This is a genomic window from Streptomyces sp. F63 (assembly GCF_018070345.1).
In the GTDB taxonomy this organism is placed as follows: domain Bacteria; phylum Actinomycetota; class Actinomycetes; order Streptomycetales; family Streptomycetaceae; genus Streptomyces.
In genome coordinates this window covers 1-115,343 of record NZ_JAGPXX010000001.1, presented here as the reverse complement: position 1 = coordinate 115,343, position 115,343 = coordinate 1, and the positions used below count along the sequence as shown (strand labels likewise).

Below are 115,343 nucleotides of genomic sequence, written 5' to 3'. Positions count from 1 at the left end.
ACGAGGCGGCGATGAAGAACAACGCACTGCCCGAGACACAGACCTTCGCGGACCGGCTGCGCGAACTGTGCACCACCGAGCCGAGGTTCATCAATCTTGACGTGGTGAGCCAGCACTGAGCACCGCACACACCCGCTGAGCCCGCCTCGGGCGCACGGCCATGCCGCCGCGCACAACTCATCCGCAGTTGGCGTGAGCGGCATCTGCCGTGTTCGAGCGAGACACGCTCACGTCCGAGGGCGGCCCGGCGCGCCGGAAGCCGCCCGCAGGAACGCGCTGATGCGCTCCCGCAGGGAGTGCGGGTCGAGGCCGTGCGCGGCCAGGTGCTCGGGGAGGGTGCCGTAGCGGCGCAGTTCGCGGCGGGCCACGCCGAGGCCGAGAACCCGGTGCGGGATGTCGGTGAGGGCTTCACTCGCGGCGGCTGTGGACGTCCCGGCGAGGTACGGCTCGACGAGGACGACATCGGAGCCGGCCGCCCCGGTCGCCCGGCGCAGGGCGGGCCCGTCGAAGGGGCGCACGGTGGTGGCGTACAGAACGGTGAGGTCCAGCCCTTCGGTGGCGGCGAGTACGGCGTCGAGCATCGGCCCGACGGCGACCACGACGCCGGAGCGGCCTTCGCGGACGGTGCGGAAGCGTGCCCCGTCGACGGGCAGGGCGTCGGCATTGGACTGGACGGACAGCCGGACGTAGACCTTGTCGTCACCGGCCGCGACGGCGTGCCGCAGCAGGGTCTCGGCCTCGTCGGGATGGCCGGGCACGTGGACGGTCCAGCCGTCGAGCGTGTCGAGCAGGGAGATGTCGCCCGGCGCCATGTGGGTGTAGCCGCCGGCGGGCCAGTCGAAGGAGGCGGCGGCGCTGACCAGGACCGCGCCGAGGCCCTGGTGGCCGAGATCGAGCTTCACCTGCTCGAATGGCCTTTCGACAAGGAAGCTGGCGAAGGTGTGCAGGACCGGCCGCATGCCCGTCAGGGCCAGACCGGCGCCCGCGCCGATGAGCAGTTGCTCGCGGATGCCGACGTTGATCACGCGGTCGGGGTGCCGCCGCCGGGCTGCCGTGAAGCCGTCGGCGCCGATCTCGGCGAGGACGACCGCGACGCGCGGGTCCTCGTCGAGCAGGCGGGAGAGGACCGGGGCGAAACGGTCGCGCATGGTGTCCATGGGAAGACGTCCTTCCGGATTCCGGGTCACTGGGAGGGGCTGCGGGCCGGGTTGTCAGGCCCGTTTGGGCTCGACGCGCGCCACGACGACGTGTGGACGCCCCGGGTGCGGGGCCGTGAAGGCCGCGTACAGGGCTTCGTGGTCGCGGCCGTCGACGGTGACGGCGGACCAGCCCGCCGCCTCGAAGCGGGCGACGATGCCGCCCGGACGGGCATGCGAGGCGGAGGAGTTGTCGACGACGACGGTGTGCAGCCGCTCCAGCCCGGCGGGGCCGGCGAAGGCGATGGCCTCGTGGTTGCTGCCCTCGTCCAGTTCGGCGTCGCCGGTCAGTACCCAGACGGCCGGATCGTCCAGCCCCTGCGCCCGCAGGCCGAGGGCGGTGCCGACGGCGATCGGCAGCCCGTGCCCGAGCGATCCGCTGCCGATCTCGGCGCCGGGGACCAGGGTGCGGTCGGGGTGGTGGCCGAGCGGGGAGTCGTAGGAGCCGAAGTCGGGGAGCCAGCCGGCCGGCAGGAAGCCCTTGGCGGCCAGCACCGCGTAGTAGGCCATGGGGCCATGCCCCTTGGACAGCAGGAACCGGTCCCGTCCGGGATCGTCCATGCGGTCCGGGGCCACCCTCAGGACCCGGTCGTAGAGCACCCACAGCACGTCGAGGGTGGAGGTGGCGGCGGGCCCGTGCTTCTCGTCACCGGTCATCAGACCCATCAGACGGGGCAGTTGGGGGTGGCCGAGGGCGCCGGGCGCCGGGTGCGGGTGAGAGGTGGTGGTCTTCATGCCGAAGAGCCTGATACCTCAACCGCGGTTGAGATCAACCCCTGGATTTCAGCCGCCGGCGCCCTTGTGCGCCCGGCGGCAGCGACCGGGTGATCCACCGCCCCGGCGGCAGCCCGTGCCGGCCCGCCTGCCGACTGGACGCGGCCACCCACGAGGTCGTCGCTCAGCAATGGCTGGCCATCACGAACGGGGGCCGAAGCAGGAGAACGCCCGGTCACCAGGCCCCGTCAGGCTCTATGCCAGTGTCTTGAACATGTGGACATCCTCGGCGCCACCGGGGATTCCCAAGGTCCGGCCGGTCTCGACATATCCGTGACGCTGATAGAAACCCGGAGCCTGAAAGGTGAAGGACGACACGCAGGCGCGGTCGCAGCCGCGCCGCCGCGCCTCCTGCTCCGCAGCCATGAGGATCTTTGTTCCCCACCCGTCCTGACGGCTCTTCTCCCGGATCCACAGCATCTCGATGCCGAGGAGCCCGCCCCACGTCCAAGCGGTGAGACCTCCGATGAGCTCGCCGGCGTCGTCGACGGCCTTCACGGAGAGTGAACCCTGATCGGCGGCAGTGGTTCCAGTGGCCGGGAAGTTGACCTCGTCCAGGCCCTGGGACAAACGCTCGTTGAGTTCGGAGTCATGCTGACCGACGCTCAACGCCCCACCGATGTGATCATGTGTCATGCCGCAGAGTGTGACACGCACGCCACTGCCGCCACGTCCCTTTACCGCTACCGACAAGGCGGTGGGGCCGGCCGGTGGAGCTCCCCTTGTCCGTCGGGCCGTCCGGGCTCAGCAGTGGCCCATCGCCCGGTCCACCGTGATCTCGACCAGCACCCGCTCGGGGTTCGGGGCGGGCATGCGCTCGTAGCGCACGGCGTAACGGTTCACCGCGTCGGCCACCGCCTCCGGCTCCGTACGGACCACCGCGCGGCCCTCCAGCGTCGCCCACCGGCCGCGCGAGACCTGGCAGACCGCGACCCGCGCGCCGTCCGGGCCGGCGGCCAGGATGTTGCGGACCTTGCGGCTGGTCTTGCGGGTGATGACCCGGGCGATGCCCTGCTCCGCGTCGAAGGTGACACCGACCGGCACGACGTGCGGGGTGCCGTCGGGGCGGAGCGTGGTGATGGTGCACAGGTGCCGCTCGGCCCAGAAGGCGAGGTATTCGGGGGTCAGCGCGCTGAGGTCGGTGGCCATGCGGGAGAGCGTATCCGGGGCGGGGAGGGCGGTTGGCCGGAGTTCCGCCCATCGGGAGCGGAACGGCCGGGGAACGGCCGGTTCCCTCCGGGTTCCGCGGGAAAACGGTTGCGGGCCTCGCCGGCCATCGCCATCGTTACCCCATGCCCGGCTTCGACGATCTCGTCGCGGAGGGGGAAGCCGTCCCGACCGAAGGCTGGGACTTCTCCTGGTTCGCGGGACGCGCGACCGAACAGCGCCCGTCCTGGGGCTATGCGAGGCTGCTCGCGGCGCGGATGGCGAGGGCCGGGGCCGCGCTCGACATCCAGACCGGCGGGGGTGAGGTGCTGGCGTCCGTCCCGGTGGCTGTGGCTCCTCCGGTTCTGGCGGCGACGGAAGCCTGGCCGCCGAACGCGGAGATCGCACGGCGCAATCTGTCGAAGCTGAACGGCATCGTCGTCGAGGTGGACGACGATGCCGATCTGCCGTTCCCTCCGGACCACTTCGATCTGGTCGTCAGCCGGCATCCCGTGGTGACCCGCTGGGACGAGGTCCGCCGGGTGCTGCGTCCGGGCGGCACGTACTTTTCCCAGCAGGTCGGCGCCGGCTCGGTACGGGAGCTGAGAGAGTTCCTGATGGGGCCGCCGGAGCCTGTGCGGGAGGCTCCCGCTCAGCGGATGCGGGGCCGGGACCGGCTCACGACGACATCCGGCTCCACCCCTGTGGCGGCCGTGGCCTGCGCGGAAGCCGCCGGTCTGGAGGTGGTCGACCTGCGCCGGGAAGCACTCCGCATGGAGTTCCACGACATCGCGGCCGTGGTCCACTTCCTGCGCAAGGTGATCTGGACCGTCCCGGGTTTCACGGTGGACGCCTATCGCGAGCGGCTGGCTGAACTCCACGACTTCATGGAGCGTCACGGTCCGTTCGTGGCGTACGCACAGCGCTTTCTCATCGAGGCCCGGAGGAACTGACGGACGCGGTCAGCCGGGCCGGCAGCGCCCGGCTCTCCGGGTCGTGCGCGGACAGTTCCTCGTAGGGATGCTGCGGCCACAGCGGGCGGTCGTCGATCCATGGCACGACCAGCGGCGGGCGGTCCAGCCAGCCGCGCAGCTCGGCCTCGCCCACCGGCGCGGGCAGCCCGAGCCCGGGGAACAGGACGAGGTTCGGCAGACCGCCGTACGGGTCGAACAGCAGGACGTAGCGCGGCGGCTCAGGCGAACTCGGCCGTCTCCAGGGCGAAGCCGAACGGCTCGGGCAGTGGCAACGGCTTGCCGAAGGACACGGAGTGCGACTCGGCGTAGTCGGTCTCCTCCGGCTCCTCGAAGAGCGTGACCGTGCCCTTCTCCCGGTCGACGAGGAGGTAGAGGGGGATGCCGGCGCGGGAGTAGCAGTGCCGCTTGGCGAAGCGGTCGCCGTCCGGCTTGGCGGAGGTCACCTCGGCGACCAGGGCGACGCCGTCGGCGGGCATCCAGGGTTCGGCGCCGCGGAAGAGCCGGAGGGCTCGTGGGGCGAAGGCGGCGTCGGGGATCGCGTAGTTCTTGGGACACAGGCCGCCGCGCGGCAGCACCAAGCCCTTGTTGCCCGACACGTCCATGTCCTTCGCCGCATGCCTCAGCACCTGCCTGGTGATGGTGCTGATGTAGTCCTCGTGTTCGCCGTCCGGCGGTGGTGTCACAACGATCTCCCCTTCGATGAGCTCGGCCCGGAAGCCTTCAGGGGTCTCCAGGGCCAGAAAGCTCTCCAGGAGGAGTTCTTCCTGCGTGGGCGTCGGCTCGTGTGCCATGACCGTCATGCTGCCCCTCCCTTTCCTCGATGACCAGCGCTCCGGCTCGTGGCACCGGTCTTGTTGCGACGACCGTAGGAGGCAGTGGCGGGCCGTTGGTCGGAAGAGCCGATGAGTTCGCCCGATCGAGGGGTGGAGTGGGTAGCCGCTGACGCGGGCGCCCGGGTGCCCCAAGGCCGCAGAACTCGGGCAGAAAGCCCACCCGTACCACCCTTGAGTGGGGTAGACTCAACTTAGTTCAGGTGAACCAGAGCAGGAGCCGCAGGAGAGGAGCAGAGGTCACGTGGATGCCGAGCTGACCAACAGGAGCCAGGAAGCGATCAGCGCGGCCGGCCGGCGTGCCGTGTCCGCGGGCAACCCGGACATCACCCCCGTCCATCTGCTGCTCGCGCTGCTCGAAGGCCAGGAGAACGAGAACATCCAGGACCTCCTGGCCGCCGTCGAGGCCGACCAGGCCGCCCTGCGCTCCGGGGCCGAGCGGCTGCTCGGCGCGCTGCCCGCCGTGCAGGGCTCCACCGTCGCCCCGCCGCAGCCGGACCGCGAGCTGCTCGCGGTCGCCGCCGACGCCTCGCGGCGCGCGAAGGAGCTCGGCGACGCCTATATCTCCACCGAGCATCTGCTGATCGGCCTCGCCGCCCAGGGCGGCCGCACCGGTGAGCTGCTCGACCAGCAGGGCGCGAGCGCCAAGAAGCTGCTCGACGCCTTCCAGAACAACCGCGGAGGACGACGCGTGACCACGCCCGACCCGGAGGGCACCTACAAGGCCCTGGAGAAGTTCGGCACCGACTTCACCGCCATCGCCCGCGAGGGCAAGCTCGACCCGGTCATCGGCCGTGACGCCGAGATCCGCCGCGTCGTGCAGGTGCTCTCGCGCCGTACGAAGAACAACCCCGTCCTGATCGGTGAGCCCGGCGTCGGCAAGACCGCCGTCGTCGAGGGGCTCGCCCAGCGCATCGTCAAGGGCGACGTCCCCGAGTCGCTCAAGGACAAGCGGCTGGTCGCGCTGGACATCGGCGCGATGCTCGCCGGCGCCAAGTACCGCGGCGAGTTCGAGGAGCGGCTGAAGACCGTGCTCTCCGAGATCAAGGAGAGCGAGGGCCGCATCATCACCTTCATCGACGAGCTGCACACCGTCGTCGGCGCGGGCGCCGGCGGCGACTCGGCGATGGACGCGGGCAACATGCTCAAGCCGATGCTGGCCCGCGGCGAGCTGCGCATGGTCGGCGCCACGACGCTCGACGAGTACCGCGAGCGGATCGAGAAGGACCCGGCCCTGGAGCGCCGTTTCCAGCAGGTGCTGGTCGCCGAGCCCTCCGTGCAGGACTCCATCGCGATCCTCCGCGGCCTCAAGGGGCGCTACGAGGCGCACCACGGCGTGCAGATCGCGGACTCCGCGCTGGTCGCCGCCGCCACCCTCGCCGACCGCTACATCACCTCCCGCTTCCTCCCGGACAAGGCCATCGACCTCGTCGACGAGGCCGCGTCCCGCCTCCAGATGGAGATCGACTCCTCGCCCGTCGAGATCGACGAGCTCCAGCGCGCCGTCGACCGGCAGATGATGGAGGAGGAGTCGCTGCTCGCCGTCGAAGTGGGCGACGAGAAGCGGAAGTTCCTCAAGAAGCAGGACCGCGAGAAGGACCTCTCCCCCGATGCCCGCGAGCGGCTGGAGAAGCTGCGCCGGGAGCGCGCCGGGAAGGAGGAGAAGCTGCGCGCCCTGCGGGCCCGCTGGGACAGCGAGAAGGCCATCCACACCCGGGTCGGCGAGCTGAAGAAGCGCCTCGACGAGCTGGAGACGGAGCTGGAGCTGGCCGAGCGCAAGGCGCCCGAGACCGGTGACTGGGTCACCCCCGGGCGGCTGCGCTCCGAGGTGATCCCGCAGACCCGCAAGGAACTGGAGGAGGCCACCGCCGCGCAGAAGGACCTCCAGGGCGGCGGCATGGTCGGCGAGGAGGTCGGCCCGGACGACATCGCCGGCGTCGTGGCCGCCTGGACGGGCATCCCCGCCGGCCGGCTGCTGGAGGGCGAGACGCAGAAGCTGCTGCGGATGGAGGACGAGCTCGGCAAGCGCCTCATCGGGCAGCGGGAGGCCGTCCGCGCCGTCTCGGACGCCGTGCGCCGCACCCGGGCCGGGATCTCCGACCCGGACCGGCCCACCGGATCGTTCCTCTTCCTCGGCCCGACCGGTGTCGGCAAGACCGAACTGGCCAAGACGCTCGCGGACTTCCTCTTCGACGACGAGCGCGCCATGGTCCGCATCGACATGAGCGAGTACAGCGAGAAGCACTCGGTGGCCCGGCTGGTCGGGGCGCCCCCCGGCTACGTCGGCTACGAGGAGGGCGGCCAGCTCACGGAGGCGGTGCGCCGCCGCCCGTACAGCGTGATCCTGCTGGACGAGGTGGAGAAGGCCCACCACGAGGTCTTCGACATCCTGCTGCAGGTGCTGGACGACGGTCGGCTCACCGACGGCCAGGGGCGGACGGTCGACTTCCGCAACACCATCCTCGTCCTCACCTCCAACCTCGGCTCGCACTATCTGGTCGACCCGGCGATCAGCGAGGAGGAGAAGAAGGAGCGGGTGCTGGAGACCGTGCGGTCCTCCTTCCGGCCCGAGTTCCTCAACCGCCTGGACGACCTGGTGGTCTTCCACGCCCTGGGCACCGGCCAGCTCAAGCGGATCGCCCAGCTCCAGATCGACCAGCTCCAGCGGCGGCTGACCGACCGCCGGCTCACCCTGGACGTCAGCGAGGACGCCCTGGAGTGGCTGTCCCGGCTGGGGCACGAGGCGAAGGCGGAGGCCGAGACCAAGGCCGGGGCCGCGGCGGACGGGGCCGAAGCCGGGGCGGCGGAGGCCGGACCGGACCTGTCGTACGGCGCCCGGCCGCTGCGGCGGCTGGTACAGACGGCGATCGGCGACCAGCTCGCCCGGGAGATCCTGGCCGGCACCGTCCGGGACGGCGACACCGTGCGGGTCGACGTGGCGGCGGACGGCCGCGGCCTGGCCGTCGGCGCGGCGGCCCGGACCGGCACGGAGGACTGAGACGGGCGTCCCCGCGCGGCTCCCGGTCTCTCCGGGCGTCTCCCGGTGGTCTCCCACGGCGGCTTCGGGCCGCCGCCCGGTCGCCGTCCGGACGGCCCCTCGACCGCTCTCCGCCGGGCCTTCCGGGGCCCGGCGGAGACCGGCGCGGAGGCGGCGGGGACGTGCCCGCGCACGCGCCGGAGCGGGAGCGCGGGGGCGGGACGGCCGCGGGGGCCGGGGCGGGCCGGCACACCGGACGCCGGATTGGTCGGCCCGGGCTTGCCAGCCCCCGCCCGCCGTGGGGGAGGATGGCAGGAATCGTCTGAAGGGAAATCCACGGTGAGCATCGACCCGTCCTCGATTCCGAATTTCGGGGGCCAGCAGCCCGAACAGCAGCCGTCGGGGCCGCCACCCGGCCCCGTCGTCCCCGATCAGGACCTGGTCAAGCAGCTCCTGGACCAGATGGAGCTGAAGTACGTCGTCGACGACGAGGGGGACCTCGCCGCGCCGTGGGAGCAGTTCCGCACGTACTTCATGTTCCGCGGCGAGGAGGAGCAGCAGGTCTTCTCCGTCCGCACGTTCTACGACCGGGCCCACCAGATCGACAGCAAGCCCCAGCTGCTGGAGGCGATCGACGACTGGAACCGGCGCACCCTGTGGCCGAAGGTCTACACCCACACCAATGACGACGGCACCGTCCGCCTGATCGGTGAGGCGCAGATGCTGATCGGTGTCGGCGTCAGCCTGGAGCACTTCGTCTCCAGCACGGTCAGCTGGGTGCGGGCGTCGATCGAGTTCGACAAGTGGCTCGTCGAGCAGCTCGGCCTGGAGGCCGAGGTCGAGTCCGCCGCGCCGGAGGACAAGAAGGACGACGGCGAGGCCTGACCCCGCCGCACCGGCCCCCGGCCGCACAACTCCACGGAACGGCGCGCGAGCCCGGCCTCCCGGCCGGGCTCGCGTGCGTTTCCGTGCCCGCGCCGCGTCAGCCCTCCCGCAGGCACTTCAGCCGCTCGACCGCCTCCGCCAGGACCTCGGTCCGCTTGCAGAACGCGAAGCGGACGAAGGGCGCGCCCTCCTCGCGGTGGTCGTAGAAGACGGCGTTCGGGATCGCGACGACTCCGCAGCGCTCGGGGAGGGCGCGGCAGAAGGCGAAGCCGTCGTCGAAGCCGAGCGGCCGGATGTCGGTGGTGACGAAGTATGTGCCCGCGGGCCGGTAGACGGTGAAGCCGGCCTTCGCCAGGCCGTCGCCGAGCAGATCGCGTTTGGCCCGCAGATCCTCCCGCAGCCCGTCGAAGTAGCTCGCGGGGAGCCGCAGCGCCTCCGCCACGGCGTACTGGAAGGGGCCCGCCGAGACATAGGTCAGATACTGCTTGGCCGAGCGGACGGCGGTGACGAGCTCCGGCGGGCCCGTCACCCAGCCGACCTTCCAGCCGGTGAACGAGAAGGTCTTGCCCGCCGAGCCGATGGTGACCGTGCGCTCGCGCATCCCGGGGAACGCGGCGAGCGGCAGGTGCTCCCCGTCGAAGACCAGGTGCTCGTAGACCTCGTCGGTGACGACCAGCAGATCGCGCTCACAGGCCAGTTCGGCGATCGCCGTGAGCTCCTCACGGCCGAGGACGGTGCCGGTGGGGTTGTGCGGGGTGTTGAGCAGCAGGAGCCGGGTGCGGCCGGTGACGGCGGCGCGCAGCTCGTCGAGGTCGAGCCGGTAGGCACCGCCGTCCGGGCGGAGCGTGACGGGGACCCGGGTGCCGCCGGCCATCGCGACGCAGGCCGCGTAGGAGTCGTAGTACGGCTCCAGCGCGATCACCTCGTCACCCGGTTCCAGGAGCGCCAGGAGGGCGGCGGCGATGGCCTCGGTGGCACCGGCGGTGACCAGTACCTCGCCGTCCGGGTCGAAGGAGAGCCCGTAGCGCTCGCGCTGATGGTCGGCGACGGCCGTCCGCAGCTCGGGGACGCCGGGGCCGGGCGGGTACTGGTTGCCGCGGCCCTCGCGCAGTGCCCGGACGGCCGCCTCGCGGATCTCCTCGGGGCCGTCGGTGTCGGGGAAGCCTTGACCGAGGTTGATGGAGCCGGTGCTGAGGGCCAGCGCCGACATCTCGGCGAAGATCGTCGTGCCGAACTCGGCCAGGCGGCGGTTGAGCGGTGGTCTTCCCATGGGGCTCATGGTCCCACGGGAGGGGGGCGTGGCCGGTCTGTGCGATAGGTCTCACTCGGCCTCACCAGCGGCTCCGGGACAGGCCTCCCGGGGCGGCTGGACCCCGCCCCGGAGCGGCCCCCCGGAGACCCGAACCTCTGGATTTGCTCAACTCTGCTTTCACCTCCTGACGCGACGGGCATCTCCCCCGCACACCGCCGAGCGGGGGGCTCGCTTCGGGGGACGAGAAGGGGGAGTTGAGCGATGGGAATCGTGGTGTTCGCGGTGCTGGCCGCCGTCGCGCTGGCCGCGGTCGCGGGGGCGCGTGGCCGGTCCGGACGCAACCGGGCGCGCAAGCGGGGGCGGAGCGGCGGGGGAGTCTCCGGCGGCTTCGGCAGCTCGGGTGGCTTCGGCTGGTGGGCCGGTGACGGCGGTTCGTCGGACGGCGGTTCGTCGGACGGCGCCGGCTCGTCCTGCGGGGGCGGCTCGTCCTGTGGCGGGGGAGGCGGCTGCGGCGGGGGCAGCTGACCGCGGGGGGCCGGCCGCGGCCGGGCGCGCGGGGGGAGTGACGCCGACCGGCACGGGGCGGTCGGCGTCACTTTCGCGGCCAGGGCCGGGTCATGCGTCCGGCGCATGCCGTCTCGCATATGCCATGCCCCTTCTTCAACATCGTTTTATCTCATGGTTTTTGAACAGATGAACAGCGCAACCCTCTGGGGCATGGAAACCCGTCGAAGATGGGTAAAAACGCTGTGGGCACCGTGCACTTCATGATTCCGTATTCATCGGAACACCCCACGTGGGCACGAGCCGGCGAGTGATCTTTCTTGGGTCCTCCTCCGAGGCGGGCCGGCCCACCATCCACTGCGTGCTGCGGAGCCGACCCATGCTCACCACTCTCGAAACCGCCTATTCCGACACCCGCGCCGCCGATCTCGCCTGGTGTCTCGGCAAGGAGCCCCTGCCCGCGCTGGCCGTGCTGGATCTGCGGCTGGGCCCGGCGGAGGTGCAGTTGCGCCTGCTCGGCGCCTCCCATCAAGTGATCATCAAGGAAGGGGCCAGCCAGTGCTCGGAGACGGTGGCCTGCATACCCGGCAGCAGCACACCGCTGCCCCTCGGAGCCGCCGAGAGCATCGGCGGCTGGGAGTACGAGTTCGCGGCCCGCGTCGAGACGCTGTCCCGCGGGTCGTTCGCCGGCCGGGCGCAGGAGCTGCTGGCCCTGGTGGCCGACCACCCCAACGGCCTGGCCGGGACCTTCCCCGGCGATCCGCACGCCTTCACGGCCATGCTGGTCCAGCGGTGCGAGGGCCGGGTGCGGTGGCGCACCTGGCACGCGTATCCGCAGGAGGGGGCGCTCGTCACCACGCGCACCCAGGTCGGCGCCCGGACGATGGCCCCCCTGTAGTGCGCCCCCGGCGCCCTTCGAGACAACCCTTGTGGGTGACAGGGCCGTGCAGACGGCTCACGTAGCGTTCCCCGCATGATCGATTCGCCTGAGCCGCGGCTCCTGTCCCGCGCCGTCGCGCCGGACGAGCCGGAGAGCCCGGTGCGGCTGCCCGTACCGGCCGGGCTGGGACGACTGCTGGTGCTGGCCGCGGTGTTCGTCTGCGCCGCCTGCGGGCTGGTGTATGAACTGGAACTGGTGGCGCTGGCCTCGTATCTCTTCGGGGACTCCGTGACCCAGGCGTCCGTCGTGCTGTCCGTGATGGTCTCCGCCATGGGTGCCGGCTCGCTGCTGGCCAAGCGGCTGCGGTGCCGGGCCGCGGTGGCCTTCGGGCTGGTGGAGGCGGTGCTCGCGCTGGTCGGCGGCTGCTCGGCGATGGCGCTGTACGCCTCCTTCGTCTGGTTCGGGGCGTCCCATGCCGTGCTGGTCGGCTTCTCGCTCGTCATCGGAGTGCTGATCGGCGCCGAGGTGCCGCTGCTGATGACGCTCATCCAGCGCGTCCGCCGGCAGGACGCCGGTGGGGCGGTCGCCGACCTCTTCGCGGCCGACTACATCGGGGCGCTGGCGGGCGGGCTGGCCTTTCCCTTCCTGCTGCTGCCCCTGCTGGGGCAGTTGAGCGGCGCCCTGCTGACGGGGGCGGTGAACGCCCTGGCCGGCGGGGCGCTGGTGCTGTGGCTGTTCGGCCGCGACCTGACCGCCCGGGCCCGGGGGGTCCTGATCGCGGCGAACGGCCTGGTGCTCGCGGTCCTGGCCGCCGGAACGTTCCTGGTGCCGTCCTTCGAGCGAGCCGCGCGGCAGGCCGTCTACGGGGAGGACGTACGGGTCGCCGTGCGGACGGACTACCAGGAGGTGGTCCTCACGGGGGGGCCGGACGGGGCCGGAGGTGGTGCTCCGCTCTCGCTCTTCGTCGACGGCCGGCTGAGATTCAGCGGGCACGACGCCTGCCGCTATCACGAGGCTCTGGTCCACCCGGCGATGGACGGCCCCCGGACGCGGGTGCTGGTGCTGGGTGGGGGAGACGGTCTCGCCCTGCGGGAGGTTCTGCGGTACCCGGACGTACGTTCGGTCACGGTGCTCGCACCCGACCCCGGACTGGTACGGCTCGGCCGCACCGACCCGGGGCTCTCCCGGCTGAACGGCGGTTCCCTCACCGACCCGCGGGTCCGCACGGTCACCGGCGACGTCTTCGGCCGGCTGCGGGGGGACGCGGCGGGCGGGGGTCCGTACGACGTGATCGTCTCGGATCTGCCCGACCCCGGCATGACGTCCAGCGCCAGGCTGTACTCCCGGGAGTTCTACGGGCTCGTGCGGCGCGCCCTCGCGCCCGGCGGGCGGCTGGCCGTGCACGCGGGCGCCCCGGACACCCGCCCCCGGACGTACTGGACCGTCGACGCGACCCTGCGAGCGGCCGGACTGCGCACCTCGCCCTACGCGGTGGGCGGCCGGCGGTCCGGCTACGCCACCGGGCCGGACCGCTCGGCGGCGGCCGAACGCCCCTCCCGCACCTGGGGGTTTCTCCTCGCCGCCCGCGCCCCGGAGGGCCCGCGCCTGGCACCCGACGCGCCCGTACCGCTCTCACTGGCCCCGCGGGAGCTGCGTGCCGCGGAGCGTGCCGCGGAGGACCTGCGGATCCCGGGCGCGCGGGCGTCGACGCTCACCCGTCCGCGGTATTGAGGTCCCGCCCCGCCGTTCCGCCGGAACGATTCGCCCCCGCGGGGTGCCGCCGGATGCCCCGCCCGCCGCGGAACTGGCGCGGACAGGGGTGCCGGAGCGCGTCCGCTGGGTAGGCTCGGCTCCCATGGAGCATGAGGTGTTCGTTCCGTTTCCGCCCGGGACCGTGCGGCAGGCGCTCGCGGAACCCGAACGCGTCGCCCGCTGCGTCCCCGGTTTCCAGTGGGACGCCGGGTCGGGCCCGGACGCGCTGGCCGGCCGGCTGCGGCTGCGCGCCGGCGGCTCGACCATCACGTACCACGGCACGCTGCGCGTCAGCGAGCGGACGGGTGACGAGGTGTCCGTCGAGGCGGAGGGATCGGAGGCGCGCGGCGACGGCTCCGTCGCGCTGACGCTCACGCTGCGGCTGGACCCCGCCGACGGCGGTACGGCCCTGGTGTGCGGCGGCACTGTGCGGAGCGGAGGGCGGCTCGCCGAGGTGGACGACAAGGCCGCGGCCTCCGCCGGGCGGCGCCTGCTCGACCGGTTCGCCGCGGCGCTGGCCGCCGACCTGGAGGAGACCCCGGTCCGCCCCGCACCCCCCTCGGCCCCCGCCGCCTCCGACGAGAACGGTGACGGCGCCGCGCGTGCCGGCCGCGGCGACGGCGACGGGCCGGCCCCGGGCGGGCAGTGGCCCGGAGCGGAGAGCCGCGGCGATGCGTACGGCACCGGCGGCAGCGGCACGGCACCGGACGGCCCGGAGACCGGTGGCGACGGCTCCGGGGACGGGCACGGCACCGGACCGGCCGGCGGCGCGGAGGGCGAGGGCGGCCTCGGCCGGGCCGACGACAACGAACCGGTCATCCCGGGCATCCCGTCGCCCGAACCGGGCCCCGACGCGGCCCCTCCGCCCGGCAGGAAGGCGGGCGGCGGCGAGGAGCGCGGAGCCGCGCGGGACGCCGGCGGCGAGGAGTCCCGGCCAGGCCCGTCCGAGGCCGCGAGCGCCGCGGCGGAGGCCGGTGGCGGCACCGCTCCCGAGGCGGCGTCCGTCTTCGAGACCGAGGTGCCGCCGTCCTCCCTCGACCCGCTGGCCGACGACCTCGGCGAACCGGAGGGCGCGGGCGGCACGGACGGCGCGACCCCGCCCGCCGAGGCGGCCCACGCCCGCCGCACCATGATCGGCCGCAGTGCCGAGGAGGTGGACCACGCGCCGCCGCGGGGCCGCTACGCCCCCGTACCGGCGCCCCAGCCCGCCTCGGCCGGCGACACCCTGCGCTGGGCGGCCCCGGTGGCCGCCGCCGTCGTCGCCTCGGTGCTGATCGTCAACCGCGTCCTCCGCCACCGGCGCTGACGGATCCGCGGAACGGGAGCCGCGCACCCCGGCCGGTGCGGGGACGGAGCGGCGCGGCGGCGTCAACCCGCGTCCGCGGGGGCGCGCATGGCGGAAAGGCGGGGCCGCGCCGGGGGCCCGGACTCGCATAGGGTCGGTGTGTGAGCACTCACGAGACGACGACCGAAGCGGCCCCGGAGGCCGGAGTCCTGCTGGCGGCGGGCGACGCCGAGGCGACCGTACGGCCCGAGCTGGGCGGCCGGCTCGGTTCGCTGCGGATCGACGGCACCGAACTGCTGCGGCAGGGCCCCCGATACGGTTCCTTCCCCATGGTGCCGTGGTGCGGCCGGACCGCGGGCGGCGTGTTCCGCGACGGCGCCGAGCGGCATGAACTCCCGCTCAACTCCCCGCCCCACGCCATCCACGGAACCGGCCGTGACCAGGTGTGGCGGACCGTCCGCGCGGACGGCACGGCGGCCGTCCTCACCTACGACCTGGGCGATCCCTGGCCGTACACGGGCCGCGTCACCCAGCTCGTGGAGCTGGCCGACGACGCGCTGACGCTGAAGATGGGCGTCGAGACCTACGGCAACTCCTTCCCGGCGCAGGCCGGATGGCACCCCTGGTTCCTGCGGCACCTCGGCGGGAGCGGAAGCGGGAGCGGCGCGGACGAGGGCGTCCTGATCTCCTTCGAGGCCGCCTGGCAGGAGGAGCGCGGCGAGGACCACCTCCCGACCGGCCGGCGGATCGACCCGCGCCCCGGGCCCTGGGACGACTGCTTCGGCATGCCGGACGGCGTGGACGTCACCCTCACCTGGCCGGGGCGGCTGGAGCTCAGGATCACCAGCCGGGCCGAGTGGGTCGTGGTCTACGACGAGCAGGAGGAGGCCGTGTGCGTCGAGCCGCAGTCGGGGCCGCCCAATGGGCTCAACACGGCCCCGCGCCTGGTGACCCCGATCGATCCGCTGGAGATCTCCACCACCTGGCGCTGGCGCCGGCTCTGAGCCGGCCGTGCGCCGTCCGGCCCGCTGCCACCCGGTGACCGGGCGGCCGCCGGGGCCCCGGATAGTCTCGGTGCCATGACGGACGTGCGTGATGCCCTGCTGCGGCAGATCAAGGACAAGGCCGTGGTGCACGGCAAGGTGACCCTCTCCTCGGGCCGGGAGGCCGACTTCTACATCGACCTCCGCCGGGTCACCCTGGACGGGGAGGCCGCACCGCTCGCCGGCCAGGTGATGCTGGACCTGACGGCCGGGCTGGAGTACGACGCGGTGGGCGGGCTGACGCTGGGGGCCGACCCGGTGGCGACATCGATGATGCACGCCGCCGCGGCCCGCGGGCGCAGGCTCGACGCCTTCGTCGTGCGGAAGGCGCAGAAGACGCACGGGCTGCAGCGGCGTATCGAGGGCCCGGACATCAGGGGCCGCAGGGTGCTGATCGTCGAGGACACCTCCACCACGGGCGGCTCCCCGCTCACGGCCGTCGAGGCGGCGCGTGAGGCGGGCGCCGAGGTGGTGGCGGTCGCGGTGATCGTGGAGCGCGGCGCGGCGGCCGCGATCGAGGAGGCGGGGCTGCCGTACTACCGGGCGTACGGGCTGGACGACCTGGGGCTCTGAGGCGCCGGCGGGGACGGCCGCCGGACCGGCGGTGCGGGAGGCGTCCTACGGCCGGGGCCCCGGGCCGGGGTCGCGCCCGGAGCCCCCGGCCCGGCCCCGCCCGGCCCGGCCCCGCCCGGCCGGTCCCGTTCCGGCCACCTGTCCGGCTTCGGTCCGTCCGGGCCCTCCCTGCCCCGTTCGGCCCTTCCGGGCCGGTCGGCGGGGGACCAAACTCTGTCCTGCGAACGGAAGTTCATCCGGGAGGCAAGGGTTTCACGTGAAACCCCGCCGGGCGCTGTCCGTTTCGTCCGCTTGGGTGGTGTGGAGCGGAACGCCGTATCTGGGAGGATGACCCCCAGACGATGATGTCGCCCCTAGGTCAGGGCCTACTCGAATAACCGGCACATTCACAAGGAGCCGACACATGCCCATCGCAACTCCCGAGGTCTACAACGAGATGCTCGACCGGGCGAAGGCGGGCAAGTTCGCCTACCCGGCCATCAACGTGACCTCGTCCCAGACCCTGCACGCGGCCCTCCGCGGTTTCGCCGAGGCCGAGAGCGACGGCATCGTCCAGATCTCCACCGGCGGTGCCGAGTTCCTCGGTGGCCAGTACAGCAAGGACATGGTCACCGGTGCGGTCGCGCTGGCCGAGTTCGCGCACATCGTCGCCGAGAAGTACCCGGTCAACATCGCGCTCCACACCGACCACTGCCCCAAGGGCAAGCTCGACGGCTATGTACGGCCGCTGCTCAAGCTCTCCCAGGAGCGCGTCGCCGCCGGACGCAACCCGCTGTTCCAGTCCCACATGTGGGACGGCTCCGCCGAGATCCTGGACGACAACCTCGCCATCGCGCGGGAGCTGCTCGCCGAGGCCGTCAAGGCCAAGATCATCCTTGAGGTCGAGATCACCCCGACCGGCGGCGAGGAGGACGGCGTCTCGCACGAGATCAACGACGAGCTCTACACCACCGTCTCCGACGTGGAGCGGACCGCGGACGCGCTGGGCTTCGGCGAGAACGGCCGCTACCTGCTGGCCGCCTCCTTCGGCAACGTGCACGGCGTCTACAAGCCGGGCAATGTCGTCCTCCGCCCCGACCTGCTGCGCGAGCTCCAGGACGGCGTGGCCGCGAAGGCCGGCAAGGCCGACCCGTTCGACTTCGTCTTCCACGGCGGCTCCGGCTCCACCGAGCAGGAGATCCTGACCGCGCTGGAGAACGGCGTCGTCAAGATGAACCTCGACACCGACACCCAGTACGCCTTCACCCGCCCGGTCGCGGACCACATGTTCCGCAACTACGACGGCGTGCTCAAGGTCGACGGCGAGGTCGGCGACAAGAAGACCTACGACCCGCGCAGCTGGGGCAAGAAGGCCGAGGAGAGCATGGCGCAGCGCGTCGCGCAGGCCTGCTCCAACCTCCGCTCCACCGGCACCAAGCTGAAGTAACCCCCGCCACGGCGCCGCGCCGTGCCACCGGAGCCCGGTGGCCGCGACCGTACAGGTCCCGGCCGCCGGGCTTCCGCGCGTGCCGGGGCTCCCGCCCCGGAGCCCGCACCACGGCCCACACCCCACCGCGCCCGTCCGTTCCGCCCGTCCGGCAGGCAGACTGGGCCCATGGCCACACACGAGAACCTGCTCGGGGGACCGCCCCCGACCCGCCTGCCCGACGACCCGGACCCCCGCGAGCTGCTCGCCTCCGGCTCGGCCCCCGCCGAGGTCGCCGCGAAGTACCCCTCCTCCTCGCTGGCCTGGGCCCAGCTCGCCGACGAGGCCTACGAGGACGGCCGCGTGGTCGAGTCCTATGCCTACGCCCGCACCGGCTACCACCGCGGGCTGGACGCCCTGCGCCGCAACGGCTGGAAGGGCCACGGGCCCGTCCCCTTCGAGCACGAGCCGAACCGGGGCTTCCTGCGCTCCCTGCACGCCCTCGCGCGCGCCGCCCAGACGATCGGCGAGCAGGAGGAGTACGAGCGCTGCAGCACCTTCCTGCGCGAGTCCTCCCCGACCGCTGCCGAGACCCTCGGCTGAGGAGCGGGACCGGCGTCTCCCGCCCGGGCCGGCCGTGCTCACACGGCCGGCCCTTGCCGTCTCGCCCATGTCCACGGATGATGCGCGGAGGGTTCCGCTCCGCGCCGACCGTGCGGACGGGATCCGAGAGGGGACCGGGGCTCCGATGCCGAGAGGAAGGGGCGGACCGCTACCCGGGAGCACGCAGTACGAGGAGACAGCGATGTCGACGACACAGCACGACCTGCCCGAAGCCGGCTCGGAGACCCCGAACCTCGACTTCCGGGGCACCACCCCCTACGAGGACTACGTCAAGGCGGACATCCTCACCCATCTGCAGCACCCGCTCTCCGACGAGCCGGGCGAGATGGTCTTCCTGGTGACCACCCAGGTGATGGAACTGTGGTTCACCGTGATCGTCCACGAGTGGGAGACGGCCGCGCAGGCCCTCCGCCGGGACGACCTGCCGACGGCCATGGCGGCACTCAAGCGGTCCGAGTACGAGCTGCGCGCGCTCAACGCCTCCTGGGAGCCGCTCGCGCACATCACCCCCGCCCAGTTCAACGCCTACCGGGGCGCGCTCGGCGAGGGCTCCGGCTTCCAGTCCGCGATGTACCGGCGGATGGAGTTCCTGCTCGGCGACAAGTCGGCGTCCATGCTCGTACCGCACCGGGGCGCCCCCCGCGTCCACGCCGAGCTGGAGAAGGCGCTCGGCGAGCCGGGCCTCTACGACGAGGTGCTGCGGCTGCTCGCCCGGCGCGGCCACGCCGTCCCCGCCGAGGTGCTCGAACGCGACCTCACCCTGCGCTACGACCCCCACCCGGCCGTCGAGGAGGTCTGGGCGCGGATCTACTCCGGCCCCCAGGAGGACGAGCTGGTGCGGCTGGGCGAGGCGCTCACCGAGGTCGCCGAGCTGGTGTGGCGCTGGAAGAACGACCACCTGGTGGCGACGCGGCGGGCGATGGGCGCCAAGACCGGCACGGGCGGCTCCCCGGGCGTCTCCTGGCTGGAGAAGCGGGCCCGGCGGAACGTCTTCCCCGAGCTGTGGACGGCCCGCAGCCATGTCTGAGACCACGGACCGGCAGGCGTCGGATGCCGCCGGGGACGCCGCCGGGGCGGCGGACGGCGCGAAGACCGTGAACGCCGTGCACGCGACGGACCCCGGCAGCCCCGGCAGCCCCGGGAGCGCCGGGCCCGGGGCGCTCGCCGACCGGGCCGCACGCCTGGACGCCGGGGACCCCCTGGCCGGGCTCCGCGCCCGCTTCCGCCTGGAGGAGCCCTCCGACGGGAACGCCGCCGTCTACCTCGACGGCAACTCCCTCGGGGCGCTGCCCGCCGGGGTGCCCGCCCGTATCGCCGAGGTGGTCGAACACGAGTGGGGGCGGCTGCGGATCCGCTCCTGGACGGAGAGCGGCTGGTGGGAGGCGCCGGAGCGGATCGGCGACCGGATCGCGCCGCTCGTCGGCGCCGCGCCCGGCCGGATCGTGGTCGGTGACTCCACCAGCGTCAACCTCTTCAAAGCCGTCGTCGCGGCCGTACGCATCGCGCAGCAGGGCGCGCCCGGCGCCCTCGGCGGCTCCGGCGCGGCGGGCACCGCGGGCCCCCCGGGTGCCGCGATTGCTGCGGACGGGCACGGCGGGCACGCCGGACCGCCGCCGGCCCCGGCCGCCGACGGGCCGCTCGCGCGGGCCGGTTCGCTGCCGCGGCCCGCCGCGGCAGCGGGCGGCGGTGAGCCCGGCGGCGAGCCCGGCGATGGGTCCGGGTCGGTGCGCGACGAGATCCTGGTCGACGCGGAGACCTTCCCCACCGACGGCTACATCGCCGAGTCGGCCGCCCGCATGACCGGCTGCCGCATTCGCGCCGTCCCCGCCGGGGAGATCGGCGCGGCCTGCGGACCGCGTACGGCCGTGGCACTGGTCAACCACGTCGACTACCGCACCGGGCGGCTGCACGACCTGCCCGGGACGACCGCGGCCGCGCACGCGGCGGGCGCCCTGGTGGTGTGGGACCTCTGCCACAGCGCGGGCGCCCTGCCCGTCGGGCTCGACGCGCACGGCGTGGACCTGGCGGTCGGCTGCACGTACAAGTACCTCAACGGCGGGCCCGGCGCACCGGCCTTCCTGTATGTGCGGGGGGAACTCCAGTCCCGTTTCGACTCGCCGCTGCCGGGCTGGAACTCGCACGCCGACCCGTTCGGGATGGCGCCGTCCTATGCGCCCGCCGACGGAGCCGTGCGCGGCCGCGTCGGCACCCCGGACATCCTGTCGATGCTGGCGCTGGAAGCGGCGCTGGAGGTGTGGGACGGGGTCGCGGTGGAGGACGTACGGGCCAAGAGCCTGGCGCTCACGGACTTCTTCCTGGACTGCGTGGCGGCGTATGTGCCGCCGGGGCGGGTGGAGTGCGTGACGCCCGCCGCGCACGCCGAGCGGGGCAGCCAGATCGCGCTGCGCTGTGAGGACGCGGACGAGGTCATGCGGGAGCTCATCGCGCGCGGGGTCGTCGGCGACTTCCGCCGCCCGGACGTTCTCCGCTTCGGCTTCACCCCGCTCTACGTGGGCTACGCCGACGCGGAACGGGCGGCGCGGGTCCTGGCGGAGGTCCTCGCCGAACGACACCCGGACGGCGGCCCGGACGGCGGCCCGGACGGCGGCCCGGACACCGGCGCCGGGGTATGACCGCACCCGGCAACCGCCCCGGCGGGCACCCCCACCAGGTGCCCGCCGGGGCGGCCGGGAGCACCGCCGGCGCCGCTCACTCCGCAGGCGCCGGTCACGCCTCCGCCGCCGAAGCGGAGGAGGCCGCGCTGCTGGGTCTGCCACCGGAGGCCCCGCACCACACCGTGCGCTACGGCCCGCACCCGTCCCAGCTGATCGACTATCACCTGCCGGACGGCGGCCGCCAACCGGATCTCCGGGTGACGCTCCTGCACGGAGGCTTCTGGCGCGAGGCGTACGACCGCGCGCATCTGTCGCCCCTCGCCGCCGCGCTGGCCCGGCACGGGTGCGCGGTGGCGCTGGCCGAGTACCGCCGGGTGGGCGGCGACGGCGGCTGGCCCGCGACGTTCGAGGACGTCTCCCGGATCGTCGCCACGGCCTGGCCGGAGCCGGAGCTCCGGGGCGGCGGCCGCGGCGACGCCCCGCACGCGGGACGGGACGGCTCCGGACGCGCCGGGAGAGCCGCTGCGGAGAGCGCGCCGCGCACCGGCGGTCCGGCCGGCGGACGGAACTTCCGTGGCCGGCACGTGCTGCTCGGGCACTCCGCCGGTGGCCACCTCGCCCTCTGGGCGGCGGCCCTGCGCACGGGGACGGCGGCCGGGGCGGCCGGGGCGGCGGGCGGCGCGAGAGCCGGAACGGAAGACCCCACGCCGCCCGCGCACCGCACCACGGCGCCGGCCTCCGGCGACCCGGAGGCCGCTCCGGGCAGGCTGGATCCGGACGCCGCCCCTGCCGTCGGCGCACCCGACCACGTCGTGGCCGTCTCCCCGGTTGCCGCGCTCGGGCGGGCCCACGAGCTGGACCTGAGCGGGGGAGCGGTCGCCGGGCTGCTCGGCGGCCCCGGCGCCGTGGCGGAACTCCTGCCGCTGACCGACCCGTTGCTGCTGCCTCCCCCGGCCGCGCCGGTGACGATCCTGCACGGCACCGCCGACCCGGACGTGCCTCTCGCCCTCTCCCGCGCGTACGCCCGCGTCATGCGCCGGGCCGGTGCGCGGGTGGAGCTGCGGGAACGCCCCGGCGGCGGGCACTACGCGGCGCTCACCCCCGGCACCGCCGCCTTCGGTGAACTGCTGCGCGTGCTGCGGGACTTCCCGCCGGAGGCCGTCCCCGGGTGAGGCGGGCCGCAAGCGTGCCCGCCCGGACGGTCGTGGGACGCCGCCCGGCCCGCGGGCGCTGCGAGGACGACATGACCCGGGGCGGCGTGAGCAGGGAGGACGCCCCGGGCCGCGGGTCATCCTCAAGTCGTAGGCCCGGAAGTCCGCATTGACGGTGACGACGCCGACGGCCCGCATGCGTAGCGTTCCCCGTATGAACGAGACGACGCCGGCGCCGGCATGGACCGAGTCACGGATAGCCCGAACGGCCTGGGACAACCTGCGGAAGGACCTCTTCCGGGACATCTGGGGGTTCCGGCCCCTCCCCCCGGTCGGCGAGGCGGGTCTGCGGCGGCGCCCGCTGCTGCGGCGGCTGGGCGGCCGCTGGTTTCCGCATGCCGTGGTGGGGTTCACGGCGCTGTTCCTGCTGGTGCTGGATCTGCTCGGGGCCCCCTGGGAGCGGCCCGGGTTCCTGGTGCTGCTGCTGGGGCTGGCGCAGACGGTGCCGCTGGCCCTCACACTGCTCCGGCCGCTCGGCGCCTGGTGGGTGTCGTTCGGGGTCTTCGTCTTCATGGCCGTGACGGACAGCTGGCAGGGGCCGGGGGTCCTGGCGCATCTCGGTGTCATGATCGTGGTCGCGCTGCGGACGCGGCCCCGGGTCGCTCTGGAGATGTGGGCGATCAGCGTGCTGTCCATGGGATGGGCCGGTGTCGTCTTCGCCGCGGGGGGTGCCTATCTGGTCTTCCCGGCGGCCGTCTTCTCCGGCTGCGTCCTCGGCACGGTGGTCGCGCTGCGCGGCTGGTGGCTGGCGCGGAACCGGGTCGAGGAGCAGGAGACGCTGGTCGCGGACGTACGCGGCCGGCACACCGCGCTGGAGGAGCGGGCCCGGATCGCCCGTGAACTCCATGACGTGGTGGCTCACCACATGTCGGTGATCGCGATCCAGGCCGAGGCGGCCCCGTACCGTGTCGAGGACGCGCCGGAGGAGCTGACCCGCAGCTTCGGCACCATCCGGGAGAGCGCGGTGGAGGCCCTGTCCGAGCTGCGCCGCGTGCTGGGCGTGCTGCGGTTCGACGGCGCCGGATCCCTGGGCGTCCCGGACGCGCCGCAGCCGGATCTGTCCCGGCTCGACGAACTGGTCCAGGGCGTGCGGGACGTGGGCCTGGACGTGGAGATCGCCCGCACGGGTGCGGAGCGGCCGCTGCCGCAGGGCGTGGAGCTGTCCGCGTACCGGATCGTCCAGGAGGCGCTGAGCAACGCGCTGCGGCACGCGCCGGGTTCGCGGGTGCGGGTCGAGGTGGCGTACGTCCTGACCGGCCTCGGACTGCGCATCGTCAACACGGCGCCGACCGGAGCGGTGTCCCCGTCACCCGGGATGGGGCACGGCGTGACGGGGATGCGCGAGCGGGCCGTGATGCTGGGCGGCGAACTGACGGCCGAACCGACCGCCGAGGGCGGGTACGAGGTCGCCGCCTTCCTGCCCGCCGGGCCGGTCGAGGACGAGGAGCGCGAGGCGCCCGCCGGACGGCGCGGCGCGAGCCCGGGGGAGACCCCGCCGGGGCGGGTGCGGGAGCGGGAGCCGGAGCCGGAGCCGGGGTCGGGGCCGCGGCGGCCGGACGGTCCGGTGGGCCTGGCCAAGACCGGGGCGGCGGGGCCGGCGCGGGGACGGACGTCCGCCGCCCGTGCGGACACCGCCGGCCGCTCCGAGAGAGCGGGCCACGGTGACCGAACCGGGAGCCGGGGGAGCGGGGGGAGCCGCGAGAGCCGCGAGAGCCGGGAGGAGGGCCCGGACCGCTCGGAGAGCCCGGACAACCCGGGCATCCCGGATGGTGCCGACCACGGAACCGGCCGTTCGGGTGAGCGCACGTGAACGACGCCGACGCCACCCCCGCCCCCGGCTCCGACGCCGCCCCCGGCCCGGAGCACGGCACCCCCGTCCCCGCCCGCGACCCCGTCGCCCCCATCCGCGTCCTGATCGCCGACGACCAGGCGATGGTCCGTGAGGGCTTCTCCGTCCTCCTCGGCGCCCAGCCCGGTATCGAGGTGGTCGGCGAGGCGGTGGACGGGGAGCAGGCGGCCGTGCGGGCGGCGCGCCTGCGGCCCGACGTGGTGCTGATGGACGTCCGGATGCCCGGCACCAACGGTCTGGAGGCCACCCGGCGGATCGCGGCCGAGCGTGAGGAGGGCGGCCGCCCGCGCGTGCTGATCCTCACGACCTTCGATCTCGACGAGTACGTCTACGAGGCGCTGCGCGCCGGAGCCAGCGGCTTCCTCCTCAAGGACGCCTCGGCCCGCCAACTCGCCGACGCCGTGCGGATCGTGGCGGCGGGTGAGGCTCTGCTGGCGCCGACCGTCACCAAGCGGCTGCTCGCCGAGTTCACCCGGCTCGGCGCCCCCCGCGCCCCGCGCATGGACCGCATCCGGGATCTCACCGAGCGCGAGACGGAGGTGCTGGCCCTGATCGCGCAGGGCCTTTCCAACGGGGAGATCGCGGCCCGGCTGACCGTCTCGGAGGCGACGGTGAAGACCCATGTGAGCCGCGTCCTCGTCAAACTCGGCCTGCGCGACCGCACCCAGGCCGCCGTCTTCGCGTACGAGATCGGCCTGGTCACCCCGGGCGGCGGCAGGTGAGCCGGGGCGGACCGGCTCGTGTCGCTCCCTGTCCGGCGGCGTATCTCCGTCCACACCCTGTGGACGGAGATACGCCGGGGCCGCCGGCTACTTGGTCTCCAGGTCGCGCCGGCGGAAGCCCAGCAGCCCCAGCCACACCAGGCCCGCGGCGAGCGCGGTGAGGATCAGCAGCGGTGCCCACTCCAGGTCGGCGGCGGGGAGCTGCGGGACGTGGCCGAACGGTGAGAGGTTGTTCAGCCAGTCGGCGAACTGGAGAAGCTGCCCGAGATAGCCCACGACGAAGGCGTACACCGGGACGAGCCAGGCCAGGGTGCCGTAGCGCGGCACCCAGCCGAAGAGCGCGACCGCGAACCCGATGGTGAACCAGAGCGCCGGTGCGTAGGCGATCGCGGCCCACGTCAGTTTGCCGACCAGGCCGCTGTCCCCGGTCGCCGCGGCGCCCGCGATCCCGAAGGCGAAACCGGTCAGGGCCAGCAGGACCACACCGCCCGTCGCGGCCACGGTGATGTGGCTCAGCACCCAGCGGGTGCGCGACAGCCCCGTGGCGAGCAGGGGTTCGGCGCGTCCCGCGCTCTCCTCGGCGCGCGGCCGCAGGGCGGCCATCACCACGTAGATGGACGCGACGATGGCCAGGATCAGCGTGATCATCGAGGCGAAGGACTCCGTGATGGTCGCTCCGCCCAGCGCCTCCACGGCCTCCTGGACCTCTTGCAGATCCTTGAGCATGTCCTCGGCGTCACCGAGCACCGAACCGTAGGTGACGCCCAGCGCGAAGACGCCCGCACCGAAGCCGATCAGCAGTCCGCGGTGCAGCCGGAGGGCGAAGCCCGTGGGCCGGGTCAGCGGGTCCGAGGCCACCGGGCGGCCGAGCCGGGTGGGCCGCAGCCCCGCCCCCACGTCCCGCCTGGTGCTCAGCGGGAACGCCACGGCGGCGAGGAGGGCGGCGAAGCCGAGCGCCACCAGCAGCGGCCACCAGCGGTCGTCGACGTAGGCGTAGGTGCGCTGGGCCCAGCCGATCGGTGACATCCAGGACAGCGCCTCGGTGCCGACGTCGCCGGCGGCGCGCAGGGCGTAGGCGACGCCGATCACGGCCAGCGCCATGCCGGAGGCACCCCGGGCGTGCGCGGTGATCTGGACGGTGATGGCGGCGACCGCGGCGAAGACGATGCCGATCGCCGCGTGCGCGAAGCCGTAGAGCAGCGAGCCGCCCCAGCCGATGGACTCGATGCCCATGACGGCCAGGCCGGTACCGAACAGCAGGGCCAGGGCGGTGTTGGCGACGACGGCCACGCCCAGGGCGGAGGCCAGTTGGGCATGGCGGCCGACCACCGTGGAGCGGACCAGCTCGGCACGGCCGGTCTCCTCCTCGGCGCGGGTGTGCCGGGAGACGATGAGCACGCTCATGATGCCGACCAGGACGCCGGTGAAGGACAGCATCTGGTGCGCCATCATCGAGCCGAAGGTGTAGTCGGTGAGGTAGTGGCGCGGCCCCGAGGTGGCGATGGCCGCGGCGCTGCCCATGGTCCTGGCCGTCGACGCGCGTTCTGCCTCGGTGGTGTAGAGGCCGCTGAGGCTGTTGGCCGTGAGCATCGTCCCGAGGGTCAGCGAGAGCAGCCACACGGGGAGCCGGATGCGGTCCCTGCGCAGCCCGAAGCGGAGCAGGATGCCGGTGCCGGCCAGGGCGGCGGAGCGCGTGGTGGCGGCCGGAGGTGACGGGGTCCGCGGGGCGGCGGTGGCGGTGGCGCCGGTCATCGGACGCCTCCGTCGTCCGCGGAGCCGGTGGACACGGTGCCGCTGCCGCCGCTGCCGCCGCTGTCTCCGTTGGTGTGGCCGTTGGCGGCGAGTTCGTCGCCGTAGTGGCGCAGCATCAGCTCTTCGAGGGTCGGCGGGTGGCTGGTCAGGATGTGGATGCCGAACTCGCTGAGCTTGCGGATGGCGCCGTCGAGGTGGGTGCCGTCGACGGCGAAGCGGACCCGGGTGCCGTCGATCACCGGGCTGTGGATGCCCGGGAGTTCGGTGAGGCCGGTGACGGGCCGCTCGGTCTCGGCCTCGACAGTGGTCCGCGTGAGGTGGCGCATCTCGCTGAGCGTGCCGGACTGGACGGTCTGTCCCTTCCGGATGATGCTCACGCGGTCGCACAGCTTCTCGACCTGGGCCAGGATGTGGCTGGACAGCAGAACGGTCTTGCCCGCGGCCTTGGCCTGGAAGATCACGTCCTGGAAGACCACTTCCATCAGCGGGTCGAGCCCGGCGGTCGGCTCGTCGAGCAGCAGCAGTTCGGCGTCCGAGGCGAGTGCGGCGACGATCGCGACCTTCTGCCGGTTGCCCTTGGAGTAGGCCCGGCCCTTCTTGGTCGGGTCGAGGTCGAAGCGTTCGATGAGCTCGTCGCGGCGTTTCCTGTCGAGGCCGCCGCGGAGCCGGGAGAGCAGATCGATGGCCTCACCCCCGGTGAGGTTCGGCCACAGCTCGACGTCCCCCGGGACGTAGGCGAGCCGGCGGTGCAGTTCGACGGCGTGGTGCCAGGGGTCCTTCCCCAGCAGCTGCGCGGCGCCGCTGTCGGCGCGGAGCAGGCCGAGGAGGACGCGGATCGCGGTGGACTTGCCGGCGCCGTTGGGCCCGAGGAAGCCGTGCACCTCACCGGTCTCGACGTCCAGGTCGAGGCCGTCCAGTGCGTGGGTCCGGCCGAACGTCTTGTGGAGGCCGGCTACGGAGATTGCCTTCGTCATGGTTCTGACGCTACGCGCACTTCACAAAGTTGTGAAGTTAAGGAAGCATATAAACTCAGCCCTCACCCCCCCAGGACGCTGATCAAGGGAGATGGAGCGGACGTGACCGACGAGCCGACCGGGTGGCCGCCGCAATCGCAGCCGCAGACGCCGCCCCGGACGCCGCAGCCGTCGCAGCCGCAGGCACAGCCGCAGCCGCCGGGGCGGACCGGCCCGGACCCGGAGGGGCTCTCCCGCTTCGTGGAGCGCTTCGCCTCGGAACTCGTCGAGGCCGGGTTGCCGCGTATGCCCGCCCGGGTCTTCGCCGCCCTGATGGCCTCCGAGCAGGGCCAGCTCACCGCCGCCGAACTGGGGGAGCAGCTGCAGGTCAGCCCGGCCGCGATCTCCGGCGCGATCCGGTACCTGTCCCAGGTGAGCCTCATCAGCCGGGAGCGCGAACCGGGTTCGCGGCGCGAGCGCTACCGGCTCCATGACGACCAGTGGTACATCTCCTTCAGCCGCCGGAACGAGGTCCTCATCCGCTGGGAGAACACCCTGCGCACGGGCATCCAGGCGCTCGGCACCGACAGTCCGGCGGGGCAGCGGCTCGAGGAGACACGGGACTTCTTCGAGTTCCTCCGCCAGGAGATGGCGACGATGCTGGACCGCTGGATCGAGCACCGGGAGCGGCGGCGCCGGAACGAGGACGCGGCGGGGGGCGCGGCGGGGCCCGCGGGCGGGGCGGCGGGCTGAGCGACCCGGCGGGAGCCGGGCTCAGGACCGTGCCGAGGCCGGGGCCGGGTGCGGCAGGGTCAGCCGCAGGGCTCCCGGGCGGACCGTCCAGGTACGGGTCCGGACCGGCCCGCCGACGACCGCGTCGGCCCGGTAGCGGAAGTCGGGCCCGGAGACGGTGACCGTCCGGGCGTGCACTACGGCCGGGGCACCGCCGTGCCCGTCCCCGTCCCCGCCCCGGCCGCCGTCCCCGCCCCGGCCGTCCCCGTCTCCGTCCCCGTCCCCGCCGCCGTCCGCCGGCCGGATGACGACCCGCGCGAGTCCGCCGTACACCGACACCGACACCTCCCGCACCGGCCGGTCGAGGTCCACGAGCACCGCCCCGTCCGCCTCCACGCGCAGCCGGTGGCGGCCCGCGCCGTCGCCGTCCCGGCTGCCGCCGCCCGTACCGCCGTTCACCCGGCGGTGTCCGCGCACCAGTCCGCGGCAGCCGCGCAGCGCCGGCTGCCACCAGGGCGCACGGTCCGGAAGCCGTCCGTCCGTGTGGGGGATGCGCAGCCCGCCGATCACCACCCCGTCGCTGTCGTCCACCAGCAGATCGAGCCGCCGCTCGGCGCCCTCCAGCACCACCCGTGCCGCCGGCACCGCGCCCAGCGGCAACCCCAGCTCCCGCGCCAGCGTGGTCGACCGGTCCGGGGCCCCCACCGGAACGAAGGCCAGCGCCGCGTTCGCCAGCTCCCGTTCCCGGTGCAGCAGTCCCACGATGCGGCGCAGCGCGAGGTCGTCGCCGACCACCACCGGGTGCCGCCGCCCCCGGTGCGCCAGATGCCGGGCCACGTCCTCCGGCCCGTCCGGGAGGCAGACCTTGGCGGACGCCCCCGCGCACAGCACGTCCCGCACGATGCGGACGGATTCGGCGTCGTCGCGGCGGGCCACGGGGTCGATGACGATGAGCAGGGGGCGTTCGCCGGGTGCTGGAGCCGACACCTCGGTCCTTCCTCAGGTAATCTCTCGGTGCAAGAGCCCCTGTCGCTGTCTTGCGCCAGGGGCTTCGTCTAATCCGGGGCACCGGTTCGACGGCTCTGCGGACGGCGCGCGCCGAGAACGCCGCGCGGTCGCCGCCGTGCACGTTGGACATGCCCCGCCCGGAAGGGGTGTACGCCTGTGCCCGCACTTGTGCTGCTCGGTGCTCAGTGGGGTGACGAGGGCAAAGGGAAGGCCACCGACCTGCTCGGCGGCTCCGTGGACTATGTGGTGCGCTACCAGGGCGGCAACAACGCCGGCCACACCGTCGTCGTCGGCGACCAGAAGTACGCGCTGCATCTCCTCCCCTCCGGCATCCTCTCGCCGGGGTGCACCCCGGTCATCGGCAACGGCGTCGTCGTGGACCCGGCGGTCCTGCTCTCCGAGCTGAGCGGGCTCCAGGAGCGCGGCGTCGACACCTCGAAACTGCTGCTCAGCGGTAACGCGCACCTGATCACGTCGTACCACACGACCGTCGACAAGGTGACCGAACGTTTCCTCGGGAAGCGGAAGATCGGCACCACCGGCCGCGGCATCGGCCCGACCTACGCCGACAAGATCAACCGGGTCGGCATCCGGGTGCAGGACCTCTTCGACGAGTCCATCCTGCGGCAGAAGGTCGAGGCGGCCCTCGACTTCAAGAACCAGATGCTGGTCAAGCTCTACAACCGGCGCGCCATCGCCGCCGACCAGGTGCTGGAGGAACTCCTCGGCTACGCGGACGACCTGCGCGGCTTCGTCGCCGACACCACCCTGGTCCTCAACGACGCCATCGACGAGGGCAAGGTCGTCCTCTTCGAGGGCGGCCAGGGCACCCTGCTCGACGTGGACCACGGCACGTACCCCTTCGTCACCTCCTCCAACCCGACCGCCGGCGGCGCCTGCACCGGCGCCGGCGTCGGCCCGACGAAGATCAGCCGGGTCATCGGCATCCTCAAGGCGTACACGACCCGCGTCGGCGCCGGCCCGTTCCCGACCGAGCTGTTCGACGAGGACGGCGACAAGCTCCGCACCATCGGCGGCGAGCGGGGCGTGACGACGGGCCGCGACCGCCGCTGCGGCTGGTTCGACGCGGTGATCGCCCGTTACGCCACCCGCGTCAACGGCCTCACCGACTTCTTCCTCACCAAGCTGGACGTCCTCACCGGCTGGGAGCGGATCCCGGTCTGCGTCGCGTACGAGATCGACGGCAAGCGCGTCGAGGAACTCCCGTACAACCAGACCGACTTCCACCACGCGAAGCCGGTCTACGAGATGCTGCCGGGCTGGTCCGAGGACATCAGCAAGGCCAAGACGTTCGAGGAGCTCCCGAAGAACGCCCAGCGGTACGTCAAGGCCCTGGAGGAGATGTCCGGCGCCCCGATCTCCGCCATCGGCGTCGGCCCGGGCCGCACGGAAACGATCCAGATCAACTCCTTCCTCTGAGCCGCGGAACGCCGTGCCCGGCAGGCTGTTCTCGCCACCCCCGCCGGGCACGGCGGGGGTGGCCACCACCTCGCCGGGCACGGTGACCCCTGACAAGCGGGACGGGGTTTGCCAGGAGGCACACGCGGCTCGCCGAACGTGCACGCCGCCTTGATGAGGGCTCCTTGCGTCGCCGGGCTACCGCACGCGCGCAACCTCTTCGGGATAAGGGAGGGGGCTGAGCAGGGCGGTGCCCCCGCCGCACTCAGCACGGGGCTCGCCGCGTCAAAGGTCTTCGCCACCGTTGCAGGCTTCATCGGAGGCTTTCCCTGCCATATGTGCCCAGCGTGGCCTCGTTACGGAGGAGGACAACCGCCGTACCTCCCGGAGCGGGCGCGGAGGCAGTGGGCTCTGGGACATCCGGCGGCGGAAGAGTAGAGGAAGGCTTGCCCCAAGGGAGGAGACCGCAGAGGGCCGAATACCAGTTGCCGCGGCTTCGAGTCAACCCCCTTGCCCCCTGGAGGATTTGGTGTGAGTGGCGGCGCCGAGGGGTTCTCGGCGTGAGACGGGATACGGGGGTGTCCAGTGGTGCGGGACGTCTCTTCCGGACGGATGTTGCATCGGGCCGTGGGTGCGGCCACGTGCGAAGGTCGAGGGCTTGTCAGTACGTTGGCCGGTGTCGTGAGCACCGGCCGGACGGTGCCTTGGGTGGCGAGGGGAGCGGCTGATGCCGGTCAGGAAGCCGTCGACCGAGCGGCAGCGGCGGCTCGGGGCGGAGTTGCGCAAGATGCGCGAACGGGTGGGGCTGACGCTCACCGAGGCAGCCGCTCTGCACCGCGTGGACAAGACGACGATCAGCAACACCGAGTCCGCCCGTTTCGGCGTCAGCGCGGACCGGGTCCGGGTCTGGGCGGCCAACTACTCCTGCCCGGACCAGGAATACGTTGACGCGCTGGCCGGGATGGCGCGCGAGCGCGGAACGTACTGGTGGGACGAGTACCGTGACCTGTTGCCCGCCGGGGTGCTGGACCTCGCGGAGCTGGAGTACTACGCGGCGGCATTCCGCTCCGTGCAGCTCACGCATATGCCGGGGCTTCTGCAGCACCCGGACTACGCGCAGGCCGTCTTCCGGGAAGCCGTACCGCCACATACGCCGGAGGATTTGGACCGGAGGGTGGCCTTCCGCGTCGGGCGCAGCCGGGTCCTCGACCGGGCGGAGCCGCCCGAGTGTGTCTTCATCGTGCACGAGGCGGCGTTGCGCATGCAGTTCGGGGGCCGGAACGTCACCAGGACGCAGCTCAGCCATCTGCTGGAGCAGTCCGAACGGGAGCATGTGACGGTCCGGGTCGTACCGTTCGCCGCCGGTGGCTTCCCCAGTGTCGGAAGTTCGACGCTGTATGTGTACGGACCTGTTGCGTTGCTCGATACGGTGCAGTCGGATACTCCCGGCGGGCCGAGATTTCTGCACTCCGAGACCCACCTCACCAACTACCGGGCGGTCATGGACCGCATGGAGCAGTGCTCTCTCGGCCCCGACCGGTCGAGGGACTTCATCCGTGACGTGGCACAGCGACTCTGAGGGTGTGGGAAAGAGTGGACATACGGTGGCGCAAGTCCTCGTTCTCCGAGGATTCGGACGGCAACTGCCTCGAACTCGCCCGCTGCGGTGGTGAAGTGCTGCTCCGGGAGAGCGATGAGCCCTTGGTGATCATCAAGGCCGCTCCACAGGCGGTGCGAGCGCTGCTTCTCGGCGCGCGGGCGGGAGAGTTCGACCGGCTGGACCGATCCGCCGGCTGACAGTTGTCAGCCGTCATCGACCGGCGTGAGACGAGCCGTCCGCTTTCGGAGACGAAGGGCGCATCGGCGTGCCGGAGACTGTCATATGCCGACTCATTCTTCGTGACTCATAAATGTTGATGCGGAATGCCGTTTGGCGCTACGGTTCAACTCCGGTCAGTGGTCAAATGGTTGCTGTCGGGTATGAAAGTGCCCCGGCGGTGTAGGCGCACCCCGGGGCATGGCCAACGCTTCAGAGGAGCGTCAGCGTGCATCACCGTATCCGGTCGACCCTGCGGAGCACACTTGTTCGCGGGGCAGCCCTGTTCATTCCTGCCAGGGGGAAGCGGCGCCGGCCCTGTCCGGCTGTGCCTCCAGAACCCGCCGCCCGACGGCCCGACCGCCGCACGGCGCGCGGCCTGCGGCTCGTCGTCCGGGCCGTCAATCCTCCGTACCGGCTGGGGCGGCTCCGGCCGCACCCCTGGCCGGAGCACCGGCCGTACCACCGGCCCGCGGAGCTGCCGGGCCGGGACGGCGGTGGCCGGCGGACCGGCGCGTCCGCAGGGTCCGTAGGGCCCGGTCCCTCTGCCCACGAGCGGTGCCAGGCGCGGCGCCGGGCCGCGCTCGCGTACGCGATGGACGGGATCATCGTCGGACCCGACACCGTTCGGGCCTACGACCTCGGGGCGGCGCTCCTCGCACGGGCCGCCGGAGGCCCGGGTGGCGGGGCGGACGGCGGGTCGGACGGCAGGACGGACGGCCGGCCGGCTCCCGGCGCGGGGGTGGCGGCCTGATGAGCACCGGGACCCCGGACAACTCCAGCCCCGCGCAGGGTCTCTGCGTCAGTCGCGTGCCCGGCAAGCCGGTGGTGTGGGAGGCGGACGGCCGGATCGCCGTCCCGCTGTGGCTGCGGCAGGACGGCCGGTTCGACACGGACCTCGCCCTGCGGCTCTCCGTCGCCGAGGCGGAGATGCTGCACGCGCAGCTCTGCTACGCCCTCGCCGACGAGCCCGTGACGACCCCGCCGGACGGCACGCCGTACTGCCGGAGCCACGAACGGGAGGACGCGGCGGCCCGCCGCCCGTAGGCGGCCCCGCGAACGGCGACGGTCCGGGCAGGTGCCGCCCCGCGCCTGCCCGGACCGCTCCGCAGCCGCACCGGCCGGGCAGCAGGGGGAGTCGGCACGGACTGCGGCCTCGGCCCCGAAGGGCGTGGCCGAGGCAGAGCGGCCCGGAAAATCAAGACGACGTCCTCACGTTGCTCCGGGAGAGCCCGCATGGCTGATCAGCGCGTTACCTTCCACATCCACTACACGCCCGACGAGGGCGGCTACAACGCTCTGGAGCCGGTGACCGGTACCACGAAGCTGGGGCAAGGATCTCGCGGAGGCCAAAGCGATGATCACGGAAGCCCTGGAGCTGTACTTCGCCGAGGTGTCCCGGGAGCATGCCGAGGCCATCACCGCTCGACAGGCCGATGCCTGGTCCGGTGACGTCGATGTCACGGTGCAAGCCGCCTGACCTCCCCTTCCTCAGATCTCCTCCGACCGGCTCATCAAAGCTCTTGAGCGGCTCGGCTTCACGCGTCGGGATGGCAAGGGCTCGCACACGGTGCTGCGTCGGGGAAGCGTCGTCTGCGTGGTGCCGCATCGCAGCCCGGTCCCAGAGGGACCCTTGCCAACGTGCTGCGGCAGGCCGGCGTCAGTGTGCACGACCTCAGGGGCGCGATGTGACGAGCCGGGACGCCGTCGCCGTGCCGCCGCATCACTCCGGTGCCGGGAGTTCGAAACTCGGGATGCGTGCCAGGACGTCCAGGTAGTGCGCGTTGTACATGACGCCCAGGACGTTGCCGAAGGGGTCGGTCACGGAGGCCGTCACGAAGCCCTCCCCGCGCGGGGTGACGGGCTGGTATTCCGTGGCGCCCAGCGACAGCAGACGCTCCACGGCGGCCGCCACATCGTCGACGTGCCAGTGGACGACGGCGCCGCCCGGGCCGTCGGCCGCCGCGGCCGGAGGCGCGTAGCGGCGGTCGATCAGACCGAGTTCGGCCTGGAAGTCGCCGAGGCGGAATTCGGCGTAGGCGAGCTCGCCGTCCGGACCCGAGCGTTCGAAGTACGGCCTGATGCCCAGTAGTTCGCTGTACCAGCTCTTCGCCGCTTCGACGTCGTCCGCCCAGAAACTGACGGTGGCGAGACCTCGCAGCATGATCGTTTGGCCCTTCTCTCACCGCGAGGTTCTTCCGCTCGCGCCGTGCCGTCACGCTAGGGGTCCTTGCGGACAGGACGGGTCCTCAACGCGCGGCGGGCCGCGGCCGGGCCGGCGGGGCGCCGCTCCGATCGGCTTCCCGGGTCAGTCGATCCTCGTGTAGACGAGAGGTTTCTCGGTGCCCTCGCTGAAGACGCGGCGGAGGCCGCCGTCGGGCTCCAGTTCCAGGGTGGTGACCGGGCCCGGCCGGCAGGCCGTGGCGGGCTGGGCGACCTCCACGGTGGACGGCGACAGTTCGACCGGGGGGCCGACGCCCCGCAGACGGGCGCTGAACTCGCAGTGGTAGCCGGGGCCGTCGGCGTCCAGCCGGAAGACCGGGTCGCCGGGGCCGCCCTGCACGAGGGTGAAGCGGCGGACGTCCTGCTCGGCCGTGCCGAAGGCGGCCTCCCAGGTCCCCAGGTACTCCTGGGGCACGGCACCGGGCGAGGGGCGCGGCGAGGAGTCGGCGGCGGAGTCGGCGTCGGGGTCGGTGTCCGGGTTCGGGCTGTTCGGGCTCTCCGGGGCGCCGCCCTGGCGGCCGGCCGCGCGGTCACGGCTCTGGCCGGTGGCGCCGTCGTCCTTGAGCAGGGTGTAGACGGTCGTACCGCCGATGACCGCCACCGCCAGGGCCATGGCCGTGACCAGGGCGCTTATGCGCCAGTGCCGGGTGGCCCCGCTGGAGCCGTCGGGAGCCGCGTGGTCCGGCCGGTACGGGGGGAGGTAACCCGGCGTGGTGTTGTACTGCCGGGTGCCGTAGCCGTAGCCGGAACCGGGAGGCGGCGGGCCGTAGTACGGCGTGGAGGCGGGCGGCGCGGACCCCGGGGGCGGCGGAGGCGGGAAGTGTGCGGTGCCGGGGTGCCCGGGGTGCCCTGGCTGCGCGGGGTGTCCTGGGTGCGCGGCGGGCGGCGCCTGGTGGTGCTGCTCCCGTGCGGTCCGGTCCTCCCGGTCCTCCCGGTCCCACCGGCCCTCCCGTCCGGTCCGGTCCGCACGGCCGTCGCCGTGCTGCACGCCGTAGGGCCCGTTGGCGTACGGCACGTTGCCGTACGGGCCGGTGCCGGTACCGGTGCCGGGTCCGCCGGCCGGGGTGTGCTCCGGCGTCGGCTCGTACAGCCGTTCCCGCGCCTGGGCCCGCGCCTGCTCCTCCCGGGCGGGCTCGGCTCCGTGCAGCAGGCCGTGCCCGTCGCCGTACGCGTGTCCGGTGCCGGCCGCGGGACGGTCCGCCGCCGGAGCGGCCTCGGGCGCCGGGTCCGGGTCGCCGGCCGATGCCGGGTCCTCCGCGTCCAGCAGTCGTACGGCGTGCTGTCCGAGCTGGGCCACCACCCGGCCCGGGAGCCACGGCTCCAGGGCCCGGCCGTCGCCCAGCGTCGCGTCCGCACCCGAACGCTCCCGGAGTTCGGCGGGCGCGGGCCGCCCGGCCGGGTCCTTGCGCAGGCAGTCCGTGACCAAGTCCCGCAGGCCGTCCGGCAGTCCGGTGAGGTCCGGCTCCTCGCGCGCGATCCGGTACAGCAGCGCCGGTACGTCGCTCTCCGCACCGCCGAACGGCGTCCGCCCCGTCGCCGCGTGCACCAGTACCGAGCCGAGGCAGAAGACGTCACAGGCCGGTGTGATGCGTTCGCCGCGCACCTGTTCGGGCGCCATGAAGCCGGGGGAGCCGACCATCGCGCCGGTGCGGGTCGGCCCGCCGTCCGTGGCGGTCTCCAGGGCGCGGGCGATGCCGAAGTCGATGACGCGCGGCCCGTCGATGGTGACGAGGACGTTCGACGGCTTGAGGTCCCGGTGCACCAGCCCGGCGGCGTGGATGTCCTCCAGGGCGGCGGCCAGCGACGCCGCCAGGACGCGTACGGACCGCTCCGGTAGCGGACCGTGCTCGCCGACCAGCCGCTGGAGCGACGGCCCGGCGATGTACCCGGTCGCCACCCACGGCAGCGCCGCCTCGGTGTCCGCGTCCAGCACGGGCGCCGTCCACCGGCCGCCCACCCGGCGCGCGGCCCGCACCTCCCGGCGGAAGCGGTCCCGGAACTCGCCCTGTGCCGCGAGCTCCCGCCGTACGAGCTTGACCGCCGCGGTGCGCCCCCGGTCGGAACGGGCGAGGTAGACCCGGCCCATGCCGCCCGCGCCCAGCCGGCCCAGCAGCCGGTACGCCCCGATCCGCTGCGGGTCGCCCTCCCTCAGTTCATCCATAGCCCCGCGCCCTTCCCCCCTGGTGCTCTGCCGACACAGGGGGAGAATAGGGCGAGACGTCCGATGGCGGGACGACTGCGGGCTCAGCGACCCCCGATTGTGTCCATCGCGTCCACCAGCCGTTCCAGAACCCGTACCGTTTCCTCCAGTTCCCCGGGCTCCAGGGCCCCCGCCAGCCGCCGCGCGAACTGCGCGTGCGCCGGGCCGATGCGCTGGACGGCCGCCCGGCCCTCCTCGGTGGGGGACAGCAGTTTGGCCCTCCGGTGCGCCGGATTCGGCAGGTACTCGGCGAGTCCCCGGCTCGCCAGCAGATCGGCGACGCGCTGCACGCTCTGCCGGGTGACGCCCATCGCGCGGGCGATCCCGGCGACCGGCAGCGGTTCGCGGAGCACCGCGCCCAGCACCTGCCACCAGGCGGCGGTGAGCCCGGCCGGGCGGGCCATGGTCTCGGCCGCCGCGAGGAACTGCCCGTTGAGGCGGAAGGCCGCCAGGGCGGTACGGGACAGCAGTTCGGGTTCGGCGGGTGAGCCGGTACGGACGGGCGGGCGGGCCCTGTCCGGCCGCTCCGGGCTCCGCGAGTCCTGCGGCTCTTCCGGCGCCGCCGTGTGTCCGGCGCTGTGCAGGGCTTCCGTCTTACCGGTGCCCGGCCGGCTCTCCGTCTCCTCCTGTCGGCGTCGCGGCCCGTTCACGCGGCGCTGTCTCCCGGCGTGGATCCCGGCCCGGACTCCGCGCCGGGGTGCGGCGTCTCAGCCGTGCCGTTCACGGCGCCGCCCATACCGTCCCCGCTCCCGTCTCTGCCGCGGTCGCCGTCGCCGTCGCCGCCGCCGCGGCCGGTGCGGTCCGCGGCCGCCCGCTCCGCCGCGCTCATCAGGACGGGGAAGGCGGTCGGGTCCGAGGCCGCGTACAGCCGGAACCAGGCGTCCAGGACGTGCGGTTCCATGAGGTCCAGTTCGGCGGCGATCTCGCGGGCGAAGGCCACGGGCTCGGTCGGACCGGCGGTGATCAGCCCGCGGTCGCGGACGGCGTCCGCGTCGCGGTAGCGGTCGTGTCCCCGGTAGCCGGGCTGGTGGGCCAGGTACTCGGCGACGGCACTGGTGTGGTCCCGGTCGTCGAGCAGGCCCGCACGGGCGAGTCCGGCGGTGCCGCCGCAGATGGCGGCCACCGGGACGCCGGCGTCCAGGAAGGCGCGGGCCGCGGCGGCGAACGGGGCCAGCTCCTCGCCCGCGTCCCAGAGTTGCGCCCCCGGCAGGATCAGCAGCGAGCTGTCCGCGGGGCGCAGCGCGTCCAGCGCCATGTCGGGCAGCAGCCGCACACCGCCGATGGTGGTGACGGGCCGGCCGGCGGCGCCGGGCGAGACGGTCCGGACCTCGACCGCGCGGCGGGGAGCGCGGTGGTACGTGGTCTCGCGGAGGACGGCGGTGGCGTAGCCGAATTCCCAGTCGGCGAGGGTGTCGTAGACGGCGAGGTGCACGGTCGTGGTGGTCATGGCTTCTCCCGTGTCCGGACCCCGGTGTCCGGGATCGGTGGTGGCCGGCCGGTGGCGGCGCGGAGCACGCGGCGCCCGGCGGCATTGACAGCATGTTGTCAATATTGGGGGCCGCTGTCCACCGGGATGGACGCCTCCGGGTGCCCCGCCGCACGGCCCCGCACGGCCCCACGACACTCGGATGGCTTCCGGGCGCCGCGGTGCCGTGCGGCGCAGGTGGTGCGGGCCGCACGGGCGGCGGTGCCGGGGCAGGGGCGGCGGTACGGGCGGCGGTACGGGCGGCGCCGGACGACGGAGGGCCCGACGGCCCGGCTGGTACCGGCGTGGCGGCGTACCGGCGGAACCGGAACGGGATCATCCGCCGCCCGGCGCACTCCGGAACCCCGCGCCGGTGCGCGCCGGGCGATTCTTTTCGCCGCCCGGTGAACGGAAGCCGCCCCCGTCCCGTATCCATGGGTGCAACCGCCGCGGAGGCCGAGGAAGGGCGGGCGGCTCTCGACGAGGAGCCGCCGGTCGCCTTCGCGCATATGGTGCGAACGGGGCCCGCCGTGTCCGCACGGCCGGCCCCGTTCGTCCGGCCGTACCGTCCCACGTGCGGGGACGGGTGAATCCGCCGGAGACGGGTGCCCCGCCGTCGCCTAAGGTGACCCGGAGGCCGCGCGACCAGCGCACCCGTGTCACGGCGAAGGAGAACGCCCCCATGCCCGGCAGCGGCAGTCACCCCCGCGGCTCGGCAGTCACCCGGAACACCCTGCGGCAGCAGATCGCCGAGGCGCTCCGGGACGAGATACTGGCCGGCCGCCTGCCCGCCGGGCAGCACGTCGCCGTCAAGGAGATCGCCGAGCAGTACGGCGTCTCCGCCACCCCGGTGCGCGAGGCGCTGGTGGACCTCGCCGCGCAGGGCCTGGTCGACCTGGAGCACCATCGCGGTTTCCAGGTGCACCGGTTCGCCCCGGAGGACTTCCGCGACATGGTGGAGGCGCGCACCCTCATCGTCGACGGCATCTTCCGGCACGCGGTGCAGCGGATCCTGGAGGCCCTCACCCCGGCCGCGCTCCGCTCTCTGCGCCGCCGGGCGGACGAGGCGGTGCGGGCCTCCCGCGCGGGTGACCTGGATGTGCTCATCGGGCACGACCTGCGTTTCTGGCGGGAGCTCGGCCGGCTCGTCGGCAATCCGTACCTCCGCGACATGCTCGACCGGGTCCGGGTGCAGAGCTGGGTCTTCGCGGTGCCGTACCTGCGGCGGGAGACGGACCTCGCGGGGCGGCTGTGGAGCGGCCACGGCGAGCTGGCGGACGCCGTCGCCGCCCGCGACGAGCAGGCCGCCCGGCACATCATCGCGGGCTACAACGACCATTCGCTGGAACTGCTCGACCGCTTCACGACCCGATACGGACCGCTGTGACGACCGCCCGGCCCGCCGCGGCCCGCCGCGCCACCGGCGGGCCCACCCGGGCCCGCGGCGCCCACGCCCCCGTCCCGGTCATCTCCGCCGGGCGGCACGACAGGACGGGAGAAGGCCAGTAGTGAGCGAGACGTACGCGACCCGGGACGCGGAGGCCGGGAAGGGCGGGCCGGAGGGTGCCCCGGACGGCGCCGGAACGGACGCCCCGGAGGGCGGCGCGGCGGACACTCCCGCCGGCGGTCTCCCCGGAAGCCCGCCCCTCACCGCGGGCCCGGCCGGAGAACCGTCCGGAACCCTGCCGGAGGGCCCGGCCGGAAGCCTGTCCGAAGCCGCGCCCGTGCCCGAGCCCGCGCCCGAGCCCGAGCCCGAGCCCGAGCCCGAGCCCGTGCCCGAAGCTGCACCCGAACGCGCGCCCGAACCCGCGCCCGGATCCGGCACCGGTCCGGACGGCGCCGGCGGGCGGCGCGGCGCGGAACGCCGCCCCCGCCGACTGCGGCGGCCGCGCCCCGCCGCGCTCGCCGTGCCGGCCGGCTACGCCCTCTTCTCGCTGCTGCTGTACGCCGGTCTGTGGGCCGGTACCGGCCGGCGCTACCTCGTCGACAGCGGGCGGGACCAGAACCAGTGGGAGTGGTTCTTCGCGGTCACCGCCCACCACGTCTTCAGCGGCGACAGCCCGCTCTTCACCACGCTGCAGAACTATCCGCTCGGGGCGAACCTGATGGCGAACACCGCCATGTTCGGCGTCTCCGTCCCGCTGGCCCCCCTGACGGCCGTCCTGGGGCCCACGGTCACCTGGGGCGCCGTGCTCACGGGTGGTCTCGCCGCCACCGCCACCGCCTGGTACTGGCTGATCCGGCGGCATCTGACCGGCAACCGCACCGCGGCCGTCCTCGGCGGTGCCGTCGCCGCCTTCGCCCCGCCGATGATCTCCCATGCGAACGCCCACGCGAATCTGGTCGTGCTGTTCGTTCTGCCGCTGGTGATCGACCGGATGCTCAAGCTGTGCACGGGCCGCCGCGTCCTCCACGACGGGGTGGTCCTCGGCCTGTTGATGACCTGGCAGATCTTCCTGGGCGAGGAGGCGCTGCTGCTCGCCGTCACCGGCATGCTGGTCTTCGCCGCCGGGTACGCCGGTGCGCGTCCGCGTGCCGCCCGTGCCGCGGCCGGGCCGCTGGCGCGGGGTCTGCTGACCGGCGCGGGCGTCTGCCTGGCCCTGGTGGCGTATCCGCTGTACTGGCAGTTCTACGGCGAGCAGAGCTACGGGGCCATCCTCCACGGCCCGACCGGCAATCCGCTGCTCGCGCTCGTCGGGTTCGCCGAGCGCTCCCTCGCGGGCGACCCGGCGGCCGCCGACCGGCTCTCCCTCAACCCGACCGAGCAGAACGCCTTCTACGGCTGGCCGCTGGCCGTGCTGTTCCTCGTCGTCACGGTCGCGCTGTGGCGGCGCCCCGTGGTCAGGGCCCTGGCCGCCACCGTGCTCGTCGCGGCGGCCCTCTCCCTCGGCTCGGACATCTCGCTCGGCGGCACCGAGGGCGCGGCCACCGTCCCCGGCCCCTGGCGGCTCCTCGACGGACTGCCGCTCTTCGAATCGGTGATCGAGTCCCGGTACGCGATGGTGTGCGCCCCGCCCCTCGGCATGCTGCTGGCGCTCGGCTGGGCCGCCGTCTCGGATGCCGCCGCGGCGGCCCGGTCGTCCGCTTCCGCGTCCGACGACCGGGCCGGCCGCGACCGGGCCGTCCTCATCCGGGTCGCGGGCGCCCTGGCGCTCTGCGCCGCGCTGCTGCCCATCGCGCCCACGCCACTGGAGACCACCGAACGGCCGCCCGTGCCGGATGTGGTGGCGAGCGGCGCGTGGCGGTCGTATGTGAAGCCCGGCGAGTCCCTGGTGCCCGTGCCGCTGCCCTCACCCGGTGAGGCGAGCGCGCTGCGCTGGCAGATCGAGGCGGACTTCGCCTTCCCGCTGCCCGGCGGCTACTTCATGGGCCCGGCCGGCCCGCGGGTCCCGGGGCAGCCCACCCCGCCCGGCTACTACGGTGCCGTGCCCCGGCCGACCGGCGAGATGCTGTGGGACGTGCGCTGGAGCGGCCGGGTGCCCGCCATCGGCCCCGCGGAGCGCCGGGCCGCCCGCGAGGACCTCGCCTTCTGGCGGGCGGGCGCCCTGGTGCTCCAGCGGCAGCCGAACGACACGGCCCTGCGCGCCACGCTGGACCGGCTGCTCGGCGAGCCGGGACGGCCCGTCGGCGACGCCTGGGTCTGGGATCTCCCGTGACCGGGCAGAACGGGCAACAGGGTGGCCGGAGGCGGTCCCTCCGGCGGTTCCGCCCGGCTCCGTCCCGTGCCGCCGCCCGCGCGGCGGCCCCGCCCATTACGCTGATCCGACCATCGTGCCGACCCGGACAGAGAGCGAGTGCTCGTGGCGTGTGATCTGTGGCTCGTCCCGCTCGTCGATGTGCTGTGCCAGAGCCCCGACAACCCCTTCGCCGAAGAGATCGCGGTCTACGACAAGGCCCTGCGCGAGGCGAGCCTGCCCCCCGTTCCCGTGTTCGGCTACATGCCCGGCCTGAGCGGGGACGTCGCCCCCGTCGCCGGCTTCGACTACGACGCGCTGCACTTCCTGCGCCGCGCCTACATGCTCCAGGTCTGCGGACTGCCGGTGACCCCGGTGGACGAACTCGGCGGCGACTACGAACAGTTGCTGGAGATGTTCGAGACCACCGCGCAGCAGTCGCATCTGGTCTGGCACTACGACCACGCCGGCGCCTACGTTCCCGTCGACTTCACCCAGCCGCTCTCGAACGACGAACTCCTGGGCGGCGGCGGTCCGCTGGGCTCCGCGCACGGCCTGCTCCGCGAACTGGAGGCGGTCGCCCCGGCGATCGGCATCGACCCGGTCAACCCCCCGCTGGCCCCCGCGCCGCCGGGCCGCCCCACCAGCCTGGAGGAGCCGGCGATCACCGTCCCGTACGAGGACGCCAGCCCGTATGCCCGCGAACGGCACGTGTGGCTGGGGCTGAACGCGGCGGCGACCCGGAGCCTCAGCCAGGGATCGATGATCGTCTTCAGCTGACCGGAGACCCGCCCGGGGGGGCGCGCCGCCCGCCCTGCGCGCCCCCCGGCGCCCGGGCCCGGGCTCCTACCGCGGAGGCTCGGGCGGCCGCTGCCGCGGCATGTTGGGCCGGGTGCCCGGCGGCAGCTGGAAGCGGGTGACCGTACGGCCCTCCTGCCGGCCCCAGGGCACCAGCGACTGGGTGAGCAGCGGCGCCGAACCGGACCGGAACTCCACCATCCAGTCCGCCGTCTCGAACCGCACGAGCTCCGACACGTCCTCCGAGAAGCGGCGCAGCACCGACAGGCAGCGCTCGGCGGCCTCGCTCGCCGTGCCCTCCGTCGGGCCGAGCACCTCGCGGATGCTCTCCGAGGCCCAGTCGAACTGCAGCGCCTCCAGCCGGCGCTGCACCGCCTGCGCCGTGGCGACGTTCCGCATCCAGCCGGAGGTCAGTCCGAAGAAGCGGTCGCAGACCACACACGCGGCGGCACCGACCAGCGCGGCGCAGCCCCAGGCCGCGCCGTGGCCGACCGCGCCGGTCAGCTCCAGCAGCGGCAGCGAGAAGCCGGCCGTGGCCAGCAGGGCGCTGCCGGTCCGCAGCAGTCTGGCGCCGCGGCGCTTCCAGCCGCGCTCGGCGAGATACCACTCGGAGGTGCGCAGCGCGCGCTCCTCCACCCAGCGGTACAGCTCGTCGAGCCGTTCCGCGGGCTCTCCCCAGTCACCGAGCGGAAGAGGACGGCCGAGCAGATCGCCCTGCCGTCCACCGTCCTTCGGAGGAGGCCCCTCGGGCTGCATTTCCGGCTGGCTCACCCGTGTGCTCCCTCTGTGGTCGCTCTGTGGTCGGCGGTCTGCCCGCAAGGATGCCGTCCCCCCGTGCCCGGCAGAACACGAGGGACGTGCGAGAACCGCGTGACGGCTGCTGCGCGCCACCCTTCATACCGCCGAATGGTGGGGCTCACCTGCGATACCGCTCGATTTACCCACAGATGGGGCCTGTGATCAGGTATAGAGCCCGATTCGATCACTCGAAAGGGTGGTGGCCACCCGAAGCCGGGATACGTCCCGCGCGTCCCCGCGATGCCGTCCACGGGCGCGCCCCGTGCGCCGCAAGGGGCCCGAGAGGCCCCTGAGGTCTCCAACTCCCTTGCCCGGCACGGTATCCCGGCGCCCCCGGAGGCCGCGGCGGAGCCGACCGGACGGCCCGGGCGGGCCCGTGTACGGCCGCGCGCCCGGACGGCCCGGGCGTCCGGGCGTGAGACGGCTCCGCGGGCCCGCACCGCCGGCGGCTACCCTGAGCCGGGTGAAGGTCCTCGTCATCGGCGGCGGCGCCCGCGAACACGCCCTGTGCCGCTCTCTCTCCCTCGATCCCGACGTCACCGAGCTCCACTGCGCCCCCGGCAACGCCGGCATCGCGGAGGTCGCCGAACTGCACGCGGTCGACGCCCTCGACGGCGCGGCCGTGGCGGAGCTCGCCGCGGACCTCGGCGCCGGCCTGGTCGTCGTCGGCCCCGAGGCACCCCTGGTCGCCGGGGTCGCCGACGCCGTGCGCGCCCGGGGCATCCCCGCCTTCGGCCCGTCCGCGGAGGCGGCGCGGCTGGAGGGCTCCAAGGCGTTCGCCAAGGACGTCATGGCGGCCGCCGGCGTGCCCACCGCCCGCAGCCACGTCTGCACCACCCCCGAGGAGATCGACGACGCGCTGGACGCCTTCGGCGCCCCCTACGTCGTCAAGGACGACGGCCTCGCCGCCGGCAAGGGCGTCGTCGTCACCCACGACCTGGAGGCGGCCCGCGCCCACGCGCTGAGCTGCGAGCGGGTGGTGATCGAGGAGTTCCTGGACGGCCCAGAGGTCTCCCTCTTCGCGGTCACCGACGGCCGGACGGTCGTCCCGCTCCAGCCCGCCCAGGACTTCAAGCGCGCCCTGGACGGCGACGAGGGCCCCAACACCGGTGGCATGGGCGCCTATTCGCCTCTGCCGTGGGCCGCTCCCAAGCTGGTCGACGAGGTGCTGGACACCGTCCTCCAGCCCACCGTGGACGAACTCCGCCGCCGCGGCACGCCGTTCTCGGGCCTGCTGTACGCGGGACTGGCGATCACCTCGCGCGGCGTACGCGTCATCGAGTTCAACGCCCGCTTCGGCGACCCGGAGACGCAGGTCGTGCTGGCCCGGCTGCGCACCCCCCTCGCCGGGCTGCTGCTGGCGGCGGCCACCGGCGACCTCGCCGACGTCCCGCCGCTCACCTGGGACGGCGGCGCCGCCGTCACGGTCGTCGTCGCCTCCCACAACTACCCCGGCACGCCCCGCACCGGCGACCCGGTCACGGGCCTGGACGCGGTGGCGGCCGAGGACGAGCACGCGTACGTGCTCCACGCGGGCACCCGGCGCGACGACTCCGGGCGGGTGCTCAGCGCGGGCGGGCGCGTCCTGTCGGTGACGGCCACCGGGCCGGACCTGGCCGCGGCGCGCGACCGGGCGTACCGCGCCGTGGACCGCATCGGCCTCGACGGCTCGCACCACCGTACGGACATCGCGGCCGGGGCGGCGGAGGCCGCCGGAGCCTGACAACGATCCCTCCGGCCCCGCCGGTTCCGCACGGGCCCCGGTCCCCGGCCGCACCCCGCGCGCGGCCGGGGACCGGGGCTTCGCGATGTCGCGCGAGTGTCCCGTACACCACGCCCTGGCGAATGAGCTCTGACCAAAGCCATTCCATCGGGTGACCGCCCGGAGGTCCTGCTGACGTACCCCCGCCCCGCCGCTTAGGGTGCCCGCAGACGGCCCCGTACCGGTTCCCGACCGGACGGGAGCCCGTTGCGGCAACCGGACCACCGGCGTTGCGGTGGCCGTGCCCGGTGCCACAGTGGGGGTGGGGAACAGTCGGCAGACCAGCAGGGAGTGAGTTTCGTTGGCGTCCGAACCGGCCGGTGCGGAGCCCGGAATGAGGGTGGCGCGCACCCGGGCCCTGGCGGTCCTCCACGTCCGGGGTACGGCGACGGCCGCCGCCCTCCTCCCCGCCGCCGTCGCGATCGTGCTGTTCGCCGCGGCGGCCTCCGGCCGGGCGACCGGCCCGGCCTGGGACACCGCCCGCTGGGCGGTCACCGGCCTGGCGCTCACCGTCCTGCTCCCGGCGGTGGTCACGGCGGCGGTCGTCGCGCGGGCCCGGCCCGCCGTCAGCCCGACCGTGGCGATCCGGGAGGAGACCGCCCCGGATCTCTACCGCCTCGTCCGCGAACTCGCCGACCGGCTCGGCGTGCCCGCGCCCTCCGCCATAGCGACCACCCCCGACTGCGACAGCTGGCTGGAGGACCGCGCGCATCTCACGCGCCGGCCGGCCCCGCGCGGCCCGGCCGGGCACGGACTTCCGCCGCACCGGACGGGACCGCGGGGGCGGCGGGACCGGCTCTTCCGCCGCCCCGCGCCCGAGCCGCCGGAGCTGGTCATCGGTTCGCCCTTCCTGTGGTGGATGCGGGTGGCCGAACTGCGGGCCCTGCTCGCCCCCGTGGTCGCCGGAACGGGTCCCTCGGCGCAGCCCGACATAGCGGCCGCCCGGCGCTTCGTCCGCGGCCTGGACGCGGCCGTGGCCGTCGCCGCCCGGCACCGGGCGCTCGCCGTCACCGGCTGGGCCGCCCGGACCCTGCTGCGCGCCTGCCGCGCCCACGCGGCGGAGATGGAGCGCGGGGTCGCCGCCGCCGCGTCGGCCCGCGCCCAGACGGTCGACTACGGCCTGCGGATCGTCGCCCAGGAGCAGGTCGGCCTCGCCTACGCGGGCTGGGACCGGCTGCTGACCCGGGTGGCGCTCCCGGCCTGGCGGATGGGCCGCTGGCCGTCCCGGCTCGACGCCGGGGTGGTCTCCGCGCTGACCGAGCTGTCCCGGCGCGACCGGCTCGCCGAGGGCTTCGCCTCCCGGCTGGGCGAGCGCCCGGCCTGCGACCTGCTGGAGGAGCCGGGGGTCGTCGACGAGGCGGCGTCGCTGCTGGCGGCGCGGCTGTTCCACGGCGGCCCGGCGGAGCGTGGCCCGGGCTGGACGCCGGTCGACTGGGAGACGTATCCGGAGGAGATCGTGGACCGCAAGTGGCGGCTGGACGCCGCCCGCCTCCAGCGGGTCCTCGACGAACTCCCGCCCGCGGCCGGCCCGGGAACCCGTCACCTGCCGGCCGGCGCGGCCGCGCGCGCGGTGCCCCCCGGGGAGCCGGGCGGGGTGCGGACCGCGGTGGCGGCCGACGCGGCGGCCGCCGCGCCCGTACCCCCCGCCGTTCCCGCGGTGCCCCACGGCGAGTCCTCGGCCGGACCGCCCCTCGGCCCCACCCTCGCCCGCGTCCTGGACCACTTCACCGGCGGACGGGCCGCCGGCGACCGGGAGACGGCCGAGCGGCTGGCCGCCCGTCTCGACGCGGAGATCCGCCGCGAGGAGCGGGACCGCGAGCGGTCCGGCGCGCGCGGCGGCGCGGAGCCCCGCGGGGCGGACTCCGTACCGCTCTTCCCCCTCCAAGTCCCCCGTTCCGGAAAGGAACTGCTGGTCGACCATGTGACGGCCATGATCTGCTGCGCGGCGGTGGACACCGCCGGGGCGGCCCCCGGTCTTGACTGGCTCGACGGCCCCGTGCTGTTGTTCGGCGACAGTCGGCCGGCGGACCTCGGGGGCCCCGTGCTGCGCCTCGTCGAGGAGGGGGACGACACCGAACTGCGCGGCTGGCTCAACGAGGCGGGGGTCCGCCCGGAGAAGCCGGTACGCCTCGTATGACGGGCCGGCGGCGCGGTGCCGGCGAAGAACGGCACAGAATCGAACACGGCAATTCGCGACGGCGGTGACGGAATGCGCGCGGAATGTGATGTGCTGTCACGTATGGCCGGCTCTCCGGCCGCGCCGGGGATCTCGTGAGCAAGGGGCGCGACGGAGGGGCACGGCCGGGCAGGACGCGGTGCGGGGAGGGGAACGTTCGATGGGTACCGATCACATCCGGCGCTGGGAGTCGGGGGCCCTCGCGCACGCCGTCACGGACCCGTTCGGACAGGGCCCGCTGCCCTGGCTCCGCGGCAGCGAGAACTACTTCGACGACACGGGCCGCATCGTCCCCTGGTACGTCGACCCGGCCGTCGCCCTCGACGAGCCCGGCATCCCGCGGCCCCGCCGCGGCTCCGGCAGTTCCTCCCCCCGCACGGCCGACGACGTCGGCCGGCAGATCAAGGGATTCGTGTCCACCGGCGCGGTGGCCCCCGGCGAGGCCCTGGACTTCCACATCGAGGTCAACCCGCCCCAGCAGTTCAGCGTGGACATCTACCGCATCGGCCACTACGCCGGTGACGGCGCGGCGAAGATCACCACCAGCCCGCGGCTCTCCGGGATCGCCCAGCCCACCCCGCTCACCGCCGACCGCACGGTCTCCTGCCACCACTGGTGGCTCTCCTGGCGGCTCCACGTCCCCGGCTACTGGAACACCGGCGCCTACGTCGCCGTCCTCACCACCGCCGACGGCTACCGCAGCCACGTCCCGTTCACCGTCCGCGACGACCACCCCGCGGACCTGCTGCTGGTGCTCCCCGAGACCACCTGGCAGGCGTACAACCTCTACCCCGAGGACGGCCACACCGGCGCCAGCCTCTACCACGCCTGGGACGAGCAGGGCCGCCTGCTGGGCGAGGAGGACGCGGCCGTCACCGTCTCCTTCGACCGCCCCTACGCCGGCGCCGGGCTCCCCCTCCACGTCGGCCACGCCTACGACTTCATCCGCTGGGCCGAGCGCTACGGCTACGACCTCGCCTACGCCGACACCCGCGATCTGCACGCCGGCCGCGTCGACCCCAGCCGCTACCGCGGCCTGGTCTTCCCCGGCCACGACGAGTACTGGACGATCCCCATGCGCCGCGCCGCCGAGCGGGCCCGGGACGGCGGCACCTCCCTCGTCTTCCTCTCCGCCAACACCATGTACTGGCAGGTGGAGCTCTCCCCGTCGGCCTCCGGCGTCCCCGACCGCCTGCTGACCTGCCGCAAGCGCCGCGGGCCCGGCCGCTCCGCCCTCTGGCGCGACCAGGGAGCGCCGGAACAGCAGCTGCTCGGCATCCAGTACCTCGGCCACGTCCCGGAGCCCCGTCCGCTGATCGTGCGGAACGCCAAGCACTGGCTGTGGGAGGCCACCGGCGCGGGCGAGGGCGATGAACTGCCCGGACTCGTCGCGGGGGAGGCCGACCGCTACTTCCCGCGCACCGCCCTGCCCGAGCACACCCACCGCATGCTCCTCGCCCACTCCCCGTACGAGGACCGGGCGGGCGCCCTCCGCCACCAGGAGACCTCCATCTACCGCGCCCCCAGCGGCGCCCTGGTGTTCGCCTCCGGCACCTTCGCCTGGTCCCCGGCGCTCGACCGGCCGGGCCACACGGATCCACGCGTCCAGCGGGCCACGGCCAACCTCCTGGACCGCATCTGCAAACGCGACTGAGGCGCGAGCAGGCGCGAACGGGCGCGAACGGGCGCGAGGGGCATGGCCCGGGCGCTGCCGAGGTACTCGCGGGGGACGGCCGCAGTGAGCCGGGACGGGCTTCCGGTACGACGCCCGGGCACCCTGGACGGGCCGCGCCGGTGCCCGTGCGGAAGAATCGGAAGCTGCTCCAGGACCGACCGATGGAGGGCAGTGTGTCCGGATTCGTTGAGAAACCCGAGCCGGTGCAGGTACCGGGACTGGTACATCTGCACACCGGCAAGGTGCGCGATCTGTACCGGAACGAGGCCGGTGACCTGGTGATGGTGGCCAGCGACCGCATCTCGGCCTACGACTGGGTGCTGCCCACCGAGATCCCCGGCAAGGGCCGCGTCCTCACCCAGCTCTCCCTGTGGTGGTTCGACCTCCTCGCCGATCTCATCCCCAACCACGTACTGAGCACCGAACTCCCCGAGGGCGCCCCCGCCGACTGGGAGGGCCGCACCACCATCTGCCGCTCGCTGCGGATGGTCCCGGTCGAGTGCGTCGCCCGCGGCTACCTGACCGGCTCCGGCCTCGCCGAGTACGAGCGCGACCGCACGGTCTGCGGCCTGGCCCTCCCCGAGGGCCTCGTCGACGGCTCCGAACTGCCCGCGCCCATCTTCACCCCGGCGACCAAGGCCGCCGTCGGCGACCACGACGAGAATGTCAGCTACGAGGAGGCCGCCCGCCAGGTCGGCGCCGACACCGCCGCCCGGCTCCGGCAGACCACGCTCGCCGTCTACAGCCGGGCCCGCGAGGTCGCCCGCGAGCGCGGCATCATCCTCGCCGACACGAAATTCGAGTTCGGCTTCCTGGAGACGGGCGGCGAGGGCGCGTCCGGCGGCGGGGACGAGGGCGGTAACGACCTCGTCGGTGACCGCGACCTGGTGCTCGCGGACGAGGTGCTCACCCCGGACTCCTCCCGCTTCTGGCCCGCGGACCAGTGGGAACCGGGACGCGCCCAGCCGTCCTTCGACAAGCAGTTCGTCCGGGACTGGCTGACCTCCCCCGCCTCCGGCTGGGACCGGCACGGCGAGCAGCCGCCGCCGGAACTCCCCGCCGAGATCGTCGAGCGCACGGCGGCGAAGTACGTCGAGGCGTTCGAGCGGCTGACCGGCACGGCCTGGTCGTAACCGTGCCCCGGCCGGGCCACACGCCGGCGTGCCCCCTCCGCCCCGCATACGCCCGTACGCGGGGCGGAGCCGTGTCCGGGGAGGGGGCGGACGGAGCCGCGCCCCGGATGGGTGCCGGCCGCCCCGCCGGTGCCTCCGGGACTGCCGGGCCGGGGCGCGCGCCGGAGCCGCCGGGAACGCCGGGAACGAGCGGACGACGAGATTCGAACTCGCGACCCTCACCTTGGCAAGGTGATGCTCTACCAACTGAGCCACGTCCGCATGCCTCCGAGAAGCTTTCACCTCTCGGCGCGAGCACTACTCTACCTGATCCATTCGACTGGGCGACTGGTCCGGTGAGTAATGAGAGCGGGTGACAGGGATCGCACACTGCGCCTCCCTCTTGGAAAGAGGGCGCTCTACTACTGAGCTACACCCGCGTGACTCCTCGGGGCCCGGCCTTCCGGCCCCGCCCCTCGGCGTGCTCCAGACTTTAGCCGATCAACGGGGGTGGAGCGCAAGTCGGTTCAGCTCGCGGCCTCGAAGGCCTCGTAGACCTTCTTCGGGATGCGGCCGCGGGGCGGGACGTCCATGCCGTGGGAGCGGGCCCAGGCGCGGACGGTGGCCGGGTCCGGGGCGACCGCGGTGCGGCGGTACGTCCGGCCGGACCGGGACCGCTTGCGGCCGGCCTCCATGTAGGGCGCCAGAACTCCCCGCAGCTTCTGCGCATTCGAAGGATTGAGGTCGATCTCGTACGTCTTGCCGTCGAGACCGAACATGACCGTTTCCGCCGCTTCCCCGCCGTCGATGTCGTCGGAGAGTGTGACCACTACGCGCTGAGCCACGGATATCGGTCCTTTCTGTCGGCGTCACCGCCATGACGTGCGGTGATGGTGTACGCCGTGGTGATCGGGGACAAGGCTAATTCTTTTGTACAGGCTTGGGCATTGCATGGTGAAACCCTGTGAATTCCCGTCCGGGCCTCACAGGGCAATCACGACCGTACGTTTTCTCTGCCGGATTTTCCACAACGGTTACGGCGCCTGATACCCGAATGTGACCGCCGAGAGGATATCTACTCGCGTAGATTCTCCGGCCGGGTAGGCTGGGCTACACCTAGCCGGGGGTCCGGGGAGTCACTCCCCGCAGGACTTCGGGGCTCCGGGGCCGCACCCCGGAACACTTTGGGCCCGATGGCGCGCCTCCGGAATGAACACAGCCGCACCACCACACCACCGGGAGTGCCAGTGGCACGCGTCGTAGTCGACGTCATGCTCAAGCCGGAGATCCTCGATCCGCAGGGCCAGGCGGTGCAGCGTGCACTGCCCCGCCTCGGCTTCGCCGGAATCTCCGACGTACGCCAGGGAAAGCGCTTCGAACTCGAACTGGACGGACCGGCCGACGAGGCCGCGCTCGCCCGGGTCCGGGAGATGGCCGAGACCTTTCTCGCGAACACCGTCATCGAGGACTTCACCGTCCGGGTCGAGGAAACCGTGAAGGCGGAATCGTGACCGCCCGTATCGGAGTCATCACTTTCCCCGGCAGTCTCGACGACCGGGACACCCGGCGCGCGATCCGGCTGGCCGGCGCCGAGCCCGTCACCCTGTGGCACCGCGAGAAGGAGCTGCAGCAGGTCGACGCCGTCGTCCTGCCCGGCGGTTTCTCCTACGGCGACTACCTCCGCGCGGGCGCCATCTCCCGTTTCTCGCCGGTCATGGAGACCCTGATCGACGAGGCCCGGGGCGGCCTCCCGGTGCTCGGCATCTGCAACGGCTTCCAGGTGCTCGCCGAGACGCATCTGCTGCCCGGCGCGATGCTGCGCAACAACCACCTCCACTTCATCTGCCGGGAGCAGAAACTCCGGGTGGAGAACGCGGAGACCGCCTGGACCACCGACTTCACCGCCGGCCAGGAGATCCACATCCCGCTCAAGAACGTGGACGGCCGCTACGTCGCCGACGAGCGCACCCTCGACATGCTGGAGGCGGAGGGCCGCGTCGTCTTCCGCTACCGCGATCTGAACCCCAACGGTTCGCTGCGCGACATCGCCGGCATCACCAACGAGGCCGGCAACGTCGTCGGCCTCATGCCGCACCCGGAGCACGCCGTCGACCCCCTGGTCGGCACCGGCGGCACGGACGGCCTCGGATTCTTCACCTCGATCCTGAAGAAGCTGGTCAGCGCATGAGCCTCGACACCACCAAGCACGCCGCGGACACCCCCGGCACCGAGCAGCCCTGGGCCGAGCTCGGCCTCAAGCAGGACGAGTACGAGCGCATCCGGGAGATCCTCGGCCGCCGCCCGACCGGCGCCGAGCTCGCGATGTACTCCGTCATGTGGTCGGAGCACTGCTCGTACAAGTCGAGCAAGGTGCACCTCAAGCAGTTCGGCGAGAAGGCCCCCGAGAACGACGCCATGCTCGTCGGCATCGGCGAGAACGCCGGTGTCGTGGACGTCGGCCAGGGCTACGCCGTCACCTTCAAGGTGGAGTCGCACAACCACCCCTCGTACATCGAGCCCTACCAGGGCGCGGCCACCGGCGTCGGCGGCATCGTCCGCGACATCCTCGCCATGGGCGCCCGCCCCGTCGCCGTCATGGACCCGCTGCGCTTCGGCGCCGCGGACCACGAGGACACCAAGCGGGTGCTGCCCGGCGTCGTCTCCGGCATCGGCGGCTACGGCAACTGCCTCGGCCTGCCCAACATCGGCGGCGAGGTCGTCTTCGACCCCTGCTACCAGGGCAACCCGCTGGTCAACGCGCTGTGCGTGGGTGTGATGAAGCACGAGGACATCCACCTCGCCCAGGCGTCCGGCGCCGGCAACAAGGTGATCCTCTACGGAGCCCGCACCGGCGGCGACGGCATCGGCGGCGTCTCCGTGCTGGCCTCGGAGACCTTCGAGTCCACCGGCCCCGCCAAGCGCCCGGCCGTCCAGGTCGGCGACCCGTTCCAGGAGAAGCTCCTCATCGAGTGCACCCTGGAGATCTTCGCCGAGGACCTCGTCGCCGGCATCCAGGACCTCGGCGGCGCCGGCCTCTCCTGCGCGACCAGCGAGCTGGCGAGCGCCGGCTCCGGCGGTATGCGCGTCGAGCTCGACACCGTGCCGCTGCGCGACGCCAGCCTCTCGCCCGAGGAGATCCTCATGAGCGAGTCGCAGGAGCGGATGTGCGCGATCGTCGAGCCGGAGAAGGTCGCCCGCTTCCTGGAGATCTGCGAGAAGTGGGACGTCATCGCCACCGTCATCGGTGAGGTCACCGATGGCGACCGGCTGGAGATCTACTGGCACGGCGAGCAGATCGTCGACGTACCGCCGCGCACCGTCGCCCACGAGGGCCCCGTCTACCACCGTCCGTACGCCCGGCCGGAGTGGCAGGACGCCCTCCAGGCCGACGACGCCGGGAAGCTGCCCCGCCCGGCGGACGCCGGAGAGCTGCGCGAGCAGGTGCTCCGGCTGGTGGCCTCGCCGAACCAGGCGTCCAAGAGCTGGGTCACGGACCAGTACGACCGCTTCGTCCAGGGCAACACGGTCCTCGCCCAGCCCGAGGACTCCGGCATGGTCCGCATCGACGAGGAGACCAACCTCGGCGTCGCGGTCGCCACGGACGGCAACGGCCGCTACGCCAAGCTCGACCCGTACACCGGCGCCCAGCTGGCGCTGGCCGAGTCGTACCGCAACGTCGCCGCCTCCGGCGCCAAGCCGCTCGCCGTCACCGACTGCCTCAACTTCGGCTCGCCGGAGGACCCGGCGGTCATGTGGCAGTTCGCGGAGGCGTGCCGCGGGCTGGCCGACGCCTGCCTGGAGCTGGGCACGCCGGTCACGGGCGGCAACGTCTCCCTGTACAACCAGACCGGTGAGACGGCCATCCACCCGACCCCGGTGGTCGGCGTGCTGGGCGTCATCGACGACGTCACGCGCCGCACCCCCATGGCCTTCGCCGAGGACGGCCAGCTCGTCTACCTCCTCGGGGAGACCCGGGAGGAGCTGGGCGGCTCGGCCTGGTCGCAGGTGGTCCACGGCCACCTCGGCGGCCTCCCGCCGAAGGTCGACCTGGCGCGCGAGAAGCTGCTCGCCGAGATCCTGATCGCGGGCTCCCGTGACGGCATGATCGACGCCGCGCACGACCTCTCCGACGGCGGGCTGGCCCAGGCGGTCACCGAGTCCTGCCTGAAGGGGGGCAAGGGTGCCCGGCTGGTCGTGCCCGACGGGCTGGACCCGTTCGTGTTCCTCTTCTCCGAGTCGGCGGGCCGTGCGATCGTCGCGGTGCCGCGCAGCGAGGAGCTCCGCTTCACCGACATGTGCGGTGCGCGGGGCCTGCCCGCCACGCGCGTCGGCGTGATCGACGGCGACGCGGTGGAGGTGCAGGGCCAGTTCTCCATCCCGCTGGCCGAGCTGCGGGAGGCGCACGAGGCGACGATCCCGGACCTGCTGGCCTGACCGGCCCGTTCCCGCGCCGCGCCGGTCCCCGGGTCACCCCGGTCGCCACGGCCCCGTCCACTCCGGTGGGCGGGGCCTCGTGCTGTCCGGCGGGCGGGGCGCGCGGGGACGGCGTCCCGCTCCGCGCCTCCGGCGGCGAGTGTTGTCAGAGATTACGTAATTACGTAAGGTGGTTTCCGTGGAAGGCGCGGAGGGCCCCGAGGGCCCGGAACTGGAACAGCGGGTCACCGAGCTGGAGCGGCGGCTGGCCGGGCTGGAGGAGTCGGAAGGCCGGAAGGCCCGGCCGGCCGTCACGGAACGCCCGGACTTCTGGGCGCTGGACGGGCTCAGGGCCCAGCTGTCGGAGGCGGGGGAGGAGAGCGGGGGCGTGCTGTTCACCGGATCAGTCCGGCTGCCCACCGGCGAGCGGTACGAGTGGCAGTACGGACTGCCCACGAACGAGCTGCTGGCGGGCGAGTGGGAGGACGCCGCCGAGGCGTTCGCCGCGCTGGGCCGCCCCGTGCGGCTGCGGCTCCTGCGGGAGATAGCCGGCGGGCGCCGCACGGCGGCGGAACTGACCGAGCTGCCGGAGGTCGGCACGACCGGGCAGGTCTACCACCATCTGCGGCAGCTGACCGCCGCCGGGTGGCTGCGGTCGTCGGGCCGTGCCGGATACGAGATCCCGGCCGGCCGGGTGGTTCCCCTGCTCGTCGCACTGGCCGCGGCCGGGCACTGACCTCGCCCGGCCGGCCCCCCGGGGCGCGTCGGCCGACCACACCGGGGGAAGCCCTCCGGAGCTCTCCGTTCCGGAACCCGGGCCGGTACCGACGCCGGCACGGCACCCGTTACGAACCGACACACCGCAGGGGGAACCGGCCATGTCGTTGATTCACGCGCTCAAGCGGGCGCGGCCGTACTACTACGGCCTGCTGGCGCTTCTGATCGTCCTCGATCTCCTCTGGCTCGATGCCGTCCGGGAGGTGCCCTGGTGGGCGATCGGGCTGGTCGTGGCGTTCGGTCTCACGGCCGAGTTCCTCCCCGCCCGCTCGCAGCGACGGCCCCGGGCCGAGCGGCGGGAAGGACCGGAGGAGTCCCCGGCGGTCGAGGTGGGGCCGCCGGTCCGCGGGCGGTGGCGCGCGCTCAACAGCCCGGCCGGCAAGGTGCCGAGCCACGGCACCCGGGTGTACGGGCAGTCCCACGCGATCGACCTCGTGCGGGAGGCGGAGCCCGGAGAGCGGGAACGGCCGGCGTTCGGCTGGTGGCCCGTGGCCCGCCGGAACGGGGACTTCCCCGCCTTCGGGGAGCCGGTGCGTGCCGTCGCCGACGGCACCGTGGTGCGGGTCCGGGACGGGCGCCGCGACCACCTCGGCCGCACCTCCTGGCCCGCTCTGCCGTACTTCTTCGCGGAGGCCATGGTCCGCGGCTGCGGCACCCCGGCCGCCGTCGTCGGCAACCACGTGGTGCTCGACCTGGGGGGCGGCACCTACGCCCTGTACGCCCATCTGCGCCGCCGGTCCGTGACCGTCCGCGAGGGAGACCGGGTGAGCGCCGGGCAGCGGCTGGCCGCGACCGGCAACAGCGGCAACTCGACCGAACCGCATCTGCACTTCCAGCTGATGGACCGCCCCGACCCCCTGGAGGCCCGTGGCGTTCCCTTCCACTGGCGCGGCATAGGCGTGCCGGCGAACGGCGAGGTCTTCACGGCGCCGGAACCACGGCGCGGTCGCGGGAGCGGTGCGGTGGAGAGCGCCTCCGAGAGCGCCTCGGCGCAGGGCCCGTCCGGCCCCCGTCCGGCCCCCGGGCCGTAACGCGCCGCGACCCCCGCCGACCGTTCACGGCACGCTCCGGATCCGGAGGGGCCGGGGCCCCGCAGCGGCCGTCCGGCGTTCCCGGCCCGGATGGTCCGGATCCGAACGGTAGCGGGGCGGCCACCGCCGCGCCGGGCCCTAGGCTCGGCGGTATGACCCCGCGAGCGCGCAAGCCACGCCCCCGCAGCTACGACCCCGCCCGCACCCGCGCGGCGCTGGACGCCGAGGTACGGGCCGTACGGGAGGCCGTCCGCGTCCTCTGCGCGGCCCCGGACGCCCCCGAGCTGCTGGAGGCCCCGTCCGGGCTGGAGGGCTGGACGGTCCGGGACCTGGTGGTGCACATCGCCATCTGCCTGGACTTCCTCCCGCGCCGGCTCGCCGAGGAGCCGGGGCCGGCCACAGCGGAGCTGGACCTCCGCGGGTACGTCGCCCGGTTCGGCTCGCAGGGCGGCGGTCCGGCCGCGGAGGTCGCGGAGACGGCGGTGCGGGAGGCCGCCGCCCTGCCCGGCACCGGCGCGGCGGTGCTGGAACGGTTCGACCGTGCCGCGGACCGGCTGGCCGAGGCGGTCGCGGAGACGGACGCACGCAGCACGGTCCGGACCCGCTTCGGGGTGATGACCGTCGACGACTTCCTGGTCACCCGGCTGCTGGAGGCGGTGGTGCACGGCGACGACCTGACGGCCGCCACCGGTACGGCCGTCTCCCACGACCGGCAGGCGCTGGCGGCGGTCGTCCGGCTGACCGCCGACGCCCTCGCCGTGAAGGCGCCCGGTGGATCCGTGGAGGTGCGCATTCCGCCGTTCGCGGTCGTGCAGTGCGTCGAGGGGCCCCGGCACACCCGGGGCACTCCGCCCAACGTCGTCGAGACCAACCCGCTGACCTGGATCCGGCTGGCCACCGGCCGCAGGCCCTGGGCGGAGGCGCTGGACGCGGCGGAGGTCTCCGCGAGCGGCGAACGCGCGGATCTCTCCGCACTGCTCCCGGTCCTGGGCTGACCGCCGCCCCGCACCGCTTCCCGCCGCTGTCCGGCACCCGAGCCCAGGGGCAGCGGCGCCGGGGCAGCCGGCCGGTCCCGCCGGCGAAGGCCTTGCCCGCCCCCCTTCCGGGCCCGCCCCCGTGCCCGCTCCCGGTCTGCCCCGGGCTCCGCGCCCGGCGCCCGGCTTCGCGCCCTGCCCGGGCTCCCGCGTCCGGCCCTCGGTTTCCGGGCCTCGCCTGCCGGGCCGCGCCTGCCGGGCCGCGCGAGCCCGTGCCTGCTCCGAGCCCGTGTCCGCCCCCGCCCGCTCCCCGGAGGCCCGGCCCGGGCAACACCCGGCCGCCCAGTGCCGCCCGGCCGGTCCGCGCGGTGGGATGGGGCATCGGCGGACCGTGACCTTCGACACCGCTCGCAACCCCGGGGAACGAGGCCGACGGGTGCCGCGGCGAGCGCGGCAGAGCCGTTCCGGCCCGGCCGCGCGGCGCCGTCACGGACCCGCGGCAACCGCCCGGAGGCCCGTCCCACCAGGGGATCCACCGGGGTGCCGCCGCCTCGCCCACCCCGCCGCGGAGCGGCCGGAGGGCGTGGTCCGGCGCCACCCGCCTCCGCTCTCGTCCCGTCCGGGAAAGCCGCTGCGCCGGAATCCCCGGTTCGGATGAACCCGCAACCTGTCCTAGACTCGGTGACGTGCCACGTGGTGACGGACGACTCAGCCACGATCTCCTTCCCGGGGAGAAAGGCCCCCAGGACGCCTGTGGCGTCTTCGGTGTCTGGGCCCCGGGAGAAGAGGTCGCCAAACTCACCTATTTCGGGCTGTACGCGCTGCAGCACCGTGGACAGGAGTCCGCGGGCATCGCTGTGAGCAACGGCTCCCAGATCCTCGTCTTCAAGGACATGGGCCTGGTCTCCCAGGTCTTCGACGAGACCTCACTCGGCTCCCTCCGGGGCCACATCGCCGTGGGCCACGCCCGCTACTCCACCACCGGTGCCTCGGTGTGGGAGAACGCGCAGCCCACGTTCCGTGCCACCGCGCACGGCTCCATCGCGCTGGGCCACAACGGCAATCTCGTCAACAGCCACGAGCTGGCGGCGATGGTCTCCGGGCTGCCCCGCGAGAACGGCCGCGCCACCCAGGTCGCCGCCACCAACGACACCGACCTCGTCACCGCGCTGCTCGCCGGCCAGGTGGACGAGGACGGCAAGCCGCTGACCGTCGAGCAGGCGGCACCCATCGTGCTGCCCACGGTCCAGGGCGCCTTCTCCCTCGTCTTCATGGACGAGCACACCCTCTACGCGGCCCGCGACCCGCAGGGCGTCCGCCCACTGGTCCTCGGCCGTCTGGAGCGCGGCTGGGTCGTGGCGAGCGAGACCGCCGCGCTGGACATCTGCGGCGCGAGCTTCATCCGCGAGGTCGAGCCCGGCGAGCTGATCGCCATCGACGAGAACGGGCTGCGCTCCTCGCGCTTCACCGAGGCCCGCCCGCGCGGCTGCGTCTTCGAGTACGTCTACCTGGCGCGTCCCGACACCGACATCGCCGGCCGCAACGTCTACCTCTCCCGGGTGGAGATGGGCCGCAGGCTGGCCGCCGAGGCCCCCGCCGACGCGGACCTGGTGATACCCACTCCGGAATCCGGGACCCCGGCCGCCGTGGGCTATGCCGAGGCCAGTGGTATTCCGTACGGTTCCGGACTGGTCAAGAACAGCTACGTGGGCCGGACGTTCATCCAGCCGAGCCAGACCATCCGCCAGCTCGGCATCCGGCTCAAGCTCAACCCGCTCAAGGAGGTCATCCGCGGCAAGCGGCTGGTGGTGGTGGACGACTCGATCGTCCGCGGCAACACCCAGCGCGCCCTGGTCCGGATGCTCCGCGAGGCCGGCGCCGCCGAGATCCACGTCCGGATCTCCTCGCCGCCGATCAAGTGGCCGTGCTTCTTCGGCATCGACTTCGCCACCCGGGCCGAGCTGATCGCCAACGGCCTCTCGGTGGAGGAGATCGGCAAGTCGCTGGGCGCCGACTCGCTGGCGTACATCTCCATCGACTCGATGGTCGACGCCACGACGATCCCGAAGAAGGACCTCTGCCGGGCCTGCTTCGACGGCCAGTACCCGATGGACCTGCCGGACCCGGAGCTGCTGGGGAAGCACCTGCTGGAGTCCGAGACGGCGGAGCCGAGCCGCACCGACGCGGACGGCCTGGTCTCGCCGACCGCCGGAGTCGGCGGCGCGGACGCTCTGCGCCGCCCGTAGCCCGGCCGTGCGGCCGCCCACCCCGTACCGAGGGCACTCCCACCGGGCCCCGGGCCCGAGCCATCGGGCCCCGAGCCACCGAGCGACGAAAGACTGAGGCGTCATGTCCGAGAGCACCGCTGCCGGCCGTCCGACGGCGTCCTACAAGACGGCGGGCGTCGACATCGAGGCGGGCGACCGCGCGGTCGAGCTGATGAAGCAGTGGGTGAAGAAGGCCACCCGCCCCGAGGTCGTGGGCGGCCTGGGCGGCTTCGCCGGGCTCTTCGACGCCTCCGTCCTGAAGCGCTACGAGCGGCCGCTGCTGGCCTCCGCCACCGACGGCGTCGGCACCAAGGTCGACATCGCCCGCCGCATGGGCGTGTACGACACGATCGGCCGCGACCTGGTCGGCATGGTCGTGGACGACCTGGTGGTGTGCGGTGCCGAGCCGCTGTTCATGACCGACTACATCGCCGTCGGCAAGGTCCGCCCCGAGCGGGTGGCGGCCATCGTCAAGGGCATCGCCGAAGGCTGTGTGCTGGCCGGCTGCGCGCTGGTCGGCGGGGAGACCGCGGAGCACCCGGGCCTGCTGGAGCCGGACGACTTCGATGTCGCCGGGGCCGGCACGGGCGTGGTCGAGGCCGACCGCCTGCTGGGCGCGGAACGGATCCGCGCGGGTGACGCGGTGATCGCCATGGCCTCCTCCGGGCTGCACTCCAACGGGTACTCACTCGTCCGGCATGTGCTGTTCGACCGGGCGGGCTACGCGCTGGACCGCGACGTCCCCGAGTTCGGCCGGACCCTCGGCGAGGAGCTGCTGGAGCCGACGCGGATCTACTCGCTGGACTGCCTGGCGCTCACCCGCACCACCGAAGTGCACGCCTTCTCGCACATCACCGGAGGCGGCCTGGCCAACAACCTCGCGCGGGTGATCCCGGACGGGCTGCACGCCACCGTGGACCGCGCCACCTGGACCCCGGCCCCCGTGTTCGACCTGGTCGGCACGGCCGGCTCGGTCGCGCGCGACGAGCTGGAGAAGACGCTCAACATGGGCGTCGGCATGATCGCCGTGGTGGCACCGGAGGGAGCCGACGCCGCGCTGGCCACGCTCGCCGACCGCGGCATGGACGCCTGGGTCTGCGGCGAGATCACCGACCGCGGGCAGGACGGCGGGCCCGCCGAGGCGGTGTCCCTGACCGGCGACTACGCCGTGTGACGGCGGTGCTGTCGGTGATGCGTGGTGCGTCCGGAGCACCGGTCGCGGTGACGGCCGGTGCGGCGAGGCGGGCGCCGCAAGCCCGCGAGGGCAGCCCAGGCACGGACCGGGCAAGCGAGGACAGCACAGAACCCGGTCCGGGATCTGGCCCACGGACCGGGTCTGTTGTGTGCGTGCCGGGGACGCGGACGCCGCCGCGTCAGGCGCGGCGGCGTGAGGAGTGGTCGGAGGCTTGCGCCTCCTCGTCCTCGTCCTCGTCGTCGTTGTACAGCTCCGCGTACTGTGCGTACGGGTCGTCCTCCGGCTCATCGTCCGCGAAGCGCTCGCCGTTCGGCGGCTGTTTCGTCGTCGATGCGCCCAGCTCGTCGGCCAGCCGTGAGAGGTCAGTCCCACCGCTGTTGTACTTCAGCTGGCGGGCGACCTTCGTCTGCTTGGCCTTGGCCCGGCCGCGCCCCATGGCTCGACCCCCTCGATTGCGGGGCTCGACGGCCCCAGAGTCTTGACACGCGTTCATGATCCGGAGCGGACTCTCCGCGAAGAGACCGTCCCGTAGGACTTCAACGGTACCTGCTTCCGCCGTCATACGGTACGTCGCCCGCAGGACGTGCCCCGCGGCGGGGCCCGCGAGGAGGATCGTCCTCGCTGGTCAGCCCCGATTTTACCGAGTCTTCCGGATCGACCCGCCGACGGGTGGTGAGTCTTCTCTCGTCACCTCCCGCCGGCGGGCCGCCGGCGTGCGGACCGCCGGGGGAACGCCGTCAGGCGGTGCGGGCCTCCGCCATGCGCTGCTCGGCGATCCGGTCGGCGGCGACGGCGGGCGGGACGCCGTCGGTCCTGGCGCGGTCGAAGATGGCCAGGGTCGTGTCGAAGATCTGCGCCGCCTTGGCCTTCGCCCGGTCGAATTCAAAACCGAGCAGCTCATCGGCGACCTGGATCACTCCACCCGCGTTCACGACGTAGTCGGGCGCGTACAGGATGCCGTGGTCGGCGAGGTCCTTCTCGACCCCCGGGTGGGCCAGCTGGTTGTTGGCCGCGCCACAGACCACGCGGGCGGTCAGCGCGGGCACCGTGGCGTCGTTCAGGGCGCCGCCGAGGGCGCAGGGGGCGTAGACGTCCAGGTCCGCGCGGATGAGGGTCTCCGTGTCGGGCACGGCCACCACCTGCGGGTGCCGGGCGCGCACCCGCTCCACGCTCTCCGGCCGCACATCGGTGACCACGACCCGGGCGCCGTCCTCCACCAGGTGGTCCACCAGGTGGTGCCCGACCTTGCCGACCCCGGCCACGCCGACGGTCCGGCCGCGCAGGGTGGGCTCGCCCCACAGCGTCTGCGCGCTGGCCCGCATGCCCTGGAAGACGCCGTAGGCGGTGAGGACCGAGGAGTCGCCGGCGCCGCCGTTCTCCGGGGAACGGCCGGTGGTCCACCGGCACTCGCGGGCGACGACGTCCATGTCGGCGACATAGGTGCCGACGTCACAGGCCGTGACGTAACGGCCGTCGAGGGAGGCGACGAAGCGGCCGTACGCGCGGAGCAGCGCCTCGCTCTTCAGCCCGCCCTCGGAAACCGCGGCGGGGTTGCCGATGATCACGGCCTTGCCGCCGCCGTGCGGCAGTCCGGCGAGGGCGTTCTTGTACGACATGCCACGGGCCAGGTTCAGGGCGTCGAGCACGGCCTCCTCGTCGGAGGCGTAGGCGTGGAAGCGGGTGCCGCCGAGGGCGGGGCCCAGCGCGGTCGAGTGCAGGGCGATGACGGCCTTCAGGCCGCTCTCGCGGTCCTGGCAGAGCAGGACGCGCTCGTGGCCGCCCTGCTCGGAGCGGAAGAGGGTGGACAGGGCGCCGAGATCGCCGGCGGCGGTGGGGTGGGACACGTCGGTCACGGTGGTGACTCCCGGAGTCGCGAAGGGCGCCCTCCTGTGGGTGGGGAGGGCCGGTGAGGCACAGAGTAGAACCTCAACCGGCCCCGATCACCACTGCCGGGGCGACGGGCCGGACGGCGGCCGGTTCGCGGGGCCGGGGCCACCGCGACGGTGCGCCGGTCGCGCGCCGGTGACGCGCCGGTGACGCGCCGGGTGGTGCGCCGGCGCCCGGGGGCACCGGGACCGGACGGGCCCCGGGTCCGTAGGCTCTGACGCGGAACGGACATGGGACGCTCCGGACCGGTCCCACGGGCGGATCCGGGTTTGTGGACGGGAGTGAACGGGTGGGCCTGGCGTCATCGCTGTTCGTGCCGTACGCCGCGTATCTGCGGGTGTACGAGCCCCTGGCGGCGTTTCCCGAGCCGGAGCGCTCGCACTGGTACCGCTACGCCGACCGCGCCGACCTCCCCGGCGCGCAGGACGAGCTCCGCCGTTCGCTGGCCGATCTGCTGCCCACCCCGCCGGTCGCGGTGCCGGTGCACGAGAGCGGGGACGCCTTTGTGACGGTGGTGGACGGCGTCACCTGCGTCTGCCCCTGGCGGACCCGGCTGCGCGGCTGGGAGGCGCTGGAGGCGCTGCCCGAGCTGCTGCCGGCCACGGTGCTCGACGCGGCCCTGCCGCCGGTGGTGCGCCGGCAGGCGGCGGACGACCGCGAGCGCTGGCGGGAACGCAATCCGGACGCCCGGCCGTGGATCCGGACCTCGACCTGGCATGTGCCGGTGCGGTGGTTCGCGCTCTTCACGGAGGAGGAGCGGGAGTACGCCCAGCGGGCGGGGGAGGGGGAGAAGGCCGAGGGGCCGGTGCTCCGCTACCGCACACCGATGGTCGAGGCGAGACGGCGTGTGGCGCGTGGGCTTAAAGTGCTGCGTGAGGCGTTGAGCGAGAGTCCGTTGATCGACGGCCTGGAGGATGTGGGTCGTTGGCTGGAGGAGTTCCACCCCCGCTCGCTGGTCGAGCTGGACTACGGGGGGCTGGTGCACACGCTGGGGGACGACTGGCTGGCCGGGGACTGTTCGGCCGCCGACGTCACCGAGGGGCTGGAGGCACTGCGCGCGGGGGACGGTGTGCGGGCCGGAGAGGTTTACCAGCGGCTCATGGAGCGCTGGCGCGAGGTCCGGGAACGGGAGTTCGCCAGCTGATCCGCGAGCCGGCGTGGGAGCGGTGCCGGAGGGCCTCCGCTGCCACCGGTGGGTCCGGCCGTCCGGTGGTCCGGGCGTTCCGCCGATCCGGGCGTTCCGCCGGTCCGCGGCCGGCCGGATCCTCCGGTGCGAACGGTCCGGTGCGGGGATGCGGGGGATGCGGGGGGTGCGGGGGTGTTTTCCGGCCGTTGCGGCCGACCGGGCCGTCACCGGTGTGGGGGAGGCATCCCGGGCGTAGTGCCCGATCCGGGCCATTGGTGCAAGCGTGACGGAGAGCACTAATCAGGGCCTTGCTCTTTTCCCCCGCCTGCGTGCCAAAATGGGACAAGGAGTCCCGCAAGGGCTCCTTCCGTCCATGTATGGGCGGATGGCTCTCTTATGCACTCCTTGGTGGGGCTGGTGGTCACTGATCACGGTGTGACTGATCGTCACGAGCGGGTAACTGTCCGTTCTGGACCGGTCCATCGGGATCCGTCGAGCTTGGACACCTCGGAGGGCAATTCCATCGGTTTGGCCGACGCGGCTGGACAGATGGTGTAGTTGTAGTGCCGAGGACAAGCCGTTCGTCCTATAACCGACTCGGCCCGCGTCTGCCATTTCGGGCAACGCGGGTCAAGGTGCAGAATTTAGAGGAAAGAACCGTGATGGTTCGGTTCTCCCGAGGAGGCCGCTCATGACCGCTCGCACCCCTGATGCCGAGCCGCTGCTGACCCCGGCTGAGGTTGCCACGATGTTCCGCGTGGACCCGAAGACGGTCACGCGCTGGGCCAAGGCTGGCAAGCTCACGTCCATCCGCACGCTGGGAGGGCATCGGCGCTACCGCGAAGCGGAGGTCCGCGCACTGCTGGCGGGCATCCCGCAGCAGCGCAGCGAGGCCTGAAACACCCGCATAACCGGGCGTTTCCGGGCCCCCCACGGCCCGGGCCGAGCCCATACCCCACCCCACGACAGGAGCCTGCCCCTACAGGCTCCGGTCCCTTGTTCCTGAGGGCGCGTCGTCGATCGCGCTGGACTCCGCCGGGTCCAGCGCGATCTTTCTTTTGCAAGGCGGGAGTTCGCGGCCGCGGCCCGGCGAGGGCTCCGCGGCCGGCCGGGGGGTCCGCAGGCCCCCGCGGAGGGTGCCGGCGATCGGTTCTGCGCGTCCGTGTTGAAGTCGCGGATCTCCTTTGAGGGCCGTTCCGGGCGTCTTCGGGCAGACTCGAGGGCAGAGTGCAATTGCATATATTAAATCGACACCCGATCGAGGGTGTCCGAGTTCCCCTGGTGGAAAAACTCATTCAGTGACACCCGTCACAGCCCAGCCTTCTTGTCCGCCCAACTGGCTTGAGGTAGTGGGAAGTCCCCGCCCGGTCATGGTTCCGCAGCCGTCCGGCGGCACGGCAGCGCCGCGGCCCGTGTCGGGCGGATGTCGTCATGCGCCATCTCGCGATCGCTCCTCCGGCCTGACTACCCCCGGCTCCCGGCATCGTCGACATGCCGGGAGTCCCTGGCTCCGGCGGCGCGAGAGCCTGTCGCCCAACATGCCGCCCTCGCGGGGGTGTTGGGAGCTGCGACGGCCGGGGCCCGGACCGTGGACGGGGCCTACGGCGCGGAGAAGGCTCTGTACCGGGACGCGTGGGCCCGGAGGACCCCGAGGGGGCGGAAGGGGGGCGCGAGGCCCTTGGCGGCCCGTGTGAAGCCGGGTGTGCGGTCCTGACGGGATTTGCTGGGTTACCAGCGGCTACAGCACCCCTGCGGCCGACGGCCGTTACGCCGCCGAGAGACCCGGGAACGACCACAGGGCCCGTCCCCTCGCGGGGCGGGCCCTACCGGTGTCTGCGGTCCTGACGGGATTTGAACCCGCGGCCTCCACCTTGACAGGGTGGCGAGCACTCCAAACTGCTCCACAGGACCTTGCTGCCGCGCCGACTTCCGTTGCGCTGCGAAGCCAGACTCTACAGCAGGTCAGGCACACAGTCGAACTGCGGCCCGGCGGCCGCGAACCGTCACCGCGCCGCGGACGGCGCCGCCGCGTCGACGGCCTTCACGATGCGCTTGTCGGAGACCGGGTACGCCGTGCCCAGCGCGTGCGCGAAGTAGCTGACCCGCAGTTCCTCGATCATCCAGCGGATCTTCCGCGCCTCCGGCGGCACCGGGCGGCCCGGCGGGAACTGCTCCAGCAGCCAGGCGTACTCGTCCCGCATCTCGTGGACCTTCGCCATCCGGCTCCGGTCGCGTTCCGCGTTCGCCGGCATCTGCTGGAGCCGGCGGTCGGCCGCCACCAGGTAGCGCATCAGGTCCGGCAGCCGCCCGACCCCGTGCTCCGTGACGAAGCCCGGCTTGATCAGCTCCGCCAGCTGCTCCCTCACGTCCGCCACCGAGGTGAGGAGCGCCGGGGACGTGGTGGACCGCAGCCGCTGCTCGCACGCGTGCCACGCGGCCAGCACCTCGCGGACCTTGCGGACGGCGTCCATGGTGGCGTCCACGAGGTCGGCCCGTACCGCGTCGTACAGCTTGCGGAAGCCCTCCTCGTCCCAGGCCGGGCCGCCGCGGGCGGCGATGAGGCGGTCGGCGGCAGCGGTCACGCAGTCGTCGAAGAGGGCCTGGACACTGCCGTGCGGGTTGCGGGAGAGCGCCAGCTTCTGCTGGTTGGAGAGCTGGTTCTGCGCGAACTTCGCGGGGTTGACCGGGATGCCCAGCAGGATCAGCCGGCGGGTGCCCCGCCACATCGCCTCCGTCTGCTCCCCCTCGGTGTCGAAGAGCCGTACGGCCACCGAATCGCCCTCGTCCACCAGCGCGGGGTACGCCTTGACGGGCTGTCCGGCCCGCCGCGTCTCGAAGGTGCGCGGCAGGGTGCCCAGGGTCCAGGCGGTGAGCCCGGTGCGCTGGACGGGGCCCGCCGGGGCCCCCGCGGGCCGCTCGCCCGCGGCGGGCTTCTCGAAGGACTGGTCGAAGGCCCGGGTGATCGCCTCCTGCGTCCTGGGCTTGAGGCGGAGTTTGAGCGCGTCGAGGTCCTTGTCCTCGGCGACCGTGCGGCGGCGCTCGTCCACCACCCGGAAGGTGATCTTGAGGTGGTCCGGGACCTTCGAGAGGTCCCAGTCCTCCGGGGCGATGCGGACCCCCACCATCCGCTGGAGCTCCCGGCCGAGGGCGGCCGTCAGCGGCTCCGGCCCGGGAACGACGGCGGCCAGGAAGCGTTTGGCGTAGTTCGGCGCCGGTACGCAGTTGCGGCGCACGGGCTTGGGGAGGGAGCGGATCAGTTCGGTGACCAGCTCCTCCCGCAGCCCGGGGATCTGCCAGTCGAAGCCCTCCGGGGTGACCTGGTTGAGCACCTGGAGCGGGACGTGGACGGTGACGCCGTCCGCGTCGGCGCCCGGCTCGAACTGGTACGTCACCCGGAACGTGAGCTTTCCCTGCCGCCAGGTGTCCGGGTAGTCGTCCTTGGAGACACCCTCCGCACGCTCGTTGATGAGCATCGACTTCTCGAAGTCGAGCAGTTCGGGCTCCTCGCGGCGCTTCTTCTTCCACCAGGAGTCGAAGTGCGCGCCGGAGACGACGTGTTCGGGCAGCCGCCGGTCGTAGAAGTCGAAGAGCGTCTCGTCGTCCACGAGGATGTCGCGGCGGCGGGCGCGGTGCTCCAGCTCCTCCACCTCGCTCAGCAGTTTGCGGTTGTCGTGGAAGAACTGGTGGTGTGTCCGCCAGTCCCCCTCGACCAGGGCGTGACGGATGAACAGCTCGCGCGAGGTCTCCGGGTCGATGCGCCCGTAGTTCACCTTCCGCTGGGCGACGAGCGGCACGCCGTAGAGCGTCACCCGCTCGTACGCCATCACCGCCGCCTGCTTCTGCTCCCAGTGCGGTTCGCTGTAGTTGCGCTTCACCAGATGCTGCGCGAGCGGCTCGGTCCATTCCGGCTCGATCCTCGCATTGACCCGCGCCCACAGCCGGGAGGTCTCCACCAGCTCGGCCGACATGATCCAGCGCGGCGGCTTCTTGAACAGCGCGGAGCCGGGGAACACCGCGAACTTGGCGCTCCGCGCGCCCAAGTACTCGTTCTTCGCCTCGGGGTCCTTGAGCCCGATGTGCGACAGGAGACCGGCGAGCAGGGAGGTGTGGATGCGGTCCGCGGGCGCGTCCGGCTCGTCCGCGGCGCCGGTGTGGATGCCCATGCCGCGGGCCACCTGCCGGAGCTGCGCGTAGATGTCCTGCCACTCCCGTATCCGCAGGTAGTTCAGGAACTCGCTGCGGCACATCCGGCGGAACGCGGAGGAGGACAGCTCCTTCTGCCGCTCCCTCACATAGCGCCAGAGATTGAGGAAGGCGAGGAAGTCGGAGGTCTCGTCGCGGAAGCGGGCGTGCTGCTGGTCCGCCTGCTGCTGCTTCTCGGCCGGACGCTCGCGCGGGTCCTGGATGGACAGGGCCGCCGCGATCACCATGACCTCGCGGACGCAGCCGTTCCGGTCGGCTTCGAGGACCATCCGGGCCAGCCGCGGGTCCACGGGCAGCTGGGAGAGCTTCCGGCCCATCGGGGTGAGCCGCTTGCCCGCGTCCCGCGCGGACCCGGAACCGCCCCTCTGCCCGGTGGAGAAGGCCCCCAGTTCTTCCAGGAGCTGCACACCGTCCTTGATGTTGCGGCGGTCCGGCGGGTCGATGAACGGGAAGCGCTCGATGTCGCCGAGCCCGGCCGCGGTCATCTGCAGGATGACGGAGGCCAGGTTCGTGCGGAGGATCTCGGCGTCCGTGAACTCCGGGCGGGAGAGGAAGTCCTCCTCGGAGTAGAGCCGGATGCAGACGCCGTCGGCCGTCCGGCCGCAGCGGCCCTTGCGCTGGTTGGCGCTCGCCTGCGAGATCCGCTCGATCGGCAGCCGCTGCACCTTGGTGCGGTGGCTGTAGCGGGAGATGCGGGCCGTGCCCGGGTCGATGACGTAGCGGATGCCGGGGACGGTGAGGGAGGTCTCGGCCACGTTCGTGGCCAGCACGACGCGGCGGCCCGGGTGGCGCTGGAACACCCGGTGCTGCTCGGCGTGCGACAGGCGGGCGTAGAGCGGCAGGATCTCCGTGGAGCGCAGATTCCGTTTGCCCAGGGCGTCCGCCGTGTCCCGGATCTCCCGCTCGCCGGAGAGGAAGACGAGGATGTCGCCCGGGCCCTCCGCCTGCAGTTCGTCGACGGCGTCGCAGATGGCGGTGACCTGATCGCGGTCGCTCTCCTCGGACCCCTCCTCCAGGAGCGGGCGGTAGCGGACCTCCACCGGGTAGGTGCGGCCGGAGACCTCGACGATGGGGGCGGCGCCCTCGTCCCCGTCGCGGGCGTCGCGGGTACCGGACGCGCCGCCGGCGCGGAAGTGGCGGGCGAAGCGTTCCGGGTCGATCGTCGCGGAGGTGATCACGACCTTGAGATCCGGCCGCTTCGGCAGCAGCTGCGCGAGATAGCCCAGGATGAAGTCGATGTTGAGACTGCGCTCGTGCGCCTCGTCGATGATGATCGTGTCGTACTGGCGCAGCTCGCGGTCCGTCTGGATCTCGGCGAGCAGGATGCCGTCCGTCATCAGCTTGACGTGCGTGGCGGGGCTCACCTGATCGGTGAAGCGGACCTTCCAGCCGACCGCCTCGCCCAGCGGCGTGTTCAGCTCCTCCGCCACCCGCTCGGCCACCGTGCGGGCCGCGATGCGGCGCGGCTGGGTGTGCCCGATGAGACCGCGGACCCCGCGGCCCAGTTCCAGGCAGATCTTGGGAATCTGGGTGGTCTTGCCGGAGCCGGTCTCACCCGCGACGATCACGACTTGGTGATCGCGGATCGCCGCCAGGATCTCGTCCTTCTTCCGGCTGACCGGCAGTGCCTCCGGATACGTCACGGCCGGCACGGTGGCGCGCCGCAGCGCCACGCGCTCCTCGGCCTGCTCCATCTCGGCCGCTATCTCGTCCAGCACGGCCTGCCGGGCCTCGGGCTTGCGGATACGGCGGGCACCGTCGAGGCGCCGCCCCAGCCGGTGCTCGTCACGCAGCATCAGCTCGGGCAGCCGGGCCTGGAGGGCGGCGAAGGAGGAGGGAGAGGAAGTAGACATACCGAGCCAAGGATCTCACCTCACGGAAACAACTGGCGAACGAGTTCCGCGCGCGGCCTGCCGGGGATCCCGGCCGGCGCCGGCCGCCGGGGCGGGACCGGGCGGGTGGCCGCGGTCCGCCCGCCCCCGTCCGGCCCGGCCGGAGGTTACGATGCGTGGAGTCCACCCTCCGGAAGGCCCGCTCGTGATCAGCACCACCACCGCGCACAGCCGCCGCCTCGCGGTCGGCGCGGTCGCCGGTGCGCTGATGGCCGTCCTGGTGGCGCTGTTCTGCCTGCCGGGCCGGGCCGCCCCCACCGCGGCGCCCGGCGGTACCGGCGTCGCGGCCGTGGCCGACGGCTTCCCGGCGGCGGTCCCGGGCTCGCAGCCGGGCGACGGCACGGCGGGTGGCGGGCCCGGGGCGGAAGAGCCGTCCGAGCGGTCCCTCCCGCTCTCCGGGAGCGGCGACCGGACCGGGGAACCGCCGTCGTGGTCGTCGGATGACGACGGTTCGTCGCACTGCAAGCGTCCGCGGGACAGGGGCACCGACCCCGCCGTGCCGGCGAGTACCGTCTCCGCCCACGACCAGTGCCCGGTCCTCGGCGCGCGCCTCGCCTACGCCGAGGACAGCATGTCCGAGGCGGCCCGCGGGCTGCCCGATACGCGAGATCCCACGGACGTCCCCGCCACTCCCGTAACGCTCTCCGTCCTGCTGCGCGTCTAGATGCCGCGGACCGGTGCCCACCGCCCGTAGCGCCGGCGCGCGGGGCGTCCCGCCGCACGCCTGCCGCGTGTCCGGGCCGTCTGCCGCCGCGCGTTCCGCCCCCGGCTTCCGCACCGGTTCCTCCGTACCCCCGGCATCCGCCGCCCCCGGACAGGAGAAGACCGTGAAGGACCCCCGTACCACCGTGCGGCTGGCGCTGCGCGCCCCCGCCCTCTGGCCCCCGGCCCGCTGGGGCGCCGCCCTGGCCGCGGCCGTGCTGACCGCGCTGGCGGCCGGCCTGCCCACCGCCGTCATCCCGAACCCGGTCTTCGGCCGGACCGTGCCCACCCCGTGGTGGGCCTACCCCGTGCTCGCCGTCACCGCGGTCCTCGGCGGGCTGCTGCTCGCCACCTACGTACGCCTCGGTGCCGAACGCGCGACCGAACCGCCGGAGCCGGACGGACAGGAGCGCCGGCGCCGCCGGCTGGGCACGGCGGGCGGGCTGCTGTCCTTTCTGGCCGTCGGCTGCCCGGTGTGCAACAAGGTCGTCCTGCTGCTGCTCGGGAGCTCCGGCGCGATGACGGTCTGGGCGCCGGTCCAGCCGGTGCTGGCCGTCGCCTCGGTGGTGCTGCTGGCCGTCGCGACCGCGCAGCGGCTGGCGGGCGAGGTCGCCTGCGGCTCGGCGCCGGCCGCCGTCCCCGCGGGAACGGCGACCGCGACCGCGGCCGCGGCCGGCCCGCCGGACGCACCGGACGTACCGGACGCGCGGGGCACCCTGCGCGACTGACCGGCACGGCGCAGGGCGCACACCCAGCGCATACGGGAGCGCACACGGGAGCGCACACGGGGGCGCACGGTCACGGGGCGAGCCGGTCCGAGCTCTCCGCCCGGTCCGAGCTCTCCGCCCGGTTCGCGCACACCGGCCGAGCCCCCGCCGCCTTCATCCCTCCGTCCCTCCGTCCCTCCACCCCCTTCATCCCTTTCGTCCCCAGGCACGTACCGCACGGACCACACTGCCGACGTGTGCCGGCGCCGTGCCGCTCCCCAGGAGAGATCTCCATGGCCTCCAACGGCAACAAGTCCACCCCCGGCCCCTCCCCCGACACCCGCAGGAACCGCGGCATCGCGATCGGTGCCCTGGTACTCGTCGCGGCCCTGGTCCTCGGCATCCTCTCGGCCTTCGCGACGGGCGCCGGCTCATCCGACGACACCCCCGCCGTGACGGCCGAAACGCCAGGAGAGGGCTCGGCCGATCCCAACGCCGACACCTACGCCCAGCTCGCCGAGCTCGCCCGCCGCGACAAGGACGACAAGCTGGCCATGGGCCGCGCGGACGCTCCCGTCGTCCTGATCGAGTACGCCGACTTCAAGTGCCCCTTCTGCGGCAAGTTCGCCCGCGACACCGAGCCCGAACTGGTGGAGGAGTACGTCGACAAGGGGGTGCTGCGCATCGAGTGGCGGAACCTCGTCGTCTTCGGTGAGGACTCCGCACAGGCCGCCTACGCGAGCTGGGCGGCCGGGCAGCAGGGCCGCTTCTGGCAGTTCCACGAGGTGGCGTTCTCGGAGGAGGGCAACATGAAGAAGGGCTACTCCAAGGAACGCATCGACGCGATTGCCGAGAAGGCCGGCGTCAAGGACATGAACCGCTTCCACACCGACATGGAGAGCTACGCGGCCAAGCAGTCGGTGGAGAAGGACCAGGAGGAGGCCTACGGCATCGGGGCCACCAGCACACCGTCCTTCCTGGTCAACGGCAAGCCCATCGCCGGAGCGCAGCCCACGGAGGTCTTCGCCGAGGCCATTGAGGCGGCGGCGAAGCGGGCGGAGGCCGAGGGCTCGGACAAGTGACCGACATCGGCTATCTCGCCGCCTTCCTGGGCGGGTTGCTGGCCCTGCTCAGCCCGTGCAGCGCGCTGCTGCTGCCCGCGTTCTTCGCGTACTCGATCGACAGCACCTCACGCCTCGTCGCCCGCACCGGCATCTTCTACCTGGGCCTGGCGACGACCCTGGTGCCGCTCGGCGTCGGCGGCTCGTACGCGGGACGGCTGTTCTACGGGCACCGCGATCTGCTCGTCGCCCTCAGCGGCTGGCTGATCATCACGCTGGGCGTGGCACAGATCCTCGGACTGGGCTTCGCCTCGCGCCGCCTCCAGGAGGCGTCCGGCCGCATCCGCCCGACGAGTGCCGCGAAGGTCTACGCCCTCGGCACCGTCTACGGCCTCGCGGGCTTCTGCGCGGGCCCGATCCTCGGGAGCGTGCTGACGGTCGCCGCGGTGAGCGGCAGCCCGGTCTACGGAGGCGTGCTGCTGGCGGCCTACGCGCTGGGCATGGCCGTACCGCTGTTCGTCCTGGCCCTGCTCTGGGAGCGCTTCGAACTGGGGCGGAAGGGCTGGCTGCGCGGGCGGACCGTCCGCGTCGGCCGGCTGGAGTTGCACACCACGTCGCTGCTCTCCGGGCTGTTCTTCATCGCCCTCGGCACGATGTTCCTGGTGTTCGACGGGACGACGGCACTGCCCGGACTGCTCGGCGTCGACGGCTCGTTCGAGGCGGAGCGGTGGGCCCAGCGCGTGGGCGCGGCCGTACCGGACTGGGCGCTGCTCGGCCTGCTGGGCACGGCCGGCGCGGGCATCGCGCTGCTCGCCGCCCGGCGGGGGCGGCGGAGCACGGACGACGATCCGGCCGGAGGGAAGGAGACCGCCTCCGCCGCTCCGGGGAGGGCGTCCGCCGAAGACCCGCGCTGACGGCGGACACGGCACCAAGGACACCACTGGCCCGGCAGGGCCCGCGGAGGAACTCCCTCCGCGGGCCCCGCCGGGCCGCACACCAACTCCCCGCCCGGCCGCCCCGCCGGATCCTCTCCCTGGCCCTGCGCCCTGCGCCCCCGCGCGGTCGGCGGGGACGGTGGCGGTGGCATGACCCGGGCAGCGCGACGACGGGCCCGGCGGGACGGGGCGGATTCCAGGGCACTGCTGCCGTTGCCGCCTGTTCCGCCCCCTGAGCGGTAGCGCCTCTGAGTAGCTGTACTCATGTGCGGCATCTCCCGACGACAGCATGCTGGACGGCAGGCGTTCGCAGGCTGTCAACCGTGGATGAGGCGGTGCCGGGGATGAGAAGCAGGGACAAGCCGTCCATCGGCCGGCAGGCCGGAGTCGGCGTGGCGCTGCTCGTCATCGACCTGATGGTCATCGCCTGGCTGCTGTTCCGCTACGGCATGACGGGATGGGCTGACGGCTACGACCCCGGCAACCCGCCCGACGCGCCCGGGGAAGCGCTGCGCGGAACGTGGATCCTGGCCGTCGGCGCGGTCGTCACGGGCGGTGGCCTCCTCTTCCTGCGGTGGCGCATTCCCGGCACGGTGCAACTGGTGGTCCTGGGAGCCGGAGCGGCGCTGCTGGCCTTCCTCTCCGCCACTGAGTAGCAGAGCCTTCGCACTGGCCCACCCGGCGACACGACATGAAGAAGCCCCCGATCTCGGCTGGGCCTTCGCCCTGGTGGGCGGTGGTGGCCGGGGCCGGGGTCGAACCGGCGGCCTTCCGCTTTCAGGCGAGTTGATCCTGTTCGAGCGGGACCCTTCCCGGTCGGACAACGACCAAGGCTTGCACCCCCTGACGTAGCGCTGCGTACGGCAAGGTTCGCCTTCGTTGCCGTCAGACTGCCGTCAGCCGTGGTGGCCTCGGGGCGGGTGCGGGCCTTCGGGCGCCTTGGGCTGATCGTGTCCCCGGGAGGCCACCCGAAGCCTGACACGATGACCGCCATGAATGATCAAGATGCGTGTGCAGCTCAGGCAACGGATCTGGTGGCCGCTCACTTTCCGCACGCCTTGGGCGCTGTACTCGGCGGATCTGCCGCACAAGGCCGTGCCACACCGTCCAGTGATCTGGACGTAGCCGTCCTCCTCCCCGACTCGGATACCAGCCGCCGGGAGGTGATACGCCACAACGGACGTCTTGCCGAGCTGTTCCTGAACACCCTCGCGGACGTACCCGAGTTCTTCGAGTGGGACAGAGCCCGTCGCCGGGGCACGGTCCTCTTCATGTACGACCAGGGCCTGACGCTCACCGATCCTCACGGCCATGTGTCCCGCACGCGCGAACAGGCGCGGGCGCTGATCGCGACCGGCCCTCCCATGCTCACCCATACCGAGCGGGAGCAAAGTCGCTACAGCCTGACCTGCTATATGGACGATCTGCGCGATACCCCGGCGGCCGACCGGCACGAACAGCTCGTCCTCGCCGACTTCACCCTGCGTGAGGCAGCACACCTGCTCACAGCTCACCGGGGCGCTTGGACCGGCATCGGCAAGTGGCTCCCCCGCAGGCTGCTCAGCGCAGACCCGGCCCTGGGAAAGGCTTTGCTGCAAGGCCACCGAGCTGTCGCCGAACACGCCGACCCCATGCCGCTGGTCACGACGGCCGAACAGGTGCTTGATCTCGTCGGCGGACCACAACGGGAGGGATACGCTCACTTCTGGCGTAATTGATCTCTGAGGCGACGGTGTCGAGCGCCTCCGTGAGCGCTGTGAGCTGGCGTGACGGTGCAGGCGGCCCACCACTCGTGAAGCCTGCTGGCCGCCGAGGTGGACCTGCGGATGTCAGCTGGCCTTGGCGGGTTCTTCGGTCCGGGCTCGGGTGGAAGCCAGGCGGTAGGAGTCGGTGCCGGTCTCGATGATGGCGCCGTTGGAAGTGAGACGGTCGACGATGGCCGCACAGAGACGGGGACCGGTGAACGTCTTGGTCCAGCCATCTGAGGCTGGCACTTGTTCCCTCACCATCGCCGCTGCCACCTGGCCGTATCCCGTTCCTGCGGTCCTCGTTGGTTCTCGCGGCGGCGGCCTGGTTTTCAAGGTGCTGCCGTGACCGTTCAGGTGCGAGGAAGGCGTGCCGGTGGCCGAGGTGAGACGGTGGTGCACCGGGTCGCCGCTGCGACCGCTTCTCGTGTCCGTACGGGGTGGTGCGGCCGGTGGGCCGGCCCGCCGTCCGCCGTCCGCCGTCCGCCCCAGGCTGTCGGTGCTGTCGGCTAGCGTTTGTGTCGTGCGCTACTTCAACACGGCGGGACCGTGCATCGCTGAACGGCACTACATGCTGCCGGCCCAGGAGCGGCTGCCGCAGGCCCGCGAGATGGTGGACGAGGGCCACTACTTCGTGGTGCACGCGCCCCGGCAGACCGGCAAGACCACGGCGCTGGCGGCGATGGCCCGGGACCTGACGGCCTCGGGCCAGTACGCGGCGCTGCGTTTCTCGTGCGAGAGCGCCGAACCCGCTGGGGAGGACTACGGCCGGGCGGAGGAGCTGGTACTGGAAGCGATCCGGCGGTCCACCGAGGCTGCCTGGTTTCCCGATGAGCTCGCGCCCCCCGCCACCTGGCCTGGTGCGGTGCCTGGCGCCCGGCTCGCGCGGGGGCTGACGGAGTGGGCGCGGAGCTGCTCTCGTCCGCTGGTGCTGTTCTTCGACGAGATCGATGCGCTGCGGGGGGAGAGTCTGCGCAGTGTGCTGCGTCAGCTGCGGGACGGCTTCACCGGCGTGCGGGAGGAGTTCCCGCGCTCGGTGGTCTTGTGCGGGTTGCGTGATGTGCGCGACTACAAGGCGGCCTCGGGCGGTGATCCGGGGCGGCTCGGCACGTCGAGCCCGTTCAACATCAAGATTGCGTCGCTGCGGATGGGTGACTTCACCGAGGCCGAGGTGCGTGAGCTGTACGGGCAGCACACAGCCGAGACCGGGCAGCAGTTCACCCCGGATGCGGTGCGGCGCGCGTTCTGGTGCACCCAAGGCCAGCCCTGGCTGGTCAATGCGCTGGCCTATGAGATCACCAGGCGGATGCGGGTCCCTCGGTCCGAGCCGATCACGGCCGAGCACGTGGACGAGGCGAAGGAGCGGTTGATCTTGGCGCGTGCGACGCATCTGGACTCGCTGGCCGCACGGCTGGGCGAGGACCGGGTGCGGCGGGTGATCGAGCCGCTGATCGCGGGGGAGCTGCCACGGGAGGCGAGCACCTACGACGACGATCTGGCCTATGTGCGCGACCTGGGACTGATCGCCCCGGATGCGCCGGTGCGGGTGGCCAACCCGATCTACAAGGAGGCCATCGTCCGTGTCCTGGGCACCAGGACGGAATCGGTGATCACTGCCGCCCCGAGCAGTTTCCGGCTGCCGGACGGCCGGATCGACGTGGACAAGCTGCTGCGTTCCTTCGCAGAGTTCTGGCGGGAGAACGGGGAGATCCTGGCCACCAGCTCGACCTACCCGGAGGCGGCGGCGCAGCTGGTGATGATGGCGTATCTGCACCGGATCGTGAACGGGGCGGGCTTCATCGACCGGGAGTACGGGGTCGGCCGTCGCCGGGTCGACCTGCTGATTCGCCAGCCGTACACCGCCGCCGACGGTTCGCGGGCGGTACAGCGTGCAGCGCTGGAGCTGAAGGTGTGGCGCCAGGGCCGCCCCGATCCCCTGGGCGAGAGACTGGCGCAGCTGGACGACTACCTGGACCGCATGGAGTTGTCCACGGGCACCCTCGTCGTCTTCGACACCCGCCCCCAGGCCGCCCCGGTCCACGAGCGCACGGCCTTCTCACCGCAGACCACGCCCTCCGGGCGCACCGTCACCCTGCTACGCGCTTGACGGCCGGGAGACCTCAGCCCGGGGCCCCGCTCCTCCTCCCGTGATCGTGCTCTCGGGCAGCACGGGTTCTGTGCGAGAGCCGGAGGGGCCCGGCGGCCAGGAATCACGGCGGTCCGGTGCTGACACGCCAGCGCCGTGTCAGCACGTGAAGCCCAGGGATCCGGCCGCTGGAGGGGTGTGTCTTTGCAGGGAACGCAATGAGAACGTCCCGGACGGCGCGCCGTCCGGGACGTTCTCCCTCTGGTGGCTGGGGCCGGGGGCGAACCGGCGACCTTCCGCTTTTCAAGCGAGTTGATCGTACGGAGTGGATCACCTTCCGGCCCGGCAACGACCAACATTGACAGGCAATGACGTACGGCCGCGTTCAGGGGCGTTCGCTGACGTTGCCGTCAGACTGCCGTCGGCCGTGCTCATCAAGAGACACCATGATCCAATGCAGTGCGCAGGGGGCCCGGCTCCCGCACCGACTTCCACAGTTCGGAGACAGCGATGGATTTGACAGTCCAGACCGGCGACCCCGGTTTGTTCCCCTTCTTCTTCGCGGGGATCTGTGGCCTTGGCCTACTTCTCATGGGATATGTATTCGCCGCAAATCCAGGAGGCCGCGGTGATCGAATAGTCCGGATGTGGATCAATGCATCGCCCTTTCGCTCGCGCATGCTGATGTCAGAGGACGCCCTGGCCCGGATTCTGGGCGTGGGGTACCTGATCGGCGGCTCGGCAGCTGAGGCCGTCGCTGTCCTGGGGATCGTGAACCGATAACCTCGGCAGGGTCATAGGGAGGGCAGTCCCCAGTTTGTTCGACGGCCGATGGCCGGTGTCCCCCGCTGCCCCCGTCCCGTGTGGCGCGGCTGTGGCACGGCCTTTCCAACCACCTCAACCCACCACTCTCCCCAGCTCCCATCCCGTCTGCCGTCGACCCGCACACCGTGGAGCGGGTGTCCGGCTGGGCGATCGCGGTTCCCCGCACCAGCTCGGCCGGGAGGTACGAAGTCGCCATCTGGACGGGGCGGTCCTCGACGACGAACTTCCGGCTGCGCACGATGACCGGAGCGCCGGGGTCGAGGTTGAGCAGATGTCCCACCTGGTGCGGGGCCTCGGTCTCGTAGACCTGGACGTCGGTCACCAAGGGGCGCTGGGCCACGTCGGCAGACCAGATGAAACGACCCGATGACCAGCGGGACTTGGACAATCGGTCGTTGGCCACCCGCCGAATCGGCCTGAACTCCCTGACGTAGGTACCGGACCCGGGCCGGGCAACCGCGAGCCCTTCGCTCACGAGGATCTTCAGTGCCTGGTTGGCGGTCATCTTGGCAACGCCGTACGTCCGCACCAACGACGGTTCACCGGGCAACCGATCACCCGGCTGCAGTTCACCGGACTCGATCCGCGCCCGAAGATCGTCCGGCGTTCGCTCCGCTGCTGCCCTGTGTGCGGGAAAGCACCCTGCAGGAACCCGCGCGCCTGCCGGGGTGGCCTTTGGCGCCATCGAATGGCTGGAGTGCCCGGCCTGTGCGGGCAGCGGCTACGACACCACCGGTTTTCAGCTCTACTGCCCGGACTGCTGCGGCGCGAAGGTCCTGGAGGTCGAGATCGTCGACGCCTCGCGGGGGCGCGAGTGAGGGTCTTTCCCGCCGCTCCTGAGTCCGTGGCCGATGCTGCCGCCGCCGTGGGCGCTGACCCCGTGACCCTCGCCGATCTCCTGCGTGTCGCCGCTGATCCGGACTTCGACCGCCGGCGCGAGCAGGTGCGCCGCACCGGTGGCTGCTCGGACCCGATCCACCTGCAAGGCTCCACAGTCAGCCCGGGACGCGCGGACCGGGGACGCCCTGTACTCCTACAGCACCGATACCGACCCGGGTGGTCGGCTGCGGATCGCGTGTGGCAACCGCCGGGCCTCGCGCTGCCCCTCCTGTGCCTGGACCTACGCCGGGAACACCTTCCACCTGATCCGCTCGGGCCTGCTCGGTGACCCGGGGAAGGGGATCGCCCCGACCGTGCGGGCGCACCCGAAGGTGTTCGCCACCCTGAGCGCTCCGTCCTTCGGCCCGGTCCACAACCGCCCCGGCTCGGGCCGCTGCCGCTGCGGTGCCGTCCATCCGGAGGGAGCTGCCGAACTCGGCACGCCGCTGGACGCGGAGCGCTACGACTACGCGCACGCCGTGCTGTGGAACAACCATGCCTCCTCAGCGAGTCGGCAGAGGACCGGTTGCACGCCCTCTACGTGCTCGCCCTGGTCCTGGGGATGCGTCGGGGTGAGCTGCTGGGGCTCCGCTGGGATGCGGTGGACCTCGACCGCGAGAGGCTGACCGTCGAGCGCGCGCTACAGCGCGTCGGCGGAGAGCTCCGGTTGGTCCGGCCCGAGACCCTGGGGTCGGTCCGTACGGTCCCTCTCCCGCCGCTCGTCGTGAAGGCGCTGGGAGAGCACCGGGAGCGTCAGGTGCAGGAGCGGGCGGCGGCCGGCATGGGATGGAAGGAACACGGACTGATCTTCACGTCCCGCATCGGCACACCGCTGGAGCCGGACAACCTCCGACGGAGCTGGGACCCGCTCCGGAAGCGGCTGGGGCTGGAGATCAGGTTTCACGACCTGCGGCACTCGGCTGTCTCGCTGCTGCTCGACCTGGGGGTGCCGCCGCACATCGTCCGGCAGATCGTGGGACACAGCGACATCGGGGTGACGATGAAGGTCTACGCCATGCCTCGCTCGACGAGCAGCGGAAGGCACTCCGGCACTCCGGAAGCTGGGCGACACCCTTTCCTGAGAGCCGTTGGCGTACGCGGCACGAAAGAACCCCTCCCCGGTTGCGTCGGGGAGGGGTTCAAGCCCTGGTCAGGGCGGTGGTGGCTGGGGCCGGGGTCGAACCGGCGACCTTCCGCTTTTCAGGCGGACGCTCGTACCAACTGAGCTACCCAGCCACGCAACCTCGCGGTTGCAGCGGTCCTGACGGGATTTGAACCCGCGGCCTCCACCTTGACAGGGTGGCGAGCACTCCAAACTGCTCCACAGGACCAAGCTCGTGCGAGCGCCGGCGACGTTCTCCAGTCTCGCACATGGTGATGCGTGCCCCCAACGGGATTCGAACCCGTGCTACCGCCTTGAAAGGGCGGCGTCCTGGGCCACTAGACGATGAGGGCTGAATGGCCCGCCTGCAGCGCCTTCCGGCACCGTCGGGGACGTGAGAAGCATATGGGATGCGAGGAGGGATCGCCAAAACGGTTTACGGCGCTCCCGTGGGGGAGGGTGACGGCGTCCGGCGGGCGGGCGGGGAGGCCGTACCGGAGCCCGGGCCGGGTCCGGCGGACGGCGAGGTGGGGGAGGGTGATGGCGAGGGCGATGGCGAGGCCCCCTCGCCGGGGGTCTTCTCGTCCGGCAGCCGGCGGCTCACCTCGGCTGTCGACAGGCCGAGACCGCCGAGTGTGATCTCGTCCCAGGCCTGCAGTTCCCGGGTCTCCCGGTCCAGGTAGAGCACGGAGGCCTGGACGTCGGCCGGTTCGTCGCCCTCCACCGCGCGGAGCCCGTCCCCGCCGGTCGAACCCTGGACCATCAGCCGCGTGCCGCCGTCCAGCTCGTGGGTCTTGCGGTTGTGGGTGTGTCCGGCCAGGACCAGGGGGACCGCACCCGCCGTCTCGCGGGCCGCCACCGGGTTGTGCGCCACCGCGATGTCGACCGGGTCGCCCTTGGCCCGCTGCTGGTTCATCGCCACCGCCAGCCGGTGCCCCGCCGCCCGCTCCGCGCCGTCACCGGCCGGCTGCACCGAGCGGTCCGGGGTGAACTGCGGGTCGCCGATGCCCGCGATCCGCAGCCCGGAGATGCTGACGGACCGGCCGTCGTCGAGGACCCGGACGTTGTCGAGATCCTTGAGGTATTCCTGCGTGGCCGCCGAGTCGTGATTGCCGCGCACCCAGACGTAGGGGGCGCCCAGATCGCTGATCGGGTCGAGGAAGCCGTTCTCGGCCGTGGTGCCGTGATCCATGGTGTCGCCCGAGTCGATGATCACGTCGATGTCGTACTGCTCGACCAGGGACTCGATGATGTGCCAGGCCGCCGGGTTGAGATGGATGTCCGAGACGTGCAGCACGCGCATGGTCGTCGGGTCCGGCTTGTACACGGGCAGATTCGCCGTGGCGTCGTAGAGCTGGGTGACGTTGGTGACGAGACGGGCCAGCTCCTGCTGGTAGATGTCGAAGTCGCTGACGATGCTGCGCGCGTTGCCCACCACACTGGGTGCGCTGCTCAGCAAACCGGAGAACTTGGGCTCCAGGACGGACTTGGGGTTCCAGGTGGCGTACGCCGCGGCGCCCGAGGTGACCAGCAGCGCGAGTGCCAGACCACCCGCCGCCAGCGCGCGCCGCGGGCGCCGGTAGACGGCCAGACCGAGCAGCGTGGCGCCGGACACCACGGCGACGACGGACCGCACACCCAGGTCGATGGTGCCGGCGGCCACATCCCCGGCGATCTCCTCCTGCAGTCCGGCGATCCGCTCGGGGTGGTTGACCAGGGCCTGGGACCGCTCGGGGTTCAGCTGGTCGACGTCCACGTCGAGGCGGAGGGGCGCGTGGTGGCTGTCGAGCTCGAGGGCGCCGAGGGGTGACACGTTGATCTTCGTGCCGCCCGAGACCGACGGGCGCAGCGCCATCTTGGTGTCCATGGGCCCCACCGGCGTCTGCACACTGCCGACCACGAGCAGGCCCAGCCAGGCGCCGATCAGCACGACCGACACCAGCCCGGCGGCACGGGCGTACGGATGCGGTGTGTGACCGAGCGGCCGCGCCGCCGGAACCTGCGGGCGAAGGCCGCCGCTCCGGCCCGGGAACGGCAGGCTGAAGCGGCGGCGGAGTGGTTCGCGTGCCATTGCTGCCGTATGCCCTTCCGTGGTGATCGCTATGCGGGAAGTCAACCGGCGCGGCCCCCGGTTTCTTCCCGCCGACGCTGCCGACGCTGCCGCCGCCCGTCCGCGGTCGCCGGTCGCCGGTCGCGCAACGGCGGCGGGAGCACGGGGGTGGCGCAGAATGGGGGCGTGCTGGAGATGACGCGTGAGGAGTTCGAGGAACTGGTCGCCGAGGCGCTGGACCGCATCCCGCCCGAGCTGACGCGGCTCATGGACAACGTGGCGGTGTTCGTCGAGGACGAGCCGCCCGCCGAGGACCCGGAACTCCTCGGCATCTACGAGGGCACTCCCCTGACGGAGCGGGGCGAGTGGTACGCGGGCGTGCTGCCCGACCGGATCACCGTCTACCGGGGGCCGACGCTCCGGATGTGCGGAAGCCGGGAGGAGGTCGTCGAGGAGACCGAGGTGACGGTCGTCCACGAGATCGCCCATCACTTCGGCATCGACGACGAACGGCTGCACGCCCTGGGATACGGATGAGCGGGACGGACGCACAGGCGGACGGCAGCGGCGGCCCGGAGGACCCGGCCGGGGCGGCCCGTCCGGCATCCCCGTCCCGGCCCGGGGGACGGGGTGAGCGGGGCGCGCCCCGAGGCGCGCAGGGCCCGTCCGGCGCGGACGGCGCGGAGGGCACGGGCGGCGCGGGCGGCGCGGAGGGCGCGGGCGGCGGCCCGCGCCCGGCGGGAGCGACATCCGCCGGGCGGGCACCGCTGGCGGTCGACCCCGACATCGATCTGCACGTCCCGCAGCAGCGGGCCGAGGCCGCCGGCCGCGCGCTGTGGGGAACGCTCGCCGTCGTCTCGGCGGGCGGTGCGCTCGGCGCCTGCGCCCGGTACGGGATGACGCTCGCCTGGCCGGCACGGCCCGGCACCGTCCCGTGGGCGGTCCTCGCCGTCAACGCGGTGGGAAGCGCCCTGATCGGGCTGCTGATGGTGCTGGTGACCGAGCGGCCGGACGCCTCCCCGCATCCGCTGCTGCGCCCCTTCCTCGGCACGGGCGTGCTCGGCGGCTTCACCACCTTGTCGACCTACGCGGCCGATGTGCCGGGGCTCCTGGCGCGCGGCGAGACCGTGGCGGCGTCGGCCTACGCGGCGGGGACGCTCGTCGCCGCGCTGACCGGGGTGTGGGCGGCGGCCGTGCTGACCCGCAGAGCCCTGGGCCTGCCCGGCACGGGGAAGACGGAGACGGAGACGGAGACGCAGGCCGGAGCCGGTCCGGAGGCCGGGTCCGGGGACGGAAGGGGAAGGGGAACGGGGATGGAGGCCGGGGCCCGGTGAACTGGCTGCTGGTCGCGCTCGGAGCCGCCGTGGGCGCCCCGCTGCGCTATCTCACCGATCGCGCGGTCCAGGCACGGCACGGATCGGTGTTCCCCTGGGGCACGGTGGCCGTCAATGTGGCGGGCAGCCTGCTGCTCGGGCTGCTCACCGGGGCGCTCGGCGCCGGAGCGGACGCGGACGGGCCGCGACTGCTGCTGGCGACGGGGCTGTGCGGGGCGCTCACCACGTACTCGACGTTCTCGTACGAGACGCTGCGGCTGGCCGAGCGAGGACGCGGCGGCCTCGCGGCGGCCAACGTCGGCCTGTCACTGGCGGGCGGACTGGGGGCGTTCGCCCTGGGCGCGGGGCTGACCGGAGGGCTCGTCCCGGGATGAGCCGGGCCCGGTGGCGCGGAGGCGCGCCGGCCGCGGCCCCGCGCGCGTTCGCCGGCCGGGGTACGGGCCCCGGGCCGCGGGACCGTTCACGGCGCCGGGACGCCCGGCGAGAGCGGTTCGGGCACCGGCTCCGGCGACAGGCCCGTGGCCGATGCGGCGCCACCGGGCTCCGGCTCCCCGCCCGTCGGTGCCGGGTCCGGACTGGACGGCCGCGGCTCCGGTTCCGGCTCCGGCTCCGGCTCCGGCTCCGGCTCCGGTTCGGGTTCCGGGGAGGGCGGTTCCGGTGCCGGACGGGCGGGCGCCCCGTCCCCGCCCGGCTGCCGCGGTGCATGAGGGCCGGACCGGCCGTGGTCCCCCGCACGGCCGCCGCCCGCGTCCGGAGCGGATCCGGTCCCCGGTACCGAGGACCTTCCGGAGCGGGCGTCCGGGCGGCCGGATGCCGTGCCGGCGCCCGCGCCGGAGTCCGTACCGGAATCCGGGCGGCCTTCCCCGGAACCGTCCGCCCCGCCGCCGTCCTCGCCCCGACCGCGGTCCGCCGTGCCGCGCCGGGCCCGTGCCTGCGGCCCTCCGTCCGCGCCGTGGGGCTGTTCCACGCCCTCGTCCGTGGACCGGCGGCCGGTGCCGCCCTCCCCGGTCTCCTGCCCGGCCGGTCCGGCGGGCTTCGGCGGGTCCGTGCCGTCGCCGACGCTCATGCATGCGGTCGCGGTGGCCAGGGTGAGGGCGACGGCGGCCATGCGCAGGGGGGTACGGAAGCGGCTCTCCGTGCGGACTGCTGCGCCGGGCCCCTGACCGGGCGGCGGGCGTTCCCCGGTCACGGGTCCGTCCACGGCCGCGTCCCGGTCGGCGGCGCCGGCTGCCGGGGGGTGGGTGTGCGGGCGGGGTGGCCTGCGCGCCGTGCCGCCGGGGGCCGCCCACGGGGCCGTCAGGGGTTCGGCGGGGGTTCCGGCGACCGGTGAGGGGACGGGAACACGGCTGGGAAGCGGGCGCACGGGCGGGCACCTCCGGATAGCGGGGCGGGCAGGCCGGTCTGCTCAACTCCGCCCGCGCCGCGCAGGACACGGACACCGCGGGACAACCACGCCGTCCGGCCCCGGGAACGCCCGGATCCGCCGGTGCCGGCGGGCGGGACACCGCAGCCCGGCCCGCGGCGGGATGGTGCTCCGCACCACCCGGGAAACCGGGCCCGCGCACCGGCGGATCCGGTTGCCGTGCCCGTCCGGTAGGCTGGAGGAGCGCGGTTCGGACCGCGACGACGACCCCGCGACCGACCACCGCACCCATCCCGGGACCTCCCGCCGGAGCCGATTTGCGCTTCGGGGTTCCGGGTGCGTATGGTGACAGATCGTTTGATCCCATTTGCCCGGCGCTACCATGTCTCCTCGAAGATCGAGGCGATGAATGCGCCGTGTGGCGCGTTCCTGTACCGAACCGTGGCTGACCGCATAGAGGCGGGCGTATGCATACACGGAGTTTGGGCGCGTGCCGAGACTCCGGAAGGTTTGCATTTCGCATGTCCATTTCTGCCACTGACCGCGCCGTCATGCCCGAGGACGCGGAGATCACCGCCCTCCCCGGTACCGGAGACGACGAGAACCCCGCCACCACCGGTGAATCCCCGGAGTCCCCCCGGGCGGAGGCCGCCGCGACCCCCGGCGTCACCTTCGGCGACCTCGGTCTGGCCGAGGCGATCGTCCGCAAGCTCTCCCAGAACGGCGTCGTCACCCCGTTCCCGATCCAGGCGGCGACCATCCCGGACGCCCTGGCGGGCAAGGACATCCTCGGCCGCGGCCGCACGGGCTCCGGCAAGACGCTCTCCTTCGGTCTGCCGCTGCTCACCCGCCTCGCCGAGGGCCGCACCGAGAAGAAGCGCCCCCGGGGCCTGATCCTCACCCCGACCCGCGAGCTGGCGATGCAGGTCGCCGACGCCCTCCAGCCCTACGGCGACGTCCTCGGCCTGAAGATGAAGGTCGTCTGCGGCGGCACCTCCATGGGCAACCAGATCTACGCCCTGGAGCGCGGTGTCGACATCCTCGTCGCCACCCCCGGCCGGCTGCGCGACCTCATCGACCGGGGTGCCGCGACGCTCGACAAGGTCGAGGTCGCCGTCCTCGACGAGGCCGACCAGATGGCCGACATGGGCTTCCTGCCCGAGGTCACCGAGATCCTCGACCTCGTGCCGGCCGGCGGCCAGCGCCTGCTGTTCTCCGCGACGCTGGAGAACGAGATCGACACCCTGGTCAAGCGCTATCTGGTCGACCCGGTGACACACGAGGTCGACGCGGCGCAGGGCGCGGTCACCACCATGAGCCACCACGTGCTCGTCGTGAAGCCCAAGGACAAGGCGCCCGTCACGGCCGCGATCGCCGCCCGCAAGGGCCGCACGATCATCTTCGTGCGGACTCAGATGGGCGCCGACCGCGTCGCCGAGCAGCTTCTCGACACCGGGGTGCGCGCGGACGCGCTGCACGGCGGTATGACGCAGGGCGCCCGGACCCGGACGCTGGCCGACTTCAAGGACGGTCACGTCAACTGCCTCGTCGCCACGGACGTCGCCGCGCGCGGCATCCACGTCGACGACATCGACCTGGTCCTCAACGTGGACCCGGCCGGTGACCACAAGGACTACCTGCACCGCTCCGGCCGTACGGCCCGCGCGGGCCGCAGCGGCACCGTCGTCTCCCTGGCGCTGCCGCACCAGCGCAGGCAGATCTTCCGGCTGATGGAGGACGCGGGCGTCGACGCCTCGCGCCACATCGTCGGCGGAGCGGGCGCGTTCGACGAGGACGTGGCCCGGATCACCGGTGCCCGTTCGCTGACCGAGGTGCAGGCCGAGTCGGCGGGCAACGCCGCGAAGCAGGCCGAGCGCGAGGTCCAGGACCTCACCCGGCAGCTGGAGCGGGCACAGCGCCGCGCGGCCGAACTCCGTGCGGACGCCGACCGGTTGGTGGCGCGGGCCGCACGCGAGCGGGGCGAGGACCCGGAAGCGGCCGTCGCCGCCGCGGCCGAGGCCACGGTCGCCGCCGCTGCGGCGGAGGCCGCCGAGGAGGAGTCGCGGGCCGCCGCGCCCGTGCCGGCCCAGTCCGCGCCCGCCGGCGAGCGCCGGGACGACCGGGGCAACTTCGACCGCCGCGACCGTCGCGACGACCGCTCCGGCGGCTACGGCGACCGTGGTGACCGCGGCGGCTACGGCCGCGAGCGCCGGGACGACCGCTCCTCCGGGGGCTTCGGCCGCGACCGCGGTGACCGTCGCGACGACCGCTCCGCCGGCTACGGCGGCGGCTACCGCCGGGATGACCGCTCCGGCGGTGGTTACAGCCGTGACCGCCGTGACGACCGCTCCGGCGGCGGCTTCAGCCGTGACCGCCGTGACGACCGCTCCGGCGGTGGCTACGGCGGCGGTCGTCCGGGCGGTGGTTACAGCCGTGACCGCCGTGACGACCGTCCGGGCGGCGGCTACGGCCGCGACCGTCGCGACGACCGGGGCGGCTTCGGCGGAGCGCGCCCGCACGAGCGCCGCGACGACCGCCCCGGCTTCGGCCACCGAGGCGGCGACCGTCCGCACAACCGGGACCGCCGTGACGACCGTCCCTTCAGCCGCGACGACCGCCCGGCGCGCCGTGACGGCCACCGCGGCAGCAGCAACGCCACCGGCGGCCGCCCGTTCGACCGCCGCGCTGACAAGCCCCGCTGGAAGCGCAACGGCTGACGGTGCCTGACCGAACACCCGCCCCGGGGCCCGTACGCCGACTGCGTACGGGCCCCGGGGCCGTGTCCGGGCCCGAGCCACCGGGCGCGGGTTCCCGCCGGCACCGGCGCCGCCGTGGGCGGACAGGGGTATACCCGATCGGCCCGGGCCCCGCGGAGGGCTATGCTCGGGGGAGCACCACCAGGGGCCGTTAGCTCAATTGGCAGAGCAGTGGACTTTTAATCCATTGGTTGTGGGTTCGAGTCCCACACGGCCTACCCCGGAGGTCCGGATCGGCGTCAGGCCCGGTCCGGGCCTCTCTTGGCGTGTGCGGACCGGGTGCCGGACCGGGGTGCCGGACCGGCCGCGCCGTCCGGCCGGCAGGGCCCCGGCGTGCCGCATGCCGTGCGACGGGGTGCTCCGGACGGCCGCCGCCCGCCGGGGCAGGCCGGGTTGAAGGGTGCGGCGGCGACGTTCGCGGCGACGGCGTCCGCCGCCCGCCGGGGCGGCTTCCCCGGCACCGGGCGTGCGCGGTTCCGGTGTCCCGCGCGGGCGTGGGCCGCGGGTGCGTACCGGCGGAGAAGGCCGCGGAGGAGGAGAAGGGGGACCAATGGTCCCTCTCGTGGGCCGACCGGGCCCTGCCGCCCGTGTGCCGCAGCGGCGATGGTGGGTGGTGCGGGTCCTGCTGTGGGGGCGGGACACATTGGGGTAGCCGGACGTGCGGTCGGGCACCCGGACACGGATACGATCCGTGCCCGGCGCAGTCCTACCGTACGTCCGGCAGGTTTCCGGACCGGCCCGTGGGGACGGGCGCGGTCAAGGCTCCACGGCGGGGACGGCGGGTGGGACCGCCGTCCCCGCCGCCATGCGTGCGCGCCGCCTCGGATGTCCCCCACCGTCGCGGATGTCCCCCCACGGCCGCGGACGTCCCCCCGCCGTCGCGGATGTCCTCCACCGCCGCCGTGCCGCCGCTGTCACTCCCGCCGCCGTACGGGGCCGCCCGCGGGCCGTCCGGTGCGGCGCGCGCGGTCCGGCCCTCCTCCGCTCCTTCCTCCGCGCCCGGCTCAGTGCGCGGTCCAGCCGCCGTCCACCGGGAGGACCGCGCCGGTCAGATAGGAGGCGTCCGGGCCGGCCAGCAGCAGTGCCGCACCGACCAGTTCGGACGGGTCCGCCCAGCGGCCCGCGGGCACCTGGTGGCCGAGGAAGTCGCGCACCCGGGGATCGTCCTCCGCGCCTTCGTTCAGGGGAGTGCGGAACGGCCCGGGCGCCAGCGCGTTGACGCAGATGCCGGTACCGGCCAGCTCCACGGCGAGGCTGCGGGTGAACTGCACCACCGCTCCCTTGCTCGCCGCGTAGCCGCTGCGGTCGGCGGCCCCGACGAGGCCCAGCGCGCTGGCGAGGGTGACGATCCGGCCGTACCCGGCTGAGCGCATGACCGGTACGGCCGCACGACAGGCCAGGAACGTGCCGACCACGTTGACCTCAAGGCAGTGCCGGAAGGCGGCCACGCCGATGTCGGTGAGCGCGCCGCGGGCCTGCACTCCGGCACTGGTCACCAGGACATCGAGGCGGCCGTGGCGTGCGGTGGTCTCGTCGACGAGCCGCTGCACGGACTCCTCGTCCCGGACGTCGCACGCGAGGCCCAGGGCCGGCCCGCCGGAGTCCCCGGCGATCTCCTCCGCCGCCGACCGGCAGGCGGCGGGGTTCCGGCTCGCGACGACGACCGAGCAGCCGGCGCGGGCCAGGCCCCGGGCGATGGCCAGACCCAGTCCGGCCGTCCCTCCGGTGACCAGAGCCACCTGCCCGGAGAGGTCCCGGCCGCGGCATTGCCCATGGCGGGCACCGCGGGCCGGACGGCTTCCCGGCCCTGTCGCGCTCGCCGCCGTTGTGGCGGCCGCTGTTCCGGCTGCTGTTTGCGGCCCCGGCGTTCCCGTCATGGGCGGGCCCCTCCCCTCGTCCGTGCGCCCGGAGCGGTCTCCCACCGTTCCGGGCGCTGTCTTCGGCGGCATGACTCGACGGTCCGGGCGGTCTCCGGGCGGTGTTGGGGCGGACGGCCGCCGCGCCGCCGTGCGCGACCGTCCGGTCCTCCCGCGGACCGGCTGCCGGAAGCCGAGCCGGTCCGGCCCGCCTCGGGTTGACCTTTACGCTACGTCAAGTTCTACGGTCGTGAGCACCGGGTGAGAGACGCCCGGGGACGTGGAAACAGCAAGGGGGGAGCCGCGATGGAGTGGTCGATCCAGGACATCGCGCGCCGTGCGGGGACGACCAGCCGGACGCTGCGCCACTACGACGACATCGGGCTGCTGCCGCCCAGCCGCATCGGCGGCAACGGCTACCGCTACTACGACCAGTCCGCTCTGATCCGGCTCCAGCGGATTCTTCTGCTGCGCGAACTGGGCCTCGGGCTGCCCGCCATCGCGGAAGTGCTGGCCGGGCAGCGAGACGAGACCGCGGCGCTCCGGACGCATCTGCGGCTGCTGGAGCACGAGCGGGATCGGATCGGGCGGCAGATCGAGTCGGTGCGGACCACCTTGCGCAAGACGGAGAGAGGCGAACAGCTCATGGCCGATGAGATATTCGACGGTTTCGACCACACTCGGCACAAGGAGGAGGTGATCGAGCGCTGGGGGCAGGAGGCCTACGACAGTTCCGACCGCTGGTGGCGCTCGCTCGGCGACGAGAACCGGCAGTCCTTCCAGCAGCGGCAGTCCGACATCGCCCAGGACTACGGCAACGCGGCACGCGCCGGTGCCTCCCCGGAGGGTGAGGAGGCGCAGGCGATCACCCGGCGCCACTATGCCTGGCTGGCGGACGCCGTCCCCAACCCCTCCAAGGGCTACTTCATCGGGCTGGCCGAGATGTACGTCGCCGATCCGAGGTTCACCGCGCACTACGAACGGCATGGCGAGGGGGTCGCTGAGTTCGTCAGGGATTCCATGAAGGTCTATGCCGAACGGAACCTCAGCGACTGACGGGGATGTGCGGGGGCGGGGGCGGCGGCCCGGGGCCGCTGGAAGCCGCCGGTGGAAGCCCGGGCCGCCGGACCCGGGGGCGGAGGGAGACTAGGGACTTCCGCGGGTCTCAGAAGCCTCCGCCACCGCCGAAGTCCCCTCCGCCACCGAGGCCTCCGCCGTCGAAGCCTCCGCCGAAGTCGCCCGGATTGAAGTCGGAGCCGGTGTACTCGCCGCCCTCGGCACCCGCACCGAGGTCACCGCCGCCGTAATCGCCGTAGGCGCCATAGGCGTGCGGGGCGAACATCATATTGCCGAGCATGGTGCCGACCAGCAGTCCGGGCAGCATCCCGCCGCCGAAGTAGCCCCCGGCCCAGGGGGCATAGGCGGGCCCGGCCTCCCAGTACGGCCGGCGGCCGGACGCCGTCTCGACGGTACGGGCCATCGGTTCCCGGCCGTCGGCGATCCGGGCGGCATCGGCGGCGCACACGGGGACGGTGCGTGCCGTCCCGCCCTCGGGCGCCCACTCGGCGTCCTCGGTGGACGGGCCGTGGCGGGGGTCGAAGAAGCAGGGCGGCCGGCGCTCGGGCAGCGGGGTGCCGGCGCGGCGTGCCTCCAAGGTGGCCAGGGAGAAGCGGCCGTCCTCCAAGGCTTCGGTGACATGGCGGACGTCACCGGGGTGGTGGGCCCGGGCCATCGCGGCCTTCGCGTTCTCGTAGGAATCCAGCGCGTGGGAGAAGTCGCGGCGCATGGCGTCGTCGGTCTGCGGTGCGGAGGGATCGAAGTCGAGCCGGTCCAGTTCCTCGCCGAAGGCGGTGATGTCCTCGTCCACCAGGGGCCGCACGGTTTCCAGTTCGGCCTTCTCGCGTTCCGCCCGGCGGGTGCGGTTGCGCCGGGAGACGGTGAGGGCCGCCAGGACGCCCACCAGCACCAGAGTGCCGAGCGTGACGAGAGTGACGACCCCGGCGACCGTGCTCGGCCCGCCGTCACCGCCGTCACCGCTCCAGGAACCGGGTGCGGATCCGTTGGCCTCCTGGACCGCCCGGCCGACGAAGTCGTCCAGCAGGGCGGCGGTGTCGGTGCCGTGTTCCCGCTCGACGGCACCGGTCAAGTTGCCCACGGCGTTCTGGGACATCACCCGGCTGTCGGCGCCCGCGTCGAAGCCGTCGCCGAGGGCGACCGCGTAGACGCCGCTGATGCCGACGCGGGTCCGCAGGTCCTGGAGCAGGGTGTCCGGGTCGAACTCCGCGGTCTTCGGCAGGACGGCGACGAAGACGGGCTTGTCGGCGTTCTCGATGGTGTCGGTCAGGGCCTCGGCCTCGGCGCCGGAGACCCGGTCGGACGCCCGGGGGTCCACATAGACCGGGCCGTCCCGCAGGGCTTCCGCGGCGCCGCTGAGGCCGTCGGCCGCCCGGGCGCCCGGAGCGAGGAGCCCGGCGGTGGCCAGGAGAGCCGCCAGCAGGGCGAGCACCGGTCCGAGCACGGCATTGCGCGATGTGCTCCTCATACCTTCGAAGCTACACGAAAGGGGGCAACAACCACCGGGCCCGGAGCCACTGGCGGCCTCCACCCGCGGCCGGCGGCGGGTCGGCCGCGGGCAGGCCCCCGTCGCTGCATGAGCGTCGCGCGACTGCCATGCCGCCCGGCCCGGCCGTCACCCGCTCGGCGCACGCGGATTCGCGCCCCTTCCCGGGGCGGCACAGGGTGGCAGAGGGCGCGGTGTCGTTCCGTAACCGGACGGGCCGGGACCTGGGCAGGAGATCACAGGTGGTGCAGCGGGAACAGCTGTGCAGCAGAGGCGACGGCGGAACGCGCTTCCGCGGTGCCCCTTTCCCCTGCTGGATCCCGGGCCTCCTGATCACGGCCGGCCTGGTCTTCGGGCTGCTGGCACCGCCGAAGCTGACCGGTTCGCCGTTCTTCGCGGCCGCGCCGATGGTGGCCGCGGCCCTCTACACCGGCTTCGCCACCATCCTGACGGCTGTCGTCTCCAGTCTGGCGATGTTCGGGATCGCCTTCCTGCACGGCACGGCCGGGCAGTTCCAGTCGATGCTGGACACCGCCACGGTGGTCACCGTGGCCGGTCTCGCGGTCTTCATCAACCGTGTGGTCCGCCACGGCCACCGTGCGCTGGCTTCGGTCCGGACCGTCGCGGAGGCCGCCCAGCGGGCCGTGCTGCCCACTCCCGCCGGTCACATCGGCGGACTGCGCGTCGCCGCCCGCTACGAGGCGGCGCAGGCGGACGCGGGGATCGGCGGTGATCTCTACGCGGTCCAGTCCACCCCGTACGGGGTGCGGCTCATCGTCGGCGATGTGCGCGGCAAGGGCATGGGAGCGGTGGGGGCGGTCGCCGTCGTCCTCGGGGCTTTCCGGGAAGCGGCGGAGGAGGAACCCGAGCTGACCGGGATCGCGGAGCGGCTGGAGGGCGCGCTGCTACGGGAGGCGAAGCGCCGTGAGGGCCTGGAGCAGGTCGAGGGGTTCACCACGGCGCTGCTCGCCGAGATCCCCGTCGACGGTTCCGCCGGGCCCGGCCTGCAGGGTCCGGGCCCGTCCGGCGGGGGGCCCACCGTGCCGCGGCACCGGAGACTGCGGCTGCTCAACCGCGGCCATCCGGCTCCGCTGATCCTCACCCGGGACGGCGCCGTGTGCGCCGTGGAGCCTGAAGTACCCGCCGTGCCGCTCGGACTGGCCTGGCTGCGGACCGAGCCGGACCGGGTGGAGGAGATCGAGTTTCTGCGCGGCCACACCCTCCTCCTCTTCACCGACGGCGTGACGGAGGCCCGCGACCGCGCCGGTGACTTCTACGATCCCCGGGACCGGCTGCTCGGCCGGTCCTTCAGCGACCCGGAGGAACTCCTGGACACGCTCGTGCGGGACGTGGCTCTGCACACCGAAGGCCTGGCCCACGACGACATGGCGCTCCTCGCGGTCACGGACGTCCTCCCGGAGCACCGCTTCTGACCGCCCGGCCGCATACCCTGCTTCCCGGCCTCCTCCCCGGCTCTCCGCGGCCCTCCCCCACCGCGGGACCTTCCGCCCGCACCGGCATGCCGCCCGCCCCGCCGCCCCGTGGACACGGTGCGTGATCTCCGGTGTCCGAGCGATAACAACTGATGCACGATCAGCGGGAACAGGTTTCCCGACCCCCGGCCAACTCGTGCGTATCTGGCGGCGGATGTCCCTTTCCTCCGGTCGGTCATTACCAAAAGATCAGCCGGAACGGCTTGGAATACGGGCCTCCCGTCAATTAACGTTCGATAACGCAGCGCGGTCGTCCCAGCCGCCACCGAAGGTGGCACCGCGCGCGCAGTCGCCGAATCCCGCATGCGCGGAACAGCACCACCTGCACCAAGGGAACCGGGGAACCAATCCTTGGGGTGAATCGGGCCTCTCCGTCAGGAGGGAACCGTAGGAGACCTTCCTGCTCCGAACCCGTCAGCTAACCCGGTAGGCGAGAAGGAAGGAAAGGAGTGCGCCTCCGTGGCGTCCAGCAGCCCTGCCACCGAAACGTGGGCCGGTCCGTCCACCTCCGGTCCCGGCTTCGACGGAGAGCCCGTCGGTGAGTGGAATCCCACCGCCGAATCCACCGCCCCGGTACGGGGCAGGCACCGCGTCGTCAAACAGCGCGGCGGAGGCATGGCCCGAAGCGGCGCCGTCCTGGGGGTCGGTGTGATCGCGGCTGTCGGCGCCGGCGGCATGGCCACCGCCAAGGACCGCCCCCCGGCTCCCATTTCACTTCCCGACCTCTCCCCGGTGACGGACAAACTGCCCGCCATCGACTCCCTGGTCGGCGGCTCCAACGACGTCTCCGCCACCGCGAGCCGCGCCCCGCTGACGCAGGCCGGGCTCACCACGGACGAGATCGCGCAGGGCGCCGACGCCGGAGAGGCCCTGCGGGCCCGCATCATGCGCCAGGCGGAGCAGCAGCAGAGCGTCGCCGAGGCCTCCGAGCGGCTGGCCGCAGAGCAGGCCGCCCGTGAGAAGGCCGCCGAGGACGCCGCCGCCAAGAAGGCCGAGGCCGAGGCCGCGAAGAAGAAGGCCGCGGAGGAGGCCGAGCGCAAGGCGGCCGAGGAGGCCGCGCGCAAGGCGGAGGAGGAGCGGCTGGCCAAGCTGGCCGCGAGCTACGCGCTTCCGCTGTCCTCGTACACCCTCACCTCCGGTTTCGGCGAGTCCGGCTCCATGTGGTCCAGCAGCCACACCGGCCAGGACTTCGCCGCCCCGACCGGCACCCCCGTCAAGGCGGTGCACGGCGGCACGATCACCGAGGCCGGCTGGGCCGGCTCGTACGGCTACCGCATCATCCTCACCCTCGACGACGGCACGGAGATCTGGTACTGCCACCTCTCCTCGATGACCGTCACCTCCGGCGAGGTCACAACCGGCGAGACGATCGGCCGCGTCGGCTCCACCGGCAACTCCTCCGGCCCGCACCTTCATCTGGAGGTCCGTCCCGGCGGCGGTGACCCGGTCAACCCGGCGGCCTGGCTCAGCGAGCACGGCAAGAGCATCTGAACCCGGGAGGTATCCGGCGCTCCCGGAGGACGCCGCCGGGGCGCCTTCCCGCGGGCCGGCCCGGCGGACGGCTTCCCTGCCGCCTCACTCCGGGGCACAGCCGCGGGCTCCGCTCACTGCGGGCCCGTGGGAGGAAGGGCCCGGGGAAGGGCTTCCGGGACAGCGCCGGGTGACGGCCGGAAGCCGAGGGCGCGCATGCGACGCGCCCTCCGGCCTCCGGGTGTTACCCCGTGTCCCGGTTCCCCGTATGCCCTGCGGGCCTGCCGTAAACCCCCGGACGCGCGGCTCTCCAACGACGGCCCTGCCCGCGTTCCTGCGCCCGTTCTCTTCCGCGCCGGTCTCCGCCCCGCCCCGGCGGCCCGCGCGCGCCACCCCGGCCCGTCTCCGCACGGCGCGGGGACCCCGGCTCCGGCAGCCCTCGTGACGTCCCCCCGACGCCAGGGCTGCCGGCCCCTCCGGCACCGGACGGTCGCCGCTGCCAGTCCGGCACCGGACGGCCGCCGCCCCGCACCGCGGTCGTCCGCTCGTCCCCGGCGTGAATCGCGCGGCGACGGGAACCTGCAAGCACGAGCACCGGGGGCCGCCCCGGGCGGGAGCCGAGCGGAAGGTGTGGGGGATGGCGGCGGACTACCCGTTGGACGCGCGGGCGGGGACGGGTACGGTCACCACGGCCGTACCCGCCCGGCTGGACAGACTGCCCTGGTCGCGCTGGCACTGGACCATTGTGATCGGCCTCGGCACCGTGTGGATCCTCGACGGACTGGAGGTCACCGTCGTCGGGAACATCGCGGGCCGGCTCTCGGAGGAGGGCAGCGGTCTCCCCATCAGCTCCGGCCAGGTCACCGGTGTCGCCGCGGCGCTCTACGTGGCCGGCGCCTGTCTGGGCGCCCTCTTCTTCGGCCGGCTCACCGACCGGTACGGCCGCAAGAAGCTCTTCATCATCACGCTGGCCGTCTATCTGGGGGCCACCGCTCTGACGGCCGTCTCCTTCTCCAGCTGGTGGTTCTTCGCCTTCCGCTTCCTCACCGGCTTCGGTATCGGCGGCGAGTACGCGGCCATCAACTCCGCCATCGACGAGCTGATTCCGTCCGCCTACCGGGGCCGGGTCGACCTCGTCATCAACGGCAGCTTCTGGCTGGGCGCGGTCGGCGGTTCCCTGCTGTCCATCGTCATGCTGGACACCGACATCTTCCCCAAGGACCTCGGCTGGCGGCTGACGTTCGGGCTGGGCGTCGTCCTCGGGCTGGTGATCCTCCTGGTCCGCCGGCACGTACCGGAGAGTCCACGCTGGCTCTTCATCCATGGCCGCGGTGACGAGGCGGAAGCCCTGGTCGGTGCGGCGGAACGGCAGATCACCGCCGAGAAGGGTGAGGAACTCCCGGAACCGGCCGGTGAGATCACCATCCACCAGCGCAAGAGCATCGGCTTCGGCCTGATCGCCCGCACCGTCTTCTCGCACTACCGCAGGCGTGCCCTCCTCGGCTTCTCGCTCTTCATCGGCCAGGCGTTCCTCTACAACGCCATCACCTTCGGCTTCGGCGCGATCCTCACCACGTTCTACGACGTGGGGACCGGCTCCACCGGCTACTTCTTCGCGGTGATCGCACTCGGCAACTTCTTCGGGCCGGTGCTGCTCGGCAAGCTCTTCGACACCGTGGGCCGCAAGGTCATGATCTCCGGCACCTACCTCCTCTCCGGCCTGCTGCTCTTCCTCACCGCCTGGCTGTTCGACGGCGGCCATCTGACCGCGAGGACCCTCACCGCCTGCTGGTGCGTGGTGCTCTTCTTCGCCTCGGCCGGCGCGAGCTCCGCGTATCTCACGGTCAGCGAGGTCTTCCCGATGGAGACCCGCGCGATGGCGATCGCCTTCTTCTACGCGATCGGCACCGCGGCGGGCGGCATCAGCGGCCCGCTGGTCTTCGCGAAGCTCACCGAATCGGGCGTCGTCGGCGACACCGTGCTGGCCTTCCAGATCGGCGCCGCGCTCATGACCGCGGCCGGTCTGGTGGCCGCCGTGCTGGCCGTGCCGGCCGAACGCCGCTCGCTGGAGGACATCGCCACCCCGCTCTCCCAGCGGACCGGTGAGGGGGCCGGGACCGCCGGCGGCCCGTCGCCCCGCACGGCGAGCTGACGCCCGGCGCGCCCGCGCCGGAGCAGTGGGGCGGTGGGGCGGTGGGGCGAGCGGCGGGCCGGGGAGCGGCGGGCCGGGGAGCGGTGGCCCCGGCTCAGTGGCCGCCGGGGCCGGGGCCGGGACCGGACGCGCCGTGACCCCGCGGTGCGTACGGCGCCGATTGCGGCACCGATTGCGGCACCGCCCACGGTCCCGGCTGATACGGCACCCCGGACCCGGGCGGGGCACCCGGCCCGTACGGGCCGGGGCCGTACGGGCCGGGGCCGTACGGCGCCCAGGGCCCGGCACCCGGCCCGTACGCTCCCGGCCCGTACGGCTGCCACCGCGGTGGTGTCACCGGTGCCGTGACCGCCGCGGCGTGCAGCAGGGCGGGCCGGGCCAGGGACTTGCGCTGCCACAGGTGGTGCAGCAGCTCCTGCTCGCGGATGGCGAAGTCCGCGCCCGCCCCGCCCTGGTGGGCCCGCCGCCGCAGGAAAGCCAGGGCCGTCGCGAAGGACTGGTACTCGGAGACCGCGCGGGCCGCCGGAGCGCCGTGCGTACGGCGGGCGAGGCGCCGGGCGACCGCGCGGGCACGCATCGACGACAGCGCGTACGGCTCGGCGGGCGCGAGCCAGCCCGCCGCGACGTATGCCGGCAACTGCTCCCGGACAGCCCGTAGTTCACCCGCCCGGGACCGGATCACCACGGTGGTCAGCACCACGAACAGCGGCACCATGAACAGGGCGTAGACCGCGATGAAGCCGTGGCCGCCCAGCGACGTCGAGCCGTTCCAGACGCTGTGCAGTCCCATGGCCGTCGCCAGCCCGCAGAGCGGCAGCAGCACCCGGCCGGCCCGTGCCCGTGGCGTCACCTGGGCGGCCAGCCCGAACCCGATCCCCGTCAGCGCCGTGAACAGCGGATGCGCGAACGGCGACAGCACGATGCGGACGACGAAGGTCTGCGCGGTCACGGACCCGATCCCCGAGGCACCCAGCGCCTCGTCCTCACCGAAGGCGGTGCCCAGGAAGAGGATGTTCTCGGTGAAGGCGAAGCCGGTGGCCGTGATCCCCGCTATCACCACACCGTCGACGATGCCGTTGAAGTCCCGCCGCCGGAAGACGAACAGCAGCAGCAGCGCCGCTCCCTTGGCGCTCTCCTCCACCACGGGGGCGACGACCGCCGCTCCCCAGGTGTCCGCCTCACCGGCCGAGGAGACCCCGCCCCGCGCGACGATCCACCGCACCGCGAGACCGTTGGCCAGGATGGCGACCAGCGTGGCGGCACACGCTCCCCAGGAGAACGCGAATGCCAGATTCCGCCAGGGCTCCGGCTCCACCCGGTCCAGCCAGCAGAAGGCTGCCACCAGCAGGGGAACGGGAAGCACGGACAGGCCGAGACCGACCACGAAGCCGCGGGTGCCGGTCTGCTGCCGGACGAGCGCCAGGATCACCAGCCCGCACAGTGCCAGCAGAATGACCAGCGCGCCGACGCGCACCGCTCTGCTCTCCCAGAGCGCGCGGCGCGGCCGGTAGCGCCACTGCGCACGATCGGGCACGGCGTCGAACCGGGGACGCGGCCGGTACCCCGGCACCGGCGGCTGCGCGGGACCGGGCCGCTGCGGGGGTGGGGACGGGTGCATCCACCGACCCTAACGAGAGGCCGCCCGCGGTGCGTCGGCCTTCGGTCAGCGGCGGCGGAACAGGAGGTCGTGGACGCGGTGCCCCTTGTCCAGGCCGGCGCTTTCGAACTTGGTCACCGGGCGGAACGCGGGCCGGGGGGCGTAGCCGCCGTCGGGCCGGGTGTTCTCCAGCTCGGGGCAGGCCGTCAGCACCTCCAGCATCTGCTCGGCGTACGGCTCCCAGTCGGTGGCGCAGTGGAACAGCGCCCCCTGCCGCAGCCGGCCGGCTGCCGGCGTCACGAACTCCGGCTGGATCAGCCGGCGCTTGTGGTGCCGCTTCTTGGGCCAGGGGTCGGGGAAGAACACCCGCAGCCCCGCCAGGGCGCCCGGCTCGATCATCTCCCGCAGCAGGATGATCGCATCGCCGTTGGCCACCCGGATGTTCGTCAGCCCCTGACGTTCGGCGAGCGCCAGCAGATTGCCCTGGCCGGGGGTGTGCACATCGGCGGCGAGGATCCCGGTGCCCGGGTCGTCGGCGGCCATCCGCGCGGTGGCCTCGCCCATGCCGAAGCCGATCTCCAGCACCACGGGCAGGCCGTCGAACAGGGCGTCGAGATCGAGCGTGGACCGGCCGTCGATGTCCAGGCCCCACGTCGGCCAGAGCCGGCGCAGCGCCTCGCCCTGCCCGGCCGTCACCCGCCCGCGGCGCGGTCGGAAGCTGCGGATCCGCCGCTCGTGGTGCGACCCGGCCGGATCGGCCGCGGGGCCCTCGGGGAACAGCAGCTTCCGCTCGGCGCGGTTCACTCCCCGCGGAGTGGCCTCGGCGCGGGTGGCGCCGCGCGCCTCGGGCACCGGCGGGGACGTGTGGTTACGGGAATCGGACACAATACGTCCGATTCTACGGCGCCCCGTACCCGTTCCGGCCGGGGCGGGTAAGCACGGCTCGGGGCCCGGGCGAGGGGACGGGCAGGCCCTACACCCGCACCGCGCCCAGGGCGGCCAGGGCCCGCCGCGCCACCTCGCGCCCGATGGGCAGGGAGGCCGTGGCGGCCGGGGAGGGGGCGTTGAGCACATGGACGGTCCGGGGGGCCTCGGCGAACAGGAAATCGTCCACGAGTGTGCCGTCCGGCAGCACCGCCTGCGCGCGGACACCCGCCGGGGCCGGTACCAGATCCGCTGGGCGAACCTCGGGCAGCATCCTCCGCACCGCTTCCGTGAAAGCTCTCCGGGAGAGCGAACGGCGCAGCTCGCCGGTGCCGTACCGCCAGTGGCGGCGGGCTATCCGCCAGGAACCGGGAAAGGCCAGCGTCCCGGCGAGCTCGGCGGCGCGCAGGGTCCGCCAGTCGTAGCCCTCACGGGCCAGCGCGGGGACGGCGTTCGGCCCGATGTGCACCCGGCCGTCGATGCCCCGGGTGAGGTGCACGCCCAGGAACGGGAACGCCGGGTCCGGCACCGGGTAGACCAAGCCCCGGACGAGCCCGGCACGGCCGGGCGCCAGCGCGTGGTACTCCCCCCGGAACGGGATGATGCGCATCCCCGGTTCGTCACCGGCCAGCCGCGCCACCCGGTCGCTGTGCAGCCCGGCGCAGTTCACCAGGGCTCGCGACCGCAGCACCGCGCCGTCGGCGGTGCGCACCGCCACCGACGAGGAGCGGCGGCCGATGGCCCGCACCTCGGCGCCGTACCGGATGTGCGCGCCCCCCTCCTCCGCCAGCCGGGCCAGTCGTCGGGCGACCGCCCCGTAGTCGCACACCCCCGTGGTGCCGACATGGATCGCGGCCAGCCCCCGCACCGCCGGCTCGTGCTCCGCGATCTGCGCCGGGCCCAGCTCGCGCACCGGTATGCCGTGCTCCCGGCCGCGCTGCACCAGGGCATGCAGCCGCGGCAACTCCTGCCGTTCGGTGGCGACGATCAGCTTGCCGGTCACCTCGTACGGCAGACCCTCCTCGGCGCAGAACCGCACCATCTCCGCCGCGCCCCGCACCGCGAACCGCGCCTTGAACGAGCCCGGGCGGTAGTAGATCCCGCTGTGGATCACGCCGCTGTTGCGCCCCGTCTGGTGCCGCCCCGGGCCGGGCTCCTTCTCCAGCACCACCACCCGGGTGCCGGGCGCCGCGCGGGTGATCGCGTACGCCGACGAGAGCCCGACGATTCCGCCCCCGATCACCAGGACGTCGCAGTCGTACGACACCGCCCCGCACCTCCCCGCTCGCGCTCCGCCTCTCCCGATGATGCCCTGGCCCACTGACAGCCACCCGAAACCTGCCGACGGAGCTCCACCGGCAAGGCCGGCGGTCCGCTGCTCGGGGCGGATCGGGCAGGCCCCGCCGCATGATGGCGGCCCGCCGGCTGGAGGCCACCGGTCGGGGGCCACCGGCCGGCGGCCCACCACCAGGGCCCGACGGCACACAGTCGCCTGCGGGCCGTGGGGGCCCCGCTCCGTCGTGGCGGACACCGGGACCGCCCGTGCGGCACCGGCCGGCCGGCCACGGGGAACCCGGGCCGAGCCCGGGGTACCGCCGTCTCCGGGGGCCCGGTTCGCGTCCCTGCCGGAACCCTCCGCTTGAGAGGTGGGGTCTACGCCGGCGCCACCAGCAACGGCCGTGCCCGCTCCCGCAGTTCCGCCACCCGGGGCTCGTCCCCGTACGGCTCCAGCCGGTGCAGCAGGTCCCGCACGTACTCGGTGGTCCGCGCCGAGGAGATCCGGCCGGCCACCTCCACGGCCCGCGTCCCCTGCGCGCACGCGGCGTCCAGATTCCCGGATTCCAGTTCGGCCACCGCGGCGACGACCAGCCGCAGCCCGTGCGAGCGGACGAACTCCTCCGTCGGCTGCGACAGCGCCTGTTCGGTGAAGCGCCGCACCTGGCGGGGCACCTTGAGGTCGCGGTAGCACTCCGCGGCGTCGGCCGCGAACCGCCCCTCGGAATAGAACCCCAGCCAGCCGGGGTCCTGGTCGCCGGGGCGGGAGCGTTCGAGCCAGCCCTCCGCGGACCGCAGCGCGGCGCTCGCCGCGTGCGAGTCGCCGGCCTTGGCGTGGGCGCGGGCCTCGACGAGACGGAAGAAGCTCATGGTGCGGGCGGTGGCCAGGCCGCGATTGCGTTCCACGGCCGCCTGGGCGAGGTCAACACCCTCGTCGGCGAAGCCGCGGTAAGTGGCCTGGAGGCTCATGGAGGCCAGCACGTAGCCGCCCAGCGGCACGTCGGCCGCGGCGCGTGCCAGGCGCAGCGCCTGGATGTAGTAGCGCTGCGCCGCCTCCTGCTGGCCGGTGTCGAACGCCATCCACCCGGCGAGCCGGGTGAGTTCGGCCGTCGCGCCGAACAGGGCACGCCCGACCTCGTCGCTGTACGAGCCGAGGAGCAGCGGCGCCGCGTCGACCCGCAGGCACTCGGGCACCATGGACGAACGCCAGTCGCCGCCGCCGTACTTGGAGTCCCAGCGGCGGGCGTCCTCGGCGGCCTCGCGCAGTTTGGTGACGTCGCTGTGCCCGACGCGCTGCGGCGGGCCGTCGGCGCCGGCCGCCTCGGCCTCCCTGGGGTCGCGGGCGGCGTTGCTGTCGGCGGGCGTGATCAGCCAGCGTGAGGCGGGCGTGGCGTAGGCGCTCACGGCGAACGATCCGGCCAGGCTCTGCCAGATGCCGCCGCTTCCCGCCCTGCGCCCGGCGAGGTCGAGACGGTACAGCTCGGTGGCCGAGCGGACCGCGGCACCGATGGCGCGCGGGAAGGCGAGACCGACCTCGGGCGCCGGATCGGCGTCGGCCAGGCCTATCTCGTGCAAAGGCACGGGACGGCCGAGTTTGCTGCCGATCGCGGCGGCGATCAGGTGGGGCGCGGCGCCCTGCGGGACCATGCCTTTGGAGACCCATCTGGCCACCGAGGTCTTGTCGTAGCGGAGCGTCAGACCGCGCTGCGCCCCGAGGTCGTTGACCCGGCGCGCCAGGCCGGCGTTGCTGATGCCCGCGAGGGCGAGAACGGTGCCGAGCTTCTCGTTCGGCCCGCGTTGCTCCCTGGACATGAGCCACCCCTCGACACACCGACGGCCGCCCCGGCATAGGCACGGGGCATTCGTAAGCCCAGCGTAGTTGCCCACATCCCGACCGTTAAGGGGCGAAGTACCGGTTGGCGAGAATGTGGCCGTGGCGGGGAGCGCGCCCGGGCCCGTGCCCCGGGGACACGCGGCCCTGCGCCCGGACATGCGCGCTGTCCCGGCCGCCGCGAGAGCGCTTCCATGGGGAGCGCGTGGGCCGGCCCGCTGCACCGGATCCAGTGGGCCGGGGCCCCGCCGCCTCGTTCCCCGCGGGCGGCGGGACGGTCCGGGAGGCGGCGGCCGTCTCCCGGGCCGCGCCGTTCCCGTGGCCCGCGTCCGCTCCTGACGGCGCCTGAAGTTTGGCTTGTTTTCGCCCTTCTCAACGGGGCGCACGGCATGGGAGTGCGTGCTCCGCCGACCGCCCCCTGTGCGCCGTCCCCATGGCAGCATGGTGCTGACGGGACCCACATTGCCCCGGACCGCGGCCAGTTGGCGGGCATGCCGCTCCCGGAGCGTCGCCGGGCCGATGCCGGACCTGTCGGACTACTGTGCACGATGACTGCGTGCGGCGGGTACAGAGTTGCCCACGGGCTGTGGAGGCGGCGATGCGGTGGTTGGTGGGGTGGAGCAGTGCCGCCGCAGGCGCTTCCCGCACGGCGTGGAGCACGACCGCCGACGGCGGTGACGACCCCGTCCATCCCGTCGGATCCCAGCCGCTCTGGACCGGACCCGATCCGCTCTGGGCCGTCGGCGACTGGCGGCCCGACGAGATCCGCGTCGTCCAGGCCGACCCGTTCACGCGGATCGCCGTGCTCGGCTGCTGCGGCGCCACCGACGAGGAGTTGCGCGTCGCCCTGTTCGCCGCCCGTGGCGGCGCCCTGCGGCACCTCACCGCCTGGCCGGGCGCCTATACCGCCGTGCTCCAGGTCGGCCGCCGCATCACCGTCACCGGCGATCTGGCCGGAGCCCGCCCCGTCTTCCACACCCCCTGGCGCGGCGGCACCGCGTACGCCACCGCGGCCCTGCCGCTCGCCGACCTCGTCGAGGCCCAGCTCGACATCGGCCACCTCGCCGCGCTGCTCGCCTGCCCCGACTCCCCGGAGGCCCTGCGCGACGGAACCCCGTATCTCGGCGTCCAGCGCGTGCCGCCCGGCCACGCCCTCATCCTGCGCGACGGGGCCCGGGAGATCACCGGATACGAACCGACCGCCTCGCTCGCCGTCGCGGCGCCCCAACTCGACCCCGGCCAAGCCGTCGAGGGCGTGCGCGACGCCCTCGTCGAAGCCGTACGCGCCCGCCTCGCCGCCCCCCGGCACGCTCCGGAAGCCGAGCCGGCCGACCCCGGACCCGTGCCCGGCATGGGGCCCGCGGAACGCCGCGCGGCGCGCGGGGCCCCCGTCCCCGGCATAGGCGCCGACCTCTCGGGCGGCAGCGCCTCCTCCACCCTCGCCCTGCTCGCGGCCGGTCTCCCGGGCAACCCCGGTACGCTCCTGGGCCACCACGGCGCCGGCGAGCGACTGCTGGCCGTCACCTTCAACGACCTCGCCGCGGGCGGCGGCCGGGAGCGCGAGGCCGAGCTCGAGCGGGCCCGCGGCCTCGCCGCCAATCCCCGCCTGCACCACGTCGTCGTCCCCGGGGGCGAGGAAGCCCTGCCGTACGCCGGCCTCGACACCGTCTTCCTCACCGACGAGCCCGGCCCGTCCCTCGTCACCGCCGCCCGCCACCGCTACCGGCTCGCCGCGGGCAGCGCCGACCACATCGTCGGCCACGGCGCGCGCCAAGTGCTGGACGCCCACCCCGCCCGCCTCGCCGACCTGCTCCTCGACCGCCAGCGGCGGCGGCTGCTGCGGCCGATGGCGGCCCTTGTCCGCGCCGACGGCCCCGGCGCCCAGTCGCTCTTCGTCCCGTTCACCGTCTACCGCGCGGCGCGCCGCCTCGCCCGCACGCCGTACCGCGAGGGCGTGCGGGACGTGGCCGGGATGCTGCTGGAGCGCCGCTTCACCGACGCGAACGGCCAGGGCGGCCAGGTCCGCGGCCTTCCGTTGGCGGCCGCGGACGCCGGCGCCGTGGACGCCTCCCTCGCCGCGCTCGCCTGGTGCCGCCCCGGCCCCGCGGCACGCTGGCTGACGGGCGAGGCGCTCGCCGAGGTGTCGGTGCGCCTCCACGACGCGGCATCCCGTCCCGGCACCGTGGAGCGCCCGGGCGAACGGCGCGCCAACGCCGCGCTCGTCCGCCACGCGGCCGACCACCGGGTCTTCGAACAGGCCGCCGAGATCAGAAACCAGCGGCTGCACGCACCCTTCCTCGACAACCAGGTCGTCCGGGCCTGCCGCGCGCTGCCCGAGGCGCTCCGTGTCCAGCCGGGGGCGCGTGCCTCGGTGTTGCGCACCGTGCTGGCGGGCGCGGGCATCCACGACCTGCCCCCCGGCTGGGGTGCTCCGTCCCAGGCCTCGCAGGCGGCCTCCGTCCGGGCCGGGCTGCGGGCCTCGGTCGACGGGCTCGTGGCCCTCTTCGACGCGCCGCTGCTGGCGGATGCGGGGCTGGTGGAGGCCCGGGTGGTGCGCAAGGCGCTGCGCGCGGCGGCCCGGGGAGAACCGGTCCCGCTGGACGGCCTGGCCGAACTGGTCTCCACCGAGCTCTGGCTGCGCCGGCTGGTCGCACGCCGGGGAAGCTGCTGGACGGGCTCGGATGCGCCGAGGCAGCGTGCGGTGTCCGGAGGGGTGCCGGGTACCTCGCGCCCGGCTCTGTGAGCCGCTGAGCCGTCACGCGGCGGTGGACGGTGATCCCGGGCGGGCGGTCCCGTGGCCCGGCGGAGTCGTGGCCCGGCGGAATCGTCTGACGGACCGCGGACCGGCGGCGGCCGGACGCCGACGCGCCGGAGAAGCCGCCGCCGTGACGGGCCGCAAGACCTGAGGGGAAGCCCGCCGGAGGCTCTGAGGCGCTCCGCGCCGGAAGCCCCGGAAGCCCGCCGTTCCGAACCGGACGAGCGGTACCCGTTCCCCACAGGCCGGGAACGGCGGCTCGGAACGGCGGCTCGGAACGGCGGAACCGGACGGGACCGCTTTCCGGGGCCGGGCAACCAGGGGTGTCCGGGTGTCGCCCGTCCGCGCGACCGGCAGCAGCCGCGTTCGCCGCGCCGCGGGCGCGTCCCGGTCACCGCTCAGCGGCAACTGATGCGCGCCCCCGCCCAGTCCGCCAGCGCCTGCGCGTGGCGCTCCTGGTGCGGCTCGACGACCAGCCGGATGGTCCGGACACCCGCCAGCGGCACCTGGACCGGCGCAGCCGCGTCCCCGTCGCGCAGGACGCCCGAGCGCCACAGCAGCGCGCCGTCCCCGTAGACGGAGAACCGGGCGGCCCCCGGCACAGGCCGCAGATCGTCCAGTCCGACCCGCGCGTCGTATGCCGTGCAGGCACGGTTGAGATCGATCGTGACGGACGACCGGGCCTGCACGGTCACCCCCGCCGGGAACGACTCCCCTGCAACCGACAGATCCTGACGGGGCCACAGCCAGGAACTCCCGGCGCTGCGCACCTCCGGCCGCGTGCCGTCGCCGTGCGTGTCATACGCCAGTTCGCCGATGTCGTACGCCAACGGAGCCGGTTTCGGCTCGGCGGACGGCCCGGTCGGACCCGGGGCGGGGGCGGAGGACGGCGGCGGCGGGGAACCGGAAACGGGCGCCGAGGGGGATGACGGGGGTCCGCCCGGCGCGGAGGCGGGCGGACCCGGGGAGAACGCGCCGGAGGACCCGCCCCCGGGATCCACCGGTCCCACGCTTTCTGCGGGGCTCCCCGACGCCTCCGGTCCCGGATCGGACGGCGTCCGGGACAGGGTTTCCTCCCGCCTGGTCTGCGTCGGCGCGGCCTCCGGCCCGGGAAGCGCCTCCCGCACCGGAGAGCGGCTCGCGCGGGAGCTGGGCACCGGCTCCCAGGAGGCCTCGGGGGATGGGGCGCGGCCGGCGCGGGGGCCGGTGTCGGGCGTGCCGACATCCCAGGCCAGCCCCACGAGAGTGACGGCGGTGGCGGCCGCCAGCCCGGCCGCCGTTCCCATCCGCATCAGCACACCGACACCCTCGGCAGTGCCGCGGTCCACCTCCGCACCGCTCCGACGCCTTCGCGGAGCGACGGCTCCGGCCGCCGGCCGCGGGTACCCGTCCGTGCACGGGCCGAGCACGGCGACAGGCAGCGCCATCCGCAGCCGGACACCGGCGTCCGCCGCGTCCCGTACGGCCGCCCGGCACCGCGCGCAGGCCACGAGGTGCCGGCGCAATCGCCGCGCCGTGCGTGCCCGCGGGCCGTCTTCGGCATACGCGGCGACGAGCGGAGCGGAGCCCGGACAGTCACCGCCTGCGGCCCGTGCTTCCGTCAACCGGACCCGCAGACAAGCCAGTTCCAGCTCCCTCCGGGCCCGGTCCGCCTCTGCGGCCGCAGCCTCGGGGCGCAGTCCGAGCAGCCGGGCGGCGCTCTGCGTCGGCTCCGCTTCGACCAGGGTGTGCCAGAGCATGGTCTGCCGGTGCAAGGGCAGCGCGTGGAAAGCCCGGACGACTTCCGAACGCTCCGCCTCCCGCATCGCCCGCATCCAGACGGCCGCCTCCGTCCCGCTGCTCCCGGGCCCGGCCGGGCCCGGGCCGTCCGCGGAAACGGCGGACTGCCGCGCTGCCGCGCTGTCCACATCCCCTGCGGGTGCGCCCGCCGCCCCCGTGCCACCGGGGGGCCGGGTGCCGTGGACGGCACGGGCGGGACCGGTGGCCTCCGCGAGGGCGGCGAAGTCGGCGAACCCGGGACGGAGCCGGCTGTGCCTCCCCGTCCGAGCCCACTCCGCGGCCACCCTGCGGACCGTCACCAGCAGATGCATCCGCTCGGGAGCCTCCGGGCGGTCGCCACCACGGATCTCCCGGAGCGTACGGGCGAAGGCTTCGGTCGTCAGGTCGTCGGCGCGGTCCGTGTCGTGGCACCAGGCGCGGGCGTGACGCCGGACGGCGACGGCATGGCGCCGGAAGAACTCCTCGAAGGCCGTGTCGTGCCCGTCCGCGGTACGCCGGAGCAGATCCGCGTCGGCCGGCCCCGGCCCCGGCCCTCTGCCCGGACCGGACGTCGGCTGCTCAGATCCCATGGCAGAAGCCCCCGTACCCGACGACGCACCCCGGTCCCCGGGAAAGACTGCCACACCTCGCGGCCCCGGACCCGGACAGGGAACCGGAACCACCCACCGGACAGGACAGCTTCACGGACAACGCGCGCGAGGCCACCCTGCCCGGAGGGACGGGGAACGTCCGGCCGGACGGGCACGCGGACCCGGCCCGACGGTCCCCGGAGGACGGCGGAAGCCCCGCCCTCAGAGCGTGCGCGGACGCAGCCCTTCCAGAAGGATCTCCAGAAGCCGCGCCGACGCCGCTTGCTGCTGTGCCGCGTCGGGCAGTGCCGGAGCGGCGGTGGCTATCACGAGCAGTACGTCGGCGACGGTCACATCACCGCGCAGCTCGCCGGCCGCCCGGGCCCGGTCGACCAACTGCCCGACGACGTCCAGCAGGACCGCGGCCCCCGCATCGTGCTCGCCCGGCTCGGGAGCCCGCTCGACGAGCCGCAGATCCGGCTGGCCCTGCCCCGGTAGGGCGGCCGGCTGCCGCTGCTGCGGCACCCGTGCCGTGGTGGCGTCCGCCCCTTCGGCGTCCGGGCCGACGCCGACCCGCAGGACCTGCGGCGGCAGCAGGCGACCGGCCCCGGAGGCGACGGAGGTGCGCAGGAAGCGGGAGAGCGCCGACCACGGCTCCTCCTCCTGGCCCAGGGCGGCCCGCGCCTGCTCGGTGAGCCGCGCGGTCTCCTCCTCGGCTATCCGCCGGACGAGCACGTCCTTGCTGGGAAAGCGCCGGTAGACGGTGCCCACACCGACCCGCGCCCGCCGTGCGACATCCTCCATCGGCGCCCCGTAGCCCAGTTCACCGAAGACTTCGCGCGCCGCGCGCAGGACATGCTCCAGATTGCGCTGTGCGTCCACCCGCAACGGCGCCGAACGCGTGGCGCCGATGACCTCGGAACTGCTCGCGGCCGTCCGTGCGCTGCCGTCCGGTGCGGACGCGAGAGCGGCCGGCCAATGAGAACTCTGCGTATGCATGTGTTTTCCCCCGGTACATGACGTCTCCCCCCGGAGACTCCCCGCCGTGACTGCCGGGAGACGGTCTGGCTCCCCCGACGGGATACGAACATAGTTGAGCCCAGGCCCGGAAAGAAGAGGGCAGTTCCGCACAGACCGCCCCCGGGCCCGCGCGGAGGAGCGCCCGGCTCCGGCCGATGCGCCCACGACGGCGACCGGCTCCACGCTGACCTGCGGAGCTTGCGACCGCCCCGGCGGAATGACCCGTTCCGTACGCCGCGGCTTCCCGGTCATACATTTCGCGGGGCCTGTGGACAAACGGCCGTCGCCGGTGCGTCATGGGAGGGTGCCGTGCCGTCAGGGAGCGGGCACGGCGGAACGACATCGCGAGGAGACCCTCTGTGACGGAACCGGCGCGCATTCTCGTGGTCGGCGGTGGCTGTGTCGGGATGTACACCGCCCTGCGGCTCCAGCGGAGGCTCAAACGCGGTGAGGCACTGATCACCGTGCTCGACCCCGACCCCTATATGACCTACCAGCCGTTCCTGCCCGAGGCCGCGGCCGGCTCGATCTCCCCCCGCCACGTCGTCGTCCCGCTGCGCCGCGTGCTGAGGAAGTGCCAGGTGGTGGTCGGCGAGGCCACGGCCATCGACCACGCGGCGCGCACCGCGACCGTACGAACCCTCGCCACGGAGGAGGAGGGCGCCGCTCCGGTCGAGATCGGTTACGACGAGCTGGTGCTCGCGCCCGGCTCGGTCTCGCGCACCCTCCCCGTCCCCGGCCTCGCCGAGTTCGGCATCGGCTTCAAGACGGTCGAGGAAGCCATCATGCTCCGCAACCACGTCCTGGAGCAGCTCGACATCGCATCCTCGACCCGTGACCCGGCGGTCCGGGACGCCGCCCTCACCTTCGTCTTCGTCGGCGGCGGCTACGCGGGCGTGGAGGCGATCGCCGAACTGGAGGACATGGCCCGCTACGCCGTGCGCTACTACCACAACGTCGAACCCGAGGACATGAAGTGGATCCTCGTCGAGGCGACCGGACGCATCCTGCCCGAGGTCGGCGAGGAGATGGGCACCTACGCCGTCCGGGAACTGCGCGGCCGCAACATCGACATCCGCCTGGACACCCGGCTCGCCTCCTGTGAGAAACGGGTCGCGGTGCTCAGCGACGGCTCTCGATTCCCCACCCGCACCCTGGTGTGGACGGCAGGCGTGAAACCGCACCCCGTGCTCGCCGCGAGCGGCCTGCCGCTGGGCGACCGGGGCAGGCTGCGGTGCACGGCGGCCCTGCGCGTCGACGGCACCGAGCACGCCTGGGCCGCGGGCGACGCAGCCGACGTGCCGGACCTGGCCGCGGGCACCCCCGACGCGCTGTGCGCCCCCAACGCGCAGCACGCCGTACGCCAGGCGCGGACCCTCGCCGACAACCTCGTCGCCTCGCTCCGCGGCGGCAGGACCAGGAACTACCAGCACGCCCACGCCGGATCGGTCGCCTCCCTCGGACTCCACAAAGGCGTCGCCCATGTGTACGGCAGAAAGATCAAGGGCTATCCGGCCTGGCTGATGCACCGCGTCTACCACCTCGGCCGAGTACCGACCTTCAACCGCAAGGCCCGGGTGATCGCCGAATGGTCCCTCGCCGGACTCTTCAAACGCGAGATCGTCTCTCTTGGCTCCCTGGAACACCCCCGCGCCGAATTCGAACTCGCGGCCGGGACGGATCACCCGTCCGACGGCAGATGATCCGAAGAGGCGGTAAGCCGGAACTCGGCGATCCGCGGCCTCGTCTGACGGATGTCAGCCCAGTCCGCCACACTGGGCATGTGACCATCAGGGGCGGGCTTCCACCCGTCAGAAGAGCCGCTGCCTCCCGGTTCCGGGACGGCGGTGACCGGCACCGCCGGGCCCCGCTCCCCTTTCCGAACCTGCAAACCAGCGGTATACCCCGGCCGTCCGCTGATCCGAAGCGACATCACGAGGCAAATCTCAGTGAACTTCACGCGCTGGAGCTCCCGGCTCCCCGGTACACAGCGACGCGCCGCGGTGCGATCCGGCCGCGGCGGCGATCCCCAGGCCCCGTCCGCGCCGGGCAGCGCCGTGCCCAGTGCCCGGGAGGAGCGGCCGGAGCCGTTGGAGACGCCACCACCGGCCGGGTCCGAGAGCGTGGCGGGCGGACACCCGGCCGCGCGGGAACTGCTGGCGCGTGACGTCCTCGACCAGGTACCCGGCCTGGTCGCGGTCGTCCACGGCCCCGAGCACCGCATTGCGTACGTCAACGACGCCTACACCACCGTCTTCGGCGACCGCTCGCTCGGCGGCCCCGCCCGGGACCTGTTGCCGGAGCTCACGGAGCTCGGCCTGCTGCCGCTCATGGACCAGGTCCTGCGCAGCGGAAGGCCCCGCACCCTCAAGGCGCGCCGGGCCCGGGGGCTGTCCCGCTCGCGGCACTACACCTTCACCTGCACCCCCGTCGAACTCGCCCCCGCCGATGCGCCGGACGGCAAACCGTACGCCGGCGGAGCCGCCGCCCCCGCCGGTTCCGGCACCGCCACGGGCCCTTCCCCGGACGGTGAATCCCCCGCCGGCGCCGCTCCGGAGGTGGCACCGGCGCACGGCTCCTCCTCGGGGAGCGCGGTTCCCGCCGCCCCCGGTGGCACGGCGGCCGCCGACGGCCACGACGGCCACGACGGCCACGACGGCCACGACGGCCACGACGGCCACGACGGCCACGACGGCGCCCGCGACCGCTCGGCCGCACGGGCCGTCCTGCGCGCGGCGGCGGCCGTGGACCGCCACCCGCCCCGGCCGGGCGCTCCCCGCAAGGGCGTCATGGTCTTCGCCACGGACGTCACCGACCAGGTCGAGGCCGCCGAGCGGCTGCGCACGAGCGAGCGCCGCCAGCGTGAGACCGCCGTCACCCTCCAGCGCAGCCTGCTCCCGCAGAAACTCGAACAGCCCGACGATCTGCGCGTCGCCGCCACCTACCAGCCGGGCGGCACCGACGAAGCCGTGGGCGGCGACTGGTACGACGTCATCACGCTCGGCGCCGGCCGCACGGCCCTGGTCATCGGTGACGTCATGGGCCGAGGTGTCCGCGCCGCGGCGGTGATGGGCCAACTCCGCACAGCAGTACGGGCCTACGCACGGCTCGACCTGCCACCGCACGAGGTGCTCCAGCTCCTGGACGGCCTCGCCGCAGAGATCGACCCCCACCAGATCGCCACCTGCCTCTATGCCGTTCACGACCCCAACGAGAACCGCCTCGTCCACGCCTCCGCCGGTCACCTGCCGATCGTCGTCCGCAACGCCGACGGCTCGGTGCACCGAGCCGCCGAACCCACCGGCCCCCCGCTCGGCACCGGAGGCTGGGTGCACGCCTCCGGCTCCGTACCGCTGGAGCCCGGCGCCACCGCCGTGCTCTACACCGACGGCCTCGTCGAGCGCCGCGACGCCGACATCGACGACGGCCTCTCCGCGCTCGAACAAGCCCTCGCGGGCGCCGACGGCACTCCGGAGGCCGTCTGCGACCGGCTGATCCGCGCCCTGGGAGTCACCGCGGACCATGACGACGACGTCGCCGTCCTCGTCCTCCAGCACCCCGCCCGTACCGGACACGACGCGGAGCTGTTCCACAACGCCGCCCTCGATCTCCTCGGAGGTGTCGAAGCGGCGCCCCGCGCCCGCGCGTTCGCCTCGGGCGTCCTCACCAGCTGGCGTTTTCCCACCGAACTGCACGACCTGGGCGTCCTGGCCGCGAGTGAACTGGTCGCCAACTCTCTCCAGCACGGCACCCCGCCCATGCGGCTCCGGCTGCGCCGCACCGATCGCCGGCTGATCGTCGAGGTGACGGACGGGGACGACCACCTCCCGCGACGCCGCCGCGCCGAGCCGGCGGATGAGTCCGGCCGCGGCATCTCGATCATCGCGACCATCGCCTCCTCCTGGGGCTCCCGGCGCACCCCGGGCGGCGGCAAGGCCGTGTGGTGCGAATTCGCCCTTCCCGAGAGCTGCCGCACTCCACACCCCTGACGCCCGCCCCCCCGCCGCAGGACACCACAGCCGCAGCCTCGGCGCCCCGCCCCCGTCCCCGGAACCGCCGGCCGGCGGCTGGGCACGGCGCACCGGCGAGCCGTCAGACGCCCGCCACCACCGGCGCCGGAGTCCGTGCCTCGGCGCCGGCCGCCGCGGGAACCGGCTGTGCCGCTGTCCGCAGAGGGGCGTCCTGGTCCGGCGTGAGCCGCCTCCCCAGGCGCAGGGCCAGGACCGAGATCCCCAGTGAGCAGGCGATCAGCATCGCGATATACGCGGTGTATGCCCCGGCGCCGGCCAGGAGTCCGCCCGCCGCGGGCCCCACTGCCAGCGCGAGCTGCTTCACCAGAGCGAAAGCGGAGTTGTACCGGCCGATCAGCTCTCGCGGAGCCAGGTCCGCCACGAGCGGGGCCAGGGTCGGCGACAGCATCGCCTCCCCCAGGCCGAACAGTGCGTAGGTCGAGACAATGGCTGCCACCGCCAAGCCGTGACTGCCGTGCGGCAGTCCTGACGCACCGGCTGCCACCCAGGCCAGGGTCCATATGAGACCCACCAGGGCGATGACACGGCTCCGCCGCCGTCGCTCCACCAGCCGCAGGACGACGAACTGCGCCAGCACGATGACCGCTGTGTTCGCGGCCAGAGCCACCCCGAGGGTGGCGGGGGCTATGCGCGCGACATCGACGGCGAAGGCGGAGAGCCCCGACTCGAACTGGCCGTAGCAGGCGAAGAACATCACGAATCCCAGCGCGCACAGGCCCACCATGGACCGGTCCCGGAGGAGGACCCGCCAGCCGTTCCCGTCCCTGTCGCCGACCGGGACCGTCTCCCCGGGGCGGGGGCCGGCACCCGCTGCCCTGGCCGGCCGCACGGAAGCCACCGCGGCGCCGAGCACCAGGAACATGACCGCTTCGATCCCGAACAGGACCATGAAACTCGCGGCACGGGAGACATCCACGATCAGCCCGCCGAGCAGACCGCCGATGCCCAGGCCGAGGTTGGCCAGGAAGAACTGGGTGGCGAACGCCCGCGAGCGGCCGGCCGGTGCCGAGCACCAGACGATCAGCGTCGCCAGAGCGGGCTGGATCACCGATATCCCCGTGCCCAGCAGCGCGGCCGCCGCGATGACCAGCACCTCGGTGGACGCCACCCCCATACCGGCGGACCCCGCGGCTGCGGCGACCGAGCCCACGAGCACCACCGGAAGCGGCCCCCGGCGGTCGATGATCCGGCCGGTGAACGGCAGCACCACCAGAGCGGCCAGCGCGAACACCGCCAGCACGACGCCGGCCGTCCCCGCTCCGAGCTCCCGCACCCGTGCCACATACAGAAACAGATACGGAACGGTGAAGCCGTTGCCGAACGCGCTCAGCGCGTTGCCCAGCTGAATCCGGCGCAGCGCGCCGCTCATCGCGGTGGTCACACTCACCTGCCCAGGTCGTGGAGGGAAGAGGTCACGGAGGTCCGACGAGGGGAGCAGCAGGGCGAGGCCACGGTCGCCACGACCGCACTCCAAAGATTTCGAACCTAAACTTCGACTATGAAGAGTACACCTTGAAAGTCTTCGGCGCCAAAGAGATGCGTGTCATACTGCCCGCCATGTCTGACAACGCCACCGAGGACGAGCCGAGCATCGAGGAGCAGATCGCCGCCTACCAGCGCGAGTTCCGCGACCTCGACCCCCAGGTCGAACAGGTCGTCTCCTCGTTGCAGCGGCTGAACCGCAGGATGAACGTCGCCTATGGCCGGCAGACCGCCACCCTCGGCATGAGCAACGCCGAATGGGAGGTCCTTCAGGCCCTGGTCCTCTCCGGTGCGCCCTACCGGCTCGGCCCCGGCGACCTGGCCAAGCGGCTCGGCCTGACACCGGCCGCGATGACCCACCGCATCGACCGCATGGTCGGCGAGGGCCTCGTCACCCGGGAACGCGACGAGAGCAACCGGGTCCGCGTGATCGTGGAGCTGACGGCGGCCGGCCGGGAGAAGTGGCTTGAGGTGATGCGCCTGGCGACCGTCTTCGAGGAGGGGCTGCTCCAGGATCTGACGACAACGGAACGCGCTCTCCTGGGGGAACTGCTCACGCGTCTCCTCCGGCGGGTCGAGGACGCCCAGCCCGATGCCGAAGGGCGCCTCAGCGACCTGGACTGATGCGAGTTGACACCCCCCTGCACCATCCGTAGTGTTCTCCGGGTTGCCGCGGAGACTCATGACTCTCGGCAGCCACTCGCGCCGCGTCCGGCGGCACCCACTACCGCACGGTCTCCCCGATCGGGGTCGATTTCGGCATGCCGGAATTCGATACCGAAAGGCTCGATTATGAGTCGGCCGGGGATTCCGCTAACGTAGGGGCCGCGCCGGAAGGCGCAAGCGGAAACCCTCTCCAACGGGGACTGGAATCGAAATACGGGCGGGAAAGCGGCCCGGAAAGCGTCTGGTAGGGTTGGAAACACCGAAGGGAAGCGCCCGGAGGGCCCGGAGACGGGGCCGAAGGAAGCGTCCGTTCCTTGAGAACTCAACAGCGTGCCAAAAGTCAACGCCAGATATGTTGATACCCCGTCCGGGCGGCAAGTCGATTCGATTGCTGCCGGATGTGGTTCCTTTGAAAGTCCTCCCGCCGGCCGCTTCGGCGATGGTGCGGGGGGCATTTACTACAGCGAGGACGCTGTGCGCGGTCCGGATTATTCCTCCGGTCGCGCCGCTCTT

At 73.4% G+C, this 115,343-nt stretch carries 91 protein-coding genes, 7 tRNA genes, 4 pseudogenes and 1 riboswitch (1 of these 103 running past the window's edge); of the genes and pseudogenes, 65 read left to right on the top strand and 37 right to left on the bottom strand.

The window, feature by feature from the left end; translation table 11 throughout:
- Positions 1–119 carry the end of a hypothetical protein gene (locus tag KBZ10_RS00505; protein WP_210985434.1) on the top strand. The gene continues 172 nt to the left of window position 1, outside the view, so the window shows 119 of its 291 coding nt (coding positions 173–291); its start codon lies off the left edge, out of view; its stop codon occupies positions 117–119.
- Positions 120–227: 108 nt separating this feature from the next.
- On the opposite strand, the gene KBZ10_RS00500 is transcribed toward KBZ10_RS00505, so the two are convergent.
- The 4 genes from KBZ10_RS00500 to KBZ10_RS00485 all read right to left on the bottom strand — a co-directional run bounded on the left by KBZ10_RS00500 (position 228) and on the right by KBZ10_RS00485 (position 3,119).
- A complete protein-coding gene (locus KBZ10_RS00500; RefSeq protein ID WP_210985433.1) occupies positions 228–1,157 on the bottom strand; it encodes a transketolase family protein in 930 nt (309 codons plus the stop codon).
- A gap of 54 nt (positions 1,158–1,211) precedes the next feature.
- Positions 1,212–1,931: a transketolase gene (locus tag KBZ10_RS00495; RefSeq protein WP_210985432.1), complete on the bottom strand. Its 720-nt coding sequence runs from the start codon at positions 1,929–1,931 to the stop codon at positions 1,212–1,214.
- A gap of 234 nt (positions 1,932–2,165) precedes the next feature.
- Entirely contained in the window at positions 2,166–2,606 is a 441-nt protein-coding gene (locus KBZ10_RS00490; protein WP_210985431.1) for a GNAT family N-acetyltransferase, read from the bottom strand.
- A gap of 108 nt (positions 2,607–2,714) precedes the next feature.
- Positions 2,715–3,119 (bottom strand): pyridoxamine 5'-phosphate oxidase family protein, encoded by a 405-nt coding sequence (locus KBZ10_RS00485; protein ID WP_210985430.1) that lies wholly within the window; start codon positions 3,117–3,119, stop codon positions 2,715–2,717.
- Between the two features lie 143 nt (positions 3,120–3,262).
- Here KBZ10_RS00485 and KBZ10_RS00480 point away from each other — a divergent pair, with 143 nt between their 5' ends.
- On the top strand, positions 3,263–4,069 hold the full coding sequence (locus KBZ10_RS00480) for a methyltransferase domain-containing protein (RefSeq protein WP_210985429.1): 807 nt from the start codon (positions 3,263–3,265) through the stop codon (positions 4,067–4,069).
- Here KBZ10_RS00480 and KBZ10_RS00475 read toward each other — a convergent pair.
- On the bottom strand, positions 4,047–4,223 hold the full coding sequence (locus KBZ10_RS00475; protein WP_210985428.1) for a hypothetical protein: 177 nt from the start codon (positions 4,221–4,223) through the stop codon (positions 4,047–4,049). The two genes, KBZ10_RS00480 and KBZ10_RS00475, sit on opposite strands and share 23 nt — an antisense overlap.
- 85 nt (positions 4,224–4,308) lie before the next feature.
- Entirely contained in the window at positions 4,309–4,881 is a 573-nt protein-coding gene (locus tag KBZ10_RS00470; RefSeq protein ID WP_210985732.1) for a Uma2 family endonuclease, read from the bottom strand.
- 283 nt (positions 4,882–5,164) lie between these two features.
- Between KBZ10_RS00470 and KBZ10_RS00465 the strand changes: the two genes are divergently transcribed.
- The gene (locus KBZ10_RS00465) at positions 5,165–7,918 is read left to right on the top strand and encodes an ATP-dependent Clp protease ATP-binding subunit (protein ID WP_210985427.1); all 2,754 of its coding nucleotides are present in this window, start codon (positions 5,165–5,167) and stop codon (positions 7,916–7,918) included.
- Positions 7,919–8,236: 318 nt separating this feature from the next.
- Entirely contained in the window at positions 8,237–8,782 is a 546-nt protein-coding gene (locus KBZ10_RS00460) for a YbjN domain-containing protein (protein ID WP_210985426.1), read from the top strand.
- 97 nt (positions 8,783–8,879) lie between these two features.
- Here the strand turns inward: KBZ10_RS00460 and KBZ10_RS00455 are convergent, their stop codons facing one another.
- Positions 8,880–10,052 carry a pyridoxal phosphate-dependent aminotransferase gene (locus KBZ10_RS00455; protein ID WP_210985425.1) on the bottom strand — a complete coding sequence of 391 codons (1,173 nt, stop codon included), beginning with the start codon at positions 10,050–10,052 and terminating at the stop codon, positions 8,880–8,882.
- Between the two features lie 243 nt (positions 10,053–10,295).
- Between KBZ10_RS00455 and KBZ10_RS00450 the strand changes: the two genes are divergently transcribed.
- From KBZ10_RS00450 to KBZ10_RS00390, 13 genes are all read left to right on the top strand, one after another.
- Complete coding sequence (locus KBZ10_RS00450; protein WP_210985424.1) at positions 10,296–10,559, top strand: hypothetical protein; 264 nt, start codon at positions 10,296–10,298, stop codon at positions 10,557–10,559.
- A 358-nt stretch (positions 10,560–10,917) separates the two neighbouring features.
- Positions 10,918–11,436 (top strand): DUF2617 family protein, encoded by a 519-nt coding sequence (locus tag KBZ10_RS00445; RefSeq protein ID WP_210985731.1) that lies wholly within the window; start codon positions 10,918–10,920, stop codon positions 11,434–11,436.
- 75 nt (positions 11,437–11,511) lie between these two features.
- Positions 11,512–13,149, top strand: a complete 1,638-nt coding sequence (locus KBZ10_RS00440) for a polyamine aminopropyltransferase (protein ID WP_210985423.1) — start codon at positions 11,512–11,514, stop codon at positions 13,147–13,149.
- Positions 13,150–13,273: 124 nt separating this feature from the next.
- Positions 13,274–14,476 carry an SRPBCC family protein gene (locus KBZ10_RS00435; protein ID WP_210985422.1) on the top strand — a complete coding sequence of 401 codons (1,203 nt, stop codon included), beginning with the start codon at positions 13,274–13,276 and terminating at the stop codon, positions 14,474–14,476.
- 140 nt (positions 14,477–14,616) lie between these two features.
- Positions 14,617–15,459 carry an aldose 1-epimerase gene (locus KBZ10_RS00430; RefSeq protein ID WP_210985421.1) on the top strand — a complete coding sequence of 281 codons (843 nt, stop codon included), beginning with the start codon at positions 14,617–14,619 and terminating at the stop codon, positions 15,457–15,459.
- A gap of 75 nt (positions 15,460–15,534) precedes the next feature.
- Positions 15,535–16,071: an orotate phosphoribosyltransferase gene (pyrE, locus tag KBZ10_RS00425; RefSeq protein WP_210985420.1), complete on the top strand. Its 537-nt coding sequence runs from the start codon at positions 15,535–15,537 to the stop codon at positions 16,069–16,071.
- Between the two features lie 403 nt (positions 16,072–16,474).
- Complete coding sequence (fbaA, locus tag KBZ10_RS00420) at positions 16,475–17,497, top strand: class II fructose-bisphosphate aldolase (RefSeq protein WP_210985419.1); 1,023 nt, start codon at positions 16,475–16,477, stop codon at positions 17,495–17,497.
- A 168-nt stretch (positions 17,498–17,665) separates the two neighbouring features.
- Entirely contained in the window at positions 17,666–18,079 is a 414-nt protein-coding gene (locus KBZ10_RS00415) for a DUF3151 domain-containing protein (protein ID WP_210985418.1), read from the top strand.
- Between the two features lie 202 nt (positions 18,080–18,281).
- Entirely contained in the window at positions 18,282–19,127 is an 846-nt protein-coding gene (locus KBZ10_RS00410) for a tryptophan 2,3-dioxygenase family protein (RefSeq protein WP_210985417.1), read from the top strand.
- Entirely contained in the window at positions 19,120–20,733 is a 1,614-nt protein-coding gene (locus KBZ10_RS00405; protein WP_247701594.1) for a kynureninase, read from the top strand. The genes KBZ10_RS00410 and KBZ10_RS00405 overlap by 8 nt, the downstream gene beginning before the upstream one ends.
- On the top strand, positions 20,730–21,887 hold the full coding sequence (locus KBZ10_RS00400; protein ID WP_210985416.1) for an alpha/beta hydrolase: 1,158 nt from the start codon (positions 20,730–20,732) through the stop codon (positions 21,885–21,887). The genes KBZ10_RS00405 and KBZ10_RS00400 overlap by 4 nt, the downstream gene beginning before the upstream one ends.
- Before the next feature lie 193 nt (positions 21,888–22,080).
- The gene (locus tag KBZ10_RS00395) at positions 22,081–23,736 is read left to right on the top strand and encodes a histidine kinase (protein WP_210985415.1); all 1,656 of its coding nucleotides are present in this window, start codon (positions 22,081–22,083) and stop codon (positions 23,734–23,736) included.
- Positions 23,737–23,828: 92 nt separating this feature from the next.
- Complete coding sequence (locus KBZ10_RS00390) at positions 23,829–24,497, top strand: response regulator transcription factor (RefSeq protein WP_307847130.1); 669 nt, start codon at positions 23,829–23,831, stop codon at positions 24,495–24,497.
- Positions 24,498–24,584: 87 nt separating this feature from the next.
- Here the strand turns inward: KBZ10_RS00390 and KBZ10_RS00385 are convergent, their stop codons facing one another.
- Positions 24,585–26,249 (bottom strand): ABC transporter permease, encoded by a 1,665-nt coding sequence (locus tag KBZ10_RS00385; protein ID WP_210985414.1) that lies wholly within the window; start codon positions 26,247–26,249, stop codon positions 24,585–24,587.
- Positions 26,246–27,223: an ABC transporter ATP-binding protein gene (locus KBZ10_RS00380; RefSeq protein WP_210985413.1), complete on the bottom strand. Its 978-nt coding sequence runs from the start codon at positions 27,221–27,223 to the stop codon at positions 26,246–26,248. Before KBZ10_RS00380 ends, KBZ10_RS00385 begins: the two co-directional genes overlap by 4 nt.
- 240 nt (positions 27,224–27,463) lie before the next feature.
- Between KBZ10_RS00380 and KBZ10_RS00375 the strand changes: the two genes are divergently transcribed.
- On the top strand, positions 27,464–27,955 hold the full coding sequence (locus tag KBZ10_RS00375) for a MarR family transcriptional regulator (protein WP_307847129.1): 492 nt from the start codon (positions 27,464–27,466) through the stop codon (positions 27,953–27,955).
- A 21-nt stretch (positions 27,956–27,976) separates the two neighbouring features.
- Here the strand turns inward: KBZ10_RS00375 and KBZ10_RS00370 are convergent, their stop codons facing one another.
- Positions 27,977–28,921, bottom strand: a complete 945-nt coding sequence (locus tag KBZ10_RS00370; protein WP_307847091.1) for a diacylglycerol kinase — start codon at positions 28,919–28,921, stop codon at positions 27,977–27,979.
- A gap of 177 nt (positions 28,922–29,098) precedes the next feature.
- Between KBZ10_RS00370 and KBZ10_RS00365 the strand changes: the two genes are divergently transcribed.
- The 5 genes from KBZ10_RS00365 to KBZ10_RS29965 all read left to right on the top strand — a co-directional run bounded on the left by KBZ10_RS00365 (position 29,099) and on the right by KBZ10_RS29965 (position 33,657).
- A complete protein-coding gene (locus tag KBZ10_RS00365) occupies positions 29,099–30,382 on the top strand; it encodes an adenylosuccinate synthase (RefSeq protein ID WP_210985412.1) in 1,284 nt (427 codons plus the stop codon).
- Between the two features lie 706 nt (positions 30,383–31,088).
- On the top strand, positions 31,089–31,940 hold the full coding sequence (locus tag KBZ10_RS00360) for a helix-turn-helix transcriptional regulator (RefSeq protein ID WP_210985411.1): 852 nt from the start codon (positions 31,089–31,091) through the stop codon (positions 31,938–31,940).
- A 14-nt stretch (positions 31,941–31,954) separates the two neighbouring features.
- Positions 31,955–32,158, top strand: a complete 204-nt coding sequence (locus KBZ10_RS00355; protein ID WP_210985410.1) for a DUF397 domain-containing protein — start codon at positions 31,955–31,957, stop codon at positions 32,156–32,158.
- Between the two features lie 772 nt (positions 32,159–32,930).
- Positions 32,931–33,224, top strand: coding sequence for a hypothetical protein (locus KBZ10_RS00350; RefSeq protein ID WP_210985409.1), 294 nt, complete (start codon positions 32,931–32,933; stop codon positions 33,222–33,224).
- A gap of 310 nt (positions 33,225–33,534) precedes the next feature.
- Entirely contained in the window at positions 33,535–33,657 is a 123-nt protein-coding gene (locus KBZ10_RS29965) for a hypothetical protein (protein ID WP_282107758.1), read from the top strand.
- Positions 33,658–33,900: 243 nt separating this feature from the next.
- Here the strand turns inward: KBZ10_RS29965 and KBZ10_RS00340 are convergent, their stop codons facing one another.
- The 4 genes and pseudogenes from KBZ10_RS00340 to KBZ10_RS00325 all read right to left on the bottom strand — a co-directional run.
- Positions 33,901–34,341 carry a VOC family protein gene (locus KBZ10_RS00340; protein ID WP_210985408.1) on the bottom strand — a complete coding sequence of 147 codons (441 nt, stop codon included), beginning with the start codon at positions 34,339–34,341 and terminating at the stop codon, positions 33,901–33,903.
- Positions 34,342–34,485: 144 nt separating this feature from the next.
- Complete coding sequence (locus KBZ10_RS00335; protein ID WP_210985407.1) at positions 34,486–36,561, bottom strand: serine/threonine-protein kinase; 2,076 nt, start codon at positions 36,559–36,561, stop codon at positions 34,486–34,488.
- A gap of 83 nt (positions 36,562–36,644) precedes the next feature.
- Entirely contained in the window at positions 36,645–37,070 is a 426-nt protein-coding gene (locus tag KBZ10_RS00330) for a MarR family winged helix-turn-helix transcriptional regulator (RefSeq protein ID WP_247701632.1), read from the bottom strand.
- Between the two features lie 344 nt (positions 37,071–37,414).
- Positions 37,415–38,047: pseudogene (locus KBZ10_RS00325) on the bottom strand (DJ-1/PfpI family protein); the annotation flags it as partial.
- A gap of 700 nt (positions 38,048–38,747) precedes the next feature.
- On the opposite strand from KBZ10_RS00325, the gene KBZ10_RS00320 reads away from it, so the two are divergent.
- From KBZ10_RS00320 to KBZ10_RS00310, 3 genes are all read left to right on the top strand, one after another.
- Complete coding sequence (locus KBZ10_RS00320; RefSeq protein ID WP_210985405.1) at positions 38,748–39,452, top strand: GntR family transcriptional regulator; 705 nt, start codon at positions 38,748–38,750, stop codon at positions 39,450–39,452.
- Positions 39,453–39,573: 121 nt separating this feature from the next.
- The gene (locus KBZ10_RS00315; protein ID WP_210985404.1) at positions 39,574–41,721 is read left to right on the top strand and encodes a glycosyltransferase family 2 protein; all 2,148 of its coding nucleotides are present in this window, start codon (positions 39,574–39,576) and stop codon (positions 41,719–41,721) included.
- Between the two features lie 144 nt (positions 41,722–41,865).
- On the top strand, positions 41,866–42,519 hold the full coding sequence (locus KBZ10_RS00310) for a hypothetical protein (RefSeq protein WP_210985403.1): 654 nt from the start codon (positions 41,866–41,868) through the stop codon (positions 42,517–42,519).
- 66 nt (positions 42,520–42,585) lie between these two features.
- Here the strand turns inward: KBZ10_RS00310 and KBZ10_RS00305 are convergent, their stop codons facing one another.
- Positions 42,586–43,308 (bottom strand): SLATT domain-containing protein, encoded by a 723-nt coding sequence (locus KBZ10_RS00305; RefSeq protein ID WP_307847089.1) that lies wholly within the window; start codon positions 43,306–43,308, stop codon positions 42,586–42,588.
- A gap of 490 nt (positions 43,309–43,798) precedes the next feature.
- Between KBZ10_RS00305 and purD the strand changes: the two genes are divergently transcribed.
- The 4 genes from purD (at position 43,799) to KBZ10_RS00285 (ending at position 50,081) form a co-directional block, all read left to right on the top strand.
- The gene (purD, locus tag KBZ10_RS00300; protein WP_210985402.1) at positions 43,799–45,058 is read left to right on the top strand and encodes a phosphoribosylamine--glycine ligase; all 1,260 of its coding nucleotides are present in this window, start codon (positions 43,799–43,801) and stop codon (positions 45,056–45,058) included.
- A gap of 373 nt (positions 45,059–45,431) precedes the next feature.
- Entirely contained in the window at positions 45,432–47,234 is a 1,803-nt protein-coding gene (locus tag KBZ10_RS00295) for a hypothetical protein (RefSeq protein ID WP_210985401.1), read from the top strand.
- Between the two features lie 199 nt (positions 47,235–47,433).
- The gene (locus tag KBZ10_RS00290) at positions 47,434–48,927 is read left to right on the top strand and encodes a N,N-dimethylformamidase beta subunit family domain-containing protein (protein WP_210985400.1); all 1,494 of its coding nucleotides are present in this window, start codon (positions 47,434–47,436) and stop codon (positions 48,925–48,927) included.
- A 194-nt stretch (positions 48,928–49,121) separates the two neighbouring features.
- Entirely contained in the window at positions 49,122–50,081 is a 960-nt protein-coding gene (locus KBZ10_RS00285) for a phosphoribosylaminoimidazolesuccinocarboxamide synthase (RefSeq protein ID WP_210985399.1), read from the top strand.
- Positions 50,082–50,269: 188 nt separating this feature from the next.
- On the opposite strand, the gene KBZ10_RS00280 is transcribed toward KBZ10_RS00285, so the two are convergent.
- From KBZ10_RS00280 to KBZ10_RS00270, 3 genes are all read right to left on the bottom strand, one after another.
- A tRNA-Gly gene (locus tag KBZ10_RS00280) sits at positions 50,270–50,342 on the bottom strand.
- Between the two features lie 86 nt (positions 50,343–50,428).
- Positions 50,429–50,500, bottom strand: a tRNA-Gly gene (locus KBZ10_RS00275).
- 87 nt (positions 50,501–50,587) lie between these two features.
- Positions 50,588–50,905: an Lsr2 family protein gene (locus KBZ10_RS00270; protein WP_210985398.1), complete on the bottom strand. Its 318-nt coding sequence runs from the start codon at positions 50,903–50,905 to the stop codon at positions 50,588–50,590.
- Positions 50,906–51,301: 396 nt separating this feature from the next.
- On the opposite strand from KBZ10_RS00270, the gene purS reads away from it, so the two are divergent.
- From purS to purM, 8 genes are all read left to right on the top strand, one after another.
- The gene (gene purS, locus KBZ10_RS00265; RefSeq protein WP_210985397.1) at positions 51,302–51,571 is read left to right on the top strand and encodes a phosphoribosylformylglycinamidine synthase subunit PurS; all 270 of its coding nucleotides are present in this window, start codon (positions 51,302–51,304) and stop codon (positions 51,569–51,571) included.
- Positions 51,568–52,248 carry a phosphoribosylformylglycinamidine synthase subunit PurQ gene (gene purQ, locus KBZ10_RS00260; RefSeq protein WP_210985396.1) on the top strand — a complete coding sequence of 227 codons (681 nt, stop codon included), beginning with the start codon at positions 51,568–51,570 and terminating at the stop codon, positions 52,246–52,248. The genes purS and purQ overlap by 4 nt, the downstream gene beginning before the upstream one ends.
- The gene (gene purL / locus KBZ10_RS00255) at positions 52,245–54,494 is read left to right on the top strand and encodes a phosphoribosylformylglycinamidine synthase subunit PurL (RefSeq protein ID WP_210985395.1); all 2,250 of its coding nucleotides are present in this window, start codon (positions 52,245–52,247) and stop codon (positions 54,492–54,494) included. Before purQ ends, purL begins: the two co-directional genes overlap by 4 nt.
- 178 nt (positions 54,495–54,672) lie before the next feature.
- On the top strand, positions 54,673–55,209 hold the full coding sequence (locus KBZ10_RS00250; protein WP_210985394.1) for a helix-turn-helix transcriptional regulator: 537 nt from the start codon (positions 54,673–54,675) through the stop codon (positions 55,207–55,209).
- A 142-nt stretch (positions 55,210–55,351) separates the two neighbouring features.
- On the top strand, positions 55,352–56,281 hold the full coding sequence (locus KBZ10_RS00245; RefSeq protein WP_210985393.1) for a M23 family metallopeptidase: 930 nt from the start codon (positions 55,352–55,354) through the stop codon (positions 56,279–56,281).
- 152 nt (positions 56,282–56,433) lie between these two features.
- Complete coding sequence (locus tag KBZ10_RS00240) at positions 56,434–57,276, top strand: sterol carrier family protein (protein WP_210985392.1); 843 nt, start codon at positions 56,434–56,436, stop codon at positions 57,274–57,276.
- Between the two features lie 665 nt (positions 57,277–57,941).
- Positions 57,942–59,501, top strand: a complete 1,560-nt coding sequence (purF, locus tag KBZ10_RS00235) for an amidophosphoribosyltransferase (protein ID WP_210985391.1) — start codon at positions 57,942–57,944, stop codon at positions 59,499–59,501.
- 103 nt (positions 59,502–59,604) lie between these two features.
- A complete protein-coding gene (purM, locus tag KBZ10_RS00230) occupies positions 59,605–60,696 on the top strand; it encodes a phosphoribosylformylglycinamidine cyclo-ligase (RefSeq protein ID WP_210985390.1) in 1,092 nt (363 codons plus the stop codon).
- Between the two features lie 199 nt (positions 60,697–60,895).
- On the opposite strand, the gene KBZ10_RS00225 is transcribed toward purM, so the two are convergent.
- Both KBZ10_RS00225 and KBZ10_RS00220 read right to left on the bottom strand, forming a co-directional pair.
- A complete protein-coding gene (locus tag KBZ10_RS00225) occupies positions 60,896–61,153 on the bottom strand; it encodes a DUF3073 domain-containing protein (RefSeq protein WP_210985389.1) in 258 nt (85 codons plus the stop codon).
- 301 nt (positions 61,154–61,454) lie between these two features.
- Positions 61,455–62,570 carry a Glu/Leu/Phe/Val dehydrogenase dimerization domain-containing protein gene (locus KBZ10_RS00220; protein ID WP_210985388.1) on the bottom strand — a complete coding sequence of 372 codons (1,116 nt, stop codon included), beginning with the start codon at positions 62,568–62,570 and terminating at the stop codon, positions 61,455–61,457.
- A gap of 323 nt (positions 62,571–62,893) precedes the next feature.
- Here KBZ10_RS00220 and KBZ10_RS00215 point away from each other — a divergent pair, with 323 nt between their 5' ends.
- Both KBZ10_RS00215 and bldC read left to right on the top strand, forming a co-directional pair.
- Positions 62,894–63,748, top strand: coding sequence for a hypothetical protein (locus KBZ10_RS00215; protein WP_210985387.1), 855 nt, complete (start codon positions 62,894–62,896; stop codon positions 63,746–63,748).
- 673 nt (positions 63,749–64,421) lie between these two features.
- Positions 64,422–64,628: a developmental transcriptional regulator BldC gene (gene bldC / locus KBZ10_RS00210; protein ID WP_003949541.1), complete on the top strand. Its 207-nt coding sequence runs from the start codon at positions 64,422–64,424 to the stop codon at positions 64,626–64,628.
- A 938-nt stretch (positions 64,629–65,566) separates the two neighbouring features.
- Here the strand turns inward: bldC and KBZ10_RS00205 are convergent.
- Together KBZ10_RS00205 and hrpA are read right to left on the bottom strand one after the other, a co-directional pair.
- Positions 65,567–65,641, bottom strand: a tRNA-Asp gene (locus KBZ10_RS00205).
- Positions 65,642–65,733: 92 nt separating this feature from the next.
- Entirely contained in the window at positions 65,734–69,786 is a 4,053-nt protein-coding gene (gene hrpA / locus KBZ10_RS00200) for an ATP-dependent RNA helicase HrpA (protein ID WP_210985386.1), read from the bottom strand.
- A 184-nt stretch (positions 69,787–69,970) separates the two neighbouring features.
- On the opposite strand from hrpA, the gene KBZ10_RS00195 reads away from it, so the two are divergent.
- From KBZ10_RS00195 to KBZ10_RS00170, 6 genes are all read left to right on the top strand, one after another.
- Positions 69,971–70,489: a hypothetical protein gene (locus KBZ10_RS00195; RefSeq protein WP_210985385.1), complete on the top strand. Its 519-nt coding sequence runs from the start codon at positions 69,971–69,973 to the stop codon at positions 70,487–70,489.
- Positions 70,490–70,673: 184 nt separating this feature from the next.
- Entirely contained in the window at positions 70,674–71,255 is a 582-nt protein-coding gene (locus KBZ10_RS00190; RefSeq protein WP_374223288.1) for a hypothetical protein, read from the top strand.
- Positions 71,256–71,527: 272 nt separating this feature from the next.
- Positions 71,528–72,316 (top strand): DsbA family protein, encoded by a 789-nt coding sequence (locus KBZ10_RS00185; RefSeq protein ID WP_210985384.1) that lies wholly within the window; start codon positions 71,528–71,530, stop codon positions 72,314–72,316.
- Complete coding sequence (locus KBZ10_RS00180) at positions 72,313–73,209, top strand: cytochrome c biogenesis CcdA family protein (RefSeq protein ID WP_210985383.1); 897 nt, start codon at positions 72,313–72,315, stop codon at positions 73,207–73,209. Before KBZ10_RS00185 ends, KBZ10_RS00180 begins: the two co-directional genes overlap by 4 nt.
- A gap of 365 nt (positions 73,210–73,574) precedes the next feature.
- Complete coding sequence (locus KBZ10_RS00175; protein ID WP_210985382.1) at positions 73,575–73,886, top strand: DUF6234 family protein; 312 nt, start codon at positions 73,575–73,577, stop codon at positions 73,884–73,886.
- 336 nt (positions 73,887–74,222) lie between these two features.
- The gene (locus KBZ10_RS00170) at positions 74,223–74,948 is read left to right on the top strand and encodes a nucleotidyltransferase domain-containing protein (RefSeq protein ID WP_210985724.1); all 726 of its coding nucleotides are present in this window, start codon (positions 74,223–74,225) and stop codon (positions 74,946–74,948) included.
- 111 nt (positions 74,949–75,059) lie between these two features.
- On the opposite strand, the pseudogene KBZ10_RS00165 reads toward KBZ10_RS00170, so the two are convergent.
- Positions 75,060–75,209: pseudogene (locus tag KBZ10_RS00165) on the bottom strand (AAA family ATPase); the annotation flags it as partial.
- A gap of 289 nt (positions 75,210–75,498) precedes the next feature.
- On the opposite strand from KBZ10_RS00165, the gene KBZ10_RS00160 reads away from it, so the two are divergent.
- A complete protein-coding gene (locus KBZ10_RS00160; protein ID WP_307847084.1) occupies positions 75,499–77,082 on the top strand; it encodes an AAA family ATPase in 1,584 nt (527 codons plus the stop codon).
- Between the two features lie 489 nt (positions 77,083–77,571).
- Complete coding sequence (locus KBZ10_RS29010) at positions 77,572–77,844, top strand: hypothetical protein (protein WP_247701708.1); 273 nt, start codon at positions 77,572–77,574, stop codon at positions 77,842–77,844.
- A 181-nt stretch (positions 77,845–78,025) separates the two neighbouring features.
- On the opposite strand, the pseudogene KBZ10_RS29005 reads toward KBZ10_RS29010, so the two are convergent.
- Positions 78,026–78,571 (bottom strand): annotated as a pseudogene (locus KBZ10_RS29005) (GntR family transcriptional regulator); the annotation flags it as partial.
- On the opposite strand from KBZ10_RS29005, the gene KBZ10_RS00150 reads away from it, so the two are divergent.
- The 3 genes and pseudogenes from KBZ10_RS00150 to KBZ10_RS00140 form a co-directional block, all read left to right on the top strand.
- Positions 78,555–78,704 (top strand): hypothetical protein, encoded by a 150-nt coding sequence (locus KBZ10_RS00150; protein WP_019707161.1) that lies wholly within the window; start codon positions 78,555–78,557, stop codon positions 78,702–78,704. The pseudogene KBZ10_RS29005 and the gene KBZ10_RS00150 sit on opposite strands and share 17 nt — an antisense overlap.
- Positions 78,705–78,842: 138 nt before the next feature.
- Complete coding sequence (locus KBZ10_RS00145; RefSeq protein ID WP_307847083.1) at positions 78,843–79,391, top strand: replication initiator; 549 nt, start codon at positions 78,843–78,845, stop codon at positions 79,389–79,391.
- A pseudogene (locus tag KBZ10_RS00140) lies at positions 79,328–79,720 on the top strand (site-specific integrase); the annotation flags it as partial. The gene KBZ10_RS00145 and the pseudogene KBZ10_RS00140, both read left to right, overlap by 64 nt.
- A gap of 204 nt (positions 79,721–79,924) precedes the next feature.
- Here KBZ10_RS00140 and KBZ10_RS00135 read toward each other — a convergent pair.
- The 4 genes from KBZ10_RS00135 to KBZ10_RS00120 all read right to left on the bottom strand — a co-directional run bounded on the left by KBZ10_RS00135 (position 79,925) and on the right by KBZ10_RS00120 (position 81,938).
- Positions 79,925–80,001: transfer RNA gene (locus KBZ10_RS00135), tRNA-Phe, on the bottom strand.
- A gap of 20 nt (positions 80,002–80,021) precedes the next feature.
- A tRNA-Asp gene (locus KBZ10_RS00130) sits at positions 80,022–80,096 on the bottom strand.
- A gap of 51 nt (positions 80,097–80,147) precedes the next feature.
- Positions 80,148–80,220 (bottom strand) — tRNA-Glu (locus KBZ10_RS00125).
- Positions 80,221–80,303: 83 nt separating this feature from the next.
- Positions 80,304–81,938, bottom strand: a complete 1,635-nt coding sequence (locus tag KBZ10_RS00120; RefSeq protein WP_210985380.1) for a metallophosphoesterase — start codon at positions 81,936–81,938, stop codon at positions 80,304–80,306.
- Positions 81,939–82,103: 165 nt separating this feature from the next.
- On the opposite strand from KBZ10_RS00120, the gene KBZ10_RS00115 reads away from it, so the two are divergent.
- The 5 genes from KBZ10_RS00115 (at position 82,104) to KBZ10_RS00095 (ending at position 87,588) form a co-directional block, all read left to right on the top strand.
- Entirely contained in the window at positions 82,104–82,454 is a 351-nt protein-coding gene (locus KBZ10_RS00115) for a metallopeptidase family protein (RefSeq protein ID WP_210985379.1), read from the top strand.
- Positions 82,451–83,251: a CrcB family protein gene (locus KBZ10_RS00110; protein ID WP_210985378.1), complete on the top strand. Its 801-nt coding sequence runs from the start codon at positions 82,451–82,453 to the stop codon at positions 83,249–83,251. Before KBZ10_RS00115 ends, KBZ10_RS00110 begins: the two co-directional genes overlap by 4 nt.
- Positions 83,248–83,625 carry a fluoride efflux transporter CrcB gene (crcB, locus tag KBZ10_RS00105; RefSeq protein WP_210985377.1) on the top strand — a complete coding sequence of 126 codons (378 nt, stop codon included), beginning with the start codon at positions 83,248–83,250 and terminating at the stop codon, positions 83,623–83,625. Before KBZ10_RS00110 ends, crcB begins: the two co-directional genes overlap by 4 nt.
- A 1,510-nt stretch (positions 83,626–85,135) precedes the next feature.
- A complete protein-coding gene (locus tag KBZ10_RS00100; RefSeq protein ID WP_210985376.1) occupies positions 85,136–87,331 on the top strand; it encodes a DEAD/DEAH box helicase in 2,196 nt (731 codons plus the stop codon).
- A gap of 184 nt (positions 87,332–87,515) precedes the next feature.
- Positions 87,516–87,588, top strand: a tRNA-Lys gene (locus KBZ10_RS00095).
- Positions 87,589–88,374: 786 nt separating this feature from the next.
- Here the strand turns inward: KBZ10_RS00095 and KBZ10_RS00090 are convergent.
- Positions 88,375–89,109: an SDR family NAD(P)-dependent oxidoreductase gene (locus tag KBZ10_RS00090; RefSeq protein WP_210985375.1), complete on the bottom strand. Its 735-nt coding sequence runs from the start codon at positions 89,107–89,109 to the stop codon at positions 88,375–88,377.
- A 423-nt stretch (positions 89,110–89,532) separates the two neighbouring features.
- On the opposite strand from KBZ10_RS00090, the gene KBZ10_RS00085 reads away from it, so the two are divergent.
- Positions 89,533–90,282 (top strand): TipAS antibiotic-recognition domain-containing protein, encoded by a 750-nt coding sequence (locus KBZ10_RS00085; protein WP_210985374.1) that lies wholly within the window; start codon positions 89,533–89,535, stop codon positions 90,280–90,282.
- A 109-nt stretch (positions 90,283–90,391) separates the two neighbouring features.
- On the opposite strand, the gene KBZ10_RS00080 is transcribed toward KBZ10_RS00085, so the two are convergent.
- Complete coding sequence (locus tag KBZ10_RS00080; RefSeq protein WP_210985373.1) at positions 90,392–91,768, bottom strand: hypothetical protein; 1,377 nt, start codon at positions 91,766–91,768, stop codon at positions 90,392–90,394.
- A gap of 260 nt (positions 91,769–92,028) precedes the next feature.
- On the opposite strand from KBZ10_RS00080, the gene KBZ10_RS00075 reads away from it, so the two are divergent.
- From KBZ10_RS00075 to KBZ10_RS00065, 3 genes are all read left to right on the top strand, one after another.
- Positions 92,029–93,219, top strand: coding sequence for a PP2C family protein-serine/threonine phosphatase (locus tag KBZ10_RS00075; protein ID WP_307847081.1), 1,191 nt, complete (start codon positions 92,029–92,031; stop codon positions 93,217–93,219).
- Positions 93,220–93,559: 340 nt separating this feature from the next.
- Positions 93,560–93,727: riboswitch (cyclic di-AMP (ydaO/yuaA leader) on the top strand.
- Between the two features lie 11 nt (positions 93,728–93,738).
- Entirely contained in the window at positions 93,739–94,770 is a 1,032-nt protein-coding gene (locus tag KBZ10_RS00070; RefSeq protein ID WP_307847080.1) for a M23 family metallopeptidase, read from the top strand.
- Positions 94,771–95,386: 616 nt separating this feature from the next.
- Positions 95,387–96,901, top strand: a complete 1,515-nt coding sequence (locus tag KBZ10_RS00065; protein WP_210985371.1) for an MFS transporter — start codon at positions 95,387–95,389, stop codon at positions 96,899–96,901.
- Positions 96,902–96,995: 94 nt separating this feature from the next.
- Here KBZ10_RS00065 and KBZ10_RS00060 read toward each other — a convergent pair whose 3' ends face one another.
- The 4 genes from KBZ10_RS00060 to KBZ10_RS00045 all read right to left on the bottom strand — a co-directional run bounded on the left by KBZ10_RS00060 (position 96,996) and on the right by KBZ10_RS00045 (position 102,509).
- A complete protein-coding gene (locus KBZ10_RS00060) occupies positions 96,996–98,519 on the bottom strand; it encodes a PrsW family intramembrane metalloprotease (protein WP_210985370.1) in 1,524 nt (507 codons plus the stop codon).
- A gap of 45 nt (positions 98,520–98,564) precedes the next feature.
- Positions 98,565–99,383 (bottom strand): tRNA (guanosine(46)-N7)-methyltransferase TrmB, encoded by an 819-nt coding sequence (trmB, locus tag KBZ10_RS00055; RefSeq protein ID WP_374223283.1) that lies wholly within the window; start codon positions 99,381–99,383, stop codon positions 98,565–98,567.
- Between the two features lie 88 nt (positions 99,384–99,471).
- Positions 99,472–100,689 (bottom strand): L-2-hydroxyglutarate oxidase, encoded by a 1,218-nt coding sequence (gene lhgO, locus KBZ10_RS00050; protein WP_210985369.1) that lies wholly within the window; start codon positions 100,687–100,689, stop codon positions 99,472–99,474.
- A gap of 386 nt (positions 100,690–101,075) precedes the next feature.
- On the bottom strand, positions 101,076–102,509 hold the full coding sequence (locus KBZ10_RS00045) for an MFS transporter (protein WP_210985368.1): 1,434 nt from the start codon (positions 102,507–102,509) through the stop codon (positions 101,076–101,078).
- A gap of 617 nt (positions 102,510–103,126) precedes the next feature.
- Between KBZ10_RS00045 and KBZ10_RS00040 the strand changes: the two genes are divergently transcribed.
- Positions 103,127–105,271: an asparagine synthase-related protein gene (locus KBZ10_RS00040; protein WP_210985367.1), complete on the top strand. Its 2,145-nt coding sequence runs from the start codon at positions 103,127–103,129 to the stop codon at positions 105,269–105,271.
- A 410-nt stretch (positions 105,272–105,681) separates the two neighbouring features.
- On the opposite strand, the gene KBZ10_RS00035 is transcribed toward KBZ10_RS00040, so the two are convergent.
- Complete coding sequence (locus KBZ10_RS00035; protein ID WP_210985366.1) at positions 105,682–107,631, bottom strand: NPCBM/NEW2 domain-containing protein; 1,950 nt, start codon at positions 107,629–107,631, stop codon at positions 105,682–105,684.
- 222 nt (positions 107,632–107,853) lie between these two features.
- Positions 107,854–108,630 (bottom strand): TetR/AcrR family transcriptional regulator, encoded by a 777-nt coding sequence (locus tag KBZ10_RS00030; protein WP_210985365.1) that lies wholly within the window; start codon positions 108,628–108,630, stop codon positions 107,854–107,856.
- Between the two features lie 380 nt (positions 108,631–109,010).
- Here KBZ10_RS00030 and KBZ10_RS00025 point away from each other — a divergent pair, with 380 nt between their 5' ends.
- Together KBZ10_RS00025 and KBZ10_RS00020 are read left to right on the top strand one after the other, a co-directional pair.
- Entirely contained in the window at positions 109,011–110,354 is a 1,344-nt protein-coding gene (locus KBZ10_RS00025; RefSeq protein ID WP_374223282.1) for an NAD(P)/FAD-dependent oxidoreductase, read from the top strand.
- Positions 110,355–110,600: 246 nt separating this feature from the next.
- Entirely contained in the window at positions 110,601–112,640 is a 2,040-nt protein-coding gene (locus KBZ10_RS00020) for a SpoIIE family protein phosphatase (protein WP_210985363.1), read from the top strand.
- 103 nt (positions 112,641–112,743) lie between these two features.
- Here KBZ10_RS00020 and KBZ10_RS00015 read toward each other — a convergent pair whose 3' ends face one another.
- Complete coding sequence (locus KBZ10_RS00015; RefSeq protein ID WP_210985720.1) at positions 112,744–114,063, bottom strand: MFS transporter; 1,320 nt, start codon at positions 114,061–114,063, stop codon at positions 112,744–112,746.
- A 176-nt stretch (positions 114,064–114,239) separates the two neighbouring features.
- Here KBZ10_RS00015 and KBZ10_RS00010 point away from each other — a divergent pair, with 176 nt between their 5' ends.
- Entirely contained in the window at positions 114,240–114,788 is a 549-nt protein-coding gene (locus KBZ10_RS00010; RefSeq protein WP_210985362.1) for a MarR family winged helix-turn-helix transcriptional regulator, read from the top strand.
- A 372-nt stretch (positions 114,789–115,160) separates the two neighbouring features.
- Positions 115,161–115,343 (top strand): hypothetical protein (locus tag KBZ10_RS00005; RefSeq protein ID WP_210985361.1); only part of this gene is annotated, 183 nt, incomplete at its 3' end.

Bases quoted from the DNA above. Each gene is read 5' to 3' on its own strand.
- KBZ10_RS00500 (WP_210985433.1), bottom strand. From the start codon at position 1,157: ATGGACACCATGCGCGACCGTTTCGCCCCGGTCCTCTCCCGCCTGCTC.
- KBZ10_RS00495 (WP_210985432.1), bottom strand. From the start codon at position 1,931: ATGAAGACCACCACCTCTCACCCGCACCCGGCGCCCGGCGCCCTCGGC.
- KBZ10_RS00490 (WP_210985431.1), bottom strand. From the start codon at position 2,606: ATGACACATGATCACATCGGTGGGGCGTTGAGCGTCGGTCAGCATGAC.
- KBZ10_RS00485 (WP_210985430.1), bottom strand. From the start codon at position 3,119: ATGGCCACCGACCTCAGCGCGCTGACCCCCGAATACCTCGCCTTCTGG.
- KBZ10_RS00480 (WP_210985429.1), top strand. From the start codon at position 3,263: ATGCCCGGCTTCGACGATCTCGTCGCGGAGGGGGAAGCCGTCCCGACC.
- KBZ10_RS00470 (WP_210985732.1), bottom strand. From the start codon at position 4,881: ATGGCACACGAGCCGACGCCCACGCAGGAAGAACTCCTCCTGGAGAGC.
- KBZ10_RS00455 (WP_210985425.1), bottom strand. From the start codon at position 10,052: ATGGGAAGACCACCGCTCAACCGCCGCCTGGCCGAGTTCGGCACGACG.
- KBZ10_RS00450 (WP_210985424.1), top strand. From the start codon at position 10,296: ATGGGAATCGTGGTGTTCGCGGTGCTGGCCGCCGTCGCGCTGGCCGCG.
- KBZ10_RS00445 (WP_210985731.1), top strand. From the start codon at position 10,918: ATGCTCACCACTCTCGAAACCGCCTATTCCGACACCCGCGCCGCCGAT.
- KBZ10_RS00440 (WP_210985423.1), top strand. From the start codon at position 11,512: ATGATCGATTCGCCTGAGCCGCGGCTCCTGTCCCGCGCCGTCGCGCCG.
- KBZ10_RS00435 (WP_210985422.1), top strand. From the start codon at position 13,274: ATGGAGCATGAGGTGTTCGTTCCGTTTCCGCCCGGGACCGTGCGGCAG.
- pyrE (WP_210985420.1), top strand. From the start codon at position 15,535: ATGACGGACGTGCGTGATGCCCTGCTGCGGCAGATCAAGGACAAGGCC.
- fbaA (WP_210985419.1), top strand. From the start codon at position 16,475: ATGCCCATCGCAACTCCCGAGGTCTACAACGAGATGCTCGACCGGGCG.
- KBZ10_RS00415 (WP_210985418.1), top strand. From the start codon at position 17,666: ATGGCCACACACGAGAACCTGCTCGGGGGACCGCCCCCGACCCGCCTG.
- KBZ10_RS00410 (WP_210985417.1), top strand. From the start codon at position 18,282: ATGTCGACGACACAGCACGACCTGCCCGAAGCCGGCTCGGAGACCCCG.
- KBZ10_RS00405 (WP_247701594.1), top strand. From the start codon at position 19,120: ATGTCTGAGACCACGGACCGGCAGGCGTCGGATGCCGCCGGGGACGCC.
- KBZ10_RS00400 (WP_210985416.1), top strand. From the start codon at position 20,730: ATGACCGCACCCGGCAACCGCCCCGGCGGGCACCCCCACCAGGTGCCC.
- KBZ10_RS00395 (WP_210985415.1), top strand. From the start codon at position 22,081: ATGAACGAGACGACGCCGGCGCCGGCATGGACCGAGTCACGGATAGCC.
- KBZ10_RS00385 (WP_210985414.1), bottom strand. From the start codon at position 26,249: ATGACCGGCGCCACCGCCACCGCCGCCCCGCGGACCCCGTCACCTCCG.
- KBZ10_RS00380 (WP_210985413.1), bottom strand. From the start codon at position 27,223: ATGACGAAGGCAATCTCCGTAGCCGGCCTCCACAAGACGTTCGGCCGG.
- KBZ10_RS00360 (WP_210985411.1), top strand. From the start codon at position 31,089: ATGCCGGTCAGGAAGCCGTCGACCGAGCGGCAGCGGCGGCTCGGGGCG.
- KBZ10_RS00350 (WP_210985409.1), top strand. From the start codon at position 32,931: ATGAGCACCGGGACCCCGGACAACTCCAGCCCCGCGCAGGGTCTCTGC.
- KBZ10_RS29965 (WP_282107758.1), top strand. From the start codon at position 33,535: ATGATCACGGAAGCCCTGGAGCTGTACTTCGCCGAGGTGTCCCGGGAG.
- KBZ10_RS00340 (WP_210985408.1), bottom strand. From the start codon at position 34,341: ATGCTGCGAGGTCTCGCCACCGTCAGTTTCTGGGCGGACGACGTCGAA.
- KBZ10_RS00335 (WP_210985407.1), bottom strand. From the start codon at position 36,561: ATGGATGAACTGAGGGAGGGCGACCCGCAGCGGATCGGGGCGTACCGG.
- KBZ10_RS00320 (WP_210985405.1), top strand. From the start codon at position 38,748: ATGCCCGGCAGCGGCAGTCACCCCCGCGGCTCGGCAGTCACCCGGAAC.
- KBZ10_RS00295 (WP_210985401.1), top strand. From the start codon at position 45,432: ATGAGGGTGGCGCGCACCCGGGCCCTGGCGGTCCTCCACGTCCGGGGT.
- KBZ10_RS00290 (WP_210985400.1), top strand. From the start codon at position 47,434: ATGGGTACCGATCACATCCGGCGCTGGGAGTCGGGGGCCCTCGCGCAC.
- purL (WP_210985395.1), top strand. From the start codon at position 52,245: ATGAGCCTCGACACCACCAAGCACGCCGCGGACACCCCCGGCACCGAG.
- KBZ10_RS00245 (WP_210985393.1), top strand. From the start codon at position 55,352: ATGTCGTTGATTCACGCGCTCAAGCGGGCGCGGCCGTACTACTACGGC.
- KBZ10_RS00240 (WP_210985392.1), top strand. From the start codon at position 56,434: ATGACCCCGCGAGCGCGCAAGCCACGCCCCCGCAGCTACGACCCCGCC.
- purM (WP_210985390.1), top strand. From the start codon at position 59,605: ATGTCCGAGAGCACCGCTGCCGGCCGTCCGACGGCGTCCTACAAGACG.
- KBZ10_RS00225 (WP_210985389.1), bottom strand. From the start codon at position 61,153: ATGGGGCGCGGCCGGGCCAAGGCCAAGCAGACGAAGGTCGCCCGCCAG.
- bldC (WP_003949541.1), top strand. From the start codon at position 64,422: ATGACCGCTCGCACCCCTGATGCCGAGCCGCTGCTGACCCCGGCTGAG.
- hrpA (WP_210985386.1), bottom strand. From the start codon at position 69,786: ATGTCTACTTCCTCTCCCTCCTCCTTCGCCGCCCTCCAGGCCCGGCTG.
- KBZ10_RS00185 (WP_210985384.1), top strand. From the start codon at position 71,528: ATGGCCTCCAACGGCAACAAGTCCACCCCCGGCCCCTCCCCCGACACC.
- KBZ10_RS00175 (WP_210985382.1), top strand. From the start codon at position 73,575: ATGAGAAGCAGGGACAAGCCGTCCATCGGCCGGCAGGCCGGAGTCGGC.
- KBZ10_RS00170 (WP_210985724.1), top strand. From the start codon at position 74,223: ATGAATGATCAAGATGCGTGTGCAGCTCAGGCAACGGATCTGGTGGCC.
- KBZ10_RS29010 (WP_247701708.1), top strand. From the start codon at position 77,572: ATGGATTTGACAGTCCAGACCGGCGACCCCGGTTTGTTCCCCTTCTTC.
- KBZ10_RS00120 (WP_210985380.1), bottom strand. From the start codon at position 81,938: ATGGCACGCGAACCACTCCGCCGCCGCTTCAGCCTGCCGTTCCCGGGC.
- KBZ10_RS00110 (WP_210985378.1), top strand. From the start codon at position 82,451: ATGAGCGGGACGGACGCACAGGCGGACGGCAGCGGCGGCCCGGAGGAC.
- KBZ10_RS00100 (WP_210985376.1), top strand. From the start codon at position 85,136: ATGTCCATTTCTGCCACTGACCGCGCCGTCATGCCCGAGGACGCGGAG.
- KBZ10_RS00085 (WP_210985374.1), top strand. From the start codon at position 89,533: ATGGAGTGGTCGATCCAGGACATCGCGCGCCGTGCGGGGACGACCAGC.
- KBZ10_RS00080 (WP_210985373.1), bottom strand. From the start codon at position 91,768: ATGAGGAGCACATCGCGCAATGCCGTGCTCGGACCGGTGCTCGCCCTG.
- KBZ10_RS00065 (WP_210985371.1), top strand. From the start codon at position 95,387: ATGGCGGCGGACTACCCGTTGGACGCGCGGGCGGGGACGGGTACGGTC.
- KBZ10_RS00060 (WP_210985370.1), bottom strand. From the start codon at position 98,519: ATGCACCCGTCCCCACCCCCGCAGCGGCCCGGTCCCGCGCAGCCGCCG.
- KBZ10_RS00045 (WP_210985368.1), bottom strand. From the start codon at position 102,509: ATGTCCAGGGAGCAACGCGGGCCGAACGAGAAGCTCGGCACCGTTCTC.
- KBZ10_RS00040 (WP_210985367.1), top strand. From the start codon at position 103,127: ATGCGGTGGTTGGTGGGGTGGAGCAGTGCCGCCGCAGGCGCTTCCCGC.
- KBZ10_RS00035 (WP_210985366.1), bottom strand. From the start codon at position 107,631: ATGGGATCTGAGCAGCCGACGTCCGGTCCGGGCAGAGGGCCGGGGCCG.
- KBZ10_RS00030 (WP_210985365.1), bottom strand. From the start codon at position 108,630: ATGCATACGCAGAGTTCTCATTGGCCGGCCGCTCTCGCGTCCGCACCG.
- KBZ10_RS00010 (WP_210985362.1), top strand. From the start codon at position 114,240: ATGTCTGACAACGCCACCGAGGACGAGCCGAGCATCGAGGAGCAGATC.